This is a genomic window from Janthinobacterium glycogeni (genome assembly GCF_051380725.1).
Lineage (GTDB): Bacteria > Pseudomonadota > Gammaproteobacteria > Burkholderiales > Burkholderiaceae_D > Janthinobacterium.
Window position 1 is genome coordinate 168,133 of record NZ_JBNYXP010000008.1, and the last position, 113,885, is coordinate 282,017.

Consider the following 113,885-nt stretch of genomic DNA (forward strand, 5'->3'; position numbering starts at 1 on the left):
TTCACCTCGTACGTGGCGCTGCAGATCGACCGCGAACTGCATCACCCTGACGCCGACGTGCGCAAGGAAGCGGCCGACGAAGTGGCGCTGCTGACCCCTGTCATCAAGGCCTTCATTACCGACAACGCCTGGATCGCCACCTCGGACGCGATGCAAGTGTTCGGCGGCCACGGCTACATTGCGGAGTGGGGCATGGAGCAGTATGTGCGTGACGCGCGCATCAACATGATCTACGAAGGCACGAACACGATCCAGTCGCTGGACCTGCTGGGCCGCAAGATCCTCGGCGACAACGGCGCCAAGCTGCGCAAGTTCGGCGAAAAGATCAAGGCCTTCGTCGAAGACAACGGCACCGATGAAGCGATGAGCGAATTCGTCACCCCACTGGGCGACCTGGGCGACAAAGTCACCAAGCTGACCATGGAAATCGGCATGAAAGCCTTCCAGAATCCTGACGAAGTGGGCGCGGCATGCGTGCCATACCTGCGTGTCGTCGGCCACATGATCTACAGCTACCTGTTCGCGCAGATGGCCAAGATCGCCCTCGAAAAAGAGTCCAGCGGCGACACCTTCTACACCGCCAAACTGGCTACCGCACGTTTCTACTTCGCCCGCTTGCAGCCTGAAACGGCAACCCTGATCCGTCAGGCGCGTTCCGGTTCGGCCAACCTGATGGCACTCGACGCAGACCTGTTCTAAGACTTGAGGAAAATATGACCAATTTCATCGTTAAAAAAGTAGCCGTCCTCGGCGCCGGCGTGATGGGCGCGCAGATCGCCGCCCATTGCATCAACGCGAAAGTGCCGGTCGTGCTGTTCGACCTGCCGGCAAAGGAAGGCCCAAAGAATGGCATCGTGCTGCGCGCCATCGAGAACCTGAAAAAACTGTCGCCTGCGCCGCTGGGCAACAAGGATGACGCATCGCTGATCCAGGTGGCCAACTACGAAGACAACCTGGACCTGCTGGCCGGTTGCGACCTGATCATCGAAGCCATCGCCGAGCGCATGGACTGGAAACACGACCTGTATCAAAAGGTCGCACCGCACATCGGCCCGAACGCGATCTTCGCCTCGAATACCTCGGGCCTGTCGATCACCAAGCTGGCCGAAGGCTTCGACGCCGACCTGAAATCGCGCTACTGCGGCGTGCACTTCTTCAACCCGCCGCGCTATATGCACCTGGTCGAGATCATCCCGACCGAGTTCACCAAGCCCGAGATCGCCGACCAGCTGGAAGGCTTTTTGACCACCACCCTGGGCAAGGGCGTCGTGCGCGCCAAGGATACGCCGAACTTCATCGCCAACCGCGTTGGCGTGTTCGGTATCCTGGCCATCGTGCACGAAGCCGAAAAATTCGGTCTGTCCGTGGACGTCGTCGATGATCTGACGGGCTCCAAGCTGGGCCGCGCCAAGTCGGGCACCTTCCGCACGGCGGACGTGGTCGGCCTCGACACCATGGGCCATGTGATCAAGACCATGCAGGACTACCTGCCGAACGACCCGTTCGCCGCCGTCTACAAGACGCCGGCCGTGCTGGCGCAGCTGGTGGAAAAAGGCGCGCTGGGCCAGAAGAGCGGCGCGGGCTTCTACAAGAAAGTCGGCAAGGAGATTCAACGCCTCGATTTCGCCACCGGTGAATACGTCGCTGGCGGCGCCAAGGCTGCCGACATCATCGCCCGCATCCTGAAAGAAAAGGATCCGGTCAAGAAGATGAAGGCGCTGCGCGAATCGACGAATCCACAAGGCCAGTTCCTGTGGGCGATCTTCCGCGACGCTTTCCACTACATCGCCATTCATCTCGACACCGTGGCCGACAATGCGCGCGACATCGACTTCGCCATGCGCTGGGGCTTCGGCTGGAACGTCGGTCCGTTTGAAACGTGGCAGGCATCGAACTGGCTGCAAGTGGCCAACTGGGTCAAGGAAGACATCGACGCCGGCCACGCGCTGTGCAACGCACCGCTGCCAGCCTGGGTCTTCGAAGGTCCGGTCGCTGAAAAAGGCGGCGTGCATACGCCGGAAGGTTCCTACTCCGCCGTGTCGAACAGCTTCGTGCCCCGTTCGAGCCTGGCCGTGTATGACCGCCAGCCATTCCGCGCGCCGGTCATCGGCAGCGGCGCAGTGGATGGAAAAACCGCAGGCACCACCGTCTTCGAAGACGAATCCGTGCGCGTCTGGCATACGGGCGACGACGTATTGATCATCTCGTTCAAGACCAAGATGCACGTGATCGGCGAAGGCGTCATCAATGGCCTGAAACTGGCGCTGGCCGAAGCCGAGAAGAACTTCAAGGGCCTGGTGATCTGGCATGCCGACGCAGCCGAAGGCGGCGCCTTCTCGGCCGGCGCCGACCTGCAATCGGCCCTGCCAGCGTTCATGCAAGGCGGCGTGAAAGCCGTCGATCCGATCATCGCCGAACTGCAGAACACCTTCATGTCGCTGAAATACGCGAACGTGCCGGTGATCGCCGCGGTCGCTGGCCTGGCCCTGGGCGGCGGTTGCGAGCTGGCGCTGCACGCATCGAAGCGCGTGGCCTCGATCGAGTCCTACATCGGCCTGGTGGAAGTGGGCGTGGGCCTGATTCCTGCCGGCGGCGGCTTGAAGGAAGCGGCGCAGCGCGCCTACAAGGAAGCCAAGGGTAACGATATCCTGCAATTCCTGAAAACGGGCTTCACCAATGCGGCCACCGCCAACGTGTCGAAATCGGCGCTGGAAGCGAAAAAAATGGGCTACCTGAAGGAAGACGACGTGATCGTGTTCAACGCCTACGAGCTGCTGCACGTGGCCAAGGTCGAAGCGCGCGCCATGTTTGACGCGGGCTTCCGTCCGCAACTGCCGTCGCTGATCCAGGTCACAGGCCGCTACGGCTGGGGCACGATCAAGGCGCAGCTGGTCAATATGCGCGACGGCGGCTTCATTTCGGCGCACGATTTCAAGCTGGGCGAGATGATCGCCGAGATCGTATCGGGCGGCGACGTGGACCAGGGCAGTTTCGTCAGCGAACAGTGGCTGCTGGATATGGAACGCAAGGCATTCCTGGAGCTGTTGAACCATCCGAAAACCCAGGAACGGATCATGGGCATGATGCAGACCGGTAAGCCGGTACGCAACTAAGCACAACGTCGATGACGATCCTGTCCCTCGTTTTTAAAGTACTGCTGCGCGTGAGGCCAAGCATGGTGTATGACCGTATCAAACAACAGATGATGGACACCTTGCCCTTCGTGCGGCTGCTGGGGATCAGCATCGACGACATCGGCGCCGGCACCTCGAAGGTGTCGATGCCGGACGATCCCAAACTGCATAATCACCTGGGCACGCAGCATGCGGGCGCCTTGTTTACCCTGGCCGAAACGGCTTCCGGCGCGGCCATGGCTGGCGGCTTCGCCGAGCTGATACTGGGCTTGCGCCCGGTGGCCAAGGAGTCGCGCATCGCCTACCAGAAGGTGGCCCGGGGCGCGACGCGCGCCGAAGGCCGGGTACCGGGCGACCTAGCGGCCTTGAAGGCGCAGCTGGCGCAGGACGGCAAGGTGGCGTTTCCCGTGGCAGTCGATATCTTCGACTCCGAAGGCACGCTGGCGGCACAGGTGACGGTGGACTGGTATTTGTCGCAGAAGCGATAGACCAGCATCCCGGACATTCGACAGAACACGAACCTCGTTCAACATCTTTGAAAGCATAAAATGAGCAAACAACTTCAAGACGCCTACATCGTCTCTGCAACCCGCACCCCGATCGGCAAGGCGCCGCGCGGCATGTTCAGAAACACCCGCCCGGACGACCTGCTGGTGCGCGTGCTGCAATCGGCCCTGGCGCAAGCGCCTGGCCTCGACCCGGCGCTGATCACCGACGCCATCATCGGCTGCTCGTTCCCGGAAGCGGAACAAGGTTTTAATATTGCGCGTAACTCGGTGCTGCTGGCCGGCTTGCCGAAAACCGTGGGCGGCGTCACCGTCAACCGTTACTGCGCTTCGGGCATCACGGCCATCGCCATGGCGGCCGACCGCATCCGCGTTGGCGAAGCCGACGTGATGATCGCCGGCGGCATCGAATCGATGTCGATGGTGCCGATGATGGGCCACCACCCATCGATGAACCTGGACATGTTCAGCGACGAAAACATCGGCATGGCCTACGGCATGGGCCTGACGGCCGAGAAAGTGGCGCAGCAATGGAAAGTGTCGCGCGAACAGCAGGACGCGTTCTCCGTTGAATCGCACCGCCGCGCCATCGCCGCGCAGCAAGCCGGCTTCTTCAAGGCCGAAACGACGCCCGTCGAAATCATCACGCGTACGCCGAACCTGGCCACAGGCCAGGTGGACGTCTCGCGCCGCACGGTCGACACCGACGAAGGCGCGCGCGCCGATTCGTCGATGGAGTCGCTGGCCAAGCTGAAGCCCGTCTTCGCCGCCAAGGGCACCGTCACGGCCGCCAACAGCTCGCAGATGTCCGACGGCGCCGGCGCGCTCTTGATCGTCAGCGAGAAGATCTTGCGCGAACACAACCTGACCCCGCTGGCGAAATTCTCGTCGTTCGCCGTGCGCGGCGTGCCGCCGGAAATCATGGGCATCGGTCCTAAATTCGCGATTCCCGCTGCGTGCGCCGCCGCCGGCATCACGCAGGACCAGCTGGACTGGATCGAGCTGAACGAAGCGTTTGCCGCACAGGCATTGGCCGTCATCGGCGACCTGGGCCTGGATCCATCGAAGGTCAACCCGATGGGCGGCGCGATCGCCCTGGGCCACCCGCTGGGCGCCACCGGCGCCATCCGCGCGGCCACCGTGATCCACGCGCTGCAACGCACCAAGCAGAAGTACGGCATGGTCACGATGTGCGTGGGCGCCGGCATGGGCGCCGCCGGAATTTTTGAACGCGTCTAAGTTCGACGGGCTAAAGCAATAAAACAGGGCGCTGCGGGATTACCCCGGCGCCCTTTATCTTTTTGGAGACGACATGGATATTGTGTGCAGCAAGAGCGAGGGCATTCTGACCCTGGAATTCAACCGCCTGGAACGCAAGAATGCGATCACGGGCGCCATGTACCAGACCCTGGCCGACGCGCTGGTGGCGGCCGAGACGGACGACGAAGTACGCGCCATCCTGATCTGCGGCAAGCGCGAGATTTTCACGGCCGGCAACGACCTCGATGACTTCATGAAGACGGCGCGTCCGAAGGATGGCTCGCTCGACCATGACCGTCCCGTGTTCCAGTTCATGCGCGCCCTGTACGGCAGCAGCAAGCCCGTGGTGGCGGCCGTTTCCGGCCCCGCCATCGGCATCGGCACGACCCTGCTGATGCACTGCGACCTGGTCTACGCGGCCGACAACGCCAGCTTCTCGATGCCGTTCACGCAATTGGGCCTGTGCCCGGAGTTCGGTTCCAGCCTGCTGCTCACGCAACTGGCCGGCTACCCGCGCGCGGCGGAAAAGCTGATGCTGGGCGAGTCCTTCCCGGCCAGCGAAGCGCTGGAAATGGGCCTCGTGTCGAAAGTCGTGCCCCTGTACGAATTGATGACCTTCGCGCAAGGCCAGGCCGCCAAGCTGGTGGCTCTGCCTGCCGCCTCGATTCGCGCCACCAAGCGCCTGATGAAGCAAAGCCGCATGGAGCCGATGAAGGCCGCCATCGCCGACGAAAACAAACTGTTCAGCGCCATGCTGGGCGGCGCCGAGGCGAAGGAAGCGTTTACGGCCTTCTTTGAAAAGAGGAAGCCCGATTTCAAGAAGTTCGCCTAAGCTGACCGCCGGGGTCAGACCCCCGCGCCCGTGAGTGCAAGCCGCTGAGTTAGCGGCCTTGAGGGGCTGACCCCAGAATTTTTTTCTGGCTTGAATTCATTCTAGACGACTGGTCTAATTGTGCTACAATGCCTCGCATGAAAGCTGAATACACCGATGTGCGCCAGCACATTATCGACCAGGGCAAGGCCATCATCACGCGCAAGGGGTTTGCCGGCGTGGGGCTGAACGAGATATTGTCGGCTGCCGACGTGCCCAAGGGCTCGTTCTACCATTACTTCAAGTCCAAGGAATTGTTTGGCGAGGCGATGCTGGAAGATTACGTCACCGGCTACCTGGCCGGAATGGAAGACGTGCTGGACCAGCCTGGCCGTAGCGCGGCGCAGTCGCTGATGGATTACTGGGCCAGCTGGACCAGCGAGAGCCTCGATGGCAGCGGTTGCGACTGCCGTTGCCTGGTGGTCAAGCTCAGCAGCGAAGTGGCCGACATGTCGGAACCGATGCGCGTGGCGCTGCTCGACGGCACCCACCGCATCATCGCCAGGCTGGCCCTGGCCATCGCGCGGGGCCGGGTGGACGGTACGCTGCCAGCGGTGGCCGACCCGGCGCAGATGGCCGCTACCTTGTACCAGCTGTGGCTGGGCGCGGCCTTGCTGACCAAGCTGCGGCGCGATGCCAGCGCCCTGCAAACGGCCTGGCGGGCGACCCTGGCCATGTTGCAGCTGCCGCCGGACAGCTACGACCGATAAATAGCAGGCATGCGGACGCACCACGTCCGCATTTTTTGAAACTCATCCTAGACGACCAGTCTAATAATCAGGAGCGACATGATGAAAAACTTTGAATTCCACAACCCGACCCGTATCGTCTTCGGTCTTGATACCGTCGCCAAATTGTCCACCCTGGTGCCGCACGCTGCGCGCGTGCTTATCTTGTATGGCGGCGCCAGCGCGGAAAAGACCGGCACCCTGGCCGAGGTACGCGCCGCGCTGGGCCAGCGCACGGTGCAGGAGTTTGGCGGCATCGAACCCAATCCCAGCTATGAAACCCTGATGCGCGCCGTCGCCCTCGTACGTGGCGAGAAAGTGGACTTCCTGCTGGCCGTCGGCGGCGGCTCCGTGATCGACGGCACCAAGTTCGTCGCCGCCGCCGCCCTGTACGACGGCGAGCCGTGGGAAATCGCCGAGCGCGGCGGCGCCAATGTACAGCGCGCCCTGCCGTTTGGCACGGTGCTGACCTTGCCGGCTACGGGGTCGGAAATGAACAGCGGCGGCGTGGTGACGAAAAAAGCCACGCACGACAAGCTGAGTTTCCGCAACCCGCTGCTGTACCCGCAGTTTTCCGTGCTCGACCCCAGCAAAACGTTCACCTTGCCGGCCACGCAGGTGGCCAATGGCCTCGTCGACGCCTTTGTCCACACCACGGAGCAGTATTTGACTTATCCGGTGCAGGCGAAGGTGCAGGACCGCTTTGCCGAAGGCTTGCTGCAAACCCTGGTCGAGATCGCGCCGCAGGCCGTGGCCGCGCCCGACGATTACGCCACGCGCGCCAATCTGATGTGGACGGCCACCCTGGCCCTGAATGGCCTGATCGGCGCCGGCGTGCCGCAGGACTGGGCCACCCACATGATCGGCCACGAACTGACGGCCCTGTACGACATCGACCATGCGCGCACCCTGGCCCTGGTGCTGCCCGCACTGCTGGACGTGCAGCGCGAGCAGAAACGCGGCAAATTGCTGCAATATGGCGAACGTGTCTGGAACATCACGCAGGGCAGCGAGGACGAGCGCATAGCCGCCGCCATCGCCCGCACCCGCGCCTTCTTTGAAGGGCTGGGCATCCCGACCCGTTTGTCGGCCTATCAGCTGGGCCAGGAAGCGGTGGAAGCGGTACTGAAACAATTGGCAGCACATGGCATGACCTCCCTCGGCGAACACCGCGATATCGACCTCGCGCGCAGCCGCCGTATCCTCGAAGCAGCACTGTAACCCGGACATAAAAGGAAACAACATGAACATCCTGATGGTACTGACCTCGCACGATCAACTGGGCGACACCGGCAAGAAAACCGGCTTCTGGCTGGAAGAATTCGCCGCGCCCTACTATGCCTTGCAGGAAGCGGGCGCGCAGCTGACGGTGGTTTCGCCCAACGGCGGCCAGCCGCCGCTGGACCCGAAAAGCGACGAACCCGATTCGCAAACGGACGCCACGCGCCGCTTCAAGCAGGACGCCGCTGCGCAAGCCGTGCTGGCCAACACGGGCAAGCTGGCCGACGTGAAGGCGGCCGACTTTGACGCCGTGTTTTACCCGGGCGGCCATGGTCCGCTGTGGGACCTGGCCGAAGACCCGCATTCGATCGCGCTGATCGAGCAGATGATCGCCGCCGGCAAACCCGTTGCCGCCGTCTGCCACGCGCCTGGCGTGCTGCGCCACGTGAAAGCGGCCGATGGCTCGCCGCTGGTGCGTGGCAAGCAGGTGACGGGCTTTACGAATACCGAGGAAGACGCCGTCGGCTTGACGGCCATCGTGCCTTTCCTGGTCGAGGACATGCTCAAGCAAAACGGCGGCGTTTACTCGAAGCTGGGCGACTGGCAGCCGTACGCCGTCACCGATGGCTTGCTGGTCACGGGCCAGAATCCCGCGTCGTCGGAAGTGGCCGCCCAGGCGCTGCTCAAGCTGCTGGCTTGATGCCCCGCTAGTACGGCCGGCCGCCGGGCGTCATCCACCAGCACGTCCGGCGGCCATGCCCGCCAGGATCAGGCCGACGGACGCATGCCAGGCGGTCTCGCTTGCGGGCCTGCCCGCCAGCGCATAGCCGTGCAGGAAATCGACGAGAACGTCGCGCCCGCGCAGCCGGGTTTTTTTATCCAGATCGAGGGCCTCCACGGCCAGCTCGAACAGCGCCGTGAAGCGTTCGGCCACGTCGGCTTGTTCTACCAGCCCGCGCGCCATCAGGCGCACGAAATACGGCGTGGCGCTGACCAGTTCCAGGTACAGCGCGCACAGCGCGAGCAGGCGGCGCTGCGGCCCCTGGCGTTGGTTGAACGGCGGCTGGTGCGGATCGAGCGCGGCAAAACGCTGCGCCATCAGGGCCAGCAATAACTCCTCTTTCCCCGCATAGTAGTGATACAGGGCCATGGCATCGACACCCAGGTTCTGCGCCAGCGTGCGCATGGAAAACGCTTCGCCTTTTTCTTCCAGCAGGGCCAGGGCCGCCTGCAGGATGGCGGTGCTGTCCAGCGCGGGCGCAATGCGGCGCGGACGTCCGGCGCGGCGCACGGGAGATTCCAGGTCTTGAAGTTTTACGGTTTTCATGGGCATAATTCTACACTGTAGAATTAAATGAAAGCACACCCATGCAAAAAACTTTTGTCAGCGTTTTTCTCGGCATCAGCATCGACGGCTGCATCGCCGGAGAAAACGGCGACCTGTCCTGGCTGGCCGAGCTGGCGCCCGACTCGCCCGAGGCGACCGGCTACACGGCCTTGATGGAGCAGGTCGATACCTTGCTGATCGGCCGCACCACATATGACGCCGTGCTGGGATTCGAGCCGTGGCCGTATGCGGGCAAGCGCGTGGTGGTCTTGAGCCACCGCGATTTCGCGCCGCGCCATGGCGAGCAGCGCCGCGAAGGCAGCGTGCGGGAAGTGCTGCAGGAGCTGGCACAGGAAGGCTGCCGCCACGTGTATCTGGACGGCGGCGCCGTCATCCGCGCCGCTTTGCGAGAAGGCGTCATCGACAGTGTCACCTTGTCCGTGCTGCCCGTGGTGCTGGGCAAGGGCGTGCGCTTGTTCGAGGATGGCTTGCCGCGCAGCGACTGGCGCCTGGACCACACGCGCCAGCTGCCCAGCGGCGTGGCGCAGCTGCGCTATCTGAAAAATTAAACCATGCTGGCGAGGTCGACGATAAAGCCGGAATCGTAGCGATCGTTTTCCGGCGTGCCATCGGGGCGCTTGTAGCCGCAGGGGTTGCAGACGACGCGGCAGTCCTCGACGCGGTAGTCGAGCGAGGCGTGCATGTGGCCATGCACCCACAGGTCCGCTTGCGCCACCAGCGCATCGAGCTGCGAGGCGAAGGCGGGCGAACCCAGGTTCGTCGCGTACTGCTCTTCCACCGACAGCATCGAGGGCGCCATGTGCGTGACGACGACCGTCTGGCCGTCGAACGGTTGCGCCAGCTGCCGTTCCAGCCACGAGCGGTGTTGCGCGTGCAGCTGCGCCGTGTCGGCCGCGCACAAGAGACGCGGCTTGTCGCCGCCCGTGCTGATGCGCTTGTAGTCGGGCATGTAGGCTTGCGCCGCGCTCAAGGCTTCGTCCTGGCGTTCCGCGCCGAACAGCAGGAAATCCGTCCACAGCGTGACGCCGAGGAAGCGTACGCCGCCCAGTTCCACGGCGTCGCCGTCGAGCAGGCGGATGTTGGCGCCCTGCGCATTGGCGCTGGCGCAGGCGTCGCGCACGGCGTCCTGCATGTGTTCCAGCTGGTGCCCGTAGCCTTCGTGATTGCCGTGCACGTACAGCACGGGCAGGGCGCCGAAGGTGCGCGCGGCCCAGGCGATGGCGTTGCTGCCCGTGTCGATGTCGCCGGCCAGGATCACCACGTCGGGGCGGCTGGCGGGAAGGTCGATGGCGGGCGTGTCTTCGCCCCAGACTTCCAGGTGCAGGTCGGACAGGATCAGCAAACGCATGGCGATAGGGCGGCAAGGCGCACGAAAGTGTATGGACCTCTATCGTAGCGCAAGTCCGGACAATGGCTTGCTTGACCGCGCGAGGGTAGCGACGTTACTCTTTGGCATCGATTACCGCACACTCATTACTGGAGCCGCATGCCGCCTTTCTTCCTTCCCAAGTCCCTGCTCAGCATCGCGCTGGCCGCCATGGCGCTGCCGTTGACGGCGCATGCCGCCACGCCCGCCGTCGATCCTTTGACGCAGCCGATCGCCTCGCCGTATGCGGCGCAATGGAACCGCCCGCAGCAGCCGGCGCGCATCCACGGCGACACGTATTACGTGGGCGTGGGCGGCTTGAGCGTGGTGCTGATCGATACGCGCGAAGGCTTGATCCTGATCGACGGCGCGCTGCCGCAATCGGTGGCCGCCATCAAGGAGCATATCCTCGAGCTGGGCTTTCGCCTGCAAGACATCAAGTTCATCCTGAGTACGGAAGCGCATTTCGACCATTCGGGCGGCATCGCCGCCCTGGCCCGCGACAGCGGCGCGCAAGTGGTCGCCAGCCCGCTCGGCGCGCAGGCGCTGCGCGCGGGCTCGGTGCTCGCCCTGGACCCGCAAGCGGGCGAAATCGATCCCATGCCGGCCGTGGAAAACGTGCGCGAGATCGCCGATGGCGAAACCCTGCAGCTGGGCGACGTGACCGTCACGGCGCGCTACACGCCTGGCCATACGCCGGGCAGCACCAGCTGGACCTGGGTGTCGTGCGAGGATGCCGAGCGTCAGGAATGCCTGAACGTGGTGTTCGGCGCCAGCCTCACGCCGGTGGCGGCCGACGATTTTCATTACCTGGGCGATGAGCGCCATGGGGACCTGACGCCGGCCTTCCGCCGCGTCATGCAGGACTTCGCCAAACTGCCGTGCGACATCCTGATCTCGGCCCACCCCGACCACTCCGGCGGCGACCAGAAGCTGACGCAATTGCTCGAAGGCGTCACGCCGAATCCCTTCATCGATGCGCAGGCGTGCCGCAATTACGCGGCCAAAAATGAAGCCAAGCTCGATGCCCGCATTGCCAAAGAAAAAGAAGCGGCTGCGACAAAATAACAACGTTGGCGTCTTCGCCATGAAAAGCGGTTGACGCACTGCAGCATAAGGTGCAGAATCAGCGTCCGCAGTTCAGATTAATCAGATAAAAGAAAGGAAACCCATGTTCGAGCAGGCTGGCAGCAAGTACGACCACTAGCCCCGCGCATGACGCTCGGGGCCATCGGCACATTGCCGATCCCGAGCCGGTGTCCTTCAAAACCCCGGTGAGGAAACTCGCCGGGGTTTTTTGTTTTAGACGACCCCGGCATAACGACAATACCAAGGAAGACGTTATGCCCATTCATCAGACACTGCGCGGCGCCCATGTGCCCGTGCATATTTTTACCGACGATATCGACGCGCAGGCGCTGCGCCAGCTGCACAATATCGCCAGCCTGCCCATCGTCCATCCGCATGTGGCGGCCATGCCAGACGTGCATGCCGGCATCGGCGCCACCGTCGGCAGCGTGATTCCCACGCGCGGCGCCATCATCCCGGCCGCCGTCGGCGTCGACATCGGCTGCGGCATGAACGCCGTGCGCACGACCCTGACGGCCAGCGACCTGCCCGATAACCTGGCGCGCCTGCGCAGCGCCATCGAAGCGGAGATTCCCGTCGGCTTCGAGCAGCACGAATGGAGCCGTGTGCAAGGCTCGCGCCAGGCGCGCGCCGTGCGGCCCCTCGGCGACCGCCTGACGCACGTCGTCGAGCGTCACCGGGGCATCGTCAAGATGCTGCGCCAGTTCGAGCGCACGTGGATCTGCCAGGCCGGCACCCTGGGCGGCGGCAATCACTTCATCGAAGTCTGCCTCGACGAGGAGCAGCGCGTGTGGATCATGCTGCATTCCGGTTCGCGCGGCATCGGCAACGTGATTGGCCGTTACTTCATCGCCGCCGCGCAGAAGGACATGCGGCGCCACCAGCTGCAGCTGCCGGACGCCGACCTGGCCTACTTCAGCGAAGGTTCCACGGTGTTCGACGACTACGTGGAAGCGGTGGATTGGGCCCAGGATTATGCACTGCTCAACCGTAGTGAAATGATGCGCCGCGTGCTCGACGTGCTGGCGAAGTTTGCGCCGCCGTTCCGGCTGGACGGCGAAGCGATCAACTGCCACCACAACTACATCGCGCGCGAAACGCATGGCAATGCGGCTTTGTATGTGACGCGCAAGGGCGCCATTTCGGCGCGGCAGGGCGAGCTGGGCATCATCCCCGGCAGCATGGGTGCGCGCAGCTTCATCGTGCGCGGCAAGGGCAACCCGGAATCGTTCTGTTCCTGCTCGCATGGAGCGGGGCGCAGCATGAGCCGCAGCGAGGCGAAGCGCCGCTTCAGCCGCTTCGACCTGGCCGAGCAGACGGCCGGCATCGAGTGCCGCAAGGATGGCGGCGTGGTCGACGAGATCCCGGCTGCGTATAAAAATATCGACGCCGTCATGGCGCACCAGAGCGACCTGGTGGAAGTGGTGCATACCTTGCGCCAGGTCGTCTGCATCAAGGGCTGAAAGGAGCAACCATGAAGATCAAAGTGAAAGCCACGTCCAAGCCGCGCAATCCGCTGGTGGCGGCCGCCAGGCTGCGCGGCGGCGCCGGCGCGCACCAGTCGGAAGCCTCGCCGCGCGCGGCGCGCCGGGCCGGCAAGCACCGCCTGCAGCAATGGCTGGCGGGCCGTCTGAAGCCGGAGGATTAAGGCGCGGCCAGTTCGACGATGAAGTTCGGGTTGAACTGGGGATTTTGCGGCGTGCCGCTGCGTGTCTTGTAGCCGCAGGGGTTGGCTACGACGCGGCACGGGCCCAGCTGATAGTCGCGCGAGACGTGGATGTGGCCATGCACCCACAGGTCCGCCTGCGCGGCCAGCTCGTCCAGGCGCGAGGCGTAGGCGGGCGAGCAGCCCTCGCTGCCATACGCATCGTCGACCGAGCGCAGCGACGGCGCCATGTGGCTGATGACCACCGTGCGGCCATTGAAGGGCTGCGCCAGTTCGCGCGCCAGCCAGGCTTTTTGCTGCGCGTGGAACATGGCCGTATCGGCCGCGCGCAGCTTGCGAAAGCCCATGTTGGCCAGGCGGATGCGCTTGTAGTCGTTCATCACGGCTTCCGCGTCGCGCATGGCCGCCTGGCGCGTGTCGTCGCCCAGCAGGCGAAAATCCGTCCACAGGGTGGCGCCGAGGAAGCGCACCTTGCTGCCGGAGGGGTCTTCCATGATGTGTGTGCCGCAGTCGAGGAAATGGACATTGGGCGTGGCGGCGCAGGCGCTGCGCAGTTCCTGGCGCACCTTGTCCAGATGGTGGCCATAGCCTTCGTGGTTGCCATGCACGTACAGCACGGGCAGGCCCGCAAACGTGGTGGCGGCCCAGGCGACGGCGCGTGCACCCGTATCGATGTCGCCTGCCAGGATCACGGCGTCCGGGCAGCTGCGCGCGAGGTCGCCCTGCGGCGCTTCGTCGCGCCATAGTTCATGGTGCAGGTCCGACAGTATCAATAAACGCATGCGGCATCCCGGCGATAGGCGAGGATGCCATCGTACCTGAAAACCCTCACTCTTCCTCCAGCGCGGCGAAGCCGTGCGCCAGGTAGTCGATCAGCGCGCGCACGGCGGGCAGCAGGCCGCGCCGCGAGGGGAAGACGGCGTGGATGATTTCGCGCTGCGGCCGCCATTGCTCCATCAGCGGCAGCAGGCTGCCATTGGCCACCTGCTCGGTGATCATCATGGTCGGCAGCTGCACCAGGCCCACGCCGGCCACGGCCGCGTCGCGCAGGGTCAGCATGTCGCCCGTGACGAAGCGCGGCGTGTGGCGCAGCTGGGCGCGCGCGCCGTCCGGGCCATGCAAATCCCACTGGTACTGCTGTTGCGGCGTGCCCAGGGCCAGGCTGGGCCAGTCGGCCAGGTCGGCCGGCGCTTGCGGCACGGGCGCGCCGGCGAACAGCAGCGGGCTGCCCACCATGCACTGGCTGCGTTCGGCCAGCACGCGCAGCACCAGGTCGCTGTCGGGCAGCGGGGGCGGGCGCACGCGGATGGCCACGTCGATGCCTTCGGCCACCAGGTCGACGCGGCGGTTGCTCGCTTCGAGCAGCAGCGTGACTTGCGGATGCGCGCGCATGAAACCGGCCAGCATGGGCGCGACCAGGGAATGCAGCAGGGCGATGGGACAGGACAGGCGCACCGTGCCGCGCGGCGCGGCCCGCGTCAGATCGATCGCGTCCTGCGCCGCCTCCGCTTCCACCAGCATGGCCTTGCAATGCTCGTAAAACGTCTGGCCCACGTCGGTGACGGAAAAATGCCGCGTCGTGCGCTGCAGCAGGCGCGCGCCCAGGCGTTCTTCGAGCAGCGCGATGCGCCGGCTCAGTTTGGATTTCGGCATGCCCAGCGCGCGCCCGGCCGGGGCGAAGCCGCCATGGTCGACCACCTGCACAAAGTAATACAAGTCATTCAGGTCCTGCATGCCGTCTCCTTGATCGTTCTATTTTTAGAACGCTGATGGCATATTTTACCGTCTACCGCCTCCATCGTTGCAAGCGTATTCTGTTTCCATCGTATGACACACCCCAAGGAGATCGAGATGAACACAGTCACAGGTATCTACAGCGCACCGCGCCAGCACTGGGTCGGCGACGGTTTTCCCGTGCGCTCGATGTTTTCCTACGGCGGCCATGGCAGGCAGCTGAGCCCTTTCCTGCTGCTCGACTATGCCGGCCCCGCCGAATTCGCGCCAGGCACGCGTCCGCCCGGCGTCGGCTCGCACCCGCACCGCGGCTTTGAAACGGTGACCATCGTCTACAAGGGCGAAGTGGCGCACCGCGATTCGACGGGCCAGGGCGGCGTGATCGGCCCCGGCGACGTGCAGTGGATGACGGCCGGCGCCGGCATCGTGCATGAAGAGTTTCACTCGCCTGCCTTCACGCAGTCGGGCGGCACCCTGGAAATGGTGCAGCTGTGGGTGAACCTGCCGGCGAAAGACAAGATGACGGCGCCCGGCTACCAGGCCATCACCAGCGGCACGATTCCCACGGTGGCGCTGCCGGAGGGCGCCGGTTCCGTGCGCGTGATCGCCGGCGACTTCGGCGGCCAGCATGGCCCGGCCCGCACGTTCTCGCCGATGCAGGTGTGGGACGTGCGCCTGGCCCAGGGCAAGCTGACGCAGCTGCCGGTGCGCGCCGGCTGGAGCACGGCGCTGATCGTCCTGCACGGCACGGTGCTGGTCAACGGCGAGAGCGTGGTGCGCGAAGCGCAGATGGCGCTGTTCGGACGCGACGGCGACAGCATCACCGTCGAGGCGAACAACGACGCCGTGGTGTTGCTGCTGAGCGGCGAGCCGATCGACGAGCCCATCGTCGGCCACGGTCCCTTCGTCATGAACACGGAAGCGGAAATCGCGCAGGCGTTCGAGGATTTCAACAGCGGCCGCTTCGCCCGCATCGCGAAGTAATTTGTGCAGTACCCGTGCCGCATCCCGCGGCACGGCTTTTGAGGAGACCACCATGAGCACCCCCGCCAACTTCCAAGGTTTGCCACCGATGATCGATCCCGACGACGCCGTCATGCTGCTGATCGACCACCAGAGCGGCTTGTTCCAGCTGGTGCGCGACATCGAGCAGCATGTGCTGCGCGGCCACGTCACGGCGCTGGCCAAGCTGTCGCGCCTGGCCAACATGCCGACCTTCACCACCGCTTCCGTGCCCGACGGCCCGAACGGCCCCCTGATCCCGGAAATCCACCATTTCAACCCGGACGCCGTCTACATCCCGCGCACGGGGCAGATCAACGCCTGGGACAATCCGGCCTGGGTCGAGGCCATCGAAAAGACGGGCCGCAAGACCCTGCTGATCGCCGGCACGCTCACCAGCGTATGCATGGCTTTTCCCACCATCAGCGCGCTGGCGGCCGGCTACAAGGTGTTTGCCATCATCGACGCCTCGGGCAACTGGTCGAAGATGGCCACCGACATCACCATGGCGCGCGTGACGCAGGCGGGCGCCGTGCCGATCGACACGTATGCCGTGCTGGCCGAGGTGATGAGCACCTGGAACCGCGCCGACGCGATGGAGTTCGCCGCCATCATGACGGACCACATCGTGCCGCCGTACCGCGCGCTGATCGAAAGCTACGACAAGGCGCAGGGCGTGCAAAAAAATGGCCGCGAAACGAAGCTGGAAATCCTCGAGGCGGCCGGCAAGGGCTGATCGCCTTACGGCGCTTCGTAGTTGCTACGTATCGCCGCCAGCACCCCGCGCTGCTCCAGGCGCGCGATGGCGGCGTTCAGGCGCGTCAGGTCGTCGGCGCTGGTCGTGCGCGCATTGAGCATCAGGTGCACGGGGGCGCGCAGGACGAGGAAGGGCAGGGTATTCAAGGCAACGCCCTGCAGGCGCGCTTCGTGGCGCACGGCCAGCACGTCGCCCAGCAGCAGGTCGGCGCGGCCCGCGTCGAGCATGAGGATGCCTTGCCGGAAGGTGCCGAAGGTATTCAGGCGGCCGTCCTTTTCCAGCGCCGGGCGGGCCGCCGCGTATTGCGCGCCATACCAGCCCACCTTGGGCGCCAGCAGGGTCGCCTTGCCGCGTGCGAGCTGTGCGAAGCTGGCGATCTGGCGGTGGCCGGCGGGCGGGCCGGATTTGCTGAAGAGACCCACGGCTTCGTCGCGATACGCAATGGAAAAGCGCGCATAGGAATGGCGTTCCTGTGTCTCGGACGCGGCCAGCATCAGGTCCAGTCCCCCTTTCTGGAACAGCAGCTGGCGCCGCGCGGTGGGCAGTTCCGGCAGGGTGACGAGGGTGCAGTGCGCTTCCTTGAAGATGGCGTGCAGCAGTTCCAGGTCCAGGCCCGTAGCGTGGCCCTGGGCATCGCGATAGAGATATGGCGGCCACTCTTCCAGCGCCATCGTCATGCGGCAAGCCACGGCGGGCAGGACGGATACGCCGAGCACTGCCGCAAACAGGAGATGGCGCATGCGCATATGGGGAATTCCCTGGAGTTTCAACTTGATATTCAATTTGCCAGAATGGCCATGGAAGTCAAGGGCTGCGGCTGCGGAAGGCCGGCCTGACTCGCATTTCCTCGATCTACGCGCGTTTTTTGCCGCGTGCCCCCATGGGCGTCGCTTCCGGCACGGCGAACACCGTGCAGTGTAATCGGCTATAGTGGCGCGGTGCAACCACTGCCCCGCAAAGGAAATCCGCTTGACTCCCCCGCTCGAGATCGCCGCCAATGTGCTGATGACTGCCTCCATCATCCTGGCCGGACGCAATAATATTCATTCCTGGTGGATCGGCATGGTCGGCTGCGTGCTGTTTGCCGTGCTGTTTTTCCAGGTCAACCTGTACGCCGACGTGATGCTGCAGCTGTTCTTCATCGTCACCTGCGTCATCGGCTGGCTGCAATGGCGGCGCGGCGCCGGCGGCCAGCCCTTGCCGATCACGCGCACGCGCTGGCGCACCCTGGCCTGGGTGGTGCCGGCCGGCATCGCCTCCGTGGTGATCTACGGTATGCTGCTGCACCGCTTCACGAATGCCTACGCACCGTTCATCGATTCGGCAGTGTTGGTATTTAGCATCATCGCGCAATTTCTGCTGATGAGCCGGCGCATCGAAACCTGGGCCTTCTGGCTGCTGGTCAACACCGTGGCCGTGCCGCTGTACTATAGCCGCGGCCTGCACCTGACGGCCGTGCTGTATGCGGCCTACTGGGTCAATGCCCTGATTTCCTGGTACTGGTGGAACGTGCAGGCGCGCCGCGCGGCGCAGGCGCCCGCTGGCCCGTCCGCGGTCATCGCCGATGCCTGAATGTTGTCAAACGACAAGTCCTTAGATTCAAATCGTATATACAATCAATTTTTAATTCGTTCACGCCATAAAGACGCCGGGATATAGTGGCCTTTCCCCGCTTACCGGTGTCTTTTATGTTGCGCTTTACCCTTTCTGCCTGTTTTTATGCCACCCGGCACCAGCTGACCATGCAATGCATGGCGCAGTCGATGCCGGTGCGTGCCCGTCCACGCATCCCGTAGTAGTTCGCTGATCCCCCCCGTTTGTCGTTGTCCGCTGGCCCACCCGGTCCGCGTGCCCCAGCTCGGCCTTTTTTATCGGAAAAAGGCTGCAATCCCAATAAGAGGAAACCATGTTCAAACCACTCGCCATCAGTCTTGCCATCGCCGCCGCCTTTCCTGCCTTCGCCCACGCCGAGGAGGAGATGCTGCGCGTCAACGTCACCGGGTCGAATATCCGCGTCAGCGAAAAGGAGGGCGCCAGCGCCGTGCAGGTCATCACGGCCAAGGAATTGAAAGCCAGCGGCAAGACCAGCGTCTCGGACGTGCTGCGCGCCATCTCCGCCAACAGCGGCAACAGCTACAACGAACAATATACGGGCAGTTTCTCGGCCGGCACCTCGGGTCTGTCGCTGCGCGGCATTGGCCAGAAAAATACCCTGATCCTCGTCAATGGCAAGCGCGTGGCCAGCTATGCGACGGCGCAAAACTTGCAGGAAACCTTTGTCGACCTGAACAGCCTGCCGATGGCGGCCGTGCAGCGCATCGAGGTGCTCAAGGATGGCGCTTCGTCCGTCTACGGCTCCGACGCCGTGGCCGGCGTGGTCAACATCATCCTGTACAAGGAATTCACGGGCACGGACATCACGGCGCAGTGGGGCGGCTCGACCGAAGGCACGGGCCAGCATGAAAAGAGCGCGGCGCTGCAGACGGGTTTCGGCAAGCTCGAGGAAGACGGCTACAGCCTGGTCTTCTCGATTGACGCGCAGCAGCGCGACAAGCTGCAGCAAAGCGACGTGGCGTGGATGCGCGATGCGGATTTCCGCAACCAGCAGCGTGGCAGCCTGGGCTGGGCCATCACGAATTACGCGGGCACCGATCCCACACGCACGCTGGGCGGCGTGCGCGCACCGCTGCAACTGGCCAATTATGGCGATATCACGCAGGGCAAGACGGGGCAAGTGCTGGCGTATAACCCGTCGCCATATAAAACCCTGATTCCCGGCATCCAGCGCGTGCACACGGCCGCGCGCGCCACCTTCAAGCTCAATGCGGACACGGAAGCGTATGTCGACTTGCTGCACAGTTATTCGCGCGCCGACCAGACCTTCAGTGCGCCGCTCACCGTCAACAATGCCACGCGCGTGTGGAACAACGCCACCCAGGCGCTCGACACGATACCCGTGGTGCTGCCCGTCGGCCACCCGAACAATCCGGGCGCCACGCCCTTGCCGTTCACGGCCACCCTGTTCGACCTGGGACCGCGCCTGAAGCAGGACAAGGTCACGTTCTACCGCGCCCTGGCGGGCGTGAAAGGCACCCTGGCGGGCTGGGACTGGGATGCGGCCGTGGGCCATTCCAGCAGCAAGCTGGAGGAAACCGTGCAGAACTTCGTCAACCGCTACGAATTCCAGAAAGTGCTGGCCGACGGCAGCTATAACTTCTTTGACCAGTCGCAAAACAGCGAAGCCGTGCGCAACCGACTGCGCCTGTCGACCCTGCGCCCGGCCGAATCGACCCTCGATACCGTCGACTTTTCGGCCGCGAAAGACCTGTGGCAATTGCCGGCCGGTCCGCTGGGCTTTGCCGCCGGTGCCCAGTGGCGCCGCGAAAAGATGGATTCGCAAACCTCGACGGCCGTGCTGTCGGGCACGGAGCTGCGCCCGGCCATCAACATCATCAACGGTTCGCGCAGCGTGTCGGCCCTGTTTGCCGAATTCAACGTCCCGGTGGTGAAAGACCTGTCCGTCAACCTGGCGGGCCGCGCCGACCGTTACAGCGATTTCGGCAATGCATTCTCGCCGAAAGCCAGCGCCCGCTACCAGGCGGCGCCGTGGCTGCTGGTGCGCGGCACCGTGTCGCGCGGCTTCCGCGCGCCGTCCTTGCCGGAAATCACGCAAAGCACGGCCGTCAGCTATGTCAGCGTGCTCGATCCGCGCGACCCGATTACGCCCACGCAGACGCGCGGCGTGACGGCCATCACCATCGCCAATACGGCGCTGCGTCCCGAGCGTTCGAACAACCTGAACCTGGGCGTGGTGGTGTCGCCGACCAGCAGTTCAAGCATCGGCCTCGATTACTACCGCATCAAGCAGGATGGCGTGATCGGCACGGAAAGCGCCACCACCACGCTCGCCAATGAAGCGTTGGCGCCGCAAAAGATCACGCGCGATGCCGATGGCCGCATCACGACCCTGTACCGCCAGTACCGCAACCAGGGCCAGCGCGAAGTGTCGGGCATCGACCTGGACCTGCGCCAGCGCTTCATCGACAAGGATTGGGGCAAGCTGACCCTGGCCGGCCAGCTGAGCCGCGTGCTGCGCTTTGCCGAACCGCTGTCCGACGGCGCACCGCTGACGGACGGCGCCGGCACCAACTATTTCGGCTCCATCCCGAAATGGCGCGGCGTCACCTCGGCCACGTGGGAGCAGGGCAAGTGGTCGTCCACGCTCACTTGGAATTACGTGGGCAGCTATGCGCAAAACACGCATCTCGATGAATCGGTGGCCGCCTTCAGCACCTTCGACGTGACCACCAGCTGGCAGGTGACGCCCGCGGCGAACGTCACCTTCATCGTGCAGAACCTGGCCAACAAGCGCGCGCCGTGGGATTACTCGGCCTCGGGCTTCGACTATACGCAGGCCGACCCGCGCGGCCGCTTTGCCTCGCTAAAGCTGAACTACAAGTTCTAATGACCGTTTGACACCTGCCGCTGCCCCGCCTGTTCATGCAGGCGCTGGCGGTAGGCGCTGGGCGTGACGCCCATGCGTTCGCGGAAGGCCGTGGCGAAGTTGCCCGCGTTGTGAAAGCCGATCAGCAGGGCGACATCCTGCACGTCGATTTCCGTCTGCTGCAGCAGTTCCACGCCGCGCGCGATGCGCGCTTCGCGGATGAAGGCAAAGACCGTCATGCCCGTCTGCTCGCGGAACATCAGGGTCAGCTTTTCGCGGTAGGTGCCCACGCTGCGGGCGATTTCGGACAGGTTGGGCAGGCTGCCCAGGTTGTCGAGAATCAGTTGTTTGACGGCATTGACAAACACGAGGTCCGGATGTTGCTGCCGGTCGCCGAGCGGCGTCGCCTCAGGTAATGTGCTGTTGCTTTTACGCATCAAGCCCAGGTGGATATGGATGCGCGCGGCCAGTTCTTCCGGCAGGAACGGCTTTGAAATGTAATCGACGCCGCCCACCTGCAAGCCCATGACGCGCTCCTTGGCGGCGTCCGCGCCGCTGAGAAAGATCACGGGAATCTGTTCCGTGTCGGGATTGGCCTTGAGCAAACGGCACGCCGTGTAGCCATCCATTTCGGGCATGCGCACGTCGAGCAGGATCAGGTCGGGATGCGTGGCCAATGCCAACTGGTAGCCCTGGTAGCCATTGAAGGCAATGCTGAAGCGGTAGGGCTGCTCGCTGAGCAGCTCCATCAGCATGCGCTGCTCGAACGCGGAATCGTCCACGATCAAGATGTTTTTTCTGATGGTTTCGCTGGTCAATGGCATGGCATGGATGACTTAACCAAATAACAAGTTGTGGCTTATTATGCCTCGCTTTTTCTTTTTTTTCTGCTTTTCTCGTGTTTCAAAAGATGTTTCTCCGCGAGAAGAAGCGCGGATTTCCTATATCGCCAATAATTCACTCATGCATTGATTTTAAGCAATGTCGCTTGCCAAAAAATCTGTTTTGCCAATGCAGCAAAAAATGCCGGAGTCCCTCGCTTCCTGACTCTCGGCGCAAGTATGTTGTCGTCCTGGTTTGCGTGCCCCAGAAAACGCCGGCAATACCGTGACTATCCTCGAGCCCTGCATGCCGATGGGCGCATTAATGATGTTCCGTCATCAGGAGGTATCATGTTGCGAGTTATTTCACCCCGCTTGACCGCTGCTGCCAGTGTCGTCCTTGCCGCTACGGCCCTCCTGCCTGGCTACGCCGATGCCGCCGTGTATCTGAACGGCAGCAACACCACGACCTTTGACGTGACCCTGAAAATCATCGCCAATTGCACCATTGCGGCGGCCAATCTCGACTTTGGCCAAAGTCAGGGCGTACTGGCTACTGCCGTGAACGTCAATACGACCGTGAATGTCACCTGCACCAATACCACGCCGTACAACGTGGGCTTGACGGCGGGCACGGGCACGGGCTCAAGCGGCACCACGCGCTATCTGAGCGGCACGGGCGGCAACCTGGGGACGGTGCAATTCAACCTGTTCCAGACGGCCGGCAGCACCTTGTGGGGCGATACGCAGGGCACGAATACCGTCGGCGGCACCGGCAACGGCGCGTCGCAGCCGATCACGGTGTACGGCAACATTCCGCCGCAGGCGACGCCGGCGCCGGATACCTACAAGTCGACCATCACCGCCACCGTGTACTTTTAAGTCAGGCGCCGCGTGAACGCCGGTTCGATTTCGCGGCTGAAAAGCGTACTGGCCCTGCTGGCCTGCTGGCCTGCTGCGCCGCAGGCGCGAACGGCGCCAATTTGCAGATTTCGCCGGTGACGCTCAATTTGCGCGCCGCTCAGAATGCCGCGGGTATCAACTTGCAAAATCTCGGCGACCAAGCCATCTACGGGCAGGTGCGGGTGTTTGCCTGGGACCAGCGCGATGGCGAAGAAGTGCTGGCGCCGACGCAGGAGCTGGTGGCCAGTCCGCCGATCGTCGAAATCGCCGCCAACAGCCGGCAGACCATCCGCCTCGTGCGTGCCCAGGCTGGCCCTGTGGCGCAGGAAAAGACGTATCGCGTGCTCATCGATGAAATCAGCCGCGAGGATGATGCGGGTCGCAGCGGCGTCGATATCCGCCTGCGCTATTCGGTGCCCGTTTTCGTGCTGCCGGCCGCTGCGCCAGGCAAGGAAGTGCTCGACTGGCAAGTCTTCCGCGAGCGGGGTGAGTGGATGTTGCGTATCAAGAACAGCGGCAATATCCATGCGCAGATCGGGGCGATGACGTTGACGAACCAGGCGGGCAAGGAGTTTGCCGTCAGCAAGGGGTTGTTTGGTTATGTCCTGGCCGAACGCATGCGCGTATGGCGCCTGCCTGTCGCCAGGGAGGCCGAACTGGATGGACCGTTGAGTATCGCGGTCAATGTGAATGCGAAGGCGCTCATTGCCAAGAATTCGACACCTTGAACATGGCCGCCATGGCTGGCGCGACCTGCGTGAACCATGAAACGCGCGCTGACAGCGTTGCTGTTGCTGGTCATGGCGCCGCTGGCCAGGGCCGATGGCGCGGCGGCCGTGACGGGCGCCGATCTGGGGCTGGCCAGCTTGCCCACCGATCCGGCGGCGCCGAATGAACTGTATCTGGAGGTAAGTGTGAATGCTGTTTCAACCGGGCTGATCTTGCGTTTTACCCAGGTGGGCAAAACCTTGCGCAGCAGTGTGGCGAACTTGCAGCAGCTGGGGCTGGACCCGGCGCGCCTGGTCGCGCCCGGTCAGACCGAGGTGGCGCTCGATGCGGTTCCGGGACTCAGCTATGAATATGATGCGGCGCGCCAGAGCGTGTCGTTGCAGGTGGCGGACGACTTGCGCGCGCCGTACCGCATCGATGCGCGCCTGGCGGCGCAGACGCCGCCGTCGCGCGTCACGCCCGGCGCCGTGCTCAATTACGAAGCCTATGCGGAACTGGGCCGGACACGGCGCGCCGCCATCTTCAACGACTTGCGCTATTTCAATTACAGCGGCGTGTTCAGCCATACCGGCACCGTGAACCTGGGAGGAGACCAGCGCAAGTACATGCGCTTTGACACGTTCTGGAGCCATGCCGACCCCGATACCCTGCAAACGTGGCAAGTGGGCGACCTGATCTCCTCATCGCTCAGCTGGAGCCGCGCCGTGCGCGTAGGCGGCGTGCAGTGGCGCAAGAATTTCCAGCTGCGCCCCGACCTGCTGACCTTTCCCGTCGCCTCCGTCGATGGCACGGCGCTCGTACCTTCGTCGCTGAGCCTGTACGTCAACGGGGTGCAGCAATATGCTGCCAGCGTGCCCAGCGGTCCGTTCGTGCTGAACCAGGTGGCCGGCATCAATGGCGCCGGGCAAGCCACCCTCATCACGCGCGATGCGCTGGGGCGCAGCGTGACGACCGTGCTGCCCCTGTATGTCGATACGCGCATGCTCGCTGGCGGCTTGAGCGATTATTCGGTCGAGGCGGGCGCCGTGCGGCGCGACTATGGCCGCCGCCTGTTCGGCTACGGGCGGCAACTGCTTGCCAGCGCATCCGGCCGCCATGGCGTCAGCGACAGCTTCACCATCGAAGGCCATGCGGAATTGACTGCCGGCCTGTACCAGGCGGGGGCGGGCGCGCTGGTGCGGCTGGGTCAGGCGGGCGTGCTCAGCGGCTCGCTGTCGGCCAGCGCCGGCCGCAGCCGTGGTGCGCAGCTGGGCGCCGGATACCAATATGTGGGGCCAAGCTTCAGCGTCGATGCGTACAGCGTGCGCGCCAGCGCCGGGTTTGGCGACCTCGCTTCGCGCGATGGCAGCCCCGTGGTGCGCGCGGCGGACCGCCTCACCGTGAGCCTGCCTTTGCCGGCAGGAAGCAGCATCAGCAGCAGCTATATCAGTTACCGCACGCCCGGCGCAGCGCCATCGAAGCTGGCCACCTTGGGCTATTCGGCGACCCTGTTTCACGGCCTGTTCCTGAACGCCAGCCTGTTCCAGGATTTGCGGCAACGCGAGAAGCGGGGCTTTTATGTCGGCCTGAGCATGGCTTTCGACAATAATCTGGCCATCAGCACGAGCGGCAGCCGGCAGAACGGCGAGAGCGGCCGCAGCGTCAGCGCGCAGCGCGCGGCGGACTTTGGCGGCGGTGTCGGCTGGAGCTTGCAGGCTGGCACGGTGGGCCGCAATGCCTACCGGCAAGCGCAAGTGGAATACCTGGGCAATGACGGCCGCGTGAATGCGCGCACGCAAAGCGGCGGCATGGGCAATGCCTCCTCGCTGGGCGCGGCCGGCGCGCTGGTGCTGATGGATGGGCATGTCGAGGCGGCACGCCAGGTGGGCAACGGTTTTGCGCTGGTGTCCACTGGCGGTGTGGGCAATATTCCCGTGCTGCATGAAAACCGCCAGATCGGCGTGACGGACAGGGGCGGCTATCTGCTGGTGCCGAATTTGAATCCTTATGGCAATAACCAGATCAGCATCGCCACGGATGAGCTCGACGTTGACGCGCGCGTGCCCGTGACCAATATGAATGTCGTGCCGCAACAGCTGGCTGGCGTGCTGGCGGCCTTTCCCGTCGGACGCTACAGCGCCGCCACCGTCATCGTCCAGGGCGCCGACGGCAAGCCGCTGGCCACGGGCTTGCCCGTGCTGCATGTGCAAAGCGGCAAGCAGACGGTCATGGGATTTGACGGCATGGTGTTCGTCGACGATCTGCTCGAGCAGAATCAGCTGCAAGTGGGCGAGGGCGACAGTGCGTGCACGGTAGGTTTTGCCTATGTGCGTCCTGCCGCGGGCGGCTTGCCCGTGATCGGGCCGCTGCGCTGCGCCGCCGCCGGCGCCGGGGGAGGCCGCTGATGCGCCGCCTGCTGCCTTGCCTGACCCTGCTGCTGGGATGCGCCTGGGGCGGCGCAGCGCAGGCGGCCGATACCTGCACGGTGAGCATGACGAATATCGATTTCGGCGCCGTCAGCCCGATTTCCGGCACCGATTACGTGGCGCAGGCAACGGGCACCTTCAGCTGCCTTTTTTCGTCGCTGAACCTGGGGCAGTTGCTCACGCCCAACGCGCAAGTGTGCATCTCGCTGGGGCTGGGCACGAATTCCACCTCGGCCCTGCCGCGCAAGCTGGGCAATGGCAGCAACCGCATGGAGTACAACGTGTACGTGGACAGTTCGTACGCCACGGCGAAGATCTGGGGCGGCGCCGGCGTGGCGGGCGCGCCGTCGACCTTCGGCATGATCCTGTCGGCCGGCTTGCTGGCCCCGCCCGGCACATATTCCACCACCTTTACCGTGTACGCGAAGATTCCCGCTGGCACGGCCCTGGCCGCCGTACCCACGGTCGCCAACGCCGATACGGTGTACACATCGAGCTTTGCCGGCGTGGGCACGTACACCTACACGACCTATGGCCTCGTCAATCTGCAAGGTTGCACGGCCAGCAGCGGCAGCTTCGGTTTCACGGTGAATGCCACGGCCGTCAACGACTGCACCATCGCGGCCAGTCCGATGGCGTTCGCGAACGCTTCCATCCTGACGGGCAACTTGCGCAGCACCAGCACCTTGTCCGTGCGCTGCGTGAACAACAATGCGTACCAGATTGCCTTGAACGGCGGCAGCGTGGCGGCCAACGTGGCGAACCGGCAAATGAAAAACCTCTTAACGACGGACAAGGTCAGCTACCTGCTGTCGTCCACGCTCGATGGCCCGCTCTGGGGCGATGGCACGTCAGGCACCAGCATGGTGACAGGCACGGGCACGGGCGCCAGCGTGCCGCTGACGATATACGGCCGCGTGCCGGCGCAGGTGTCGCCGCGCCCCGGCGACTACAAGGATACGGTGACGGCAACGATCTATTTTTAGAACGTGACGGTGATGAGGCCGGTGTCCGATGGCGTCGCCTGCTGTTGCAGCAGATAGGGTGTGTTGTGCTGGCAGCGCACTTGGGTGCGACCGCGCTGCGAGACGACGGTGCACGCTTCGTGGACGACGAAGGTGGCCTGGAACGATGCGGAGGAGACGGTGGCGGCGGCGGTGGTCTGGCAAAGGGCCATGGCGAGCAACATTATCAGGAAGGAAAATTTCAGAGGAGTCATCGTAAGCGTATCAGGTGAAAAACGGATGGGTGACAACATTCTCTGACGCCGTTTCGCACATTGCGACGGGAGAAGCTGGAGTAAGCATGATTGTACTGGAGCAAGAAAAGTGTGAGTTTTCGCGTATTTTCAAGCCCTCTCCGGGGCGGGAGATGGCTTGCAAAGCGATAGTAACTAAGTTTCCGTGTGGCAACCGTAAGATTTTTTTTAATTGTTGTGTTGGATCAACGTGAGGAGACGGTCATGAAACATACCAACTTTAATAATTTGCCTTGCCCGATTGCGCGCAGCCTGGGCAAGGTCGGCGAATGGTGGAGCATCCTCATCCTGCGCGAAGCGTTTTATGGCAAGACGCGCTTCGACGAATTTGAAAAAAGCCTCAAGATCGCCCCCACCATCCTGACGCGCCGCCTGGCCGACCTGGTGGAAGGGGGCTTGATGACGCGCCGCCTGTATTGCGCCAAGCCGCCCCGCTACGACTATGTGCTGACCAAGTCCGGGCGCGCCTTCAAGCCCGTCTTGCTGGCGTTTATCGCCTGGGGGAATGAAAACTTCGCCCCCGAAGGCGCCAGCCTCGTCATCGCCAGCCGCGACACGGGTCTGGCCGCCGATCCGGTGCTGGTCGACGCCACGACGGGCTTGCCCATCAATGATGAGTATTACGCGTTCGCGCCGGGGCCTGCCGCCAGCGACAGCATGCGCAGCATCATCCTCGATGCGGAAAAAAGCAGCGGCATCGCGCCCAAGCCGAAAGCGCCAGCCGCCAATCGCGGCTGGGTGGCGGAGGGGCATCTGGTCTGAGGCTGGGTGGCGGGCGTGCGCCAAGTTTGGCGCAAAGCAAAGCGGGCACGGCGCTATGACGTTACTGTCGCAGCATGCAACTCAAGTGCGGCGCAGGCCCGGCTCGGCTGTACGGGCAGGGCAGGGCAGGGCGCCATCCGTGACCCGATGTCCGTTGAAGGAGTACTGCGATGACCACATTGCCGCAACACCTACGCCGCGCCGCCAGCGTGCTGGCGCTGGCCGCCCTGCTGGGCGCCTGTTCCCATGGCCCCCATCATCCGGGCGGCCACGACGTCACCCTGACGGGCGCGCAGGAAGTGCCGGCCAATACCAGCATGGCCACCGGCAGCAGCAATATCCGCGTTGCGCATGACCGCAGCGTCAGCGGGGGCGTGCGCTACGCGGGCATGGTGGCCACCGTCGCGCATATCCATGAAGCGCCGGTGGGCGTCAACGGCCCCGTCATCGTGCCGCTGGTGAAAACCGCCGAAGGCATGTTTGCCGTGCCGCCGAACACCATGCTCACGCCGCCCCAGTATGCGAGCTACCAGGCCGGCAATCTGTACGTGAACGTGCACAGCGCCGCCTTCCCGGCCGGCGAGATCCGCGCCCAGCTCAAGCCCTAGCCGGCCGCCAGCGATTTTCCGAAAACCTCCTTGGGCCGCGCGAGCGGCCTTTTTTTGCGCCAGGCGGCCGGCCGGTACGGCGCGCTACAATGGCGCTTCATGCTGACCATCCTCGCCATCACCTTTCCCTTCTTCGCCCTGGTGCTGTGCGGCTACCTGGCAGTGCGGCGCACCTTGCTGCCGCTGGCCGCCATCGGCGGCTTGAACAGTTTTGTCCTGTACTTCGCGCTGCCCTGCATGCTGTACCGCTTCGGCGCCGCCACGCCCGTCGCGCAACTGCTTGACGCCAGCGTGTTCGGCGTCTACCTGCTGTGCGCCTTGATCATGGTGGGCGTCACCACGGCCATGACATTGAGTCACCGCATCGACTGGAACAATGCCGCCTTCGGCGCGCTGGTGGCGGCCTTCCCGAACACGGGCTTCATGGGCGTGCCCCTGCTACTGACCTTGCTCGGACCCCGTTCCTCGGGCCCCGTCATCGTCACCATCGTCGTCGACATGTTGATTACCAGCTCGCTGTGCATCGCCCTCTCGCGCATCGGCAGCGGCGGCGCGCACGGCAGCCGCGCCGCCGTTGTCAACGCCATGAAGGGCATGGCAGGCAACCCGATGCCGTGGGCGATTGTGCTCGGTGCCCTGTCGTCGTGGCTGGAACTGGCCTTGCCCAAGCCCTTGATGCAGACGGTGGGCCTGCTGGCCGACGCCGCCTCTCCCGTTGCCCTGTTTGCCATCGGCGCCGTGCTGGCCCGTTCGCAGATGAGCACGAGCGATCCGGCGCCGCTGGGAGAATATGTGCCCGTGGCGCTGAAAAAACTGCTGCTGCATCCGCTGCTGGTGTGGGGTGTCGGCCACGCCGCCATCGCGCTGGGCGTGCCGCTCGAGCCGTTCGCGCTGACCTGCATGGTGCTGGTGGCCTGCCTGCCCAGCGCCAGCAATGTCTCGCTGCTGTCGGAACGCTTCGGCGCGAACACGGCGCGCATCGCCCGCATCATCCTCGTGTCGACGGCGCTGTCGTTCCTGACGTTTTCGGCGGCCGTCAGCTGGCTGGCGTGAGGGTGGATTCGTTGGTCCGGGGCGCGCCTCGCGCCTTGCGCATCATCGTGAACACTGCGCGGCGCGCATCGCCCGCATCATTCTCGTGTCGACGGCGCTGTCGTTTCTGACGTTTTCGGCGGCCGTCAGCTGGCTGGCGTGACGTTGGCGGCGATCAGCGCGCCCAGCGCCCGCGCCGCGCCGGGGTGATGATCGAGCGCCAGGCCGTGCGCCATGCTGGCCTGGTCCTGCATGCTGCGGTTCTGGCCCAGCTTCCATTTCCCTTCCAGGCGCGTGAGGGGAATCTCGATGCCGACGATGGCTTTCAACAGTTTGTCGATATAGCCGGCCGGCGCGTCGCTCACCTTCCACGGCGCGGCTTGATCCGCCTCATGGCGCGCCGTCAGCCGCTCCACCAATCCCAGCAGCCACGCCGCATCGTCGATGGCGCGCAGGGGGCCGTGCGCGTGCACCACCGCGTAATTGAAGGTGGGCACTTCCTTGCCGCTGCGGTGCTTTTCCGCATACCAGGCGGGCGTGATGTAGGCGTGCGGCCCCTGGAAGATCACCATGCAGTCATCGTTTCCGCCGGCGGCGCGCCACAGCGGATTGGCGCGCGCCACATGGGCGCGCAGGATGCCGAATGGCGCATCAAGCGTGGGCGCGGCGATCTCGAACGGCAGATGGTCGGCGCACAGGCCATCGGCGCCGCAGCGCACGAGCGCGCCCAGCGGATGCGCGGCTATCAGGCCATGCAGCACGTCGAGGCGCTCTTCGCGGAAGGTGGCGGGCATGTACATCTAGGCGACTCCTTCCACGACGACGTCGGCCGTCAGCGAATTGGCGATGTAGCAGCGCTCGTGCGCGTCGTGGTGCAGGGCGGCCAGCGCTTCGGGCGCGAGCGGCGTTCCCGCGAAGGCGATGCGCGGACGCAGCACGATGCGCGTCATGGCCAGGCGGCCTTGTGCATTCTTGCCCAGCTCGCCGACGGCATCGTCGCGGTAATCGTCGATGACGTAGCCGCGCTGGGCTGCCAGCGACAGGAAGAACAGCATATGGCAGCTCGACGTGGCGGCCACCAGCGCTTCTTCCGGGTCGATATTTGCCGCCACCGACATCGGCAGCGGCACGGACAGGGGAGACGACGAGGCGGGGACCGTCAGGCCGCCGTCGAACTGCCATTCATGGCCGCGGCTGTAGCGCTGGCCGGCGAAATCCTGGCCGTCGCGCTGCCAGGCCACGGTGGCGAAAAACTGATGCATGGGTGCTCCGAAAGAGTGATGGGATGCGCCATCTTAGCGTCAGTCTTGGCTATTTAAAACAGCCAATAAGTGCTATCTTGAAGCTACCAATCCAACAGACATCCCACCATGCCAGCTTCCCACCTGAACCAGCTCATCGCCGCCTTGCCGCTGCGGCGCGACGCCGTCGAACCGCTGTTCCGCCAGCTGTACGCAGCCATCAAGGCGGCCATCCTCGACGGGCGCATGAGTCCCGGCATGCAGCTGCCGCCAACGCGCGATTTTTGCCGCCTGCTGGCCGTGTCGCGCCAGACGGTGCTCAATGCGTATGCGCTGCTGACGGCCGAAGGCTACCTCGACGGCGCCGTCGGGCGCGGCACCTTTGTCAGCCGCGAGGTGCCGCTACCCGTGCCGCCGGCTGCTACGCCCGGCCTGCTGCGGCCCCTGTCGGCGCGCGGGCAGGGCGTGGTGGCGGCCATGCGCCAGGTGGCGTTCCACCGGGGGGCGCTGCGCGCTTTCCGCGTCGGCATGCCGCGCATCGACCATTTTCCATTTGACGTGTGGAACCGCCTGGAAGCGCGGCGCTGGCGCCGTCCCGACCACCATTTCGGCTACAGCGATCCGGCTGGCTACCTGCCGCTGCGCGAACTGCTGTGCGTGTACCTGAAGGCCTCGCGCGGCGTTCAGTGCATGCCGCAGCACATCGTCATCACTTCCGGCTCGCAGCAGGCGCTGTTCCTGCTGTCGACCATCCTGCTGGCGCCCGGCGACGCTGCCTGGATGGAGTCGCCCGGCTACCGGGGCGCCAGCGGCCCGCTGCGCGCGGCCGGCGCGCAGGTTTTTCCGGTGCCCGTCGATGCGCAGGGGCTCGACGTGGCGTATGGCGTGGCGCACTGCCCGCAGGCGAAGCTGGCCTACGTGACGCCGTCGCACCAGATGCCGCTGGGCGTGAGCATGAGTTTGCCCCGCCGCCTGGCCCTGCTGGCCTGGGCCGCGCACAATAAAGCCTGGCTGGTGGAAGACGATTACGACAGCGAATATCGCTACTCGGGCGCGCCGCTGGCGTCGCTGCAAAGCCTGGACCGGGCCGGCTGCGTGGTCTACGTGGGCACCCTGTCGAAAGTACTGTTTCCCGGCCTGCGCCTCGGTTACATGGTGGCGCCGCCCGCGCTGGCCGAAGCGCTGGTGCAGGCCAAGGCCGTGATGGACCGGCACACGGCCATCGTGCCGCAGATGGCGCTGGCGGACTTCATCGCTGAAGGCCACTTTGGCCGGCATATCCGCCGCACGCGCGACAGCAATGCCGAACGGCGCGACCTGCTGGTGCGCGGCCTGGCGCGCGAGCTCGACGACCAGCTCGCGTGCGGCCCGGCCGACAGCGGGCTGGAACTGTGCGCGTATTTTCGCGGCGAGCATGATGAAGAAACGGTCGCGCGCGCGGGCCTGGCGCACGGCATCGAACTGCGCCCGCTGGGCCACTATGCGGATCCGGCGGCGGGGCCCGAGTGCGCCACGCCGCCCGGGCTGCTGCTGGGCTTTGCGGCGATTCCCCCGGCCGAGATGGCGCACGGCTTGCAGGAGCTGGGACGCCTCCTGCGCGGCCGATAAACTATACTGGTGCTTGCCCGCACATGAAGAACACGACCATGAATATTACCCGCTGCTCCTGGGCCAATCCGGCCAATCCCCGCTACCTTGCGTATCACGACACGGAATGGGGCGTGCCTTGCCACGACGAGCGCCGGCTGTTCGAGATGCTGAACCTGGAAGGCGCGCAGGCAGGCCTGAGCTGGGAAACCATTCTCAACAAGCGCGACACCTACCGCGCCGCTTTTGACAACTGGGATGCGGAAAAGATCGCCGCGTATGGCCCGGACAAGGTGGCGCAGCTGCTGCTCGATCCCGGCATCGTGCGCAACCGCCTGAAGGTGGCCGCCGCCATCACGAATGCCCAGGCCTACCTGCGCCTGCGCGCGGAAGGGCAGACCCTGGACAGCTTTTTGTGGGCGTATGTCGATGGCCGGCCCATCGTCAACAGCTGGCAGCCGGGCGAGTTTCCCGCCAAGACGGCCCTGTCCGACAAACTGTCGAAAGACTTGCTCAAGCGGGGCTTCAAGTTCGTCGGCTCGACCATCATCTACGCCTACATGCAGGGCATCGGCATGGTCAACGACCACGCGCCAGCCTGCTTTTGCCGCGCGGTGCGCTGATGCGCCGCGCGCTGGTCCTGCTCGACACGGATTTTGACGGCGCCCGCCTGCGCGCCGCCTGTGCGGCGCATGGCGGTCGCCGCCTGCACTACATCGCGCTGGCGCCGCGTCCCGTCGATGCGCATCACTTGCCCGACGAGTGGCGCGCACAGTGGCCGCCCTGCGTGCCGGGCCTGCACCGCATGGTGTCGCACGATGGCCTTGTCACACTCGATGTGCTGATCGGCGAGCCCGATGCCTGCCTGGCGCAATTGTCGTCGCGTGTCGATGAAGTGCACCTGGCCTGGGTGCCCGCGGCCACGCCGGTGCTGGCGCGCCTGATGGCCGATGGCGCGCGCCTGCAAGCCGTGCACCTGGACGAGGCGCAGCGCGCGGCGCTGCAACAGCATGGCTTTGTTTTTGACGAAAGCCGTTTGCACGCCGTGTTTTATGCGCGGCGCGAGGAGTACGCGGCCGTTGCCGCGCCCGAGCGGTGCGCCGTCGTCATCGGCGCGGGCGTGGCCGGCGCGGCCGCCTGCGAACGGCTGGCCGCGCGCGGCTGGAAGGTGACCTTGATCGAACGCCACGCGCAGCCTGCGAGCGAAGCGTCGGGCAACCTGGCCGGCATCTTCATGCCGCTGATGTCGAAGGACGACAATATCGCCACGCGCCTGGTGCGCGCCGCCTACCTGTACTCGCTGCGCCGCTGGAAAGACCTGGGTGGTATCGGCACCGCTATCGAGGGGGCGCAGAGCGGCGTGCTGCACCTGGCGCGCGACGGCGCGCATGCGCAGGTACAGCGGCAGATCGCCGCCAGTGGCCTGTATCCGCGTGAATTCGCCCGCTGGCTGGAAGCGCCTGAGGCAACCGCCATGCTGGGCGCGCCGGCGCCCGATGGCGCCTGGTGGTTCGAGCAGGGCGGCTGGGCGCGCCCATCCTCCGTCTGCGCGGCCATGCTGGACGCCTGCGGCGCCTTGCTCACGCGGCGCTTTTCCAGCAGCGCCCTGCGCCTGGAACGTGGCGACGGCGAATGGCTGGTGCGCGATGCGGACGGTGCCCTGATCGCGGCGGCACCCACCGTCATCCTGGCGGCGGGCACGGGCGCCGTGGATTTCGAACAGGCGGCCGGCTTGCCGCTGGACGCCGTGCGCGGCCAGGTCACGCACCTGGCCGAAGGCAGCTTGCCGTCGTTGCCGTTCGTCGTCTGCCGCGAAGCCTACATGACGCCGGCGTACCAGGGCGTCGTGTGCGTGGGCGCCAGCTACGATGCGGACGCGGACGCCAAGCTGCGCCCATCGAACCAGGAAGAAAATATCGCGAAGATCGCCGACATCCTGGGCGTCGCCCCGTTCGAGGCGCCGCTGGCCGGGCGCACGGGCTTTCGCTGCATGGCAGCGGACCGCCTGCCGCTGGCGGGCGCCTTGCCCGACCCCGGCATACCGGGCCGCTGCGAGCGCCTGCGCGACGTACCGCGCTGGCCCGGCCTGTTTGGCTTGCTCGGTTACGCCTCGCGCGGCCTGATCTGGGCGCCGCTGGCGGCCGAGCTGCTGGCTTGCCAGCTGGAGGGAGAGCCGCTGCCGCTGGAGAGTCAATTGGCCGCTGCTTTGGACCCTGCCCGGTTTTTATTGCGCGAGCGCCGCCGCGCTGCTTGAGCGTTGGCGCACAGCAGGCGAGGGCCGGGGTCAGACCCGGCGGGGGAATATGCCCCAATGGGGCATATTCCGATTCCGAAGGAACTGACCCCATATACGTTTTTCAGCTTTCCAAACTCTTTTTAATTTGTTTTCCGAACAACATAAGTTCGCTACAGTGGACTCGTGCTGGTTTTTGACGACGAAATAAAGAGGTGGACAGATGGCTGCTGCAGAACTGATTTTTGATCCCCGCGCCGCGCACGGCGAGGCGGCGTTTGACGAAGTGCTCCATCTCGCGCGCAGCCAGGCGCAGGCGCAGGGCTTGCCGTATGCGGGCATCGTCAGCGCGCAGGATGCGTGGCAGCTGGTGCAGGCCGGCAAAGCCGTGCTGGTCGACGTGCGCACCAATGAAGAACGCACCTTCGTCGGCTACGTGCCGCAATCTTTGCACGTGGCGTGGGCGACCGGCACGGCCATGAATCGCAATCCCCGCTTTGTGCGCGAACTGGAAGCGAAGGTGGGCGGCAAGGATGGCGTCGTGGTGCTGCTGTGCCGCAGCGGCAAGCGCTCGGCCTTGGCCGCCGAAGCGGCGGCCAAGGCCGGTTTCACGCACGTGTTCAATATCGCGCAAGGCTTCGAGGGGGACCTCGACGAGCAGCAGCAGCGTGGCCACAGCGGCGGCTGGCGCTGGCATGCGCTGCCCTGGCTGCAGGATTAAACCGCTTCCCGGGACCATCATGAACCAGCGAGCCATCCCCTCCGCCTCCCTTGCCGCGCAGCCGCAATGGGAACTGCGCCAGATCGTCGACGAATTGCGCGCCGTGCGCGCGCAGTGGCGCGAAGGGCTGACCACCAGCCAGGAGTGCGGCGCGCGCGAATTCCCCTCGCGCCAGCATTTGCGCGACATCATCAAAGCCCTGTGCGCGGCCCTGTTCCCCTTGCGCCTGGGGCCCCTCGACCTGCAGCAGGAGAGCGAGGATTTTTTTGTCGGCCACACGCTCGACACGACCCTCACGGGCCTGCACGAACAGGTGCGGCGCGAACTCAGTTACCACGCGCGTCATCACGGCTTGCAGCAGACGGTGTCCATCGAACAGCAGGCGCTGGCCATCGTGCAGCGCTTCGCCCGCGCGCTGCCGCGCATCCGCGCCCGGCTCGACACGGACGTGGCGGCCGCCTTCCATGGCGACCCGGCCGCGCACAGCGTCGACGAAGTGCTGCTGTGCTATCCGGGCATCCTGGCCATCATCCATTACCGCCTGGCGCACACCTTGTATGCGCTGGGCGCGCCGCTGGTGGCGCGCATCATCGCCGAAGTGGCCCATTCGGAGACGGGCATCGACATCCACCCGGGCGCGATCATCGGCGGCAGCTTTTTCATCGACCATGGCACGGGCGTGGTGATCGGCGAGACGGCCATCATCGGCGAACGGGTACGCATTTATCAAGCCGTCACCCTGGGCGCCAAGCGCTTTCCAGCAGGCGCCGACGGCGCACTGAAAAAGGGATTGGCGCGCCACCCCATCGTGCAGGACGACGTGGTCATCTACGCGGGCGCGACGATCCTGGGACGGGTGACCATCGGCCAGGGCTCCGTCATCGGCGGCAATGTCTGGCTGACCCGCAGCGTGGCGCCCGGCAGCCATGTCACGCAAGCGCATAACCAGCAGGAGGCAGCCGATTCGCCGGCGCCATCCCACCCCGCCTTTGCCCACCACCCATGAGGACAGCATGTTGATCAAACAGTTTGGACTGGCCGTGCGCCAGTTGCGCGAAGGGCGGGGCTGGTCGCAGGAGCGCCTGGCCGAAGCGGCCGACTTGAACCGCTCCTTCATCGGCGAAATCGAACGGGGCGCCGCCACGCCATCGCTGCTGACGGTGGAAAAACTGGCCGGCGCGCTGGGCATCGGCCTGGCGGGATTGATGGCGCGCTGCGAACCGGAACTGGTGGATTAATGCCGTCTTGATGGCGATAGCATGTTGAGACGAACGGCACGACGCTCGATACTTTATTTGTTTTTCAGATAAGCATATTCACTTTTCTCAACAGGAGTAGTCATGACAGTAGCAACAGAGAGCCAGTTTGCGCTGGGCGATAACGCCGCGCGCCAGCTGGCCAATGCAAGCAAGAGCGTCCCCCAGCTGTCCACGATCACGCCGCGCTGGCTCGTGCACCTGCTGCAATGGCTGCCCGTGGAAGCGGGTATCTACCGTCTCAATCGCGTGAAAAACCCGAAGGACGTGCGCGTGGCCTGCTCGCAGCGCGACGAGTCGGAACTGCCGCAAACCTTCGTCGATTACGACGAGCAGCCGCGCGAGTATTTTCTCAACGCCGTCAGCACGGTGCTCGACGTGCACACGCGCGTGTCGGACCTGTACAGCAGCCCGCACGACCAGATCAAGGAGCAGCTGCGCCTGACCATCGAAACGATCAAGGAGCGCCAGGAAAGCGAATTGATCAACAATCCCGATTACGGCCTGCTGGCCAGCGTGCACGACGACCAGCGCATCTTTACGCTGACGGGCGCGCCCACGCCGGACGACCTCGACGAACTGCTGACGAAAGTGTGGAAGGAGCCGGGCTTCTTCCTTGCGCACCCGCTGGCCATTGCCGCCTTCGGCCGCGAATGCACGCGCCGCGGCGTGCCGCCGCCGACCGTCAGCCTGTTCGGTTCCCAGTTCCTCACCTGGCGCGGCGTGCCGCTGGTGCCGTCCGACAAACTGCCGATCGAAGACGGCAAGACGAAAATCATCCTGCTGCGCGCGGGCGAACAGCGGCAAGGCGTGATCGGCCTGTTCCAGCCTGGCCTGGCGGGCGAGCAAAGCCCGGGCCTGTCCGTGCGCTTCATGGGCATCAACCGCCACGCGATTTCGTCCTACCTGATTTCGCTGTATTGCTCGCTGGCCGTGCTGACCGACGATGCGCTGGCCGTACTGGAAGACGTGGAGATCGGTAAATACCATGACTACCCAGACACCTACAAGTGATGGCGCGGCGGGCTTGCCTGCCGTCCCATTTTTACCCGACGAAGCGACCCTGAACCGCCTGGCCGGCGAGTTTTTCGCGCGCTTGCCTGGCCTCGCGCCTGCGCTTGACAAGTCGCCCAGCCTTGGCGGCTCGGGCAGCGTGCTCGATGCGGCGCCCCGCTATGCGCACCGTCCGCCGCCGCAGCCCGGTCCGTCGTTCGCCGCCATCGCCCCCGGCGTGGCGACGGCGCAGGTGCCGCCTGTGACGGCGCCGCTGGAGTCGCCCATCGCGCCGGCGCCGGCATCGTTGCCCACGCCGCGCGCGTCGAGCCTCGGCGCGCCGTCGCCCTACTATTTTGTCGGCGGCGCGCATGGCTATCCTGCCTCGAACGACAAGCTCGACGGCCTGGCGCAGCAGGGGCTGGGACAGGCCGCGCCCGACGATGCGCGGGGGCTGTTTGCCACATCGCAGCAGGCGCCTGCGCGCCAGTTGCCCGTATCGCCGGCCAATGGCCAGCCTGAGTTCTATTTCCAGACTGTTTTGCCGGCGGCGACGCAGCCGGGCCAGCACCGGGCGCCCGCGCCATTCGACGTGCACGCCGTGCGGCGCGATTTTCCCGTGCTGGCCGAACGGGTCAACGGCAAGCCGCTGGCCTGGTTCGACAATGCGGCCACCACGCACAAGCCGCAATCGGTGATCGACCGGGTGTCGTATTTCTATGCACACGAGAATTCGAACATCCACCGCGCCGCGCACGCGCTGGCGGCGCGCGCCAGCGATGCGTATGAAGCGGCGCGCGCCAAGGTGGCGAGCTTTCTGGGCGCCGCCTCGGCCAATGAAATCATTTTCGTGCGCGGCGCCACGGAAGGTATCAATCTGGTCGCCAATACGTTCGGGCGCAAGTACATTGGCAGCGGCGACGAGATCATCGTCTCTCAGCTCGAACACCACGCCAACATCGTGCCGTGGCAGCAGCTGGCGGCGGAAAAGGGCGCGACATTGCGCGTGATTCCCGTTGACGACAGCGGCCAGATCCTCCTCGACGAGTTCCGCAAGCTGCTCAACGGGCGCACCAAGCTGGTGTCCGTGACGCAGGTGTCGAATGCGCTGGGGACGGTGACGCCCGTGGCGCAGATCATCGCGCTGGCGCATGCGGCCGGCGTGCGCGTGCTGGTCGACGGGGCGCAAGCCGTGTCGCATTTGCGCGTGGACGTGCAGGCGCTGGGCGCGGATTTCTATGTCTTCTCGGGGCACAAGGTGTTCGGTCCGACGGGCATCGGCGCCGTGTATGGCAAGGCGGACTTGCTCGAGCAGTTGCCGCCGTGGCAGGGCGGCGGCAACATGATCGCCGACGTCACGTTCGAGCGCACCGTCTACCAGGGCGTGCCGAACCGTTTCGAGGCGGGCACGGGCAATATCGCCGATGCCGTGGGTCTGGGCGCGGCCATCGATTACGTGCAGCGCATCGGCCTGGAGAACATCGCCGCCTACGAGCACGCGCTGCTGGAATACGCGACGCACCAGTTGCAATCGATTCCCGGCGTGCGCCTGATCGGCACGGCGCCGGACAAGGCCAGCGTGGCCTCGTTCGTGCTGGCCGGCTACGCGCCGGCGGAAGTGGGGCGCGCCCTGAACGACGAGGGCATCGCCGTGCGCTCGGGCCACCACTGCGCCCAGCCCATCCTGCGCCGCTTCGGCGTGGAAGCGACCGTGCGGCCATCGTTCGCCTTCTACAACACGTATGAGGAAATCGACCGCATGATCGCGGTGGTGCGCCGCCTGGCGGGCGCGCGCCGCTGATCTTGCCCGCCTGTCAAGTTGATGCCGCCCCTGCGCCAGCGGGAGCGGCATTGTTGCGTCAGATCACGGACTTTGCGCGCGGCTGGCTGGCGTCCGCAGGCTGGCGGTATAATTTATCCTTGGCAATATTCAAGCTGCGGCCCAAGGAGATATCCGGTGGAAGATCAACACAGCTCGCCTGAGCTATTCCTGTTCCTGGCGTCGACCGTGCACGACATGAAGAATTCGATCAGCGTGGTCAGCGGCACCCTGGAGTCGCTGCTGGCGGCCGAGCAGGCCAAGCCCGCGCCCCAGGCCGACCCCGCCTATCTGCAGATGGCGCAGATGCTGTACCAGACCAAGCGCCTCAACGATAACCTGATCCAGCTGCTGGCCCTGTACAAGGAAGTGGGCAAGCCCGGCTACCCCTTCGACGTGCAGCCGCAACTGGTGAGCCAGGTCATCGACCAGGTGGTGGACCAGGAAAAGATCCTGCTGGCCTCGAAAGGCATCCATCTGCAGACGGCCTGCCCACGGGAACTGATCTGGACCCTCGATGAAGACCTGGTCATCGGCGTGCTCGCGCATGCCATCAACAACGCCATCCGCTACACGAAGGACACGATCCGTCTGTCGGTGCGGGAGCACGACGATATGCTCGAGCTGCGCGTGGAAGACAATGGCGACGGCTATACCCAGGCGCTGCTCGACGCGGGCAGCGCGGCCATGGATGGCATGGCGGCCGGCGTGAATTTTTCCACCAACAGCACGGGTCTGGGCCTGTATTTTTCCAGCGAAGTGGCAAAGATGCACAAGCACCGGGGCAGCAGCGGCAGCATCGCCCTGGAAAATGGCGGCGCCCTGGGCGGCGGCTGTTTCATCCTGCGCCTGCCCTGAACGAGGATGCCATGACGACAGACAGCCACGCCACCGCCGCCGAAGCGGGCAGCACCGACTGGGCCGACAAACATTATCTGCTGGTCGACGACTTCATCGGCATCCGCATCCTGCTGCGCGAATCGCTGCGCAACCTGGGCGCGCGCCATATCGACCAGGCGGCCAGCGGCGGCGAAGCCATGAAGCTGCTGGCCAAGACGCGCTACGACGTGGTGCTGTGCGATTACAACCTGGGCGAAGGCAAGAATGGCCAGCAGGTGCTGGAAGAGACGCGCGTGCGCAACCTGACGGCGCCGTCGAGCGTCTGGCTGATGGTGTCGGCCGAGAAAAGCGTGGAATCCGTGATGGGTGCGGCCGAGCACCAGCCCGACGCCTACCTGATCAAACCGATCACGGAAGGCGTGCTGCTGACGCGCTTGAACCGCGTGTGGCACAAGAAGCAAGTGTTCCGTGAAATCGACCAGGCCTGCATGGAGAAGGATTATCTGCGCGCGGCCAAGTTGTGCGACGCGCAGATCGAGGTCAACAAGCTGCACGAGCTGGAATTGCTGCGCATGAAGGCCAGTTTGCTGCTGAAAAGCGGCGAGCCGGAAAAGGCCCGCGCCGTGTACGAGAAAGTGCTGGCCGAGCGCGATTACAGCTGGGCCAAGGCGGGCCTGGGCAAGATCCGCATGAACAACGGCGAGCACGAGGCGGCGCGGCAGATCTTCCAGGGCGTGATCGTCGAGAACAAGTACTACATCGACGCCTACGACCAGATGGCCGTCGCCTACCAGCTGATGGGCCAGCACGAGGAAGCGTGCGGCGTGCTGGAAAAGGCGGCGCGCCTGTCGCCCAATTCCGTGCCGCGCCAGCGCAATCTGGGGCTGGCGGCGCTAAAGATCGGCAATGTCAGCATGGCGGAAAAGGCTTTTCGCAAATGCATTTCCATCGGCGAGTTTTCCGTCATGAAGACGCCGGACGCCTACCTGGGACTGGCGCGCGTGTGCGGCCTCAAAAAGGATGCCAAGGAAGCGCTGCAGTGGCTGCTGCTGGCGCAGCGCGAATTCTCGCCCGAGCAGATCGGCTTGCGCGCGAAGATCACGGAAGGCATGGTGCACCACGAAACGGGCGATTACCGGCGCGCGCGCAAGTGCGGCGACGAACTCGAAGCCATGCTGCTTGACGACCCGGCGCGGCCCGAGAAAAGCATCTGCATGGAACTGGCGACCCTGCTGTTTGCCGTCGGCGTCAAGGATGCGCCGGCCGGCCTGCTGTGCTACGTGGTGAAGAACAACCACGACAACCAGGTGGTGCAGGACGAGGTGCAAAAGATCTTCGACAAAGCGAAGATGGGCGACGAAGGCACGAGCCTGATCATCGCCTCGCGCAAGGAAGCGTCGGACTTGATGAACAAGGGCGTGCTGCTGTGGAAGACGGACAAGCTTAACGAAGCGGTGGCCTGGATGCGCGCGGCGCGCGAAAAACTGCCGAACAACCTGCGCATCCTGTTCAATTCCGCGCAAATCATCGTATCGTTCCTGGAGCAGCGCGGCTACCAGGCGGACTTGGCGGCCGAGGCGATGGAAGTGTTGTTGTATGTAGACAAAATTGCACCAGGCCAACAGCGCTTTGCGCAGCTGATGGAGCAACTGGTGCGGCTGACGCCCCCGCCCGGGCCGGAAGAAGCCGTCGATGTGCCGGGAAAAGTGCCGCCGGCGCCGGAAAAAGGGGGAAAAGCCGTGCGGGAGCGTGCCGGATGATAAACTAGGGGCCAGCGTGGGTTCGCCTGCGCTTGAGTTGCTCTACAACAATAAGGAAGAAACTATGCGTGATGTGGTCAATGAAGTATACAAAAAAATGAAAGTCGGCGCCGTTGCCTGGGTACGCCCGGTGGCCGCCAAGGGAGACACGCTGGAAACATTCCAGTCTTCGTACGAGCACGCCAAGGCGCTGGCCGACGAAGGCCTGATCACGATCGGTGACGTAAAACGCCAGGCCGACAATCAGATCGAGGCGATCCGCATTCATCGTATCGCCTGATCACATCGCCTCTCCGGGACGTCAGGATTTGCCTGGCGCCTTGGACTTGGGTGCCGCGCGCTTGGCCGGCGCCTTGCGCAGCGGGGCTTTGGCCTTGGCTGCCGTGCCTGCTTCTGCCGGCTTGGCGGACTTGCTGGCCGCCGGCTTGGCCGTGGCTCCACCGCCAAAACTGGCCGCTGCCGCACTGGCCGCATCGGGCGACATCGCTGTCGACACGGCCTGCTTGAACTGATCTTGTAACAAATTCCACCAGGCACTTGGATTGGCCAGCTGGGCTGCCGCCTGGCTGCCAGCATCGTTGGGCGCCGCCGCAGCGGGTTCCGGCGCGGGGGCAGGTGCCGGTTTCGGTTCAGGCGCTGGCGCTGCGGGTGCCGCGTGCTGGAAAAACGCGGAAGCGTAGGGCACCGATTCAAACACGGATTTCTCGCTGGCGCCGGGCTGGGTGATGGCCGCGGCCAGGGACGCGCCCATCGATTTCAGGGTGGCGATGGTGCCGCGCTGCACTTCCAATGCCTGGATACTGCCGCGCAGCATGCTCGTATTGAGGTTCAACCAGGCTTCGACGGCTTTCAAGTCATTGATTTTCTTGTCCAGCTCTTCCACCGACATGGTGGGCGCCGTGATGCCCGGCACGCCCATGCCGGGCACGCTCATGCTGCCCCACAGGTTTTTGACGAAGTCGAGGGTGTCGGTCACAACTGCTGCGCCCGGTATTTGGGGCATTTGCGGGTTTGCCATGCGAAATCTCCTGGTAGGTGGATGTGCCTAGCGTAGCAGATATCAGCTTGCAACTGACGCAAAGCCGCCAACATTTTCTTACATAAAACAGCGGGAGTTGAGCACGGGCAAGAAGCAGGAAGTGGGGGGAAGGCGTTACACTACGGCCTATGATGCCTGACTCCTTCTTTTCGCCACCGCGCCGCCGCACCGTCGTCTTTATCGCGGTTATCGGCGCACTGCATTACGTGGCGCTGGAATGGCTCACCTCGCATGCCAGCATGGTGCCGCTGGGGCAGGATCATGCGCAGGTGGTGAGCATGGCATTGATCGCCGAGCCGCCCACCCCCGTGCCGGTGGCGCCGCCTCCGCCGCCGACGTTGCGGCCCTTGCCCGAGCCCCGCTTGCCGCCGCCACCGCCGCCGACGGAGCTGCCGTCGAGCGATACTGCCCAATTGACGGCGCCTGCCAGCGACGCACCGGAAGGGCCGGTGACGCCCGCGGCGCCGGCGGCCAGCGCGCCAGCCGTCACGGCGCCCGCGCCCGCCGTGGCGGAAGCTTCCGCGCCGGCTCCTGCACCGCCGCCACCGCCCGTCGAGCAGGCGCGGCACTACAAGACGAATGCGCCCGCGTCGGCCCAGTTCGACCTGCATGTGGACCGGCGCGATGCGGACGGCACCAAGTGGCAAGGCGTGGCCGCGATGGCGTGGGACAACCGGGGCGACACCTACCAGCTGAAACTGGAAGTGGGCTTGAGCATGCTGATCACGCGCATCAACCTGCTGGTGCTGACCAGCGAGGGTGCGATCGATGGCAGCGGCATCGTGCCCGTCACGGCCACGGAAAAACGCAAGGGCCGCGCGCAAACGGCCACGCATTTCAACCGCGATGCCAAGACCATCACGTTTTCGGCCACGACGGCGACGGTTCCATGGCAGGAGGGGGCGCAGGACAAGGCGACCGTGCCGTTCCAGCTGGCCGCCATCGGCCGCGCCGACGTCAACCAGCTGGCGGGCAATATCGACATTCTCGTCGGCGAGGAAAAGGAAGCGACCGTGTTCCGCTTCCAGCTGGTAGGCGAGGAAGAGCTGGACACGAAAATGGGTCGTCTGGTGACCTGGCATTTGCGCCGGCCGCCGAAACCCGGCACGTATTCGTCGCAGCTCGATATCTGGCTGGCGCCGTCCATGCAATGGTATCCGGTACAAATACGCAATACCGAAGCGAACGGGGCGCTGACCACGCAAACCGTGACCCAAATTCGCGTCAATGACGCTACAGGAAAATAATGACTACTTTAATAACTTTGAAACGCGTTCTGATCACCAGCCTGCTGGCAGCCACCCTGAGTCCCGCCATGGCGGCGAACGAGCCCGTGGACCATCCCGTCATCAAGCGCCCGTACAAGCTGGTGCCGTCGGCTGACCTCGTCTATTCGATCAAGGCCAGGCAGCGCGGCATCGGCTTGTCGGGCGAGTCGGTCAGCAACTGGCGCGTGGGCGACGGCAAGTATTCGCTGCTGGCCGAAACCAAGGCCGCCCTGTTCGGCAAGATACTCGAACAGCGCAGCGAAGGCACGGTCGACGATTACGGCCTGGCGCCGATGCAGTTCGTGGAAAAGCGCTTCCGCAAGGATGCCGTCACGACCACCTTCAAGCGCGACAGCAAGACCATCGTCTTTGGCGAAGGCGATGACAGCTATCCGCTGAAAGGCGGCGAGCAGGACCGCAACAGTACCGTGTGGCAACTGGCCAGCGTGGCGCGCGCCGCACCCGAAAAATTCGTCCCCGGCTCGGAATGGGCCTTCTTCGTGGCGGGCGCGCATGATGCCGAGCCGTGGACCTTCAAGGTGGTCAAGGAAGAAACCGTGACGACGGGCCTGGGCGACGTGGCCGCCATCCACCTGGTCAAGGCGCCGCCACCGGACAAGAAGGGCCAGCAAGTGGACCTGTGGCTGGCGCCGTCGCTGGAATGGTATCCCGTCAAGGTGACATTCGCCGATGCGGACGGCGGCGATTACGTCGAGCAAACCTTGCAGAAGATCGTCAAGAAGTAAGTGTTCACTAATGGTCCGGGGCCAGGCATGCCATGTTCGGCCCCCCATTTCATCATCCTGGCCCGCTACCGTGCGCCGGTCGTGTTGCGCCGTGTCCGCACCGCCCCCTCCCATGCGCTAAATTGCATGTCAGAACTGATATACTGACGCCCCCGCCCCGCAGCGCCGCGTTAGCCCGCTGCGCCGCCCGCTGAACACTCATCCGGAAAAGAATGATTGATATAATGGCAAGTGCAGCCGTGGCTACGGATGCAAATCAGACAGAGCAAGAGCATCACGATTCCTTGCAGGCGCATTTCCAGCCCAATATTTCGGCCGACGAGATCGAGCAGGTGTTTCACTTGAAGCGGGCGCAGCCCTTGCTGCAAGTGTTTACGGCCCTGTTCCATGGCGGTTTCGATGGCGTGCTGGTGCGTCTGCTGGTGTTGCGCGAGCTCGCGTCCGATGCCGCCACGTCCGCCTACACGCGCGCCGATATCAACACGAAACTCGCGTATCTGTTGCCGGAAAGCCTGGAAACGGTCTTGCTGCGCCTGCGTTCGAACCAGTTGCTGGCCTGGGATGCACAGCAGGGCGTGTACCGCGTCACGCCCATGGCGCGCAATGTACTGTCCGCCATCGACAGCTTGCTGGGCCTGGGCCAGACGGAAGACGAAGCGGAAATGGGATTTTTGCTGTCGCAGGTGGCGGGCGCGCAAGCCGTCGGCGGCGTGTCCGTGGAGCAATTGCAACATCTGCTGGGGCGCCTGGTCGACTTGACGGAAGAGTTTTCCGACGCCATCGCGTCCGGCTCCGAATTCCGCCTGCGCACGGCGCAAGCGAAGTGGAACATGGCCTGCGACTGGGTGGAGAAGGGTTCCGAGATTCTCGTGGCCATCACCTCCGATGAAAACGCGGACAGCGCCACGCACAAGGCGGCACAGGCGATCGGCCGCGCGCAAAGTAAATTGCTCAACATGCAAGGCATGTTTTCGCGCGCCCTGAACCAGATCGAGCGCCAGCGCGTGCACCTGGGCCAGTCGGGCCTGTCGACCACCGACATCAAGCGCTGGCTCTTGCTGCACGACGACCTGGCCAGCCTGGCCGAAGGCGCCATCGACCAGCCCGTCGTGCCCCTGTTCTCCACGCCGGCCGAGATGATCGACGTGGCGGAAACGGAACTGCTGTCCGAACGGGCGGCAGGCGTCATCAACACGGGCCTGCCCAGCGGAGAGGACGCGCCCACCACCATCAGCGACGGACCCGCCATGCAGCTTGAACTCGACGACTTGCTCGAACGCCTGTCGAACTTTGCCAGCCTGGGCAATTTCCCCAGCATCGGCGAAGAGGGGCCGAAAAGCGTACCGGTGCAGGATTCGCTGCTGCCAGCCAGCTTTGCCGTGGCGTCCTACCGCGCTTCGATGCTGCCGCTGCTCGGTGACGTGTCCGAAGCGAGCTTGCAGGGATCCACGGCCGAACTGGCCCGTCTGCCGATTACCTTTACACCGACCGACGAGATGGTCCAACTGACCGACCCCCACGTGGCGGCCATGTCGATCGCCTCGCTTTCACTGAATGTTTCACTTGATTTAGATAGCGGCACTGCCGATGAATGACGATTCCCAAATCCTGATTGCGCGCCTGCTCACGCATCAAACCCTGCGTCGCGACGACAAGCTCGTCAAGCGCGTGCTGTCCGACGAGCTGTTCCGCGCCGAGATCGATGCGCGCCTGCTGGCCTGCGGCTTGAAACTGCTCGACAACGTGTATGCCGACCATGTGACCCTGGCCCTGACGCGCACCATCGAACCGAAGATTTTCGGCGCGCGCGACGTGTGGCAAAACAATAATTTTGGTCTGGCGCGCGATGGCGTGGCCTTGCTGGTGGTGCTGTGGGCGCAGATCATCCTGCCCAAGCGCGAACGCCAGGAAACGCACCAGCACGCGGACGACGACCAGAACGATATGTTTGGCACGGAAAAACCGCTGCCGCGCGCGGAAGACGCGTCGATCGGCATTTCCTACAAGGCGCTGCTGTCGGACTTCGGCGACAAGCTGGGCAAGAAGACGCGCATGGATATGAATCTGGGCACCCTGGCCAAGCTGGGCTTCATCGAGCGGCGCGGCGACGTCATCCTGGAAGGCCCGCTGCTGGACCTGATGATGGACACGGACGTCTTGAAAGAGCGCATCATCAATGGCGCCCTGGCCGACGTGTTCAAGCGCGCGCCGGCCCGCCTGGTGGCCGTCAGCGGCGATACGCTGCTTGACGCCGACCTGACAGACGATCTGTCCGCCGACATCGGCGACCTGCCTGATGCGGGCGACGAGCCCGTGTCCGACCTCCCTCACTGAAAGCGCCCATGTTTCATATCAAATCACTTGAACTGGTGCACTGGGATTACTGGCAGCGCATCAAGAACATCCCGCTTGACGCGAAGATCATCACCATCGCGGGGCAGAACGGTTCGGGCAAGACCACCTTGCTCGACGCCTTGCGCACCCTGTTCGGCCTCGACTGCTCGATGGGGCGCACCTATAAACACTATGCGCGCCACTCGGGCCAGCAGACGGCCTGGCTGCGCGCCGTGGTCGACAACAAGAACGTGGGCAAGCAACTGTCGAACCGGCCGTTCCGCAGCTCGGGCTTCTTCAGCGACGACGAAGTGACCCTGTTTTGCCAGATCCAGAAGAACGGCGGCGACTGGAAGCGCCAGTATCTGATGCGTCCGGGCAATGTGCAGATCGAGGACATCACGGACGCCAACGACTGGCTCGGCGTGGAAAACTACCGCAAGCGCCTGGCCAATGCGGGCCTGTCGCCCGCCATGTCGAAAGTGCTGGCGCTGGAGCAGGGCGAGACGGACAAGTTGTGCGAATACGCGCCGCGCCAGCTGCTCGACCTGGTGTTCCAGGTATTCGGCGACAAGGAAGTGCTGGATGCCTACGACGAAGCCAAGCGCCACCAGCGCGACACGGAAGTGGAACTGAAACGCTTCGAGACGGAACTGGAAGCATCGAAGACCAACCTGGAAGGCTTGCGCCTGCGCGTGGCCAATTACCACCAGTGGGAAGGGCTGCATAAAGAGCGCCGCAATCTGCTCGAAGAAGTATTGCCCAGCCTGCAGTACCACGAGGCGCGCGAAAAGGCGGCCATCGCCAGCCGGCAATTGCGCGATGCGCGCAAACCGATGGCGCAGGCCGACCAGCAGCTGACGGACAAGCGCAATGCGCTGGCCGCGCAGGCCAAGGCCCTGTCCGACGCGCAGATGAACGAAACCCTGCTGGAGCAGGAATCGATCGGCTTGCAGAGTCGCCTTTCCCTGATCAATGCCAAACTGAAACCGCTGGACAGCCTGCTGGAACAGAAGGAGCGCCTGCACAAGCTGGCGGCCGATTCGGGCAGCGACATCGCCGAAGTGGCGGCGCAGCTGGAACAGAAGGAAGCGCAATTGCTGCAGCAGCGCCAGCAGCGCGACGCCCTGTCGGCGCGCATCGCGGCCGAGCAGGCAACGATTGCCGCTCTGCAAGGCAAGACGGCGATGCCGGAGCCGGACAATGTGCGCGGCATGCGCCGCGCGCTGCGCGATGCTGGCATCGGCCACGCCATGCTGTCCGATATCGTCGAAGTGACGGACAGCCGCTGGCAGGGCGCCGTCGAAGGCGTACTGGGCGGCTACGCTTCGGTGGTGCTGCTCGACAAGGCCAAGGATGCGGCCGCTGCCTACCGCCTGGCCGAGAAGGAACGCTACCGCCACTTCATCGTGCCGGACCTGGTCACGGCGCCTGTCGCCAAAGACGAGAGCTTGCTGGCGGTGGTGAAATTTTCCGCGCCCGTGCCCAGCTGGCTGATCGAGCAATTGTCGCGCATCGCGCGCGTCGATTCCGTCGAGGCGGGCTTCAAGCTGGGCAACCACGAAGAGTGGATCACGCCAGAGGCGTATCACCGCGAACGCCGCGGCGGACGCTCGTTGTTCGTGGAAGCGTCGCGCTACCGCTTCGGCCAGGCTGGCCGCAGCGGCCGCCTTGAAGCGCTGCTGCGCTCCCTGCCGGGCCTGGAAGGCCAGGAAGACACCTTGACCCTGGCGATTTCGAAGCTGGCGGCCGAAGTGGGCGCGTTAAAAGCGCGCATCGCCGGCGTCGACGCGGCCAAGGAACTCAGTGCGCGCCAGGAAGAATTCGCCGAAGCGCTGCGCAACTCGAAGCCGCTGAAGGAAGAGCGCCTGGAAGTGGGCGGGCGCCTGGGCGAGCTGCAAAACCTGACGAAGAACGCCACCGTGGCGCGCACTCGCGCCGATACCGTGTGGCAAAACGCGCGCCTGGCCCTGTCCGAGGCGGAAGCGGGGGCGCGCCTCGGTTACAAGAAACAGATTGAACAGCGCGCCGAGCATGCGCGCGCCTTGCTGGCCTTGCGCCATGCGTGGCGCCACCTGCCAAAAAGCTGGCGCCGTCCAGCGCGCCGCGCGGCCCTCGTGGCCGAGCATCAGAATGCGCACCAGGTCGACCTGCGCGTGGCCAGCCTGCAAAACAGTCTGGCGCGCGACGACTGGGAACTCGACGCCACCGTCATCGACCAGCACCACCGCCTGTCGGAGCAGCTGCATGGCCGTCAGTCGGAAACGGACGAGCGCCGCTACCAGAACAACCGCGCCATCGAAGCGACGGGCAATGCCCGCGGCGCCTACATGGAACGCTTGCGCTACACCATCAAGACCTACAGCAAGAACATCAAGGAGCTGGGCGAACTGGCCGGCATCGAAGTCCATGCCGACCCTGTGCGCCTGGAAAACGACGATGTGCAGCTGTCGCAGGCGGGCTTGCACGTGCGCTTCAAGTTCGACGGCAAGGGCGTCATCGGCATGAACGATGGCGAAGCGTCGGGCGGCCAGCAGGTCATGAAGTCGCTGGTGCTGCTGATCGGCTTGCTGAAATCGGAAGACGGTTCCGGCGGCTTCGTCTTCATCGACGAACCGTTTGCCCACCTCGATATCCGCAATATTCAGCTGGTCGGCGAATTCCTGAAAAATACGGAAGCGCAATACCTGATGACGACGCCGTTGACGCACAACACGGATGTCTACGATCCCTCGGAGCTGACCTTGATCACCAGTAAGAAAAAGAAGGATACCCAATGGGCGCAACCGATTTTCGTGCTGCAGCGGCGCATCGAACCCGTACCGGGCAAGCCGGCGTGATGGCCGTGCGCAAGCTTGTTCTGGCTGCGGCCTTGGCGCTGGCGTGTTCTGCGTCAGCCGTGGCCAATGACGGCATCGGCTCCGTTAGCGCCGGCGGCATCCTGTTCGGCAAGACCGATGCCGTGGCCATGAAAAAGGAAGTGCTCAGCGTGAGCACGGACTTGATCAAGGTCGAGTATGAATTCCTCAATGAATCGGCCAAGGATGTGGAAGAAACGATCTTCTTTCCCTTGCCCGAATACTCGTCCGGCTACCACGGCTCGCCCACGTATTACGGCCAGCCGCAGCAGTTTACCGTCGACGTGGACGGCAAGCGCAAGGACTATCAAACCACGTTTGTCGCCAAGCTCGGCAGCTCCGACGTGACGGCCCGGCTGCGCCAGCTGGGCTTGTCCGACGCGCAAATTGCGTATTTCCCTTCGCACACGCCGTTCGACAAGAAAGTGGCGCCGCTGACGGCCGCGCAGAGCAAGATCATGATCAAGGAGGGCCTGCTGGCCCAGCTGTACGACGAGGAGTGGGTGCCGGCCTGGACCGTGAAAGTCATCTACCTGTGGCAGCAGAAATTCCCCGCCGGTAAAGTCGTGCGCGTGCGCCATCAATATGCGCCGTTCGTCGCGGCCGGCCCCGGCGCTTCCTACCTGGGCGATGGCAATACATTTGAAAAGAAATACTGCGGCGACAAGGCCTTCTACAAGATGTGGAACCGCCTTGCCGCCCAGCAGGGTGAAAGCGGCTTCGTCAATGCCGTGTGGGTCTCGTACATTTTGACGACGGGTAACACCTGGAAGAATGGCATCGAAGACTTCACCTTGAACCTGATCAAGGGAAAACCGGACGAGCTGGTCAGCCTGTGCTTCCCCGGCACATTCACCAAGATCAATCCCACCACCTTGCAAGTGAAGCTGCGCAACTTCCATCCGAAGCAGGACCTGGACGTGTACTTCGGCAACGTCGAAGGCACGGTGAGCAACGACGGCGTGGCGCCGCAGATCCGGCCATAGGAATGAGTACGCAGGAAGCGCTGGCCGCGCGCCTGCGCGCCCTCGTCCGCGCCACGCCATGGTGCATGCAGATGCTGCAGGCCGTGGCGCAGCTGGGCTTGCCCCATTGCTGCATCGGCGCCGGCGCCGTGCGCAACCTCGTGTGGGATGCCTTGCACGGCTACGCGCAACCATCGGCATTGAGCGACGTCGACGTGGCGTATTTCGATGCGCACGATGTGCTTGCGGAAAGCGAGGTGCGGCTGCGCCAGCGCCTGGAAACTGTACTGCCCGGCGTGCCGTGGGAAGTGTGCAACCAGGCCAGGGTGCACCTGTGGTTTGAAGACGAGTTCGGCTACGCCGTGCCGCCCTTGCTGTCGCTCGAAGACGCCATCGCTTCCTGGCCCGAGTTCGCCACGGCCGTCGGCATCTTTCTGCAGCGTGACGGCGAGATCGGCATCGTCGCGCCGCATGGCCTCGATGACCTGTTCGACATGGTGGTGCGGCGCAACCCGGCGCGCATCAGCGCGGACGGCTATGCGCAGCGCCTGGCCAGCAAGGACTATGCGGCGCGCTGGCCGCGTGTCACCATCATCGCCTAAACAAGCGATATCGTAATGGCAATTAAATGCACTGTGGATACAGATTGCCTATAATTGCTAATTTTCCAATAGTGTTTTCTTGATCCCATGTCCCTGTCGATTTCCATGCCGTTGCGCCGCATCGGCCGCTTGTTCTGCCTTTCCTCCGCTCTCGTGGCGCCCGCCGCCTGGGCCGACAGCTATACCGATTTCCAGCAAGCCAGTGCGCGCCTGGAAGCGCTGATGGCCAAGGCGACGCTGCAAAGCGGCTTGCCGCGGCTGGGCGACCCTGAAGTGGCAGCGTTGATTGCCCAGATTACCGACGCGCCGGGCCTGTTCCGGGCGCCTGTCGCGGCGTTGCAGGACATCAACCCGAGCGTGGCCCTGTGCGAGCGGGCAACCAACATCGGCAAGGCATATTACACGTTTGGCCGCGAGCTGCCGCTGCCGCTGTCCGGCGCCGAATTGCAACAGGCGCGCAATGACCAGGTAACGCAGAACCTGGCCAATTATGGCGATGAGATGAGTACTTTTTTTGCCTTTGGCATGCATTGCCATGCGCACTTGATTGGCTTGATGGAGCAGGAATTCAGTAACCAGCCGCTGCAGGTAGTGAGCGGTACGGAGCGCATGCGCGCGCGCGCCTTCAGCAAGGGATCGACCACCCTGTATGTCGGCGTGGTGCAGTTCGTGCAAGTGCCGTTCTGGAGCGTGGCGCAAAAGAAGCGCATGCTGGAAGCGGCGGCGCAGTACGCGGCGCCGAATGTCGCGCTGATGGCGCCGCCCTTGCGCGAGCGTTTGCTGGGCAGCCTGGCCGATGCGGACAAGGACCTCGATCCCGCCCTGGCGCCGGCGCTGGCGACGATACGCCAGGCGCTGTCGGTGACGACGTGTACTGGCTTGTGCCAGTACTATTGACTTATTCGGCAGCCTGCAGGGGCTTGTTGCGCTGGCGCCAGCGCACGAGGCCCCACGCATACACGGCGTAGTAGCCGATGACCAGGCCGTAGGCGGCCATGGTCAGCGGACTCTGGCCGAACGGCGGCGGCGGCACGGGCACGTCCAGGCGCGTGTTCAGGTAGATTTCCATGCCGCGGTACAGCAAGCGGGCGATGAACAGCATCGTGATGGCCAGGCCCAGGTAGCGGTGCTGGGTAAAGAAAAAGTCCTTGCCGACCTGTTCGAAGCGCGTCAGCTTCAAGCCCAGCACGCCGAGCCAGCCGCCGGCCAGCGCCGCCGCGCCCAGGCTGGACAGGGGCAACAGCTCGAACTTCGTCGTCGTCGCCAGGAACAGCAGCAGCGCGGGAAACGCGACCGCCACGCTCCAGTGCCGCCACAGCTGCGACTTCTGGCGCGCCACCAGTTTCTTCAGGCGCGAATAAATGCGCCAGACCAGCAGCGGGACCAGGAACAGCAGGGCGAGGGTAGTGGTTTCCATGTAGGCATTCGGGTGCGGGTAAAACAGCGATTGTAAGCCAGATGGGGATGGGCGGCGATGCTTGTCAAACGGTAAAAGTTGCTGGTTGACATTTACTTGGCCTGAACGCACTATGCCCTGTCACAAAGCGCCGCCATGAGCGGTGCGGTGCGCTCGCTTGTTGTCGCCACTTTCATCCACTGGAGTTTCATGTCTACTCGTTTGTCTTTGTTGCCCATCACTGTCGGCCTGATGGCCTCGTCTTCCCTAGCCATGGCGCAAGATGGCGCTTATCAAGCCCCGCCGGCGCCCCTGCAAGCCATCGTCGATGCGCCGCGCGCGCCGACCCTGAGCCTGAGCCCGAAACGCAACCTGGCCGCCGTGCTGCCCACGCCATCCTTGCCCAGCATTAACGAAGTGGCGCAGCCGGAACTGAAGCTGGCGGGCTTGCGCATCAATCCGCGCACGTATTCGGCCAGCCGCTTCAGTTTCCACACGGGACTGGGCTTGCTCGACATCGATACGCAGAAGGAAATCAAGGTCAGCGGCTTGCCGGCGGCGCCCCGCATCGCCGACCTGGCCTGGTCGCCCGACCAGCGCTACCTGGCGTTTACGCACGTCGCCTACGCCGATCCCGCGAAGGGCGTGAAGGAGTCGGGCGTGGAGCTGTGGCTGCTCGACGTGCAGACGAAAGCGGCGCGCAAGCTGGGCACGCAATCGCTGTCGACGGTGTATGGGCGCGGCTTTTCCTGGATGCCCGACGGCAAGACCCTGCTGGTGCAGCTGAAGCCGGCCAAGCTGGGCGCGGCGCCCGTGCAGAGCGGCATCCCGACGGGCCCGTCCATCCAGGACAGCGTGCCGGGCGGCGGCGTCAAGCAATTGCGCACCTATCCCGACCTGCTGAAAAACGAGCAGGACGCGCAGCTGTTCGAACACTACATTACCGTGCAGCTGGCCTTGCTGGACGTGGCGGGCAAGCAGCGCCTGGTCGGCCAGCCGGGCCAGTTCTCGCGCGTATCGGCCTCGCCCGACGGCAAGCACCTGCTGACGACCAGCATCGTGCGGCCGTATTCGTACATCGTGCCGGCGCACGACTTCGGTCACAAGATCGACGTGCGCGACCTCAATGGCAAGGTGGAGCATGCGGTAGCGGCCCTGCCGCTGGAGGAAGGGCTGCCGCCAGGCAACGATGCCGTGTCCGCCGGCGTGCGCTCCGTCAGCTGGCGCGTCGATGCGCCAGCTACCCTCGTGTGGGCCGAAGCGCAGGATGGCGGCGACCCGGCCAAGGCGGCCGAGATTCGCGACGTCGTCTACACGCAGGCGGCGCCGTTCACGGCCCAGCCGGCCGTGCTGGCCCGGCTCGGTTCGCGCTACGCGGGCGTCGCCTGGGGCCGCGGCGACCTGGCCCTGCTCAGCGAAGCGTGGTACAAGACGCGCGCCGTCAAGCAGTGGCGCATCCAGCCGGACCAACCGTCCGCCGTGGCGGGCACGCCTGGCGACCTCGTGTACGCCGGCTCCTTCGAAGACCGCTACAACGATCCGGGCCAGCCCGTCATGCGCGCGGACGCAGCCGGCTTGCCGCGTTTGCTGATCGCCTTTGATAACTCCATCCTGCTCGACGGCCAGGGCGCCTCGAAGGAAGGCGACCGTCCCTTCATCGACCGCCTGAACCTGGCGACAAAGCAGAAGGAGCGCCTGTTCCAGAGTGCCGCCCCCTACTATGAAAACGTGGTGGCCGTGCTGGACGAGGATGGCAGCCGGCTGCTGTCGACGCGCGAATCGCCGACCGAGCAGCCGAACTACTATGTGCGCAACCTGAAACAGCAGGGTGCGGCGCAATTGACGGCCCTTACGCATTTTCCCCATCCGCTGCCGCAACTGAAGGACGTGCAGAAAGAGCTGATCCGCTACAAGCGCGCCGACGGCGTGGACCTGACGGCGACGCTGATGCTGCCGCCGAACTACGACGTCAAACGCGACGGCCCGCTGCCGACCCTGATGTGGGCGTACCCGCAGGAATTCAAGACGGCCAGCGCCGCCAGCCAGACCAAGGGCTCGCCCTATAAATTCAATGCCGTCAGCTACTGGGGCCCGGCCGCCTTCCTGTCCATGGGCTACGCCGTGCTCGATAATCCGTCGTTCCCCATCGTCGGCAACGGCGAGCAGGAACCGAACGACACCTACCTGCCGCAGCTGGTGGCCGATGCCGAGGCGGCCGTCGACGAGGTGGTGCGCCGTGGCGTGTCCGACCGCCACCGCATCGCCATCGGCGGCCATTCGTATGGCGCCTTCATGACGGGCAACCTGCTGGCGCACACGCGCCTGTTCCGCGCCGGCATCGCCCGCAGCGGCGCCTACAACCGCACGCTGACGCCGTTCGGCTTCCAGGCGGAAGAGCGCTCGTTCTGGCAGGCGCCGGCCGTCTACCAGGCCATGTCGCCGTTTAATTATGCGGACAAGATCAAGGATGCGCTGCTGATGATCCATGGCGAGCAGGACAACAACTCGGGCACCTTCCCCATCCAGAGCGAGCGCATGTTCCAGGCCGTCAAGGGCCTGGGCGGCACGGCGCGCCTGGTGATGCTGCCGAACGAAAGCCACGGCTACCGCGCGCGCGAATCGATCATGCAGATGCTGTATGAAAGCAACAACTGGCTGGAGAAATATGTGAAGAACGCGGCGCCGCCGGCCGCCGACGTCAAACCTGCAGGCAAATAAGGGCAGCGGCGCGGAACTCGTGGTATGGTCTTCTTTTGTCTGCAGGGAGGCCAGCCATGACCGTCATCCATGCCCACCGCGCGCCCGACCCGGCGCCTGTCGATGAACCCATGCCGGCGCCGGAGCCGCAGGAAGCGCCCGGGCGTCACCCGGGGCCCGTGCACCCGGTGCCGCAGGATGATCCCGTGCCGCACCCGCATCCCAGTTAATCTCGTCAAGAAAGGCTGTTTTAGATGGCAATTGTCAAGGAAGTCTACACACGCAAAGTCAGCGGAGAATCGTTCGACTATGAACTCGATTACACCCAGGGCGCGGACGTGGCCTGGATTGCGCGCGTGTACCACGACGGCGTGCTGAAAGGCTCGCCGCACGGCGCGCTGACCGCCAATGTGCTGTCCGGCCCCGCGCTGGAACAATACCTGCGCGCGTATGTCGAAGGCATGATCGAGCGGGGGCTCGACGTGGCCGAGTAAGATCGCCTTCGCGGCAGAGCAAAGAAAAGGGCGCCGAGGCGCCCTTTGTTGTTTCTGTGGTGTCGGATTAGCGCGGCAACGCCCCGCGTAATCCGACAACATTGTTGGCCGCCACTCTAATCAAATGCCCACGTGTACAACACGTCCAGCGCATTGTTCGTGCCCGTCTGGAATTGCAGGGTGATGCGGCGGTTCAGCTTATAACGCAGCTTGACCAGGCTCGTCGCCGTGCTCGTGCCTTGCTCGAACGTCAGGTAGGCGCGCGAGGACAGGCGCTTGCCGACAGTGACGACCGTGCTTTCCAGCCCTTGCGCCTGCGACAGGCCCACTTCGTCCAGGCCCAGCGAATTGGCCAGCTTGCCCTGCAAGCCGCCGCCGGAGCCGCCGAAGAGGGCGCCTGCCGCCGTCGTCAAGAGGGCCATTTCATCGCCGGCCGCCGTTTCCGCGCCGTGGCCCAGGATCAGCCAGGCCAGCTTGTCGCTGTCCGACACGCTCGGCGTGGACACCAGCTTGGCCGTCGGCGCCTGCGCCGTGCCGCGCACTTCCACGCCCGCTTCCACGTTCGTTTCCGACAGCGCCTCGCCTTCGGGGCGCTTGCGCACGGCCAGGATGTTCAGTGACGGATTGTCGTAGGCGCCCGTGAAGGCGATCAGGCCCCGTTCGATCGACAGCTTCTGTCCATACGCGGCGTACTGGCCATTGGCGACCTTGATGCTGCCCGTCACGCGCGGCGCGGCGCGGTTGATGACTCTGGCACGCACATTGCCCGCCAAATCCGCATCGAGACCCATGCCGCGCAGGTGGAAGGCGTTGCCCAGGTCGAACTCGAGGTCGATATTCAGGGGCAGCGTAGGCGCTTCCTTGCTGCCCTTGACTTCCTTGCCCAGCACCACCACGTCGCTGCTTTGCGTGGGGGTATCCTGCGGCGCCAGTTCGATCAGCGCGCGGTTGGCCTTGAACTTGCCTTCGAAGCTGAAGCGCTTGTCGTTGCGCACCAAGGTGCTGTTGCCCGACAGGACCAGGGTGCGGTCGGGACGCGACAGCGCCTGCAGGCGGTCGGCCAGCAGTTTCAGTTCCAGGCTCGCTTCGCCATTTGCAAAGCGCACCCAGCCATCGGCCTGCACCTTGCCGTCGCCGCCGTCAAAGCTCAGGCGCTGCAATTGCAGCTGATCGCCGGCCAGTTTCGCTTGCAGCACGCCGTTGCGCAGTTTCAAGCCCTGGTCGGCCCAGTTCACCAGCAGCTTGCTGCCGTTGATGTCGCCATTCAATTGCGGCGCGCCGATGGTGCCGCTGCCGGACAGGGCCACCTTCAAGGCGCCGCCCAGCTCCAGGCCTGGCTGGCCCGTCAGCGGCGCCAGCCAGGCCAGTGAGTCGATGCTGGTGGTGCCCGTCAGGGACAGGGCGCTGTCGTTGCTGATGCGCCCGCCCAGCATTTGCACGGTGGCATTGATATCGCTCTGGCCCGCGCGCGCGCCGTCGAGTTTCACGGCCAGGCGCAGCTGCTGGTTGGCGACATCCACGCGGGCATCGAAGGTGCGCAGTCCCAGCGCCAGCGGCTGCTCCACGCCCACCGTCACGTCGCCTTTTTCGCGGTAGATGTGCAGCATGCCGGCCAGCGAGGGATCTTTCTGCTTGGCCGTCGGCACCTGCATGTCGAGCGACCATTGCGCGCCCAGGGTCAGGTCGCTGCGCGCATTGGCTTGCAGCGAGGGAATGACCTGCGCCAGATAGGTCAGGGCCACGCCGGCCGCCTGGCCGGAACTGGTCCAGCGGGGACCGTTCTTGACCAGGCTTTGCATGGTGATGCTGCCTGCCGGCAATTTGATGACGGTGTTGCCCACGCTGATCTGTTCCGGCTGGCCCAGGCCCGCCACGCCGCTGCCGGCCGGTCCCGCCACTTTCACGGGCACGGGCGCCTGCAGCACGAGCGCATAGCGGCCCTTGTTTTGCAGGCTGTCGATGGTGCCCGTCCAGGCGGCGCCGTTCTGGCTGCCGCGGATTTGCACGCTGGCGTCGAAATCGTCATTGCGCGCCGCCAGGTTCACCGTATGGCTGCCGCGCGTGCCGGAGGTACTCAGGCGGGCGCTGCCCAGTTTGAAGGTGGGCGTGCCGTAGCCGGTAATCTCGAGGCTGCTGACCATGGGGTCGAGCGCGCCCTGGCCGGCGCCGACGCTGGCGCTGCCTTTCACGGCTTTCACTTGCTGGTCGCCAAAGAAGGTCAGATCGCGGCCATCGAGCGTCAGTTGCGCGGCGGGCGCGTCCATCTTGCCGCTGACGGAGCCGGCCGCCTGCAGCACGCCGGCAAAGCGGGGGCCCAGGGCAGACAGTTGCGGCGCATCGAGTTTCCACGTCAGCTTGTCGGTGGCACCGCCCAGCGCGCCCTTGGCCAGCAGGCTGTTCGGCCCCAGGCGCAATTCCGTATCCACGCTGTCGATGCGTTTCGCGTTGGCCGACAGCTTGGCGTAGCCGGCCAGCGGCGCGTTTTGCAGGGTCGACTCGCGCAGGGCCAGGTTCAGGGCCACTTGCCAGTCGCTGGTCAATCGGCCGCTGCCGTTGAAATCCGCATTCACGTTGCCGTTGGGTAGTGCTGCACCAAACGCGGCCGGGTTGATCTTTTGCAAGGAACCCGTCATTTTCAATTCCGCCTGCTGCTTCGCTCCCGTCAAGCCCACTTCGCCGCTGGCGTGGATGGTGCTGTCGGGTGCGGGGCGCTTGCCGCTGGTGAGGCCCAGCCCTTTCGCGTCGGCCACAAAGCTCGTGCGCGGCTGCTGCAGCGTGCCCTGCACCACGCCGCTGGCCAGCACGCTGCCCAGCAAGTCGCCCTGCAGGGCGGAAAGCTGCCGTGCATCGATGTTCCAGTTGAGTTTTTCGCCGGCGCCGCCAAAGTTGCCCTTGGCCGTCACGTTGTTCTTGCCGAGCGCCAATTGCACGTCGATGCCGCTGAAATGGGCCGCATCGGCCGTCAGCTTGCCCTTGCCGGACAGGGGTTGGTCGAGCAGCTTGCTGGGGCGTACGGTAAAGTCCGCATTCGCCAGCCACTTGGGGGCCACGTGGCCGTTGGCGCGCACGTCTAGGTTCAGGTCGGCCACGGGGAAGGCGCCGAAGTCGGCGGGATTGAGGCGGCTGGTGCTGGCCACGGCCTTGAACGGTTGCTCATCCTTCAGGCTGATCTGGCCCGTCGCATTCACGCTGCTTTTGCCCGCTTGTAAGGTCGCCTTGCGCAATTGCACGAGGGAATCGGCGAGCGTCGCTTCCACGTCCAGGCGCAGCTTGGCTTCGCCCAGTTTGGCGCGCAGGGTCTGCGTCTTGCCGTCGCTGTCGAGTACGATGTCGCCCGCGATCTTCGTGCTGTTGATGCTGCTGTAGATATGCTGCAAGTCGATCTTGTCCGTGTGCAAGGTCAGTTGCGCATTGCCGATGGGGCCGTCGACGGCATCGCGGTTGAGTTTGCCGCCGCCCGTGAATTTGCCCGCGTTGCCGAAATCGATGATGGCCGATTCCAGCGTTGTGGCCGTCAGGGTGCCGCCCAATCTCGCCTCGAACTGGCGCAGCGGCAGCTTTTGCTGGTCGATGGAACCCGGTGTGGCGTGGTTGAGGATGGCCAGCTTGCCCGACACGGTTTGCGCGTTGGGTCGCGTATCGATGGCGGCATCGAGTTCCAGGCTCAGGTCCGCCTGCGGCAAGGTCGCGTCGAACTTGCCCGGATTGATGTTGCGGCCTTTGATGCTGGCCGAGCGCAGGATGATGACGGGGTCGAACGGCGCCAGCGCCAGCTGGGCGTCGGCCGTGGCCGCGCCCGCATTGCCCTTGGCCGTCACGTTCAGCACATTCAGGTCGCCGCCCAGCTGCAGCGCCAGGGCGGCCGGTTTTTCGCCGGCGGCGGGGTTGAGCTGCGTCAAGCCAGCTTTGCCGCTGAGTTTGAACGGCTGCATGGCGGCAATCGTCGCGCTGGCCGTGGCCTGGCCGAATGGCGTCAGGGCCGAGGCGTCTTCCAGCTGCCATTGCGACTTGTCGCCCGACAAAGTGAAATGGATCTTTTCAAATACCGTGTTGCCGCCCGCGCTGACGAGGGTCACCTTGTCCAGGCGCGCGTCGGCAATGCCGATTTTAAAAGGCGCGGCCAGGCTGGCCGGCATGGTCGACGGTTCCTCGGACGGCGCCGTGCTTTCCACGGACAGGCTGGCCACGTGCAGTTCGCTGATGGCGATGCCTTCCGAGAAGAACTGGAACGGCGACCAGTTGATGTCGATGTTGTCGGCCGTGATGTGCTGCGTCTTGCTGCGGTAGCTGACGTGGCCCAGGTGCATGCGGTTGTACAGCGAGCCGGACACGCCCGACACTGCGATCTCGCCGCCGCTGGCGCTGGCCACTTTTTGCACCAGCATCTGCAGGGTCGATTCGCGGCCCAGGAACCAGAAGGCGCCGCCCAGCAGCAGGGCCAGGCTGGCGACGGCGATCAGCACATAGCGCAGCGCGCGGCGCGTTTTTTTCGCCGGCGGTGGCGGCGCGGCGTCGTGGGACTCGGTAGAAATATCGGACATCAGAAAGTGAATCCCAGAGAAAAGTGCAAACGGTAGGCGTGGACGGCGTGGCCATACGCCACGTCGACATTGATGGGGCCGACGGGACTCTTGTAGCGCCCGCCCAGGCCATAGCCCGATTTCGGCGTCATGGCCGCTTTCACCGTGTCGGCCGCGTTGCCGGCGTCATAGAAGGCGGCAATGGCCCACTTCGGCTTGAACCAGTACTGGTATTCGGCGCTGCCGGTGAGCATGTAGCGCCCGCCGACGGTGGCGTCGCCTTCCTTCACCCCCAGTTCCTGGTAGCCATAGCCGCGCACCGACTGGTCGCCGCCCGCGCGGAACAGGTAGACGGCCGGCACGCCGCGTTTTTCCTTCGAACCCAGCGCACCCATTTCGCCGCGCACGATCAGCTCGCCCTTTTCACCGAGAGGACGGTAATACACGGCCTTGCCGGCCACGCGCACGAAGCGCTCGTCCGTCAGCACGGGCAGCAGGGCGCCGCCCACCTGGGCATTGATGACATAGCCCTTGGTGGGAAACAGCAGACTGTCGAGGCTGCGCTTGGTGATGGCATAGGTCAGCGGCAAGCTCTTGCTGCGCGTCTGTTCCAGGCCGACGACGGTCTTGTCTTCGCTGAGGAACTCGAACGTCAGGCTGCGCTCGAGGTTGGTGCCGCCCCAGTTGCGCTTGGCCGAGATGGTGGTGACGGCCGTGATCTCGTTGGAAATGTCGCTGCGCTCGAACGAGGCGCCGGCGCTGTCGTTGTAGCCGCGCTCGGTCGTGGGAAAGTAAAAATTGGCGTGCGCCGCCTGTTTCTTCGTTTCCAGGGTGATCGCGCTCTTGAAGCGCGTGCCCCACACGTTCAGGTTGTCATAGTTGAGCTGGGCGCGATTGCCCGTGTTGGTACTGAAACCGAGACCGGCGCTGACGTTCTGCTGCTTGTTTTCCGTCACGCGCACCACCAGCGGCAACTGCGGCGCGGGGCCGCGGTTGACGGGTTTGGCTTCCGGCGCGGCGCCGGCGGCCTCGGCTTGCTGGCTTTCCTGCCCCGCCTCGATCTGCTCGCCCAGGATGCTGCTCATGTCGGCGCTCACTTCCACGCTGGCAAAGTAGCCCGTGTCCTGCAGGCGCGCCTGGAACGATTGCAGCGCCGATTCGCTGTAGTAGTCGCCCGGGCGTATCTTGTCGAGGTTGCGGATGATGCTGGCGTCGTAGCGTTTCAAGCCTTCGATGCGCAGCTCGCCGAAGCGCAGCTCGGGGCCGCTGTCGAGCACCACCAGCAGCGAGACTTTATGCGTTTCCGGGTCGACCACGGCTTGCGTATCGACCAGCTGGGCACGCGGGTAGCGCGTCTGCACCACTTCGCGCAGCAGCGCGCGCTTGGCCGCTTCCCATTCCGCCTGGCGAAACACGCTGCCCGTCTTCAGGGCCCAGCTGCGTTTCAGGGCTTCCGTATTATAGGGTTCGGAAGCGGCCAGCGGCGGCGTGGGATCGAAGCCGCGCAATTCCAGTTCGACCTTGTCGATGGTCACCGGCTGGCCCGGATCGACGTCGACGATGACGACGGGTTTGGCGCCCGTCGTGTCGACGCGCACCGTGACGACGGGCGTGTAGTAGCCGGCCGTGGCGATGAGGTTTTTGGCTTGCTCGGGCGTATCGCGCACGAGGCGCTGCAATTGCTCGCGGTCCATGCGCGGGTTGCCGCGGAAGCGTTCCAGGTCCAGGTTTTTTTCCAGCAGTTCATCGAGGTCGCCGGGCGCGTTGACCTTGACCTCGTACTGCAGCGGGGCGGGCGCCGTTTCCGTGGCGGGGCTGTCCGCAACGGCATCTTGCGAGCGTTCTTGCGTACCCTCCTGCGCGCCGGCGTGGGCGATGGGAAACAGCGAGATGGCACTGCCGGCGGCCGCCAGTGTCAGTTGACCCATTGCTTTTGTCACTACTTGTGCCAAAATTCGTGGTCGTATCGCCTTGCCGGCAGTCGTATGCCGTATGGGTCGTGCAGAAAACATGGTGCTCCAGATGAGTAAATGCTGACTGCATGTTACCGGAATAGGTAAACTGATGGCGGACGAATAAGTATTTTTTGCGCGGGGAATCCTGTTTCCCCGCGCACGATTGCAACAGAATAAAATTGAAAAGAAAGAAATTATGCTAGCAACGGACTCCGCACTGGTGCTCTTTAGCGGTGGACAAGATTCCACCACCTGCCTGGCCTGGGCCTTGAAACACTATAGTCGTGTGGAAACCATCGGCTTTGACTATGGACAGCGCCATGCGATCGAACTGACCGTGCGTCCCGGCGTGCTCGAGCAGATGCGCCGGCAGTCGCCCGAGTGGGACAGCCGCCTGGGCCAGGACCACATGATCGACCTGTCCTTGATTTCCGCCATTTCCGACACGGCCATGACGCAGAACGTCGAGATCGTCATGCAGGAAAACGGCTTGCCGAATACCTTCGTGCCCGGCCGCAACTTGCTGTTCATGACGGTAGCCGCCACCGTGGCCTACCGCCGCGGCTTGACGGTGCTCGTGGGCGGCATGTGCGAGACGGATTTCTCCGGCTACCCGGATTGCCGCGACGATACGATGAAGGCCCTGCAAGTGGCCCTGAACCTGGGCATGGATACGCGCCTGAAGCTGGAAACGCCGCTGATGTGGCTGGACAAGGCGCAAAGCTGGGACCTGGCGGAAGACCTGGGCGGCCAGCCGCTGGTCGACCTCATCCGCAGCGGCACGCACACCTGCTATCTGGGCGAGCGTGGCGAATTGCACGACTGGGGCTATGGCTGCGGCACCTGCCCCGCCTGCGCCCTGCGCGCGAACGGCTACCAGCAATACGCGGCGAGAAAGGCTGCAAAGCAGGCCAAATAAGCAGCTTGCGCCGTTTCTTCAAGCGGCGGGGAGGGGGACAAGGCCATGCTGTGGTTTTTGCCACAGGAGCGCCTTGCCATGCCATCCCTCTTTGCCGCGCTGTACGGCCCCGTCTTCTGGGCCGGCTTCATCGGCGCCGCCGCTTGCCTGATCGCGGTGTGCCACTATTCCCTCTGGGTCTTGCCGCCCTTGCTGCTGCTGGCCCTGCTCACTTCCTTGCTTGCCGAACGCTACCTGCCGTATGACCGCGCGTGGAACCACGCTCACGGCGATGGCTGGCGCGACGTCCTGCATGCGCTCGTCAATGAAGCGCTGTACCTGCTGGGACTGGCGGCCTTTCCCCTGCTGGCAGGGCACCTGGCGCTGGGCGCATTCTGGCCAGTCCAGCTGCCGTTCTGGGCGCAACTGCTGCTGGCCATCCTCGTTGCCGACTGCGGCATTACCCTGGTGCATTACCTGAGCCACCGTTCATACTTGCTGTGGAAACTGCATGCCGTGCACCACAGCGTGCAGCGCCTGTATGGTTTCAATGGCTGGATGAAACACCCGCTGCACCTGCTGCTGGAAGCGGCGGGCGGCATGCTGCCCTTATTGCTGCTGGGCATACCGGAAACCGTCATGGCCGTGCTGGCATTTTCCGTGGCGGTTCAGCTGTTGCTGCAGCACGCGAATGTCGATATGCGCATGGGGCCGCTGCGCCACGTGTTTGCCTGGGCGCCGCTGCACCGTTTTCATCACATGAAGTACGGCACGGCCGGCGACGTGAATTTCGGCCTGTTCTTTACCTGCTGGGATCGCCTGCTGGGCACGGCCTTCGACGCACCGGATTACCGCATGCGGGGCGAGGACCTGGGCATCGGCAGCCGTCCCGATTACCCCGTCGCGTATGGAGCGCAATTGATCGAACCGTTCCGCGCGGAAGAGGGCGTGCGCGCCCCCGAGCTGCCGGCCGGCTTGCGCAACGGGTCGTAGCCGGCAGGTCAATCGAGCAGTTTGACGTCGAGCCGGCGCAAGCTGCGGTCGGCGCGCACGCCGAACAGGCTGCGCATGGTGCGCGAAAAATGCGCGGCATCGGCAAAGCCGGCGCCGTGGGCCGCGTCCGTCAGGGTGCTGCCGAGCAAGATGAAACGGATGGCCAGGCGCAAGCGCCGCCACAGCACCAGCCGCCGCACGGGCAAACCCAGCTGGGCGCTGAACAGGCGTTCCAGCTGGCTCAGCGACAGGTGCGCCGCGTCGGCCACGGCAGCCGCGCTGACCTTGCCCGATAGCAGCGCATCGACCTGGTCCAACGCGCGCCGCAAGCGGGGATCGGGCAAGGGCTCGCGCGGCTGGGCCTGCAATGCGGCGGCGACATGGTCCAGCGTGGGCGCGCCAGCATCGGCGGCGGCCAGCAAGGCTGCACCGGCCAGGCGCTGCGGTTCCGTGTAGATGGTCAGCATGGGCGCCGGTGCGGCCACGATGGCGTGCGGGCGCAGGCTCTCGACCAGCAAGCGCCGCGCCGTGTGGACGATGCCGTCGAGCTCGACCGTGAAGGGCGCTCCCGTGCTCAGCATCAGCTGGTGCGCATAATGGGCGTGACGGTCCGTGGCGCCCGCTGCGCCATGCAGGATGGCAAAGTCCGGCGCCAGCCATAGTGTTCCTTGCCAGCTATCGTGCTGCAAACGCGGCTCCCTGACGATGGATTACGGGGCGATCATAGCAGCCGGCGGCGATGGTTTTCATGGCATCGAATTTTCCTGGAGTACACATCATTGCATCGATGAAATATGTGGTCTTTTTAATACAGGATTCGGCATTGCAAGGGCGCCCGCTGTAACGTACTATCATTCTCATCGACTACCGATGGTAATCGTGCAGCCCGCTGCCAGCCATGTTGCCGGCAGTGTCGCGGTTTGATGTCGTCCTGCCTGTCAGCCTGCCATGTCTACACGCGCGTCTTCGTCGTTGTTTGCCCGGCCAGTGTCGCGCTGGGTGGGGCCGCGCGCCTTGGCCGCGCTGGTGCTGGCGCTGTGCCTGGGATTGACGTATGGCGCCTGGCGCAATGCCCACGACGCCAGCGAACAGCAGGTGCAGGCCGATTTCGATTTCCGCGTGCGCGAACTGGTGAACAACATCGGCGGCCGCATGCAGACCTATATCCAGGTGCTGCACGGGGTGCAGGGATTGTATGCCAGTTCGCAGGAAGTCACGCGCCGCGAATTCCATGCCTATCTGGCGGTGCAGCAGGTCGACCGAAACTTTCCCGGCATTCACGGCATCGGCTACCTGCCGCTGGTGCCCGGCGCCGCCCTGGCGCGGCACGAGGCCAGCGTACGCGCGGAAGGCTATCCCGGCTATGCCGTGCGTCCGCACGGCCAGCGCGCCTGGCATGCGCCGATCACGTATCTGGAACCTTTAAGCGACAGCAACCTGCTGGCCTTCGGCTATGACATCTGGTCCGAACCCGTGCGCCGCAGCGCGCTTGAGCAGGCGCGCGACACGGGCCAGGCCGCCATGACGGGCAAGATCCACCTGGTGCAGGATGGAGGCAGCGCCCAGACGCATGGCTTCCTGGTCGTGCTGCCCGTGTATGACAACGGCTTGCCGCATGCCAGCGTGGAGCAGCGGCGCGCCGCCTTGCGCGCCTGGGTGTTCGCGCCGTTCCGCATGGGCGACTTGATGGCGGGCGTGGGCGGCGAGGCGGCGCGCCAGCTGGACCTGGAAATCTATGACGGCGCGCAACTGGCCGAGGCGGCCCTGATGTACGACAGCATGCCGGGCGGCTTGTCCTCTGCCGCCTCGGACAGCCTGGTGTCGCGGAAGGTCATCACCATCGCCGGCCGGCCGTGGACCTTGCGCGTGCGCGCCATGCCGGGCTTCGACGGCGAACTGCTGGCGCGGCCCCGCCTGGTGGCCTGGACCGGTTTGCTGGCCAGCATCGTGCTGGCGCTGGCGGCCTGGCTGCTGGCGGCGGGCCGCGCCCGCGCCCAGGCGGCGCTGGCGCGCTCGAGCGAGCTGACCGGCCAGCTGGAGCAGGGACAGGCCAGCGTGCTGGCGATGGCCGAGGCGGCGCAACGCAGCCAGGCCATGCTGCGCAGCATCCTCGATTCGACCATCGACGGCATACTGGTCGACAACATCAATGGCCGCATCTTCACCTCGAACCGGCGCTTCCGCGACCTGTGGCAAGTGCCCGACGCGCTCGACTGGCAAGCCGATGGCGCGGCGCTGGTGCGCCATGTGGAAAGCCAGCTGGAACAGGCGGCGCCTTTCCTTGGAGCACGCATCCATGCGCCGCACGGCCACCGCGAGCGGCGCGACGTGCTGCACCTGCGCGATGGACGGGTGGTCGAACAATATGTGCGCAGCATGCAGCTGGGCAATGAGCAGGCGCGCCTGTGGACCTTCCGCGATATCAGCGAGCGCAGCCAGATGGAACGGCGCGAGCATACGCGGCGCCAAGTGCTGGAAATGCTGGCCACGGGCGCGCCGCTGGAGCGGGTGCTGGAAAGCGTGGTGCTCAGCGTGCAAGCGGACCATCCCGCCATGCTGTGCAGCATCTTGCTGCTCGATGAAAGCCGCCACCGCCTGGTGCTGGGCGCGGCGCCGGGCTTGCCCGCGTTCTTCAACCTGTCCAGCCATGGCCACGACCTCGACACCCTGCAGGGCGTGCACGGCATCGCCGCGCAGGCCGTGCGCGACGGCCAGCGCGTGATCGTCGGCGACCTGCATGCCGAGGCGCAGGAAGCGATGGAACTGGCGTGCCGGGCCCAGCTGCAATCATGCTGGGCCGAGCCCGTGCGTGGCGGCTCGGGCAAGCTGCTCGGGGTGCTGATGGCGTATCACCGCCAGCCCATGTTGCCGGGCGCGGCGCATCTGGCGCGGCTGAGCGAGGCGGCGCACCTGGCCGGCATGGCCATCGAGCAGGCGCAGGTCGCGCTGGCCCTGCGCGCCGGCGAAGCGCGTTTCCGCAGCCTGTACGACCATGCGCCCGTGGCCCTGTGGGAACAGGACTGGTCGGCCGTGCGCGCTGCGCTCGACGCTCTCGAGCAAGCGGGCGTGCGCGACCTGGGCGCCCACTTCCAGGCCAATCCGGACGCGCTGCGGAAGCTGGCGGGAATGGTGCGCATCATCGATGCGAACGGCGCCGCGCTGGCGCAGGTGCGCGCCAACGAGGACGACCAGCGCCGTGGCGCGCTGAGCCTGGCGCAGAATTTCGATGACAGCGCCTTGCCCCGCTTCGGCGATGCGCTGCTGGCGCTCGCTGGCGGCGCTCACCTGTACGAGTGCGAGAGCAGCTTCGTGCGTCTCGACGGCGCGGCGCGGCAAAATGAATTGAGCCTGCTGGTGATGCCCGGCCATGCGGACAGCCTCGATTTCGTCATGGTGTCTTCGCTCGACATCACCGAGCGCAAGCGCATGAACGCGGAACTGCTGCAGCTGGCCACCACGGATTTCCTGACCGGCTTGCCGAACCGGCGCCAGTTCATGGCGTCGCTGGAAAACGAGCATGCCCGCTTGCAGCGCGAACTGGCCAGCTGCGCCAGCGTGTTGATGCTCGACATCGATCATTTCAAACGCGTCAACGACGAGTATGGCCACGCCGTGGGCGATGCCGTGCTGCGTCACCTGGGCGCGCTGATGTGCCAGGCGCTGCGCAAGGTCGACGTGCCGGGCCGCGTGGGCGGCGAGGAATTTGCCATTTTGCTGCCGGGCACGGACCTGGCGGCGGCGGCCGTGTTTGCCGAACGGCTGCGCCGGCGCGTGGCGGAAAGCTCGCTGACCATCGATGGCGGCGTCGTGATCACCATCACGGTGAGCATCGGCATGGCCGCCATGGCAGGCACCGATGCCGATTGCGACGCCGTGCTGGCGCGCGCCGACGAGGCGCTGTACCGGGCCAAGCGGGGCGGGCGCAACCGCATCGAACAGAATGACGGCGGCGGCGACGGCGTGCTCAGCAAGTTCATGGCGCAGTGATTACAGGCTGTGCTGACGCGCTTGCGCCTGCTTGTGCTTGCGGCTGACGATCAGCCAGACGATGGCGACGGGAATCAAGAGCGGCAGCAGCACGGGCGTGCTCAAGGCCAGCGCCAGCACCACGCACAGGGCCACGACGGCGATCAGCACCACGCCCACGCCGGCCAGGACGACTCCCGTGATGACGGCGGCGCACACCAGGGCTATGGCGGCGATCAGCAAGCCGCCGCCGGCAAACACCAGGCCGAACAGCCACTCCAGCGGACCGTCGACGTCACTGCCGTTGAACTGCATGTGCATGTCGCTGCCGCCGACCTTGTCGAGGAACAGGCAGGCGAGCATGACGATGAGGACGAAGGTGAGCAATTTTTTCATGGTAAGCCTCGGTGTATGGGGGATCGGGTATTGCATGGTCACACTGTAGGGGCGCGTCCCGCTTGCCGCCAGCGGCGTGCGACAGGCCGTCATTTTCACGGTATGGAAGGCGCTGGCGGCCAGAAAACACTGATCTGGAACAAGATTTCTTTTCTTGTAATGTGCGCAAGCCGTCCTATACTGAACACCTCAGTCTCGCAAGGAGGGCAACATGCTTTTGTTTGCAGATACCGGGGATCAATCGCTATCCCTTTTTCACCATCGAACCACGCGCCAGCGTAGCGCCACGCAGTCCTGCGCCGAACCCGTCGGCGCGCCATCGGCGATACCGCCGATCATCATCAATCCTTTTAATTATCATGCGCCGCTGCCGGCCATCGACCCGCGCTGGGTACCGCCCGGTCCGCCGCTGACCTGGCCCAACCGGCCTGCCATGTCCATGTGCTGACAGTTGCCTGGGAAGATGCCGGACGGAAGCGTCGAACGTTCACCCATGCCGCCGGCAAGGCGGCACGGGCGGGCGTTTTCGACTATCATGCTAGCCCCGACCTTCCATCACGAGCACCGCCATGAGTACCGATTTCCCCGATTTTTCCGACGAAGCAGCCGAGCAGGACAATGATGCCCCGATCCAGGAGCCGCGCCTGTGGGTAGGCAATGGCTGGACGGCGCGCGTGATCAAGAACGAGGAAGATGAAGGCTGGGCCGTGGCCATGATCAAGGATGGCGAGCCGGAGCCGGCCCTCGTGGGTCCGTGGACCATGGGCCGCGACAAGAAAAACCCCAAGCCGCTCGACGTCAATGCCTTCAATACCCTGGTCAAGACGGCCTCGGAAGTGCTGCGCCGCCACGAGCAGCAGCTGCATGCGCAATTGCACAAGAACCTGTTTGTCGCCACCGACGAGGGGCAAGTCAAGGTGATGTTCGACATCGTGCCCGACGAAGACCACCCGTACGCGGAACTGAGCGCCTACGACGCCGACGGCGAACAGATCGCCAAGGTGCGCACTTCGGCCGCCTTCAAGTTCAACGCCACGTCGGCCGCGAACTGGATCGAAGGCGGCTACCGCCGGCCGTAAGCTGCACATTGTCGGCGCCGATGCTGGTGTCGGATTACGCTCCTTCGGAGCTAATCCGACCTACGTCCGCGGAACCGACGCATGGACAGGTAGGTCGGATCAGGCCTGAAAGGCCGTCATCCGACGTCACCACCAGCGTCAACAATGTGTCGGATTACGCGCTTGCGGCCTCGGCGGCCCCCGCTACTCCGACCTGCCTCTGATGGCATACGCCAGCCGGTACAGCAGCGGCAGCACCAGCAGGGTCAGGGCCGTCGACGACAGGATGCCGCCGATGACCACGGTGGCCAGCGGACGCTGCACTTCGGCGCCCGTGCCCGTGGCGATGGCCATCGGCACGAAACCCAAGGATGCCACCAGCGCCGTCATCAAGACGGGCCGCAGGCGCGTGAGCGCCCCTGTACGTATCGCTTCCTGCAGGGGCATGCCCTGTTCGCGCAGCTGGCGGATATAGGCGATCATCACCAGGCCGTTCAACACGGCCACGCCGGACAGGGCGATGAAACCGACCGCCGCGGAGATCGACATGGGAATGTCGCGCAGCCACAGGGCGACGATGCCGCCCGTCAAGGCGAACGGGATGCCGCTGAACACGAGCAAGCCATCCTTCACGTTGCCGAACATGGCGAACAGCAATACAAACACGAGGGCCAGCGCCACCGGCACCACCAGTTCCAGGCGTTTCGTGGCCGACTGCAGCTGCTCGAACTGGCCGCCCCAGCTGGTCCAGTAGCCGGCCGGAATGGCCACCTGCGCTTGCAGCTGCTGCGTGGCGTCGCCCACGAACGAGCCGATATCGCGTCCGCGCACGTTGGCGCTGATGACGATGCGGCGCTTGCCGTCTTCGCGGCTGATCTGGTTCGGCCCCGGCGCCACGTGCAGGCTGGCCACCTCGCCGAGCGGGATGAAGCGCGCGCGGCCTTCCGCCGCCGCGCCCAGGGGCAGGGCGATGGGCAGGCGTTTGAGTTGCTCCAGGTCGCTGCGCAGGCTGTCGGGCAGGCGCACGACGATGTCGAAGCGGCGGTCGCCCTGGAACAGGGTGCCCGCTTCTTGCCCGCCGATGGCCGTGGCGATCGCCGACTGCACGTCGGCAATGTTGAGGCCGTAGCGGGCCGTCTGCTCGCGGTCGATCTGCACCGTCAGCATGGGCAGGCCCGTCGTCTGCTCGACTTTTACCTCTGTTGCGCCGGGAATCTTGCCCAGCACGCCGGCGATCTTCGCCGCCGTGCCGTCGAGGACAAGCATGTCGTCGCCGAACAGTTTCACGGCCACGTCGCTGCGCACGCCGGAAATCAGCTCATTGAAGCGCAGCTGGATCGGCTGCGAAAACTCGTAGTTATTGCCAGGCAAGCTGGTGGCCGTCGCCTCGATTTCCGCCAGCAATTGCTCGCGCGATTTCTTCGGTTCCGGCCATGCGTCGCGGGGTTTCAGCATGATGTAGCCGTCGGAAATATTCGGCGGCATGGGGTCCGACGCGATCTCGGCCGTTCCCGTGCGGGCGAACACGCGCGCGATTTCCTTGTGGTTTGCCATCAGCTTGTTTTCCAGCTGCTGCTGCATGGCCAGCGATTGCGTCAAGCTGGTGCCGGGAATGCGCAGGGCCTGGATGGCGATGTCGCCCTCGTTCAGGCTGGGCACGAATTCGCTGCCCATGCGCGTGGCCAGCAGGCCCGACAGCACGACGGCTACGGCCGCGCCCGTCAACACGACGGGCGTGTTGCGCATCACCTTGTCCAGCAGCGGCGCATACCAGCGCTTGGCGGCGCGCATGATGGCGTTTTCCTTTTCCGCCACCTTGTCGCCGATGAACAGCGCCACTGCGGCCGGAATGAAGGTGATCGACAGCAGCATGGCGCCCAGCAGGGCGATGACCACCGTCAGGGCCATCGGCGTAAACATGCGGCCTTCCACGCCGGTGAGCGCGAAGATGGGCAGGTACACGACCATGATGATCAGCTGGCCATACAGCAAAGGACGGCGCGCCTCTTGCGATGCCGCAAACACTTCCTGAAAACGTTCCTGCAAGGTCAGCGGCCGTCCCAGCTTTTGCTGCGCATGGGCCAGGCGGCGCACGCAGTTTTCCACGATGACGACGGCGCCATCGATGATGATGCCGAAGTCCAGCGCCCCCAAACTCATCAGGTTGGCGCTCACATGGTATTGCACCATGCCCGTAAACGTGAACAGCATGGCCAGCGGAATCACCATGGCCGTGATGACGGCCGCGCGGATATTGCCGAGGAAGAGGAACAAAATCGCGATCACCAGCACGGCGCCTTCGAGCAGGTTTTTCTTCACCGTATTGATGGCCTTGTCGACCAGCACCGTGCGGTCATACACGGTGACGGCGTGCACGCCTTTCGGCAGGCTGCGGTTGATCTCCACCATTTTCTTGTCGACGGCTTGCGAGACGGCGCGGCTGTTCTGTCCGATCAGCATGAAGACGGTGCCGAGCACCACTTCGCGGCCGTTTTCCGTGGCCGCGCCCGTGCGCAGCTCGCGCCCCAGCACCACGTCGGCCACGTCGCGGATGCGGATCGCCACGCCCTGCACATTGGCGACGACGATGTTGCCGATGTCATCCTTGGACGCCACCTGGCCAGGCGCGCGGATCAGCAGCTGCTCGCCCTGTTTTTCGATGTAGCCGGCGCCCACGTTGCTGTTGTTGCGCTCGAGCGCCGTCACCACATCCTGCAGGCTGATGCCGTAGGCGGCCAGTTTTTCCGGGTACGGCGCCACCTGGTATTGCTTGGCGTAGCCGCCGATGGCATTGATTTCCGTCACGCCCGTGACATTGCGCAACTGCGGCTTGATGATCCAGTCCTGGATTTCGCGCAAGTCCGTCGGCGTGTAGGGCGTGCCGTCGGGCTTCTTCGCGCCGTCCTGCGTTTCCACCGTCCACAGGTAGATTTCACCGAGGCCCGTGGAAACGGGCCCCATCTTGGGCGTGATCCCGGCCGGCAGGCTTTCCTTGGCTTCCTGCAAGCGCTCGTTGATCATCTGGCGGGCAAAATAGATGTCGGTGCCATCCTTGAAGATCACGGTCACTTGCGACAGGCCATAGCGCGACAGCGAGCGCGTCTGCTCCAGGTTGGGCAAGCCGGCCATGGCCGTCTCGATGGGGAACGTCACGCGCTGCTCGGTTTCCAGCGGCGAATAGCCGGCGGACTGGGTGTTGATTTGCACCTGCACATTGGTGATGTCGGGCACGGCGTCGATGGGCAGCTTCTGGTAGCTGTAGATGCCCAGGCCGGCCATGGCGGCCACGGCCAGCATCACCAGCCAGCGCTGGTCGATGGCGAAGCGGATCAAGCGTTCAAACATGATGGTTTCCTTAGCTTTGACGTGATCAGTGTTCGTGACCGGCGGAGTCCTTGCCCAGCTCGGACTTCAGGACAAAACTGCCTTGCGCCGCGTACGGCGTGCCGGCGGCCATGCCCTGCTTGATGTGCGTCAAGCTGCCATCGCTGCGGCCCGGCACCACGGGCGTGGCCTGGTAGCCATCCTTGACCTGCACGAAGACGACGGGCTTGTCTTCCACCGTCTGGATGGCCGTGCTCTGCACGGTGACGGGCGCGTCCGCTTCGCCGGACACCACTTCCACGCTGACGAATAACCCCGGGCGCCAGGCCATGTCGGGATTCTGCAAGCTGATGCGTGCCTTGGCCGTGCGCGTCTGTTCACCCAGCAGCGCGCCCACATAGGTGATCGTGCCTTGCGCGCTGGCGTCGAACGCGGACGCCTTCACCTCCGCCTTGCCTCCCATGCGCACGGTGGCCAGGTCTTTCGCCGGCACGGCGATTTCCGCCCACACGGTCGACAGGTCGGAAATGACGAAGATGTTCGCATCTTCCTTGACGGCTTCGCCCAGGGTGATGTGCTTTTCCAGCACCATGCCGTCGAACGGTGCGCGGATCTCATAGCGGTTCAGCGGCCCCTTGGCAGCGCCGCTGGCGCCCAGCGCGCTGAGTTTTTGCTGCGCGTTCTGCACGGCGATTTCCGCCTCGCGCCACGTTTGTTGCGCCTGCAGGTAGTCTTGCTCGGCCGAAATTTTCTCGCGCCACAGTTTTTCTTCACGCTCATACGTGGAGCGGGCCAGCGACAAGCGCCGCTGCGCCGACAGCAGTGCGCTGCGCTGTTCCGACAGTTCCGTGCTGGCGATGACGGCCAGCACTTGCCCCTTCTTGACCAGCTGGCCCAGGTCGGCCTGCACGGCTTCCACCACGCCGGCCAGGCGCGGCACGACGTGGGCCGTGCGGTCTTCGTTGAAACGGATTTCGCCGGGCAGGGCCACCGTCGTCTTGATGCGGCCGGGCGCGGCCGTGGCGATAACGACGCCGGCTGCGCGGCTTTGCGCGGCGCTCAATTCCAGCTTGCCCTCCACTTCCTCGTGGCCGTGTTCGTCTTTCTTTTCAGCATGCGCTTCCGCCTTGGCGGCGGCGGGCGGCGGGGTCTTGGAATTGCCCGTGCCGAGGATGAGGACGGCCAGCACGATGCCGGCGGCCGCGATGGCAGCGATGGCGAGCGTTTGTTTCTTGTTGAGTGTGATGTTCATGTCGGGTCTTCCTTACAGGGGAGCTGGTGTGCCCAGCAGGCGCTCGATGTCGGCGGCGGCGTGCTGCGCTTCGGTCAGCGCGCGCAGGTATTGGTTTTTGGCTTGCAGCAAGGTGCGCTGGGCATCGAGCACGTCGAGGAAGGCGAACTTGCCGAACTCAAAGCCCTTGCTGGCCGCGTCATAGGCGCTTTGCGCGCCAGGCAAGATGTCCTGGCGCAAGCTTTCCACGTCGAGCCGGGCCGTGGCCAGGCGTTCCGTGGCGGCGGCGACGGCCGTTTGCACGGCGATGCGGGCGGCGATCAGCTCGTCGCTGGCCTTGTCGCTGCGGCGCAGGGCGTCGAGCTTGTTGCCCGCATTGCGGTCGAACAGGGGCAGCGGCACGGCCAGGCCGATGATGGCCTGATTGCGGCCCAGTTCTTCCGAGCGCTTCATGCCGATGCTGAGCGTGACGTCGGGCGTGGCGCGCCGCTGTTCCACGTCCAGCATGGCTTGCCGCTGGGCCAGCGCGCTGTGCGCCTGGCGCACGGCCGGGGCATGCCCCAGGCGCGCCGCCAGTTCGCTGGCCGGCGGCAGCTCCGGCAAGGTTTCCAGGCGTCCCTCGGCGATGCTGAAGCGTGGCGTGGCGTTGCCCCACAGGGCGGCCAGGCGCTTGCGGGCGCCGGCCAGGGTGCTGCGGGCCAGGTTCAGTTCCAGCCGCACGCTCGCTTCGGCGACCCTGGCGCGGGTTTCCTCTACCGGGGACGCCTTGCCGGCCGTGACGCGGCGCGCCGTGATGTCGCTGGCACGCGCGGCGAGCGCTTGCGCGCTGTCGGCCAGACGCAAGCCTTCCTGCGCGGCCAGCACGTCGACGAAGGCGGACGTGACGGCGGCGCGGGTTTCCGCCTGTTGCAGGGACAGGCCCGCCTGCGCCAGGTCTGCGCCGCGCTGGGCGACGGCGGCACGGGCCTCCCGCTTGCCGCCCAGTTCGATCAACTGGTTCAGCTGCACGGTGGTGCTGCGCGTGGCGCGGCGCGTATCTTCCAGCACGGTTTGCAGTTCCGGATTGGGCAGGGCGCGCGCCTGCTGCAGGGCGCCGCCCTGCGCCGCCAGTTCATGGCGGGCGGCCGACAGGGTGGCGTTGCCGCCCTCTGCCAGAGCCAGCGCGGCGGGCAGGGTCAGAGGGGCGGCGGCTTCCACGCTGGATTGCGCGTGGGCAAAGTTGCCGGCCAGCAGGCCAGCGGAAAACAATAACAAAGAGATGGATCGGTGCATCGAATTCTCCAAAAGCATGGAAAAGAATTCGACGGGACGCGCAGGCTGGCGCCCGAGCTATGTCAGGGCGCGTGTTGCGACAAGTGGAATGGGACGTCCCGTCGGCCTAGATGGCCGACGACCAGTCGGGGCGCTTGGGAGCGTCCGGGATGTGGGAAGCGTAAAAGAAGGGGGAGGTATCCGCGTTGACGGACGCCATGTCGCCGACGGGCAGGCTGGAGCCGGCCGGCAGCCATGCATGGCCGATGCCGTGGCAGACGTTGCAGTCGCTGTGCGGCTGGCCTTTTTTCTGCTGATCCGCCACTTTTTTATCGCCGGCGGGTTGCTTGTCCGCATCGGCCTTGTGCTGGTGGCTGTGGTGGCCCAGGTGCTGCGCCGCCTTGCCTTCCTCGTGCAGGCAATACGCGCTCGCCGCGGCCCAGGACATCTGGAGCGGAAGCACGAACAGCAGCAAAATGAGGAAGAATCGTCGCATGGTGACGGCTATTGTACAGAAAGGCGGGCGGCCGTGCCGTGCCGTGCTTAGCGTGGCTGGGCGCGCCACGCCTTCAGTTGCGCGGCGATGGCCTTGCCCTGGAATAGCTGCGGCTCGGAATGCTCTTCCGCTTCCATGCCGCCTTCGAGGAAATCGGCCGCCTCGCGTGCCTGCACCAGCACCCTGGCCTGGTCGAAGGCCTCGGCAAAGCCGGCGCTCTTGGGCAGCGCTTCCTTGAAATACGCTTCGCTGAAGTAAGTAAAATCGTTCTGGTCGTCGCAGCCGAACGAGGTGCGGTCGCTGCGCGCGGCCGTGATGATGAGGGTGTTGTCATCTTTTAATGGCGCAATAAAGCCGCCTGCATAGCAGGCCGAGATGACGATGACTTTCCAGCGGATGCCGCTGTGCTTGAGCATGCCCGCCAGCTCCTGCGCGGGCAGGCTGTGCAAATCCATGCCGTTTTGCGCCAGCGCCAGTTCGTGCTCGGGCGAGCCGTGGCTGGTGAGAAATAAAAACAGGATGTCGTTGGCCTTGTCCATCTTCGCGCCCAAGGCGTCGAGGCTGGCGGCGATGCTGGTGCGCGTGGCCATCGGCTGCTGCGCCACCGTGTTGCGGCTATTGACGAGCATCAAGGAGCGGCCCACGGTGCCGAAATCGCGGTCGAACTGGCGCTGCACGAAGGCTGTTTCGCGGTGAAACACTTCCTGCGCGCCGTCGCCCGCCACGCCCAGCAGGTACAGGTTGATCTTTTTCGCCCCGTCGCGCGGCGCGATCCGTGCCAGGGCGCCGTCGAGCAGGCTGCGCTGGTTGTACAGGGCCAGCTCGATATTGTCGCGCGTGAGCTTGTCGGCGGCCGGGTCGTCCAGCTGGCCTTCCGTCCAGTTGCCGCTGTCTTCGCGCCGGCCGTCCGCCTGCGCCACGGCGTAGCGCAGCACGCCCTGGCCGTCGAACTGGCCATTCTTGAAGCCGCCCCGGTATTCGTCGCCGTCGGCCGTGCGCAGCACGCCCTGGCCCTCGAATTTCCAGTCTTTCAGCTCGCCTTCGTAGTGGATGCCGTCGCTGGTGGTGACTTTCGCCTTGCCCTGCACCTGGCCCTGGACGAAGTCGCCTTCGAAGACGGTGCCGTCCGTGTCGGTCAGCTTGCCGGCGCCGTGCGGGCGCCAGTGCTTGAACTGGCCTTCGAAGGTGGCGCCGTCGGCGCCCTGGAAGCGGCCTGGTCCCTCGAAGCTGCCCTTGACGAAGCTGCCCGCATAGATTTCGCCCTTGGGCGAAGTGTAGCGGCCGACGCCATCGAAGGCGCCCAGGCGGAAGGCGCCCGTGTATTCGACGCCGGAAGCCTGGCGCAGCTTGCCCTGGCCGGAAAACACGCCGCGCGCGAAGCCCCCTTCGTAGAACGCGCCGCTCGCGTATTCGAGCCGGCCCTGGCCGTGCATCTTGCCCGCGACGAGGGGGCCGAAATAGCGTCCGCCATCGGCCGTCTCCGCCGCCGGCGCCTTGGCCGGCGCGGCGCACAGGGGCGGCATGCCCAGCGCGGCAAAGGCCAGCAGGCCGGCGAGGGTGTAGGGGCGAAGCGAGGCGCGTAGCGTGGCGGTCATGAGGACGGTCTGGTCTGTGGGAAGGGGCCTAGTCTGCCACTGTATCGCCAAGGTGGCAAATGTGCGCGTGGCGCGTGTTGCTATGCATGACGGCAAGATTGTTCGTTTTATGCCGTGCCAAGGCTGGGCTGAACTGATAATATTGATTTTCAGAACATATACTTGCACAAGGTACATAGCCACCCATGGAAAGCCGTCTCAGCCGCCTGGAAGCCGTCCAGACCGTGTTGCTGGAAATCGGGCAGCGCTCGAGCACCTGCAGCGATATCAGCGAATTCCTGCAGGCGGTGCATGCGGCGCTGGGACGCATCATGTATGCGGCGAACTTTTACGTGGCGCTCAGCGACCATGACGACGGCCTCGTGCGCTTTCCCTATTTTGTCGACGAATTCGACGCCGCGCCCGATCCGGACGAGGGCGTGCGCCTGGCCAGCGCGGCGCAGTCGCCCACGGCGTGGGTCATCGTCAACCGCAAGCAGCTGGTGATGACGGCCGACGACGACGCCATGCGCGCCATCGGCGGCGGCGCCTGGGGCGGCGGCACGGCGGCCGAGCACTGGATCGGCTGCCCGCTGCTGGACCAGCAGCACCAGGTGCTTGGCGCCATCGTCATCCAGAGCTACGACGCCCAGCACCGCTTCAGCCTGGAAGACCAGGCCCTATTCGCGCTGATCGCCACGCACGTGTCGAGCGCGCTGCAAGGCATGCAAAGCATGGACCGGCTGGAAAAGGCGGTGCAGGAGCGCACGGCCTTGCTGGCGCACGAGGTGGCCGAGCGGCGCCGCGCGGAAAACCTGCAGCACGCGCTGTATGAAATCGCCAACCTGTCGGCGCAGGCGGCCGACGCGACGACCCTGTATGCGCGCCTGCACGCCATCATCAGCGAACTGGTGACGGCAAAGAATTTCCTCATCGCCCTGTACCACCCGGACAACAAGGACATCACGATCCCGTATTTCGTCGACGAGAAGGATGCGCAGGCGCCCGTGAAACGCTTTCACTACGGCATCGGCATGAGTTCCTATGTGCTGGCGCGGCGCAAGGCGTGCCTGCTCGATGCGGACAGCTATGCGGCGCTGGTGGCCAGCGGCGAGATGGAAGAGCCGCTGGGCAATACCAGCATCGCCAGCTGGATGGGCGCGCCCATGCTGCTGGGCGAGAGAAAGTATGGCGTGATCATCGTGCAAAGCTATGACAGTTCCGTCGTGTATGGCCAGGCGGAACTGGACGTGCTGGCCTTCATGGCCAGCCACGTGGCCGTGGCGATGGCCCGCATCCAGGCCGACAGCGCCATGCGCCAGGCCAAGGAAGCGCTGGAAGAGCAGAACGCGGCCCTGAACAGCGCCCTGAACGCCTTGCAGGAAGCGCAGTCGGAACTGGTGCGCCAGGAAAAACTGGCCTCGCTGGGACGCCTGGTGGCGGGCGTGGCGCATGAAATCAATACGCCGCTGGGCATATGCGTGACGGCCACCAGCCACCTGGTGCAGGAATTGAAGCTCACGCGCGAAGACCTGGACGGCGGCCAGCTCGATGAAGACGGCTTGCGGCAATTTTTCGACATCATCGACCAGACCCTGCGCATCATGACGACGAACACGCAGCGCGCCGCGGCGCTGGTGCGCAGCTTCAAGCAGGTGGCCGTGGACCAGTCTTCGGACGAGCTGCGCAGCTTTAACCTGCGTAAATACCTCGATGAAATCCTGCTGTCCTTGCAGCCCAAGCTCAAGGGCAAGCCCGTCAAGGTGGAGATCGACTGCGCGCCGGAGGTGCAGCTGCGCAGCTATCCGGGCGCCGTCTCGCAGATCGTCACGAACATGGTGGTCAATTCACTGGTGCACGGCTTTATCGAAGGCGAGCCGGGCAGGATCAAGCTGTCCGCCCGGACGGCCGGCGAGATGCTGGAACTCGACTACAGCGACGACGGCATGGGCATGGACAGCGCCACCCTGGGCCAGCTGTTCGACCCGTTTTTCACCACCAAGCGCGGTTCCGGCGGCAGCGGCCTCGGTGCGCATATCCTGTATAACCTGGTGACGGGGCCGCTGGGCGGCACGGTGAAGGTGGTCAGCGCGCCGGGGATGGGATTGCATTACAAGATCCGTTTTCCACTCGGTTTCAATGATGTGTCCTTGAAAACCTAAAAACGGCGGGCCGGAGACGCGGGCCTGAGAAAATGCCGATGGCGGCGTTGCAGCTCCTTGCCGTACATGCGTACTGTCTGCGTCGCTGCGCCTTGCCCTCGACATTTTTCAGGTCCGCTTGGCCCGGAATGCCTGTGTTGGGGCTTGGGCCGAAGCCACGTAGGTCGGATTAGCGGCGCAGCCGCGTAATCCGACGTACGCATGCTAATCCGGGAAACGCTGATTCAACGCAAGCGCTTCGTCCAGATTCGCAATCAGCAATTCCACATACTGCGGGTCGAGGTGGCTGCCGCTCACTTCGCGCAGGTAGCCCACCACGCGCTCCAGGGGCCAGGCGTCCTTGTAGCAGCGCTTGTGCATGAGGGCGTCGAAGACGTCGGCGACGGCGGCGATACGCGCGTATTTGTGGATGTGTTCGCCCACCAGGCCTTGCGGGTAGCCGCTGCCGTCGAATTTTTCATGGTGCTGGTGGGCGATCACGGCGGCCGCCTTCAGGAGCGGGCGCTGCGAGCCGTCCAGGATGGACATGCCCACCGTCGGATGCTGCTTCATGATTTCCCATTCGGCCGCGTCGAGCTTGCCCGGTTTGAGCAGCACGGCGTCGGGCGTGGAAATCTTGCCGATGTCATGCATGGGCGCCGCGTGGCGCAGCACCATGGTTTCCTCTTCCGACATGCCGGACGCCTGCGCCAGCAGCTGGCACACTTCGGCCATGCGGCGTACGTGGTTGCCGCCTTCATGCGAGCGCGATTCGACCACGTCGCCCAGGCGCAGGATCAGTTCGGCCTGGGTATCGGTGATTTCCTGCGTCAGCAGGATGTTGTCGAAGGCGATCGCCACGCCCGAGCAGAAGACTTCCAGCAATTGCGCATCGAGGTCGGAGATTTCTTCCACGCCCTTCAAGACCAGCAAGGACGCCTTGCCGCTGCTGTTGGGGAAATAGCCGACATAGGTGTCGCCGTGCAGGCGCGAGATCTTGTTGCTTTTGGCATCGTCCAGCTGCGACACCAGGGATGGGCTGAGGATGCCGTCGTCCGTGTCGCCGATCTGCGCGAGGATTTCATAATCCTGTTCGCCCGTGATGGCGCTGGCGCCGCGCAGGCGCAGCAGCATGCTCGTTTCCAGGCGCAGCAGGGCGACGACTTGCTGCAGCAGGCCGCTGGCGAAGTCGCGCAGGTTACGCTGCTTGAAGATGTGCGCCGAGGCGGCGATGACGCGCTCGAGACCTTCGCGGTAATGGAGCTGGGCCAGGCGCGCCTCTTCCACCTTCATGATGTCGCGGTAGGCGCGCAGGGCGGCAAAGGTGGTGGTAAACAGCTTGGTGCGGTCGAGCTCGGTTTTTTCCTTGTAGTCGTTGATGTCGTAGTTGACGATCACGCGTTCTTCCGGCGCCTGTCCCGGCTGCCCCGTGCGCAGCACGATGCGCGTAAATTGGTTGCCCAGGTCTTCGCGCATCCAGCGCGCCACCTCCAGGCCGCTGTCTTCGCGTTCCATCACCACGTCCAGGAAGACGAGCGCGATGCCTTCTTCGCGCGCCAGCACCTGCTTGGCTTCGGCGCCGCTGTAGGCGTGCACGAAGCTCAGGGCGCGGCCCTCGAGACGGAAACGGCTCAGCGTCAGTTCGGTGATGTCGTGGATGTCGGGTTCATCATCGACGAGCAGGACTTTCCAGGGAGGTAACTTGGGCGATGCAGATGACAAAAATGACATAAGGGCGAGTTCCGCTAAAAGGCATAACTGACGCAATGCTGAGACGCCCGCGCCAGGAATTCCTGTGCGCCAAGACCGGCGTTGCGCGTTTTTCGGGCGCATTCTGTCGATTGTAGACCGACCGCTAAGTATTAACAATAAGCAAGAACAATTGACTAAAATCATGCAACAAACGTGCCAAAAAAGCACTTTAAATCCATGCTGTCTACACTATCTATACTTTATCGCTTAGGCAACTATATTTTCAAGACAATACTTTGTTTTAATTAATATTGCTAATGAATCTGCAAAAAAATACGGCGTCTTTCCTTCTTGGCCAAAAACCGGAAAAGTAACAAGGTATGAATTACGCGCCTGAAGGGACTGGAGCGCGCTATATTGGACAGGCATAAGAAGTGGCGCCATGCCACTCATATTTCCTGAAAGGGTACATCATGCAAAAGCAAACGACACGCGCCCTGATCGCCGGCCTGGCCTTGCTGGCCTGCAGCGCGGCCTGGGCAGGAACCGAAGTGCGGTTCAGCAAACCGGATCAATACACGGACGTCCCGTTCAACCCGCAGGACCGCGACGACGTGTTGAAGGAACTGAGCCGGCATTTCGAGAAACTGGGCGCATTGCTGCCGCCCGGGCAAACCTTGAAAATCGACGTCACGGACGTCGATCTCGCGGGACGTGAAAACCCCTCGCTGCGTGCCGGCCAGGATATCCGCGTCATGAATGGCCGGGTCGACTGGCCGCGCATGCGCCTGCACTATGTGCTGGAACAGAATGGCAAGGTCATCAGCAGCGGCAGTGCGGCCCTGTCCGACATGTCGTATCTGAACCGCATCAATCCTTACTTCAGCAATGAAAAGTTGCGCTATGAAAAGCTGATGATCGATGACTGGTATGCCGATACCTTTGGCGTCAAGGTGAAGCGCCACGCGCGCAAGTAAGCTGTAGAGCTTGCCAGGCACAGTCAGTCGCGTGGCCTGCGGCCGCGCGAACGTATTGCGCTCCGGAAATTTTCACTTCGGTCTATAGTCCGGCGTGAGCAGGCAGATGCGGCATTGCGGCTTCTGCCTGCCGTGAACTTTCTGGAAGGAAGGCATATGCGTATTTCCACGATGACGAAAACATGGATAGCCGCCCTGGCGCTGGTTGCGGGCAGCAGTGCCTGGGCGGGCGTCCAGGTAACGTTCGACAAACCCGACGACTATTCCGACGTGCCGTTCAGCTCGCGCGACCGGGAACAGGTGCTGGCGGGCCTGGCGGATCACTTCAGCTGGTTGGGCAAGAGCTTGCCCCACGGTCAGGACCTCAGGATCGAAATCACCGATGTCGACCTGGCGGGACGCGAAGATCCGGCGCGCCGCGGCGGCTTCGATGTGCGCGTGATGACGGGCCGTGCTGACTGGCCCCGCCTGCGCTTGCGCTATACGCTCGAGCAGCATGGCAAAGTCATTGCCAGCGGTAATGCTTATCTGTCGGATATGTCTTATTTGCAGCGTATCAACCGTTATTCCAGCAACGATGCCTTGCGCTATGAAAAGCGCATGATCGACGAGTGGTTCAAGAATACGTTCGGCGTCAAGCCCCAGGGCCGCAGCAGTCCCGTCCTGACCTTGCAGCCGCGCGACGTTCAGCGCAGGTAATCAACGCAAATAAGCGTCTTCGATGTGCGCCAGCTGGCCGTTCTGCCGCATGGCAAGCAGGGCGGCATTCATCTTCTCGATGAAATCGGTCTTGTAGGAAGGCGTATTGCGGGCGCTGTAGGCGATGTAGGTGGCTTCGGACGACAGTTCCAGCACTTCGCGCAATTGAAAGCCGTAGCCGGCCAGTTCGCCTTGCAGCTGGCGCGCCGTATGGCGTGCCGCGCCGCGGTCGCTGGCGTAGCAATCGATGCGCCGCAGGGCCAGTTTCTTCAGATTCGCTTCATTGCCCTTGGCCGCTTCCAGGCGCAGCAGCCCTTCGCGGGCGGGCGCCATCAATTTCTCCGACAGCAGAAAACCCGTATTGACCCCGATGGTCAGGCCCGCAAAGTCGGCCGGGAAATGCGTGCGCGGCGTGCGCATGACAGCGTCATGGCAAAACAGCACCACCGATTCGCGGTGCAGCATGGCCGAGTACGGCTGCACGTATGGCCGTTCCGTCTTGCGTCCGGGCGGGAACAGGCCGAACACCTTGCCTTTTTCCAGCGCATCGAGCCCCCGTTTCCAGGGACGCGGCTGCAGTTCCAGCCGGTACTCGGGCATCCGGCTGGCCGCCTGGCGCAGGATATCGATGTACATGCCCTTGAAGGCGCCGTGTTCCACATAGCTGTACGGCGCATAGTCATCGTCGCCGTACAGGATGACGGTTTGCGGCGCGGCCAGGGCGGGCGGCAATATGCCCAGCAGGGCCAGGGCCAGGCACAGTCTTGCCGTGATTGCTGATTGCATGCCGCTCCAGATTTAATGTCTTCCTGGCAAGCATACAGCATGGCGGCATGACGGTCCGTTTAACCGATCCTTCAATCGATCCAGTTCACCAGTGGAAACTTGCTTGCGAACTCTTCCGCCATGGGCACGACCTGGCTACGCTTGTAGTTGAAGAAGACAAAGCCGGACTTGGCCATCGCGATCAGGGTATTGTCGCGCGGGCGCGTGATGCGGAAGGTGATGTCGCCGCCATACTTGTTGAAATCCATGACGCCCACTTCGAACAACAGCTGGTCGCGCGCATGGGCTTCGGCGCGGTAAGTGGTGGCCAGGTCGGTGACGATGATGCCGGTGCCGTCCGCTTCGATGTCGCGCACGCCATATTCGAACAGGAAGCGGGCGCGCGCCTCGGAAATCATGGAAATCATGGAATCGTTGCCGAGATGGTTGCCGGCGTTGATGTCCGTCGTGCGTACCGTCAGTTGCGAGGAATAGCAGTACTGGTCTTCAGGGAATTCAAGTTTCAAACGGGCCATGGTGTTCTCTTGGGCTGGTGCGCAGGGCGCGGCGAAAAAATCCAATTCTAGCCGGTTCGCCGTGCCCCGTCGAAAAACGCCGCCTCAGGCGTGCGCCGCCATGACTGCTTGCGCGCGCTGATTGGCCTATGCTTACTTACGGACAATCCGGTACACCTTGCCCGTGCCGCTCAGCATGTACAACTCGTTTTGCGCATCCTGGCCAAACGACAGGATGTTGCCCACGTTCGTGATGCCCCAGTCTGTCACAGCGGAGGCGGCGCCATTGCTGTAGCTGAAACTTTTCAGCCAGCCGCCGCAGTAGTCGGAATACAGGTATTGTCCCGCCAGTGCCGGCAAGGCCGTGCCCCGGTACACATAGCCGCCCGTGATTGAACAGTTGCCCGCACTGCCGGTGTCGTATTCGATAACGGGCAATACCAGACCCGCCTGGTTGCAACTGGCGCTGTTGTAGCAGTGCGCGCCTTCCATGATGTTCCAGCCATAGTTGTTGCCCGCCTGGCCCACGGGACGCGCGTCGACCTCCTCCCAACTGGCCTGGCCCACATCGGCGATATACAGCAGCTGGGCCGGCACGTCGAAGGCGTAGCGCCAGGGGTTGCGCAAGCCGTAGGCCCAGATTTCCCCGCGCCCGCCCGCCGTGCCGGCAAATGGGTTGCCGGGCGGAATGGCGTAAGGCTGGGCTACCGTGCTGGCGTTGACATCCAGGCGCAGCAGCTTGCCCAGCAGCACATTCGTGTTTTGCGCATTGCGGGGCGGGTCGCCCGCGCTGCCGCCATCGCCCGTGCCCGCATACAGATAGCCGTCCGGCCCAAAACTGAGCAAGCCGCCATAGTGGTTGCTGAACGTGGGGTGGGCAATCGTGAGGATGGTCAGCGCGGAAAGGGGATCGGCCACGTTGGCGTTGCCGGCCGACACTTGCCTGCGCTCGATGACGATATCGCCGGCCAGGTTGGTGTAGTAGATGAAAAAATAGCCATTGCTGGCGTACTGCGGGTGGAAGGCCATCGACAGCAAGCCCCGTTCGCCGCTGATGGTGGTGAGCGTGCTGACGTCGAGGAAGGGCGTGGCCAGCAGGTTGCCGTTCTGCACCACGCGGATGCGGCCGGGACGTTCCACAATGAAAAGACGGCTGTCGCCGGGCGGCGCCGTCAGGAAGAGGGGGGAGCTCAAGCCGCTGGCCACCTCCTGCAGGCGCAGGGCCATCGGCGCGGCCGCCGCATACAGGACGCTGGCGCTGGCCGTGGTGCCTGCATTGACCCGCACCTGTTGCGTGACGGGCGTGGGCGCCAGGGTTCCCGTGCCTTGCGCCACGCTGGCGGCATTGATGGCGTAGGCGCCAGGCGCCAGGTCCGTCAGCGTGGCGCTCGCCGTCAGCGTCTTGCTGTACGACGCAGGACCCGTGACCGTGACGGTGCCCCCCACGCCGGCCGGCAAGCCGCCGATGGTGACTGTCAGATCGCCCGTGGTCGCGCCGGGCGCCGGGTGGTGCTGGCCGCCGCCGCAGGCGGCCAGCAGGGCCAGGCAGCATGCCAGCAGCAGGGCCAGCCACGGCCGGGGAGAGCGGGAAAGTAGAGGGCGCATGTCAGTCTCCTGCGGGAACGCGGCAACGGCTGCTCGATCGGTGCTGGGCTTGTGCCAAGAATGCGCGTCTGTAGGGCGGGAAGATTGAGCTGGCACAAACGTGCGGCGCCATCGGACAAATGCGCCGCGTTTTCAGACAAGCGCGCGGTCCCTTGCCCCTCCACGCTCGCCGGCGTCCGATAATGGATCATCTGAAACCGAGCAGGAAGACACCCCATGAAAACCAAAGCCGCGATTGCCTGGAAGGCGGGCGCCCCGCTGACCATCGAAGAAGTCGACCTGGCCGGCCCGCGCGCCGGCGAAGTGCTGGTCGAACTCAAGGCCACGGGCATTTGCCACACCGATTACTACACCCTGTCCGGCGCCGATCCGGAAGGCATTTTCCCCGCCATCCTCGGCCATGAAGGCGCCGGCGTCGTCGTCGACGTGGGCCCGGGCGTGACGACCCTGAAAAAGGATGACCACGTCATTCCCCTGTACACGCCGGAATGCCGCCAGTGCAAATTCTGCCTGTCGCAAAAGACGAACCTGTGCCAGGCCATCCGCTCGACCCAAGGCCGCGGCCTGATGCCGGATGCGACCAGCCGCTTTTCGCTGAATGGCCAGCCGCTGTTCCATTACATGGGCACGTCCACGTTCTCGAACTATATCGTCGTGCCGGAAATCGCGCTCGCGAAAATCCGTTCCGACGCGCCGTTCGACAAGGTCTGCTACATCGGCTGCGGCGTAACGACGGGCGTGGGCGCCGTGCTGTTCTCGGCCAAGGTCGAGGCGGGCGCCAACGTGGCCGTGTTCGGCCTGGGCGGCATCGGCCTGAACGTGATCCAGGCGGCGAAGATGGTCGGCGCCGACAAGATCATCGGCATCGACATCAATCCGGCGCGCCAGGCCATCGCGCGCAAGTTCGGCATGACGCATTTCATCAACCCGAACGAGGTGGACAACGTGGTCGACGCCATCGTGCAGCTGACGGACGGCGGCGCTGACTATTCGTTTGAATGTATCGGCAACACCAACTTGATGCGCCAGGCGCTCGAGTGCACGCACAAGGGCTGGGGCAAATCGTTCATCATCGGCGTGGCGGCGGCCGGCCAGGAAATTTCCACCCGTCCATTCCAGCTGGTGACGGGGCGCGAATGGCGCGGTTCGGCCTTCGGCGGCGCACGCGGTCGGACGGACGTGCCGAAGATCGTCGACTGGTATATGGAAGGCAAACTCAACATTGACGACCTGATCACGCACCGCTTGCCGCTCGAACGCATCAACGAAGGCTTCGACCTGATGAAGAGCGGTGAATCGATCCGTTCCGTCGTGTTGTACTAATCTTATCGGATGTCCTCATTGCGCAACACTTGACGGACGGGGCAGGGCGGCAGGCTGTACTTCGTTGCCTGGCCCTGCTAGTGTGAAGACATCCGCCTTGCTTTGGGAGCCGTCCATGTTTGCCACTGCCTATCTCGCGACCTTGCGCCGCATGCTGCCCGTCTTCCTCGGCGCGGCCCTGTCTTCCCTGCTGGCCTTGTGGTGGAGCAATGCCGCCATCCTCGCCACGCCCGCCATCTGGCTGGCGCTGTTGGCCACCTATCTGCTGTGCGCGCTGATGTTTACGCCGCTGGCCTGGCACCGCCAGCAGTTGGCCACGCGCCACGTGCGCACCCACAAGTCACGCTGATTTCCCCTGCGCCTAGCGCGCCGTGCTGGAAAAGCGCTCGCGGTAATCGCGCGGCGTGATGGCGAGTTTCTTTTGAAACAGGCGGCGCAGTCTGTCCTCGCTGTGCAAGCCCGCCTGCACGGCCACCTGCTTTAAGGAAGACACATTGTCTTCCAGCAAGCGGCGCGCCACTTCGAAGCGGGCCGTGTCGATGAATTCCGTGGGACTGGCGCCCGTTTCGCGCTGGAAGACGCGCGTAAAATTGCGCTCGCTCATGGCCAGCCTGGCCGCCAGCAGCGGCACGGTAAGCTCGTCGGCAAGATGCTCCATGATCCAGCCCTGCAACTGGCGGATGGTCGGATGCGTCGTCATCTGGCTCGACAGGTGCACGGAAAACTGCGACTGGCCGCCGGGCCGCTTCAGATACACGACCAGGTCGCGCGCCACTTCCAGCGCGATATCGCGGCTGAAATCGTCTTCCACGAGGGCCAGCGCCAGATCGATGCCGGCCGTGACGCCAGCCGACGTCCAGAATTTCCCTTCCCGCACGAAAATCGCATCGGCATTGACCTGTATCAAAGGATAGCGCTGGCGCAGGCTGTCCACGGCGCTCCAGTGCGTGGCCGCGCTCTTGCCGTCGAGCACGCCCGCCTCGGCCAGGAAGAAGCAGCCCGTGCACAGGGCCGCCAGGGTATCGATGCGCGGCGCGGCCTCGGCCACCCAGGCGGCGAGGGCGGGAATGTCCTGCAAGACTTGCTCGACGTGGTGGCAGCCGACGATGACGGCCAGGTCGGGCAAGCGGCTGGCGTCGAGCGCCTTGCTCGCGTGCAGCGACATCAGGGTGTCCGATTCGACGGGGCCGATGGCCGTCGAGGCGATGCGCACGTCGTAGCCGCCAGGCAGATTGCGCAGGCGCAAATGGGTGTTGGCGTAGTCAAATACTTTCATGGCGCCGATGGCTTCGAGCGCCTTGAAGCCAGGGTAGACGATAATGTCGACGGTGCGCAGGGGGAATTCTTTGGGGCTTTGCTTGATCATGCGATAGGCGCGAGGGGGATAAATACTGCCATAATGCAACAACAGCGATAGCGTAGGTTAGCATGAAACAATCCGCGCGCCCGCTGGCTTTCCACCCACCGGATTCCTCGATATCGTGCGCTTACTCCACTTTTTTGTTGCCCTGACATTGCTGCTGGGCGCATCCCTTGCCCAGGCGGCCACCCTCAACTTCAATGGCGGCGCCGTCAGCGGCTGCACCCTGCCGGCGTCCAGCACCCAATACACGTGCGCCAGCCTGATCATGGGCAGCACCGACAACGTCGTCATCGCCAGCGGCTATGGCGTGACGGTCAACAGCGACGTGAGCATCGACTACAACCAGGGCCTGAGCATGAGCGGCACGGCGGCCCTGACTGCCAACAAGAATATCGACATCGGCAATGTCAATCCGCCCAACCTGAAGATCACGGGCGGCAGCTTGACGGCCAAGGGCGGCAATTTCAAGGTGGGTTCGCAGGGCGGCAGTGTCATCGTGGCCGATATCTCGGCGGCGTCCGTTTCCCTGGGCGGTACGGCCGTGAAGGTGACGGGTAATATCACGGCCACGGGCAATATCGACATTTCCTCCGGCTCGGTGCTGAACGGCGCCCTCAGCGGCGGCTCGATCAGCGCCAACTCCAACGTTACCATCAGCGGCAGCGTGAAAGCCAGCGGCAATGTCAGCATCGGCTCAAGCTCGACGATAACCGGCCCCATCAACGGCGCCAGCATCAGCACCAGTTCCAGCGTGACGATCACGGGCGACGTGACGGCTGTCAATTCCTTCAGCCTCGGTTCGGGCAGCAGCCTGACGGGCAACACGACGGCGCCCGTCGTCAGCATCGATGCGTCCAACAGCAAGGTGCAGGGCGACATCACGGCCAGCACCTCACTCGTCGTCGGCTCGGGCAGCCAGGTGAAGGGCAACCTGACCTCGCCCACCATCGACCTGAAGGCGTCCGGCCTGCTCGTCACGGGCGACGTGAAGGCCCTCAATTCCTTGTCGATTGCCTCCGGCAACGGCGTCAAGGGCAATGTGGAGGGCGGCAACGTCACCCTCGATTCATCGAATGCCTACATCACCGGCAACGCCCTCGTCGACCACATCACCCTGGGCTGGCAGGGCCGCGTGCAGCAGACGATCACTTGCAAGGCGTACACGCCATCGAATCCGTGCAGCTGCGTGACGAACAACAGCGGCTGGCCCTACACTGATCCGCTGGGACCGAAATGCGGCCCCAGCACCCAGGCCGGGCCGCATCATTTTCAGATCACGCATCCGCCCTCGGCGCTCAGCTGCGCGCCCGCGCCCGTGACCGTGACGGCCTGCGCCGACGCGGCCTGCAGCACCGTCTACACGGGCGCGGCCCAGGTCACGCTGACGCCGGGCGGTGCCACGGCGCAAATCAACGCCACCCAGCCGGCGACAGGCACGGCCGCGTCCAGCGTGGCGCAGACCACGCCGGCCAGCAACGTTCCCCTGGGTCTGAGCAGCACGCCGGCGACGACGGGGGCGCTGGTCTGCAAGAGCAGCGTCGACGGCAGCGTGACCAATTGTCAGATGGCATTTGTCAGCAGCGCGCTGCAGGTGAGCGGCGTCCCCCGTTATGCCGAGGCCGAGGGTTCCATCGCCATCAGCGCGCTGCAGGCGTCGGCGTCGAATCCGCGCGCCTGCGTGCCCCTGTTTGCCAACCAGAACAAGACCTTGCAGCTGCGCTGCACCTATGCCAATCCCGGCACGGGCACCTTGCCCGCGCGCATACAGGACAAGAATGGCAGCTACATCCCCCTGGCCGCCAATACGGGCAGCGCCTGCAGCGCGACCGGCGCCGCCGTGCAGCTGGCCTTCGATGCCAACGGCCTGGCCACGCCGAACATGCTGTACGCCGATGCGGGCGCGCTGGGCCTGACGGCCACGTATGCCTCGACCAGCGGCAGCGACAGCGGCCTGACGATGACGGGCAGTGGCACTGTCATCGTGGGGCCCCAGCGTTTCGTGTTCAGCGCCATCGCCACGCCGCAGCGGGCGGGCCTGGCCGCGCTGCCCGTGGCGCCGGCCACCCGCATCAGCGTCTCGGCCGTGAACGCGGCTGGCGCCGTGACGGCCAATTTCGGCAGGGAAACGACCGCGCAGACGGTGCTGCTGGATCGTCTCCTTGTCGCGCCCACTTTTTCCGGCGCCGCCAACCCCGCCGTCGCGGGCAGCCTGGTTTTTAACAATGGCAACGGCATCGGCACCGCCAGCAACCTGAGCTGGCCGGAAGCGGGCACCATCCAGTTTACGGCGACGATGGCCACGTACCTGGGGGCCGCGCCGCCGGCCGTCAACGGCGTCATCCCGCCGTTTACCACGGGCGCCAGCAACAGTGTGCAATTCATCCCGCACCACTTCATCACGGAGGTGCCCGGCAGCGAACCCATGCCTTGCAAGGCGCCATTGTCCTGCGCGGCGGGCAGTTTCATCTATGCGCAGCAGCCGTTCAAGCTGCGCGTCACGGCGCAAAATGCCGCGAACGGCACGACGCTCAACTTCGACGGGCGCGACACGGCCTTGACGGCCCAGGTGGCCTTGCGCGCCTACGATGCCGCCACGGGCCTGACGGCCTTTCCGCCGGCGACGCCGCCGGGCAGCCGGCTGAGCGACGGGACGGCCGCGCAAACGACCGTGACAGGCATCGCGCCGGCCAGCTTCACGACGGGCGTGGCCAGCAGCCAGATCGCCTACCGCTTTCCCGGCGCGTATGCGGTGCCGGCCGGTACGGTCGCGCTGGCGCCGCCGACCGACGTGCTATTCCGCGCCACCACCCCCTATGCGGGCGCCACCGTGACGTCGGCGCCGTCCGACGCCGGCACGGAAGCGCGGCTGACCGTGCTCACGGGCCGCATCATGGTGCCCAACAGCTATGGTTCCGAACGCCTGCCGATTCGCCTGCCCGTGCAGGTGCAATACTGGAATGGCAGCTGGCTGGGCAATGTATCGGACAGCGCCAGCCAGTTTACCCAGGCCGGCGTGATCCTGGCCAATTGCCGCCAGGGCCTCGGTGCGGGCACCTGCAATGGCGCGACGAAAGTGCAGAACGGCATCTACACCTTTGCCGGCGGGGTATTGCCATCGCCCAACGGCCAGCTGGTGCTGCTGGCGCCCGGCGTGGCGGGCAGCGTCGATGTTTCCGTGGGCAGCCTGCCTTACCTGCCCAGTACCGTGGGACGCGCCATGTTCGGCGTGTTCAAGTCCGGTCCCGTGATTTACCTGCGCGAACTGTATTAGATCTTTGTCAATGCGGCCGTGCCGGCTTGGCCGTGTCGGCGCAGGCGGGGGAAAAAACCAGTAACATGCCTGGCTGTGGCATTCCCCCAACCTCAGACTGGAGTTTCTATGAGCACAACTTCGCAATGGATCGATATCGCCGGCCCGGACGACAGCTTCCAGGCTTACCTGGCCGTGCCGCACGTGGGCAAGGGCCCGGCCATCATCCTGTTGCAGGAAATTTTCGGCGTCAACGAGCATATCCGCGCCGTGGCCGACCAGTACGCGGCCGATGGCTACGTGGTGCTGGTGCCGGACCTGTTCTGGCGCGCCGGCGCGCACATTGAACTCGGCTATGACGCGGACGGCTGGAAGCGCGCCGTGGAACTGATGCAGGCCACCGACAATCCGCACGCCGACAGCGATATCGCCGCCACCATCGCCGTCCTGCGCGCGCGCCCGGAAGTGACGGGCAAGCTCGCTTCGGTCGGCTACTGCTTCGGCGGCCGCCTGTCATTCCAGACGGCAGCAGCCGGCCTGGTCGATGCGGCCATCGCCTATTACGGCGGCGGCATCCAGAACAAGCTGGACCTGGCCGACAAGATCCAGGTGCCGCTGCTCATGCATTTCGGCGGCCAGGACAGCCATATTCCGCCGGAAGCCGTGCAAAAGATCGCCGAGCGCTTCGAAGACCGGCAAGACGTGGAAATTCACATCTACCCGGGCGCCGAGCACGGTTTCAACTGCACGCATCGCGACAGCTACCAGCAGCGCGCCGCGGCCCACGCGCATGGCAATTCCCTGATTTTCTTGGCGGAAAATCTGTAAGGCAGCCATCCCAGGCTGGCCAGTGGCCATGGTTTGCTCAGCAGCAAAGCCGCATGGGCGCTAAAATAGCGGCTGTGCCGGGCAACTCCGGCCGGCCGGGCGCGGCGCCCGGCAAACCTGGATGAGGAACCGAATTAAAGATGGCCCAAGTAATTGTTTCTGTAACATTGGCGGCAAGCGCCGAACGCGTGTGGGATTTTATCGGCGGCTTCCAGTCGCTGGCTGAATGGTCGAGCTCGATCAAGACCAGCCTGTCCGAACATGGCGGCCGCGTGCGCCGCCTGAAAACCACGGACGGCGCCATCATCGCCGAGCGCCTGCAAAGCTACAGCGAAGCGGACAAGAGCTACAGCTACACCATCGTCTCGGGCCCGATCCCCGTCAAGAACTACCGTTCGACATTGCGCGTCACGGGCGAACCGGGCGGCGCTTCCTGCGTGGCGCAATGGTCGAGCGAGTTCGACGCGGCCGAAGGCGTGGAAGAGGTCATGGTGGGCGCGTTCCAGCACCTGTACGAGACGGCGTTTGTGGACCTGAAACGCATCATGGCCATTTGAAGCAAGGAGCGTAGGCCGGATTAGCGAGGCTTGGCCTCGCGTAATCCGACAACATGGTTGACAATCTGGTGGTGTCGGATTACGCGGCTGCGCCGCAAATCCGACCTACGATATTGTGGCCAGTATTTTTCATGGTGCCTAGCGCTTCACTTTTCCAAACGCCTCGCCCTTGTTCCATGTAGGCAAATTCTTGTCGTTCGCCAATTCGTAGCCCAGGTTCAAGGTGAACTGCGCCTGCTGCACCATGCCGGACAAGTCCCACGACGGGTGATATTCATCGGTGACCTGGTGGTAATCCTTTTTAAACGCGACCAGACGTTCGCTTGACGCCTTCGGCTCCTTGACGAAGTCGAACGAGCCGTCGCCGGAAAACACGGCCGAGCCCACGTTGAAGGCGGGCACGCCGGCCTTGGCGAAGGCAAAATGGTCGGCCCGGTAAAAGGCGCCGGACAGGTCGGGTATCGTCGGCGCCAGGCGCAGGCCCATGCGCTTGGCCACCCTGGCGGCGCTCGCGTACAAGCTGCTGCGCTCGGCGCCGGCCACGCCGATGTCGTGCGTCTTGCCGACGAAGTTCATGCTGTCGAGGTTCAAGTCGGCGGCCGTCTTGGCCAGCGGCCACAGCGGCGCGCGCGTGTAGGCCGTGCTGCCCAGCATGCCCGTTTCCTCGCCGGCCGGCCACAGGAAGATCTGCGTGCGGCGCGCCGGCTGTTTCACGGCCACTTGCGCCATGGCCAGCAGGGCCGCCGCGCCCGAGGCGTTGTCGATGGCGCCGTTGTAGATATGGTCGCTTTGACCTGCGCGGGTGCTGCCGTCGTCATCCTTGCCCAGGTGGTCCCAGTGCGCCGAGTAAATGACGGCTTCATCCTTCAGTTTCGGGTCCGTGCCCGGCACGATGCCGGCCACGTTGAATTGCTCGATGCTGCGCACCTGGCTGTCGAGTTGCACCTTGACCGTCGCGTTCAGGGCCACGGGGCGGAATTCGCGCGTTTCCGCCTGCGCGCGCAAGGCGTCCAGGTCCTGTCCGCCCGCCTGGAACAGCGCGCGCGCCATGTCTTCCTGCAGCCAGCCTTCCATCGCATTGCCCGCGCCGGCCAGGTTGAAGCGTTCATGGCCGAAACCGTTGGCCGGCACCGACCATGGATATGACGCCGATGCGGTCGTGTGGATCAGCAGTACGCCGGCGGCACCCTGGCGCAGCGCTTCCTCGTACTTGTAGACCCAGCGGCCGTAGTAGGTGAGGGACTTGCCGGCAAAACGGTTCGGTTCGGCCGCGGTCGGCTGCGGGTCGTTGACCATCATGATGACGAGCTTGCCCTTCAAGTCGATGCCCTTGAAATCGTCCCAGCGTTCCTCGGGCGCGCGGATGCCATAGCCGGCAAACACGACGGGCGCGTCGAACGCCACTGTCTGCTGGCCATTCGCCGCGCCGAAGACGATGTCCTTGCCGAAGGCGGGGGACAAGGTCTTGCCGCCCGCGCTGAAGGTCACTGTGCTCGATGGCAAGGCCTTGCTGCCGACGATGGTCAGCGCCTGGCGGTAGCTGCCATCCTTCAACGGCTGCAAGCCGGCCACGGCCGCCTGCGTTTCCAGGTAGCGCACGGCCAGGTCGCCGCCGCGCTGGCCCGTGCCGCGTCCTTCGAGCAAATCGTCGGCCAGGAAGGACAAATGGGCGCGCAAGGGTGCTTCGGCAACGAGCGGTTGGGCGAAGGCGGCCGTGCTGAACAGGCTGGCGGCGAGGACGACGGGAAAGCGCATGACAACTCCAAAAGTGAATACGGGAAAGCAAAACAGCGGCAATCTTACCTTACAGCATTGCTCTGGCGTAGCGCGCGGCGTGCGCAAGCCGATTGCGGCCACAATGGCCGCTGGCCCACCGACCAGGAGTCGTTCCATGAATGCCACTAACTTGCAATCGAGTCATACCCTGCGTACCGCCGACGGCACCTTGATTTATTACAAGGACTGGGGCAGCGGCCCGCCCGTCGTCTTCAGCCACGGCTGGCCATTGTCGTCCGACGCGTGGGAAGACCAGATGTTTTATCTTGCCGCGCGCGGCTACCGCGTCATCGCGCATGACCGGCGCGGCCATGGCCGCTCGAGCCAGCCCTTCGACGGCAATGACATGGATACCTATGCCGACGACCTGGCCGCGCTGATCGAGGCGCTCGACTTGACGGGCGCCACCCTCGTGGGTCACTCGACGGGCGGCGGCGAAGTGGCGCGCTATATCGGCCGCCATGGCACCGAGCGCCTGGCCGGCGCCGTGCTGGTGGGCGCCGTGCCGCCGCTGATGCTGCAAACCGCGGAAAACCCGCTGGGTTTGCCGCTGTCCACATTTGACGCCATCCGCGCGGGCGTGCAGGCCGACCGCAGCCAATTCTTCCGCGACTTGAGCGAGGCCTTCTATGGCTACAACCGGCCCGGTGCAAAGCCGTCGCAGGGCGTGCGCGACAGCTTCTGGCTGCAAGGCATGCAGGCGGGCATGCCGGCGTCCTATTTGTGCATCAAGCAATTTTCAGAGACGGATTTCACCAGCGACCTGGCCAAGTTCGACGTGCCGACCCTGGTGATCCATGGCGACGACGACCAGATCGTGCCGATCGCCGCCTCGGCGCGGCGCACGGCTGAGCTCATCATCGGCAGCAAATTGCTCGTGTATGCGGGCGCGCCGCACGGGCTGGCGACGACGCACAAGGACCGGCTGAACGAGGACTTGCTGGAGTTTTTGCGCCACTCGGTCGATGCGGCAAGCAATATCGAGGCACACCTGTAAAACGGGCATATCTATTGCAAAACTCATAATGTTGCTTTGTTTTTGCACCAATTGCGTGCGGATCGCCGATTTTTCTGCGTTTTAGAATGCAAAAAATGGCGTTCTGCCGCCTCGTTCCACCCGGTAAGGTCCAGTAAAGAGTAAACTAGCAGATACACTCTTTCGCATTGGGCGATTCGAGCGAACTTGTGAGTGATTTCATGTCTGATACACCAATTTCCTTATTTTCCGACCTTAACCTGAGCGAGCCGCTGATTCGCGCGCTTAAGGATGTCGGTTACGAAACACCGTCGCCTATCCAGGCGGCCACGATTCCATTATTGCTCGCCAACCGCGACGTGCTGGGCCAGGCGCAAACGGGCACGGGTAAGACCGCCGCCTTCGCCTTGCCTATCCTGTCGCGCATCGATCTGAAACAAAGCTCACCCCAAGCCCTGGTCCTGGCACCGACGCGCGAACTGGCCATCCAGGTCGCCGAAGCGTTCCAGGTGTACGCCGCCCACATTCCCGGCTTCCACGTGCTGCCGATCTACGGCGGCCAAAGCTACGGTCCGCAGCTGTCGGCCCTGCGTCGCGGCGTGCACGTCATCGTCGGCACGCCTGGCCGCGTCATCGATCACCTGGACAAGGGTTCGCTCGACCTGTCCAAGCTGAAAACGCTGGTGCTGGACGAAGCCGATGAAATGCTGCGCATGGGCTTTATCGACGACGTTGAGCGTATCTTGAAAGAAACCCCGGAAGGCCATCAAACGGCCCTGTTCTCGGCCACCATGCCTTCCGTCATCAAGCGCATCGCCACCACCTACCTGGTGAACCCGGCCGAAGTGACGGTCGCCGCCAAGACGGGCACGGCCGACAACATCCGCCAGCGCTACTGGCTGGTGTCGGGCATGCACAAGCTCGACGCGCTGACCCGCATCCTGGAAGCGGAAGCGTTTGACGGCATGATCATCTTCGCCCGCACCAAGCTGGGCACGGAAGAGCTGGCCGGCAAGCTGCAAGCGCGTGGCTTCTCGGCGGCCGCCATCAATGGCGACATCCAGCAAGCCCAGCGCGAGCGCACGATCCAGCAGTTGAAAGACGGCAAGATCGACATCCTCGTGGCAACCGACGTGGCCGCCCGCGGCCTGGACGTCGAGCGCATCAGCCACGTCGTCAACTACGACGTGCCGCACGATCCGGAAAGCTATACCCACCGCATCGGCCGCACGGGCCGCGCCGGCCGCAGCGGCGAAGCGATCCTGTTCATCACCCCGCGTGAAAAGAACTTGTTGAAAGCCATCGAACGCTCGACCCGCCAGCCGATCGGCATGCTGGAACTGCCGACCATCCAGGCCGTCAACGACGTGCGCATCGCCAAGTTCAAGGAACAGATCAGCGAAACCCTGGCTTTGGGCGAACTGGAGCAGTTCCAGTCGCTGATCGAGGACTTCGAGCGCGAACAGAACATTCCCGCCATCGAAATCGCCGCCGCCCTGGCGAAGATGGCGCGTGGCAATACGCCGCTGCTGCTGGACAAGAACAAGGCGCGCGAGCAAGCCACGTGGCAAGACGACCGTCCTGTGCGCCAGGACCGCTTCGAGCGCAACGACCGTCCGGAGCGGGGCGACCGCTTCGACCGTAACGAGCGCAGCGAACGCCCGGCCTTTCCGAAGAAGGAACGCATCCAGCGTCCGGCCGACGCCGGCATGCAGACCTTCCGCATTGAAGTCGGTCATCAGCATGGCGTGAAGCCGGGCAATATCGTGGGCGCCATCGCCAACGAGGCGGGCATCGATTCGAAAAACATCGGCCGCATCGAAATCTATGACGACTACAGCGTCCTGGATTTGCCAGACAGCATGCCGAAGGAATTGCTGGATCAGCTCAAGACCGTGTGGGTCGCGGGCCAGCAGCTGCGCATCAGCCGCGACGGCGATGCGCCGGACCTGGCGCCGGCAGCCGCGCCGCGCAAGCCGTTCGCCGCCAAGTCCGCGCCAGCGTTCAAGGATGCGCCAGCGGACGCGGGCGACGCAGCACCGGCACCGCGCGCGCCGAAGAAGGAACGTCCACGTCCAGGCGTGACGGCGTACCGCATCGAAGTGGGCCGTGAGCACGCCGTGACGCCAAGCAACATCGTCGGCGCCATCGCCAACGAAGCGAACCTGGAAGCCAAGCATATCGGCCGCATCGATATCTTTGACAACTACAGCGTGCTGGATCTGCCGGAAGGCATGCCGCCGGAAATCCTCGACCACCTGAAATCGGTCGTGGTCTCGGGCCAGAAACTGCGCATCAGCCTCGATGACGGCACGACGGAGCGCAAGCCTGCGCCGCCGCGTCCAAAGTCGCCACCGCGCAAGACGTACAAGTAAGCCATCCCCACGGGCGCTACGGCGCCCGTGTCGCGGATTGGAGACAAGTTTCCCCTACTGGCGCATTCGCGCCAGTTTTTATTTTCCCTCAAGAAATGTTCATGGTTGCCGCCTTATGGTCGGCGACAGGCGCCGCATGGGCCGGCGGTTATTGCGGCCCTTGCGCGTCTTTTTATCGGCGCAAACACCCTATTTATTGGCTGACGCGAAGATACATAATTTTTTATTAATTATTGTGTCTGCGCGCAATTTGAATTTTACATTCAATAAAATCAATCAAGTTGAATCAAAGTAAATTCTAAAACATAAATGAATTGGTTTTTATTAAATTTTTTGACCAGTGTCACTGTCGCCGGGGCGATATATCATGGGTGCTTGATGTGGTATATTGTTTTTATGATTTTGTTATGCTAGTTGAGAAAAATAGAGGAGCGACGATGCGGGTCAATACGCCTATCACGCAAAATGAATACGTATTAAATGAAGGCATGACGATTGTTTCCACCACGGATTTGCAGGGAAACATCAATTACGCCAATCAGTATTTCATTGAGGTCAGCGGTTTTTCAGAAATGGAACTGCTGGGTGCACCACAAAATATTCTGCGTCATCCCGATATGCCGGCCGAAGCGTTTGCCGACCTGTGGGACACCATCAAGACGGGCATGCCGTGGACCGGCATGGTCAAGAACCGCTGCAAGAATGGCGACTTTTATTGGGTCTTCGCCAATATCACGCCCGTCATCGAAAACGGCCGCCCGATCGGCTATATGTCCGTGCGCACCAAGCCCACGCGCGAGCAGATCAACGAAGCGGCAGCCCTGTATAAAAGTTTTAAAGATGGCAATAGCGCGAACCTGGCGATCCGCAATGGCCGCGTCGTGCGCCAGGGCTGGGCCGCCAAGCTGGCCGAGTGGCGCAAGCTGAGCCTGTCGCAGGACATCGCCCTGCATTGCATCATCTTCGGCGTGGTGCTGGCCATCCTCGGCTGCGCCGTGTGGAATATCGACGGCGATACGAGCACGGCCACGCGCAGCTGGCTCAGCGGCGCCGCCGCCGCGGCCATCGCGCTGATGCTGTATTTCTGGGCCCATCTGCACAATTCCATCGTCGCCCCGCTGGGCGAGGCCATCACGATGGCGCGCAAGATGGCCGGGGGCGACTTGACTGGCGTGATCGACAAGGTGCGCGACGACGATATGGGCCAATTGATGGCGGCCTTGCGCCAGACCAATATCAACTTGCACAGCATCATCGGCGACGTGCGCGCCAACTTCGAGGATATCCGCATCACCACGGCGGAAATCGCCACGGGCAATATGGACTTGTCCAGCCGCACGGAATCGCAGGCGTCCAGCCTGGAGCAGACGGCGGCCAGCATGGAGGAATTGACCTCCACCGTGCAAAACAGCGCCGACCACGTGGCCACGGCCAACGACCTGGCGGTGCAGGCATCGACCGTCGCGGCCAAGGGCGGCACCATCGTCAGCGAAGTGGTCACCACGATGGACGAGATCAGCACCTCGTCGCGCAAGATTCTCGACATCATCGGCCTGATCGACGGCATCGCCTTCCAGACGAACATCCTCGCCTTGAACGCGGCCGTGGAAGCGGCCCGCGCGGGCGAGCACGGCCGCGGCTTTGCCGTCGTGGCGGGCGAAGTACGGAGCCTGGCGCAGCGCTCGGCAACGGCGGCGAAAGAGGTGAAAAACCTGATCGACCATTCGATCGCCACCGTGAATGCGGGCAGCGTGCTGACCAGCAATGCGGGCGCCACCATGACGGAAGTGATCGCCTCGGTGGCCCGCGTGACGGAAGTGATGGACGAGATTTCGTCCACCACGCGCGAGCAGAACCAGGGCATCGGCCAGGTCAACCAGGCCGTCATCCACATGGATGGCATCACGCAGCAGAATGCTGCCCTGGTGGAGCAGGCGGCCGCGGCCGCCACCAGCCTGGCGCAGCGCACCGACAGCGTGGCCCAGTCGATCGGCATCTTCAAATTGAAGGCCTCGCCCAAGCGCAAGGCGGCCGGCGTGGGGCGCAGCCCCAGCGTGGCGGCCGGCGTGGCCTCGCGGGCCCTGCTGAAGGCAAGATAAGCAGGCCACCCCGCCAGTGCCATGCTGGCGGGGTTACTTCCGTACCTGGTACACCTCGCCGCTGCGCACCTGCTTCACCACCCCATCCCCGCCAAACAGAATCACATATTCTCCCGGCGCGCCCGAGGCGGCCGGGTAAGTGTACATCCACACTTCATTGCCGCTGTCGAAGCGGATGGCCGTGCTGTCGCCCAGCGCGGCGCGCACCTGCTCGCGCGTGCTGCTGCCCGGCTGCACCGTCTGTTCCAGCGTAGCGTAAGGCACGTTTTTGCTTGCCTGCAAGGCGCGCGTGCCCGAGCACCCGGCCAGCAGCATCAGCACGATCAGCGACAGCCGCTTCATGGCGCCACCTCGTCCATGTAGGTAAATTCCAGCAGGGTGTCGTCGGGCCAGCTTTGGTCCCACAACGGTGCGTAATACGTGCGGTCGAGCAGCACCTGGCAATCGCAATAGGGCAGCGAGGCGGGCGTCTGCTCGCCGCCCGCATACAGCATGGTGAACGGCAGGGCCAGGCGGCGCTCGCCATGCACGAGGGTCACGCCGAACAGGGGCCGGTCCGTGAAGAACAGATAATTGCCGTCCGGCTGCGAGCAGACCTTGTCTGTGCTGTAGAGCATGCTGGACAGCCAGGCGATGATTTGCGGGTCGTTCGAGATCAGGCCGGAATCCATGCCGGCGCGGCATTCCAGGCGCAAGTCGCCCAGGCGCCGCGTGCCGGGCGGCAAGCCGGGCGTGATCACCTGCGCGCGCCAGCTCATGGTGGTGGCCTTGCGGTTGGCGATCAGCACGGCGTCTTCGCGCGCGGCCTGCGCGTTGCGCACGGGGGCAAAGCTGTTGTCCTCGGCCAAGGGCAAGGGAATGCTGACGGTGTCGCCCGCGATGCGCAGCTGCACGCCCGTCATGTCCACGCCGGGCTGGCGCGGCAGCAAGCGAAAGCGCAGCACGGCCTGCGGCGCCAGCGCATGGTCGCGCTCGAAGCGGTCCACGCCCTGCAGCATCTTGCGGTAGGATTTGTCGACGGGGTCGCGCGTGGCGTCCACTTTCACTTGCGGCACGGGCGCGGTTTGCGCCAGCGCAACAGCGCCAGGAAGCAGCAAAGCCAGCAGGAGAGGTAAGTAGGCACGCATGGCCCGATGCTACGCCTTTTTGCGCATCAGCCACGCACGGCTGGGGGATCAGTACTCGCTGTATTTGCGCGCGTCGCCGCGTACCTGCTGCGCCGGGTATTTCTGCGCGTTCAGTTCCATCTTGTCCAGCACCGCTGCGTGCAGGTCGACGCCGCTCTTGTCTGCCAGGCGCACCAGATACATCAGCACGTCGGCCAGTTCGTGGCGGATGCCCGTGCGCTTCGCCTCGTCCAGTTCGCTATCCGCGCCCGTGGGCAGCCACTGGTAGTGCTCCACCAGTTCCGCCACTTCCACGGACAGGGCCATGGCCAGGTTTTTCGGCGTGTGGAACTGGTCCCAGTCGCGCTCGTCGGCAAAGGCGCGCAGGCGGGCGCGGATGTCGAGCAGGCTGTCGGCGGGCGCGCTCATGCCGCCGCCTGCAGCAGTTTTTCCATGAACACGCTGAATGGATCGTCGCGGTAGTCGCCGTACGGCCCACGCCGCTGGTAGCCGTGGCGCGCGTACAGGGCGATGGCGTCGGGCTGGTGGATGCCCGTCTCCAGCGTCAGCAAGCGGCAGCCGCGCGCCAGCGCCTGCTCTTCCAGCAAGGCCAGCAAGCGCTTGGCCAGACCCAGGCCGCGGCTGTCCGGGTGCACGTACATGCGCTTGACCTCGCCGAAAGCGGGCGTGACGACGATGGCGCCGCAGCCGCGCGCCGCGCCTGCTGCATCGCGGGCGACGGCGAACAGCAGGGTGTCAGGAGGCAGCGATGCCAGGTCCAGCGAGTAGACGCACTCGGCCGGATACAGGGTCTGTTGATAGGCATCCAGCTCGGCGATCAGGGTCTGCACGTCGGCTTGCTGCGGCGATTCCAGGTGAATTTGCATGGGGGAAAGCACGTTGACTGAGATTCCCCCCATGGTATCACTGTGGCCGCGCCAGACGCATCGTCAGGCCGATGGGCGACATCACAAACCCCATCAGTTCCTGCGCCTCGCCGCCATCGGGCGTGTCGACGCCGGCGATGTCGAAGCTGCCCAGCAGCATGGCCATGGCGATCTTGATTTCCAGCAAGGCCAGATAGCGGCCCGGGCACGTGCGCAAGCCGGCGCCGAAGGGCATCGAAGCGCGCTTGTTGTTGGCCTCGCCGCCCTCGGCCAGCCAGCGCTCTGGCTGGAAGGCCTGCGGGTCGGGAAAGTGCGCATCGGACACCGTGTCGTTGCGCATCACGCACCACACGAGCGTGCCGGCCGGCACGGCGATGTCGCCGATGACCGTGTCGCGCAGCGCCTCGACGGGCAGGAAAGGCGCCACGGGCTTGAGGCGCATGGCTTCGCTGGCGCAGGCGCCCACATAGTCGAGGCTATCCATCTGCTCGATCGTGAACTGGGTCGCGTCGGGCGCCAGGCGCCGCACTTCCTCGCGCGCCTTGGCCAGGCAGCCTGGATGGCGTTGCAGCAGATAGATCATCCAGGACACCGTGTTGGCCGTCGTATCCTCGCCCGCCAGCAGCATGGTCAGCACATTGCCGGCCACGTTGCGGTCTGTCACGCCGCTGCCTTCCAGGTCGGCGGCGGCGATCATGGCTTCGAGCAGGTTGGGCGGACGCTCGCGCCGTGCCGGATCGCGCGCCATGCGCGTGCGCGCCTGCTGCACCAGGTCGGCCACGGCGGCGGACAGGGCCGCCACGTCGCGGTCCAGCCGGCGGTCGATGGGCAGCTTGACATAGCGCCAGTACGGGAACATGGACAGGCTGCGCCGCGCCACGGCGGGCAGGATGTCGTCCATGTGGCGCTGGATCACGTCTTCGCCCGATTCGAGCGTATTGACTTCCGTGCCGAAGGCCAGGCCGGCGATGATGTCGACCGTGTAGCGTTTCAGGTCGCCGTCGAGGTCGATCGCCTGGCCTTGCGTGGCGGCAAGATGCCAGCGCCGCTGCAGGCGCTGCGCCACCGTCACCAGCGCAGGGAAATACGCCTTGATGGCGCCGGGCGCCATGCCGGCCATGACCATGCGGCGCTGGTTGCGCCATTCCGTGCCCTCGGCCAGGAACAGGCCGGGCACGCCGCCCATTTCGTCGGAGACGACGGAGCTGCTCAGGGGACGGCGAAAACCGTCGGGCCGGTCGCGCAGCACGGCGCCGACGGCCTCGCTGTCGGCCACCACCAGCACCAGGGTGCGGCCGAACCAGGCGCGCAGGTAGGGGCCGTAGCGCCGCACCCACTCTTCCACGTCGCGGTGGATGCGCGTGAGCTTGATCTGCAGGCTGTTGCCGACGATGGGCAGGGCGAACGGCCCCGGCAAGCGGCGGATCTGGCGCAAGGGCCGCGCGATGGCGGGCGCGGCGGCGTGGTCGAGTGGCGGCATGAACATCTCCTGTCGATACGGTGAAAGTACGAGGATTGCTTGCAATAATAGCCACACTCTACGCGATTGCGGTCCGTTTGTATTGAACGAATACGACATCGTGCGCGGCCGGAAATTGCCGGTACAATCGTCGCCATGCCAGCCACCCCTACGCCCCAGACCCGTTTGATCGCCCCGCGCGCCGCGCTCGCTTCCTGCGTGCGTGCCATCCTCGTGCGCGACACCACGGGCTGCGCACCCTTGCCGCCGGCCCAGCGCCTGAACCGCTTTCCTGCCGTGCCCATGTGCAGCATCATCTGGACCGTCGCGGGCGATGTGGAAGCGGCCGCGCCGGGCCTGTCGCTGCCGGACGTGCGCATGCCGCCCGCGCTGTTCGGCGGCCCCCGTTCGTATCCGCTGGTCAGCTACAACCCCGGTCCCGTGCACTCGTTTGTCGTGATGTTTTATCCGGCCGCCCTGCATGCGTTGACGGGCATATCGATGGATGCCTTGCTGGACCAGTTCCGCCCCCTCGTCGCGCTGTTCGATGCCGACTGGCTGGCCCTGTCCGACGCCGTGCTGGCCGCGCCGGACGATGGCGCCCGCGTCAGGCTGGTGGAGGATTTCCTGGCGCCCCGCTGGCTGCTGGCGCGCAAGAATGGCGACCATCCGGCCGGCGCCGTGCAGGACTGGGTGCGCCGGCTGGGCGTGCAGGCCGCATCGACGGGCCTGGCCAGCAGCGCGCGCCATATCGAGCGGCGCATCAAGGCCTGGGCCGGCCAGCCCATGCGCACCTTGCGCCGCATGCGCCGCGCGGAACAGCTGTTTCTCGACGAGCGCGGCGGCATCCTGCAGGGCACGGCGTCCTGGTCCGACGTGGCCGCCAGCGGCGGTTACGCCGACCAGGCGCATTTCTGCCGCGAGACGCGCGAAATCACGGGTTTGAGTCCCACGGAGCTGGCGCGCGCCATCCGCGACGATGAGAGTTACTGGATCTACAGAATCTGGAATTGAGGGCGTAGGTCGGATTAGCGAGGCCTGGCCTCGCGTAATCCGACGCCATTGTTGACGGCACATGTCGGATGACGCGGCGTCCCGCCGCCAATCCGACCTACCGCTCGCTGTACACCTTTCCCTTGGATAAAGTGACCTCATGGTGCCCCGCGCCGGGGGCCATCATGGGGAAGCAGTTTTCCGCGCCATGCACGCGCACGTCGAGAAAATACGGGCCGTCGGCCGCCAGGCACTCGGTCAATGCCGCGTCGAGCTCGTCGCGCCGGCTCACCGTGTGCGCCTGCCAGCCGAAGGCCCGCGCCAGCGCGACGAAGTCGGGCAGCGCTTCCGTGTAGCTGTGGCTGTAGCGCCCGCCGTGTATCAGTTCCTGCCACTGGCGCACCATGCCCATGTAGCCATTGTTCGACAGCACCACCTTGACGGGCAGGCGGTGCTGCACGGCCGTCGCCAGTTCCTGGATATTCATCAAAATCGACGCGTCGCCGCTGACGCACACGACGCAGGCATCCGGGTGGGCGATCTGTGCGCCGATGGCGGCCGGCAAGCCATAACCCATGGTGCCGGCGCCGCCCGAGGTCAGCCAGCGCCGGGGCTGCTCGAAGCGCAGGTGCTGGGCCGCCCACATCTGGTGCTGGCCCACGTCGGTGGAGACGATGGCGTCGCCGCCATCTATGCTGTCGAGCGCCGCCTGCAGCCGCCGCATCAGCGCCTGCGGCGCGATGACGTCGGGCGTGTCGTCGAAGGCCAGGCAGTCCTGCGCGCGCCAGCCGTCGATGCGCTGCCACCACGGCTGGCGGTCCGCCAGCAGGCGGCCGCGCAGCTGCGCCAGCAGGGCCGCCAGCACGGGCGCGCAGTCGCCGCGCAGGGCCACGTCGGCGCGCACCACCTTGCCGATCGAGGCCGGGTCGATATCGACGTGGATGATTTTCGCGCCGGGGCAGAAGGCGTCCAGCCGTCCCGTGACGCGGTCGTCGAAGCGGGCGCCCACGCAGACGATCAGGTCCGCATGGTGCATGGCCAGGTTCGCTTCCAGGGTGCCGTGCATGCCCAGCATGCCGAGGAAGGCCGGGTGCGCGGCGGAAAAGGCGCCCAGGCCCAACAAGGTCAGGGTGCAAGGCGCGGCCGCCAGTTTCACCAGCTGGCCGAACGCGGCGCAGGCTTCCGGGCCGGAATTGACGAGGCCTCCGCCGCCATAGAACACGGGCCGGCGCGCGGAGGCGATCAGGCTGGCGGCCCGTTCCAGGTCGGAGGCCGCCGGCAGGGGCGCCACTGCCGGCATGTTGGGGGCAAGCGCCACCGTTTCCTCGACCCGCGCCAGCTGCAGATCCTTGGGGAAATCGACCAGCACGGGACCGGGCTGTCCCTGCGTGGCCTGGATAAACGCTTCGCGCACGACGGCCGCCGTCTCGTCGGCCGACTGGATTTGCCGGTTCCATTTGGTGACGGGGCGCGAGATGCCCAGCGCATCGCATTCCTGGAAGGCGTTGGTGCCGATGCTGGTGGTGGCCACCTGACCGCTGATGCAGATGACGGGAATGGAGTCGCACAGGGCGTCGAGCAAGCCCGTGGTGGTATTGCTCATGCCGGGGCCGGACGTGACGAAGACGACGCCGGGCCGGCCCGTGCTGCGCGCATAGCCCTCGGCCGCGTGCACGGCCGCCTGCTCGTGGCGCACCAGCACGTGGCGCAGGCGGGGCTGGGCATGCAGCGCATCGTACAGGGGCAGCACGGCGCCGCCCGGGTAGCCGAAGACGGTGTCGACGCCCAGCGCCAGCAGGGTGTCGATCAGGGTGCTGGCGCCGTTATGGGATGCGCGAGCGAGGAGGGGAGCGGGGTCGGATTTCATGGCCTTATTTTCTGCCTGATGCGGCAGAAAAGGCTGCTGGTTTTCTCGTATAGAATGCGATATTCAGCAAAATTTGCTGCAAAATATCGAAAGAACAGAATGAAGCTGGACAAATTCGACCTCGCCATCCTGACGGCCCTGCAGCAGGACGCCCGCATCAGCCTGCATGACCTGAGCGCCAAGGTGGGCCTGACGTCGTCGCCGTGCTGGGCGCGTATCAAGCGCATGGAAGACGATGGCGTCATTGAGGGCTACACGGTAAACGTCAACGCGGCCAAGGTGGGACTGGCCGATACCGTGATCGTGCAAGTGACGCTGGACGACCATTCCGACCAGGCCCTGTTCGAGTTCGGCCACGCGCTGGCCATGATCCCGGAAGTGCTGGAAGCGTTCCTCGTCTCCGGCGACTACGATTATTATTTGCGCATCGCGGTCAGCGACACGCGCGACTACGAACGCCTGCTGCGCGAGCGCCTGTATAAAATTCCCGGCATCCGCCACAGCAAGTCGAGCTTCGTCTTGCGCCAGCTTAAGCAGAGTTATTTGCCCTTGCAACGTTAAAACACCTGATCAAACCTACTGCGCGTCGTGGTGCACGGCTTGCGATGCTCACTGCCTCGGCGGCCCCGCGCAAGCACAGTTGCGCTTCTCGGCCACGCTCCCCTTCCGCTCGCTACGGTTTTATCAGGTGTTTTCAATTCCCTGCACGGCGGGAGTTTTTCCCTAGTTCATTAATGGTGGCTGTCCGATACTGGACAGACATAAAAACCATGATAAAACCGGGGACACGCATGAAACTGACTTTATTGGCCGCCGCCGCCATGGCCGTGTGCCAGGCGCAGGCCGCCGACCTTGCCGCTGACACCGGCCTGGTTGCAAGCCTGGCCGCCTCGGGCGACTTGCCCACCGTCATCGTCACGGGCAGCATGCCGCTGCCCACCGTGGAGCAGCCGCGCGATGCGCTCGCCGCGCCCGTGCAGACGGCCAGCGCGCAGCAGATCGCCGGAAGTCAGGCGCTCGACATTTCCGCCTTCCTGCGCCGCAACCTGGGCAGCGTGGTTGTGAACGAGGTGCAGAACAACCCGTTCCAGCCCGACGTCAGCTACCGCGGCTACACGGCCTCGCCCCTGCTGGGCACGCCGCAAGGGCTGTCCGTGTATCTCGATGGCATGCGGCTGAACCAGCCGTTTGGCGACGTCGTCAGCTGGGACTTGATCCCGCGCATGGCGATATCTTCGCTGACCCTGATGCCGGGCTCGAATCCCCTGTTCGGTCTGAACACTCTGGGCGGCGCGCTGGCACTGCAGACCAAGGATGGCAAGACCAGCCCCGGCACGGCCGTCGAGGCGCGCCTGGGTTCCGATCAACGGCGCGGCGTCGAGGTCGAGCATGGCGGCAGCAATGCGCAGGGCTGGCACTGGTATGTGACGGGTAACCGCTTCAAGGAAGACGGCTGGCGCGATGATTCGCCGTCCGACGTGCGCCAGGTCTTCGGCAAGCTGGGCTGGAGCGATGCGCGCACCGATATCGCCGTCACCGTGGCCCACGCGGACAATGCGCTGACGGGCAACGGCTTGCAGGAGCAGCGCCTGCTGGCGCGCGATTACCGCAGCGTCTACACCAAGCCGGACTTGACGGAAAACAGGTCGACCCTGTTGAACCTGACGGGCAAGCACCAGGCCGGCGCTGGCTTGCTGCTCTCCGGCAATGTGTACTACCGCAAGATCGACACGCACACGTTTAATGGCGACCTGAACGACGAGTCGCTCGACCAATCCGTCTACCAGCCCGGCGCGGCCGAGCGCGCGGCGCTGGCGGCGGCCGGCTACACGGGCTTTCCCGCCAGCGGGGCGAATGCAATCAATACGCCTTTCCCGAAGTGGCGCTGCATCGCCAACGTCTTGCTGAACGATGAACCGGCCGAAAAATGTAACGGCATGCTCAACCGTAGCCATACCGCGCAGGAAAACTATGGCTTCTCCGGCCAGTTCACGGCGCTGGCCGACGCGGCGGGAGCGCGCCACGCCGTCACGGCTGGTGCCGCCTACGACATGAGCCACGCCACGTTCCGCCAGACCAGCCAGTTCGGCCATCTGAACCCGGACCGCAGCATCACGCCCGTGAACTTCTTTGCCGACGGCACGGAAATCGACGACGACGGCACGCGCGTGGACAACCGGGTCGACTTGAGCGGGCGCATGCGCACCTGGAGCGTGTATGCGAGCGATAGCATGGCGTTCAATCAAGCGTTGACCCTGACCATCTCCGGCCGCTACAACCGCAGCACGGTGCGAAACCGCGACGCCATTACGCCCGGCGGCGGCAGCGGCTCGCTCGACGGCGACCACCGTTTCAGCCGTTTCAATCCCGCCATCGGCCTCGCTTATGCGCCGGAGAAGGGCGTGGGCGCCTACCTCGGCTACAACGAAGGCAGCCGCACGCCGACGGCCATCGAACTCGGTTGCGCCGACCCGGACAACCCGTGCCGCCTGCCCAACGCCATGGCCGGCGATCCGCCGTTAAAACAGGTGGTGACGAAGACGTGGGAAGCGGGCGTGCGCGGCCAGTGGGGCGCGGTGGCCCGCTGGAGCGCGGGCGTGTTCCGCGCGGAAAACCATGACGATATCCTGTTCGTCGCCGACAACCAGGCGGGATTTGGCTATTTTAAAAATTTCGGCAAGACGCGCCATCAGGGCGTGGAACTGGCGGCCGATGGCAAGGCCGGCGCGCTGGACTTCGGCGTCAATTACACGTGGCTGCAGGCGACGTACCAAAGCCGGGAAACCGTCAACGGCAGCGCCAACAGCAGCAGCGACGCGGACGCGCCCGGCCTGGAAGGCAATATCGTCATCACGCCCGGCAACCGGATACCGCTGACACCGAGCCACATCTTCAAGGCGCACGTGGACTATCAGGGCGGACGCGACTGGACGGTGGGCCTGGCCATGACGGCCGTGTCGAGTGCCTACGCGCGCGGCAATGAAAACAACCAGCACCAGGCGGGCGGGCCGGCGTACCTGGGCGCGGGCAAGAGCGGCGGCTACGCCGTGGTCGAGCTGAACGGCAAGGTCCAGCTGACGCGACAGCTGAGCGTGTTCGCCCAGGTGAATAACCTGTTCGACCGCAGATATGCGACGGCGGCCCAGCTGGGCGCGACGGGGTTCGACGCCAACGGCAATTTCGCCGCCCGGCCATTGCCCGCCGTGAACGGCCACTATCCAATGGTCAACGCGACCTTCTATGCGGCCGGCGCGCCGCGCAGCGTGAATGTGGGCTTGCGCTATGCGTTTTAAGGCTGGACGTGCTCGATGACCCCGTTGCGCAAGGCCAGGTGCACCAGGGCGGCGGGGCCGGGCACGTCGAGCTTTTCCTTGATGCAGGTCTGATGGTTGGCCACCGTCTTGCTGCTCAGGTGCAGCAGGCGGGCGCAATCGGCGGCGCTGCGGCCTTCGGCCAGCAGGCGGAAGATTTCGAATTCACGCTGGCTCAGGCTGCTCAAGCGCTGGGCTTCCGCACTGGCCGTACCGTGCAGCGCGCCCGGTGCGCTGTGCGGGTCCAGGTAGCGGCGGCCCGCGTGGGCGGCGCGCACGGCGTCGACCAGGTGCTCCGGGTCGGCCTGCTTGCTGACGAAGCCGCAGGCGCCGCCCTCAAACGCGCGCGCGATCAGCTGCGGCGTGTCGTGCATGGAAAACACCAGCACGCGCGCGCCAGCATCGCGGGCCAGCAGCTTGCGCAGCAATTCCAGACCGCCGATGCCGGGCATGGACAAATCCGTCACGCACACGTCGGGCGCGTGCTCCTGGTACAGGGCATACGCCGTTTCGCCATTGCCGGCCTCGGCCACGACGGCGATGTCGCCGCCCTGTTCCAGCAGGCGCCGGTAGCCCGTGCGCACCACCGGGTGGTCGTCCACCAGCATTACGCGGATCGGGGGCATGGCCGCGTTCATGCCGCACCGGCCGCCAGCGGCATCGCCACTTCGATGCGCAAGCCGTTGCCCAGCGCGCTGATCCAGCGGATATGGCCGCGCAAGCCCGCCACGCGCTCGCGCATGCCCAGCATGCCGAAGCCGGATTCCTGCGCCATGTCCTGGCGCAAACCCCGGCCATTGTCTTCGATGGCCAGGTGCAGCACGCCATGCGCATCGGCGCGCAATTCCACCGTGGCGCGGTCGGCGCCCGCGTGGCGCGCCACGTTCGTCAAGCCTTCCTGCACCAGGCGGTAGACGGCGGTGGCGGTGCCGTCGTCGAGGCTGGCGGGGATGGCGTGCGGCGCGAAATGGCAGGCGATGCCGTGCTGCTGGGCCCAGCTGTCGCACAGCGCCTGCAGGGCCGGCGCCAATCCCAGGCTGTCGAGCACGGGCGGGCGCAGCCGGCGCAGCATCGTGCGCACCATCGCATGCAGCGCTTCCGAGGAACGGGCGATGCTGGCGGCGCAGGCCTGCACGTTGGCCTGGTCGCCCTCGCGCGCGCGCAGGATGTAGCAGGCGGCGGCGCGGATGGCCGTGCAGTCCTGTCCCACTTCATCGTGCAGCTCGCGCGCCAGCGCGCAGCGCTCCTCTTCCTGCGCGCGCAGCAGGCGCTGCGTGAGGGCGCGGTTCTGCGCCAGCAGCAGCGCCACCTGGCGTCCGCGCCGCACGGCAAAGCCGGCCAGCGCCAGCGCCAGCAGCAACAGGCTCAGGGCCAGTTCATCGAGTTGCCAGTGTTCCTGGCGCCAGAGTGCGTGCGTCAGCCGTTCGGCCAGGTCCAGCCTGGCGGCCAGCAGGAAAAAAGCCAGCGCCAGCGCGCAGCACACGAGGAGGCGCCGGGCCGGCCGCGTGCCTGAGCGGCCGCTGCCGGCCAGTTGGTAGTGTTCCATGATGCTGCTCCCTGAGCACGGTCGATCTTCTTGTTGTGCAAGCTTCATGCCATCGGTGCAGGGGCGGGCGTCATGCGGGGCAGGGGAGGAGTGACTGTTCCAGGATGGAACAGGTGTACCGCGATGTGACGGTGGGCGCTTGCGCTGGCCGCAGGCACGGTTTTCGAGCTTATCCGAAGTCGCGCCGGCACGCTGGCGCACACGCCTGCAGTGCGATGCATTGTTGTTCCAATGTAACGTTGAGGTTACTCAAACTTTCATAGATAAAACAAAACAAAGTTTCGCAGGCTTAGATAAAAAATAAATAAATGATATTAAAAATATGATATTTGTTTTGTGCGATTTGCTATATTTGTTGACACTTTTGTGAAAAAGCTGAAAGCGGGCGACAGACCTGCCGACCTATCTATCCACAACAAACAAGGGAATAGAATGAATCGTCCATCACATGCGCGGGTATCACCCGCCGCCGTCTATCCACCCGCTACCCGCGGCCGCACCACCGTCCTGGCCGCGCTGGCCGCCTTGTCCGTGCTGGTCTCGGCGCCGGCCATGGCCGATGTCCTGACCTTCGATAATTTGCGTCCCGACGTGTACGAAAGCGGCCAGACGCTCAATACGTCGAGCTACAACCTGCGGTTCCTGGCCGACCCGACCACGGCGGCCGGTGGCGGCGTCAGCGGCGTAGGGGCCATTCTCGATGGCCGCGTGGGTTCGTCGTGCGATATCGCCGCCTGCCCGCAGGGCGCCACCGGAAACTACCTGGCCATCCTCAACGATGGCGGCGTGAATTTCGCGCGTGCAGACCACCAGGCGTTCAGCCTGGCCGGATTCGACTATTCCTTCATCGCGCCCGTCTCCGGCTTGCCCAACATGCAGTGGGGCGAACTGCAGCTGAGCGGCACCCTCAGCAACGGCCAGGTGATCAGCACTTCGCTGGCGTTTCCCGGCCAGGGCAGCGACGGCAACTACCATTTCCGGAGCGCGTCCCTGCTGGGCGGTTTCAGCAACTATGCGTTTACGGGCCTGACCTTCAACGCCTGCATTTTCAATGACACTGGCGTGTGCAGCAATTCCATCGATTTCCCTGCCTTTAACCAGGGGCAGTTTGCGCTCGACAATATCAACGTCAGCGCCGTGCCGGAACCGTCGACCTACATGCTGCTGCTGGCCGGCCTGGGCGCCATCGGCATGCTGTCGCGCCGCCGCGCCGGCAAGTTCGCCGCGTTCACCGTGCAAGGAGCGTGAGATGAAATTACGTCCCGTTTCACTCGCCATCCTCCTGCTGGCCGCCAGCCTGGCGCAAACGGCGCAGGCGCAGGAACGCCGTTCCTACATCGTGCAGCTGGTCGACAAGCCGGCCGCCACCTACACGGGCCAGGTCGACGGCCTGGCCGCCACCAAGCCGGCCCCGGGCGCGCGCATCAACGTGGGCGCCGCCGACGTGCAAGCCTACCTGAGCTACCTCGACAGCAAGCAGGCCGCCGTGGCCGGCACCGTCAGCGCGGCTGAAATCACGCACCAGTACAGCGTCGTCTTCAACGGCTTTTCCGCCTTGCTGACGGACGATGAAGTGCGGGCCCTGAAGAAAAACAGCGGCGTGGCCAGCATCAGCGCCGA

General features: G+C 64.7%; 100 protein-coding genes (2 of these 100 only partly in view). 66 read left to right on the forward strand and 34 right to left on the reverse strand.

Going from position 1 to position 113,885, the window contains the following annotated elements:
• From ACQ4W4_RS19620 to ACQ4W4_RS19655, 8 genes are all read left to right on the forward strand, one after another.
• Positions 1–699, forward strand: partial view of an acyl-CoA dehydrogenase C-terminal domain-containing protein gene (locus ACQ4W4_RS19620; protein WP_152252243.1) — the 3' portion only. 1,092 nt of this gene lie to the left of the window's left edge; 699 of the gene's 1,791 nt are visible here — the last part of the coding sequence; its start codon lies beyond the left edge, outside the window; its stop codon occupies positions 697–699.
• A 14-nt stretch (positions 700–713) separates the two neighbouring features.
• On the forward strand, positions 714–3,113 hold the full coding sequence (locus ACQ4W4_RS19625; RefSeq protein WP_436543360.1) for a 3-hydroxyacyl-CoA dehydrogenase/enoyl-CoA hydratase family protein: 2,400 nt from the start codon (positions 714–716) through the stop codon (positions 3,111–3,113).
• An 11-nt stretch (positions 3,114–3,124) separates the two neighbouring features.
• Positions 3,125–3,622 carry a PaaI family thioesterase gene (locus ACQ4W4_RS19630; RefSeq protein ID WP_436543361.1) on the forward strand — a complete coding sequence of 166 codons (498 nt, stop codon included), beginning with the start codon at positions 3,125–3,127 and terminating at the stop codon, positions 3,620–3,622.
• A gap of 60 nt (positions 3,623–3,682) precedes the next feature.
• The gene (locus ACQ4W4_RS19635; RefSeq protein WP_070221628.1) at positions 3,683–4,879 is read left to right on the forward strand and encodes an acetyl-CoA C-acyltransferase; all 1,197 of its coding nucleotides are present in this window, start codon (positions 3,683–3,685) and stop codon (positions 4,877–4,879) included.
• Between the two features lie 73 nt (positions 4,880–4,952).
• Entirely contained in the window at positions 4,953–5,732 is a 780-nt protein-coding gene (locus ACQ4W4_RS19640; protein WP_436543362.1) for an enoyl-CoA hydratase, read from the forward strand.
• Between the two features lie 137 nt (positions 5,733–5,869).
• Positions 5,870–6,481, forward strand: a complete 612-nt coding sequence (locus tag ACQ4W4_RS19645; protein ID WP_436543363.1) for a TetR/AcrR family transcriptional regulator — start codon at positions 5,870–5,872, stop codon at positions 6,479–6,481.
• An 81-nt stretch (positions 6,482–6,562) separates the two neighbouring features.
• Positions 6,563–7,720: an iron-containing alcohol dehydrogenase gene (locus ACQ4W4_RS19650; protein ID WP_436543449.1), complete on the forward strand. Its 1,158-nt coding sequence runs from the start codon at positions 6,563–6,565 to the stop codon at positions 7,718–7,720.
• Positions 7,721–7,742: 22 nt separating this feature from the next.
• Positions 7,743–8,420: a type 1 glutamine amidotransferase domain-containing protein gene (locus tag ACQ4W4_RS19655; protein ID WP_436543364.1), complete on the forward strand. Its 678-nt coding sequence runs from the start codon at positions 7,743–7,745 to the stop codon at positions 8,418–8,420.
• A gap of 30 nt (positions 8,421–8,450) precedes the next feature.
• Here the strand turns inward: ACQ4W4_RS19655 and ACQ4W4_RS19660 are convergent, their stop codons facing one another.
• Positions 8,451–9,047 carry a TetR/AcrR family transcriptional regulator gene (locus tag ACQ4W4_RS19660; protein WP_436543365.1) on the reverse strand — a complete coding sequence of 199 codons (597 nt, stop codon included), beginning with the start codon at positions 9,045–9,047 and terminating at the stop codon, positions 8,451–8,453.
• Between the two features lie 41 nt (positions 9,048–9,088).
• Here ACQ4W4_RS19660 and ACQ4W4_RS19665 point away from each other — a divergent pair, with 41 nt between their 5' ends.
• Positions 9,089–9,616: a dihydrofolate reductase family protein gene (locus ACQ4W4_RS19665; RefSeq protein WP_436543366.1), complete on the forward strand. Its 528-nt coding sequence runs from the start codon at positions 9,089–9,091 to the stop codon at positions 9,614–9,616.
• On the opposite strand, the gene ACQ4W4_RS19670 is transcribed toward ACQ4W4_RS19665, so the two are convergent.
• Positions 9,613–10,416, reverse strand: coding sequence for a metallophosphoesterase family protein (locus tag ACQ4W4_RS19670; RefSeq protein ID WP_436543367.1), 804 nt, complete (start codon positions 10,414–10,416; stop codon positions 9,613–9,615). The genes ACQ4W4_RS19665 and ACQ4W4_RS19670 overlap by 4 nt on opposite strands.
• 138 nt (positions 10,417–10,554) lie before the next feature.
• On the opposite strand from ACQ4W4_RS19670, the gene bla reads away from it, so the two are divergent.
• The 3 genes from bla to ACQ4W4_RS19685 all read left to right on the forward strand — a co-directional run bounded on the left by bla (position 10,555) and on the right by ACQ4W4_RS19685 (position 13,171).
• Positions 10,555–11,502 (forward strand): subclass B3 metallo-beta-lactamase, encoded by a 948-nt coding sequence (bla, locus tag ACQ4W4_RS19675; protein WP_436543368.1) that lies wholly within the window; start codon positions 10,555–10,557, stop codon positions 11,500–11,502.
• Positions 11,503–11,777: 275 nt separating this feature from the next.
• The gene (locus tag ACQ4W4_RS19680; protein ID WP_436543369.1) at positions 11,778–12,986 is read left to right on the forward strand and encodes an RtcB family protein; all 1,209 of its coding nucleotides are present in this window, start codon (positions 11,778–11,780) and stop codon (positions 12,984–12,986) included.
• Positions 12,987–12,997: 11 nt separating this feature from the next.
• Positions 12,998–13,171, forward strand: a complete 174-nt coding sequence (locus tag ACQ4W4_RS19685; RefSeq protein ID WP_436543370.1) for a hypothetical protein — start codon at positions 12,998–13,000, stop codon at positions 13,169–13,171.
• Here the strand turns inward: ACQ4W4_RS19685 and ACQ4W4_RS19690 are convergent.
• Entirely contained in the window at positions 13,168–13,971 is an 804-nt protein-coding gene (locus ACQ4W4_RS19690; protein ID WP_436543371.1) for a metallophosphoesterase, read from the reverse strand. The genes ACQ4W4_RS19685 and ACQ4W4_RS19690 overlap by 4 nt on opposite strands.
• Before the next feature lie 46 nt (positions 13,972–14,017).
• On the reverse strand, positions 14,018–14,923 hold the full coding sequence (locus ACQ4W4_RS19695; protein ID WP_436543372.1) for a LysR family transcriptional regulator: 906 nt from the start codon (positions 14,921–14,923) through the stop codon (positions 14,018–14,020).
• A gap of 117 nt (positions 14,924–15,040) precedes the next feature.
• Here ACQ4W4_RS19695 and ACQ4W4_RS19700 point away from each other — a divergent pair, with 117 nt between their 5' ends.
• The gene (locus tag ACQ4W4_RS19700; protein ID WP_436543373.1) at positions 15,041–15,907 is read left to right on the forward strand and encodes a pirin family protein; all 867 of its coding nucleotides are present in this window, start codon (positions 15,041–15,043) and stop codon (positions 15,905–15,907) included.
• Positions 15,908–15,959: 52 nt separating this feature from the next.
• Entirely contained in the window at positions 15,960–16,661 is a 702-nt protein-coding gene (locus tag ACQ4W4_RS19705; protein WP_199534412.1) for an isochorismatase family protein, read from the forward strand.
• 5 nt (positions 16,662–16,666) lie between these two features.
• On the opposite strand, the gene ACQ4W4_RS19710 is transcribed toward ACQ4W4_RS19705, so the two are convergent.
• Positions 16,667–17,422 carry a substrate-binding periplasmic protein gene (locus ACQ4W4_RS19710; RefSeq protein ID WP_436543374.1) on the reverse strand — a complete coding sequence of 252 codons (756 nt, stop codon included), beginning with the start codon at positions 17,420–17,422 and terminating at the stop codon, positions 16,667–16,669.
• Between the two features lie 229 nt (positions 17,423–17,651).
• On the opposite strand from ACQ4W4_RS19710, the gene pnuC reads away from it, so the two are divergent.
• Both pnuC and ACQ4W4_RS19720 read left to right on the forward strand, forming a co-directional pair.
• Entirely contained in the window at positions 17,652–18,254 is a 603-nt protein-coding gene (gene pnuC / locus ACQ4W4_RS19715; RefSeq protein WP_436543375.1) for a nicotinamide riboside transporter PnuC, read from the forward strand.
• A gap of 334 nt (positions 18,255–18,588) precedes the next feature.
• Positions 18,589–21,147: a TonB-dependent receptor gene (locus ACQ4W4_RS19720; RefSeq protein ID WP_436543376.1), complete on the forward strand. Its 2,559-nt coding sequence runs from the start codon at positions 18,589–18,591 to the stop codon at positions 21,145–21,147.
• On the opposite strand, the gene ACQ4W4_RS19725 is transcribed toward ACQ4W4_RS19720, so the two are convergent.
• On the reverse strand, positions 21,144–21,950 hold the full coding sequence (locus ACQ4W4_RS19725) for a response regulator transcription factor (RefSeq protein WP_436543377.1): 807 nt from the start codon (positions 21,948–21,950) through the stop codon (positions 21,144–21,146). The genes ACQ4W4_RS19720 and ACQ4W4_RS19725 overlap by 4 nt on opposite strands.
• Before the next feature lie 348 nt (positions 21,951–22,298).
• Between ACQ4W4_RS19725 and ACQ4W4_RS19730 the strand changes: the two genes are divergently transcribed.
• The 4 genes from ACQ4W4_RS19730 to ACQ4W4_RS19745 all read left to right on the forward strand — a co-directional run bounded on the left by ACQ4W4_RS19730 (position 22,299) and on the right by ACQ4W4_RS19745 (position 26,970).
• On the forward strand, positions 22,299–22,829 hold the full coding sequence (locus ACQ4W4_RS19730) for a Csu type fimbrial protein (RefSeq protein WP_086140255.1): 531 nt from the start codon (positions 22,299–22,301) through the stop codon (positions 22,827–22,829).
• A gap of 101 nt (positions 22,830–22,930) precedes the next feature.
• Positions 22,931–23,578 carry a fimbrial biogenesis chaperone gene (locus ACQ4W4_RS19735; protein ID WP_436543378.1) on the forward strand — a complete coding sequence of 216 codons (648 nt, stop codon included), beginning with the start codon at positions 22,931–22,933 and terminating at the stop codon, positions 23,576–23,578.
• Between the two features lie 36 nt (positions 23,579–23,614).
• A complete protein-coding gene (locus ACQ4W4_RS19740) occupies positions 23,615–25,963 on the forward strand; it encodes a fimbria/pilus outer membrane usher protein (RefSeq protein WP_436543379.1) in 2,349 nt (782 codons plus the stop codon).
• Entirely contained in the window at positions 25,963–26,970 is a 1,008-nt protein-coding gene (locus ACQ4W4_RS19745; protein ID WP_436543380.1) for a Csu type fimbrial protein, read from the forward strand. Before ACQ4W4_RS19740 ends, ACQ4W4_RS19745 begins: the two co-directional genes overlap by 1 nt.
• Here ACQ4W4_RS19745 and ACQ4W4_RS19750 read toward each other — a convergent pair.
• Positions 26,967–27,242: a hypothetical protein gene (locus ACQ4W4_RS19750; RefSeq protein ID WP_436543381.1), complete on the reverse strand. Its 276-nt coding sequence runs from the start codon at positions 27,240–27,242 to the stop codon at positions 26,967–26,969. The genes ACQ4W4_RS19745 and ACQ4W4_RS19750 overlap by 4 nt on opposite strands.
• 204 nt (positions 27,243–27,446) lie before the next feature.
• Here ACQ4W4_RS19750 and ACQ4W4_RS19755 point away from each other — a divergent pair, with 204 nt between their 5' ends.
• The 3 genes from ACQ4W4_RS19755 (at position 27,447) to ACQ4W4_RS19765 (ending at position 29,665) form a co-directional block, all read left to right on the forward strand.
• Complete coding sequence (locus ACQ4W4_RS19755; RefSeq protein WP_070312550.1) at positions 27,447–28,004, forward strand: winged helix-turn-helix transcriptional regulator; 558 nt, start codon at positions 27,447–27,449, stop codon at positions 28,002–28,004.
• A 170-nt stretch (positions 28,005–28,174) separates the two neighbouring features.
• Positions 28,175–28,612, forward strand: a complete 438-nt coding sequence (locus ACQ4W4_RS19760; RefSeq protein WP_436543382.1) for a CHRD domain-containing protein — start codon at positions 28,175–28,177, stop codon at positions 28,610–28,612.
• A 99-nt stretch (positions 28,613–28,711) separates the two neighbouring features.
• Complete coding sequence (locus ACQ4W4_RS19765; RefSeq protein ID WP_436543383.1) at positions 28,712–29,665, forward strand: AEC family transporter; 954 nt, start codon at positions 28,712–28,714, stop codon at positions 29,663–29,665.
• Positions 29,666–29,790: 125 nt separating this feature from the next.
• Here ACQ4W4_RS19765 and ACQ4W4_RS19770 read toward each other — a convergent pair whose 3' ends face one another.
• Entirely contained in the window at positions 29,791–30,438 is a 648-nt protein-coding gene (locus ACQ4W4_RS19770; RefSeq protein ID WP_436543384.1) for an FMN-binding negative transcriptional regulator, read from the reverse strand.
• A gap of 6 nt (positions 30,439–30,444) precedes the next feature.
• Positions 30,445–30,906 (reverse strand): OsmC family protein, encoded by a 462-nt coding sequence (locus ACQ4W4_RS19775; protein ID WP_436543385.1) that lies wholly within the window; start codon positions 30,904–30,906, stop codon positions 30,445–30,447.
• 108 nt (positions 30,907–31,014) lie between these two features.
• Between ACQ4W4_RS19775 and pdxR the strand changes: the two genes are divergently transcribed.
• From pdxR to ACQ4W4_RS19830, 11 genes are all read left to right on the forward strand, one after another.
• The gene (gene pdxR, locus ACQ4W4_RS19780; RefSeq protein WP_436543386.1) at positions 31,015–32,493 is read left to right on the forward strand and encodes a MocR-like pyridoxine biosynthesis transcription factor PdxR; all 1,479 of its coding nucleotides are present in this window, start codon (positions 31,015–31,017) and stop codon (positions 32,491–32,493) included.
• 38 nt (positions 32,494–32,531) lie between these two features.
• On the forward strand, positions 32,532–33,095 hold the full coding sequence (locus ACQ4W4_RS19785; RefSeq protein WP_436543387.1) for a DNA-3-methyladenine glycosylase I: 564 nt from the start codon (positions 32,532–32,534) through the stop codon (positions 33,093–33,095).
• Entirely contained in the window at positions 33,095–34,726 is a 1,632-nt protein-coding gene (gene mnmC1 / locus ACQ4W4_RS19790; protein WP_436543388.1) for an FAD-dependent 5-carboxymethylaminomethyl-2-thiouridine(34) oxidoreductase MnmC1, read from the forward strand. The genes ACQ4W4_RS19785 and mnmC1 overlap by 1 nt, the downstream gene beginning before the upstream one ends.
• Positions 34,727–34,928: 202 nt before the next feature.
• The gene (locus tag ACQ4W4_RS19795) at positions 34,929–35,426 is read left to right on the forward strand and encodes a rhodanese-like domain-containing protein (protein ID WP_436543389.1); all 498 of its coding nucleotides are present in this window, start codon (positions 34,929–34,931) and stop codon (positions 35,424–35,426) included.
• 19 nt (positions 35,427–35,445) lie between these two features.
• Entirely contained in the window at positions 35,446–36,432 is a 987-nt protein-coding gene (gene epsC / locus ACQ4W4_RS19800; RefSeq protein ID WP_436543390.1) for a serine O-acetyltransferase EpsC, read from the forward strand.
• A gap of 7 nt (positions 36,433–36,439) precedes the next feature.
• On the forward strand, positions 36,440–36,664 hold the full coding sequence (locus tag ACQ4W4_RS19805) for a helix-turn-helix domain-containing protein (protein WP_436543391.1): 225 nt from the start codon (positions 36,440–36,442) through the stop codon (positions 36,662–36,664).
• A 102-nt stretch (positions 36,665–36,766) separates the two neighbouring features.
• Positions 36,767–37,696 carry a family 2A encapsulin nanocompartment shell protein gene (locus ACQ4W4_RS19810; RefSeq protein ID WP_092718515.1) on the forward strand — a complete coding sequence of 310 codons (930 nt, stop codon included), beginning with the start codon at positions 36,767–36,769 and terminating at the stop codon, positions 37,694–37,696.
• Positions 37,671–39,476, forward strand: coding sequence for a family 2A encapsulin nanocompartment cargo protein cysteine desulfurase (locus ACQ4W4_RS19815; protein ID WP_436543392.1), 1,806 nt, complete (start codon positions 37,671–37,673; stop codon positions 39,474–39,476). The genes ACQ4W4_RS19810 and ACQ4W4_RS19815 overlap by 26 nt, the downstream gene beginning before the upstream one ends.
• Positions 39,477–39,632: 156 nt before the next feature.
• Positions 39,633–40,352, forward strand: a complete 720-nt coding sequence (locus ACQ4W4_RS19820) for a sensor histidine kinase (protein WP_436543393.1) — start codon at positions 39,633–39,635, stop codon at positions 40,350–40,352.
• A gap of 11 nt (positions 40,353–40,363) precedes the next feature.
• Positions 40,364–42,094: a response regulator gene (locus tag ACQ4W4_RS19825; protein WP_436543394.1), complete on the forward strand. Its 1,731-nt coding sequence runs from the start codon at positions 40,364–40,366 to the stop codon at positions 42,092–42,094.
• Positions 42,095–42,158: 64 nt separating this feature from the next.
• Positions 42,159–42,374: a hypothetical protein gene (locus tag ACQ4W4_RS19830; RefSeq protein WP_034753454.1), complete on the forward strand. Its 216-nt coding sequence runs from the start codon at positions 42,159–42,161 to the stop codon at positions 42,372–42,374.
• Positions 42,375–42,395: 21 nt separating this feature from the next.
• On the opposite strand, the gene ACQ4W4_RS19835 is transcribed toward ACQ4W4_RS19830, so the two are convergent.
• Positions 42,396–43,070, reverse strand: a complete 675-nt coding sequence (locus ACQ4W4_RS19835; protein WP_436543395.1) for a PhaM family polyhydroxyalkanoate granule multifunctional regulatory protein — start codon at positions 43,068–43,070, stop codon at positions 42,396–42,398.
• Positions 43,071–43,261: 191 nt separating this feature from the next.
• Between ACQ4W4_RS19835 and ACQ4W4_RS19840 the strand changes: the two genes are divergently transcribed.
• The 8 genes from ACQ4W4_RS19840 (at position 43,262) to ACQ4W4_RS19875 (ending at position 52,803) form a co-directional block, all read left to right on the forward strand.
• Positions 43,262–44,380, forward strand: a complete 1,119-nt coding sequence (locus ACQ4W4_RS19840) for a DUF3108 domain-containing protein (RefSeq protein ID WP_436543396.1) — start codon at positions 43,262–43,264, stop codon at positions 44,378–44,380.
• Complete coding sequence (locus ACQ4W4_RS19845; protein WP_436543397.1) at positions 44,380–45,147, forward strand: DUF3108 domain-containing protein; 768 nt, start codon at positions 44,380–44,382, stop codon at positions 45,145–45,147. The genes ACQ4W4_RS19840 and ACQ4W4_RS19845 overlap by 1 nt, the downstream gene beginning before the upstream one ends.
• 224 nt (positions 45,148–45,371) lie before the next feature.
• Complete coding sequence (locus tag ACQ4W4_RS19850) at positions 45,372–46,742, forward strand: hypothetical protein (protein WP_092608970.1); 1,371 nt, start codon at positions 45,372–45,374, stop codon at positions 46,740–46,742.
• Positions 46,735–47,481 (forward strand): hypothetical protein, encoded by a 747-nt coding sequence (locus ACQ4W4_RS19855; RefSeq protein WP_436543398.1) that lies wholly within the window; start codon positions 46,735–46,737, stop codon positions 47,479–47,481. The genes ACQ4W4_RS19850 and ACQ4W4_RS19855 overlap by 8 nt, the downstream gene beginning before the upstream one ends.
• Positions 47,482–47,489: 8 nt before the next feature.
• Positions 47,490–50,321: an ATP-binding protein gene (locus ACQ4W4_RS19860; RefSeq protein ID WP_436543399.1), complete on the forward strand. Its 2,832-nt coding sequence runs from the start codon at positions 47,490–47,492 to the stop codon at positions 50,319–50,321.
• 5 nt (positions 50,322–50,326) lie between these two features.
• Positions 50,327–51,325 carry a DUF4424 family protein gene (locus ACQ4W4_RS19865; RefSeq protein ID WP_436543400.1) on the forward strand — a complete coding sequence of 333 codons (999 nt, stop codon included), beginning with the start codon at positions 50,327–50,329 and terminating at the stop codon, positions 51,323–51,325.
• 2 nt (positions 51,326–51,327) lie between these two features.
• Complete coding sequence (locus ACQ4W4_RS19870) at positions 51,328–51,906, forward strand: nucleotidyltransferase family protein (protein WP_436543401.1); 579 nt, start codon at positions 51,328–51,330, stop codon at positions 51,904–51,906.
• Positions 51,907–51,993: 87 nt separating this feature from the next.
• Positions 51,994–52,803: a hypothetical protein gene (locus ACQ4W4_RS19875; RefSeq protein WP_436543402.1), complete on the forward strand. Its 810-nt coding sequence runs from the start codon at positions 51,994–51,996 to the stop codon at positions 52,801–52,803.
• A gap of 1 nt (position 52,804) precedes the next feature.
• On the opposite strand, the gene ACQ4W4_RS19880 is transcribed toward ACQ4W4_RS19875, so the two are convergent.
• Positions 52,805–53,323: a CcdC protein domain-containing protein gene (locus ACQ4W4_RS19880; RefSeq protein WP_436543403.1), complete on the reverse strand. Its 519-nt coding sequence runs from the start codon at positions 53,321–53,323 to the stop codon at positions 52,805–52,807.
• Positions 53,324–53,512: 189 nt separating this feature from the next.
• Between ACQ4W4_RS19880 and ACQ4W4_RS19885 the strand changes: the two genes are divergently transcribed.
• Genes ACQ4W4_RS19885 through ACQ4W4_RS19895 form a run of 3 tightly spaced genes read left to right on the forward strand, consistent with a single transcriptional unit; the run spans position 53,513 to position 56,493 of the window.
• Positions 53,513–56,020: an alpha/beta hydrolase family protein gene (locus ACQ4W4_RS19885; RefSeq protein ID WP_436543404.1), complete on the forward strand. Its 2,508-nt coding sequence runs from the start codon at positions 53,513–53,515 to the stop codon at positions 56,018–56,020.
• Positions 56,021–56,076: 56 nt separating this feature from the next.
• Positions 56,077–56,229 carry a hypothetical protein gene (locus ACQ4W4_RS19890; protein WP_162995534.1) on the forward strand — a complete coding sequence of 51 codons (153 nt, stop codon included), beginning with the start codon at positions 56,077–56,079 and terminating at the stop codon, positions 56,227–56,229.
• Between the two features lie 24 nt (positions 56,230–56,253).
• Positions 56,254–56,493, forward strand: a complete 240-nt coding sequence (locus ACQ4W4_RS19895; RefSeq protein WP_034753464.1) for a hypothetical protein — start codon at positions 56,254–56,256, stop codon at positions 56,491–56,493.
• 116 nt (positions 56,494–56,609) lie between these two features.
• On the opposite strand, the gene ACQ4W4_RS19900 is transcribed toward ACQ4W4_RS19895, so the two are convergent.
• Both ACQ4W4_RS19900 and ACQ4W4_RS19905 read right to left on the reverse strand, forming a co-directional pair.
• On the reverse strand, positions 56,610–61,034 hold the full coding sequence (locus ACQ4W4_RS19900) for a translocation/assembly module TamB domain-containing protein (RefSeq protein WP_436543405.1): 4,425 nt from the start codon (positions 61,032–61,034) through the stop codon (positions 56,610–56,612).
• Entirely contained in the window at positions 61,034–62,941 is a 1,908-nt protein-coding gene (locus tag ACQ4W4_RS19905) for an autotransporter assembly complex protein TamA (RefSeq protein WP_436543406.1), read from the reverse strand. The genes ACQ4W4_RS19900 and ACQ4W4_RS19905 overlap by 1 nt, the downstream gene beginning before the upstream one ends.
• 223 nt (positions 62,942–63,164) lie before the next feature.
• On the opposite strand from ACQ4W4_RS19905, the gene queC reads away from it, so the two are divergent.
• Together queC and ACQ4W4_RS19915 are read left to right on the forward strand one after the other, a co-directional pair.
• Positions 63,165–63,887, forward strand: coding sequence for a 7-cyano-7-deazaguanine synthase QueC (gene queC, locus ACQ4W4_RS19910; protein ID WP_436543407.1), 723 nt, complete (start codon positions 63,165–63,167; stop codon positions 63,885–63,887).
• A gap of 78 nt (positions 63,888–63,965) precedes the next feature.
• Positions 63,966–64,859 (forward strand): sterol desaturase family protein, encoded by an 894-nt coding sequence (locus tag ACQ4W4_RS19915; protein ID WP_436543408.1) that lies wholly within the window; start codon positions 63,966–63,968, stop codon positions 64,857–64,859.
• Between the two features lie 8 nt (positions 64,860–64,867).
• Here ACQ4W4_RS19915 and ACQ4W4_RS19920 read toward each other — a convergent pair whose 3' ends face one another.
• Entirely contained in the window at positions 64,868–65,548 is a 681-nt protein-coding gene (locus tag ACQ4W4_RS19920; RefSeq protein ID WP_436543409.1) for a helix-turn-helix domain-containing protein, read from the reverse strand.
• Positions 65,549–65,807: 259 nt separating this feature from the next.
• Between ACQ4W4_RS19920 and ACQ4W4_RS19925 the strand changes: the two genes are divergently transcribed.
• The gene (locus ACQ4W4_RS19925) at positions 65,808–68,846 is read left to right on the forward strand and encodes a sensor domain-containing diguanylate cyclase (protein ID WP_436543410.1); all 3,039 of its coding nucleotides are present in this window, start codon (positions 65,808–65,810) and stop codon (positions 68,844–68,846) included.
• Here ACQ4W4_RS19925 and ACQ4W4_RS19930 read toward each other — a convergent pair whose 3' ends face one another.
• On the reverse strand, positions 68,847–69,221 hold the full coding sequence (locus ACQ4W4_RS19930) for a hypothetical protein (RefSeq protein WP_436543411.1): 375 nt from the start codon (positions 69,219–69,221) through the stop codon (positions 68,847–68,849).
• Between the two features lie 211 nt (positions 69,222–69,432).
• On the opposite strand from ACQ4W4_RS19930, the gene ACQ4W4_RS19935 reads away from it, so the two are divergent.
• Both ACQ4W4_RS19935 and ACQ4W4_RS19940 read left to right on the forward strand, forming a co-directional pair.
• Positions 69,433–69,669 (forward strand): hypothetical protein, encoded by a 237-nt coding sequence (locus ACQ4W4_RS19935; protein ID WP_070217756.1) that lies wholly within the window; start codon positions 69,433–69,435, stop codon positions 69,667–69,669.
• 121 nt (positions 69,670–69,790) lie between these two features.
• Entirely contained in the window at positions 69,791–70,300 is a 510-nt protein-coding gene (locus tag ACQ4W4_RS19940) for a hypothetical protein (RefSeq protein ID WP_034753470.1), read from the forward strand.
• Between the two features lie 183 nt (positions 70,301–70,483).
• On the opposite strand, the gene ACQ4W4_RS19945 is transcribed toward ACQ4W4_RS19940, so the two are convergent.
• The 5 genes from ACQ4W4_RS19945 to ACQ4W4_RS19965 form a co-directional block, all read right to left on the reverse strand.
• The gene (locus ACQ4W4_RS19945) at positions 70,484–73,624 is read right to left on the reverse strand and encodes an efflux RND transporter permease subunit (RefSeq protein WP_436543412.1); all 3,141 of its coding nucleotides are present in this window, start codon (positions 73,622–73,624) and stop codon (positions 70,484–70,486) included.
• 25 nt (positions 73,625–73,649) lie between these two features.
• Complete coding sequence (locus tag ACQ4W4_RS19950) at positions 73,650–74,855, reverse strand: efflux RND transporter periplasmic adaptor subunit (RefSeq protein ID WP_436543413.1); 1,206 nt, start codon at positions 74,853–74,855, stop codon at positions 73,650–73,652.
• A 12-nt stretch (positions 74,856–74,867) separates the two neighbouring features.
• Positions 74,868–76,106: a TolC family protein gene (locus tag ACQ4W4_RS19955; RefSeq protein ID WP_436543414.1), complete on the reverse strand. Its 1,239-nt coding sequence runs from the start codon at positions 76,104–76,106 to the stop codon at positions 74,868–74,870.
• Between the two features lie 106 nt (positions 76,107–76,212).
• On the reverse strand, positions 76,213–76,581 hold the full coding sequence (gene czcI / locus ACQ4W4_RS19960; RefSeq protein WP_058048921.1) for a cation efflux protein, CzcI family: 369 nt from the start codon (positions 76,579–76,581) through the stop codon (positions 76,213–76,215).
• A 47-nt stretch (positions 76,582–76,628) separates the two neighbouring features.
• Positions 76,629–78,176, reverse strand: coding sequence for a C13 family peptidase (locus ACQ4W4_RS19965; protein ID WP_436543415.1), 1,548 nt, complete (start codon positions 78,174–78,176; stop codon positions 76,629–76,631).
• Between the two features lie 185 nt (positions 78,177–78,361).
• Between ACQ4W4_RS19965 and ACQ4W4_RS19970 the strand changes: the two genes are divergently transcribed.
• Positions 78,362–80,317 carry a GAF domain-containing sensor histidine kinase gene (locus ACQ4W4_RS19970; protein WP_436543416.1) on the forward strand — a complete coding sequence of 652 codons (1,956 nt, stop codon included), beginning with the start codon at positions 78,362–78,364 and terminating at the stop codon, positions 80,315–80,317.
• Positions 80,318–80,521: 204 nt separating this feature from the next.
• On the opposite strand, the gene ACQ4W4_RS19975 is transcribed toward ACQ4W4_RS19970, so the two are convergent.
• Complete coding sequence (locus ACQ4W4_RS19975; protein ID WP_436543417.1) at positions 80,522–82,027, reverse strand: DUF3369 domain-containing protein; 1,506 nt, start codon at positions 82,025–82,027, stop codon at positions 80,522–80,524.
• Between the two features lie 434 nt (positions 82,028–82,461).
• Here ACQ4W4_RS19975 and ACQ4W4_RS19980 point away from each other — a divergent pair, with 434 nt between their 5' ends.
• Both ACQ4W4_RS19980 and ACQ4W4_RS19985 read left to right on the forward strand, forming a co-directional pair.
• Entirely contained in the window at positions 82,462–82,965 is a 504-nt protein-coding gene (locus ACQ4W4_RS19980; RefSeq protein WP_436543418.1) for a DUF3016 domain-containing protein, read from the forward strand.
• A 156-nt stretch (positions 82,966–83,121) separates the two neighbouring features.
• Complete coding sequence (locus ACQ4W4_RS19985; RefSeq protein ID WP_436543419.1) at positions 83,122–83,664, forward strand: DUF3016 domain-containing protein; 543 nt, start codon at positions 83,122–83,124, stop codon at positions 83,662–83,664.
• Here ACQ4W4_RS19985 and ACQ4W4_RS19990 read toward each other — a convergent pair whose 3' ends face one another.
• From ACQ4W4_RS19990 to ACQ4W4_RS20000, 3 genes are all read right to left on the reverse strand, one after another.
• Positions 83,665–84,450: a substrate-binding periplasmic protein gene (locus ACQ4W4_RS19990; RefSeq protein WP_436543420.1), complete on the reverse strand. Its 786-nt coding sequence runs from the start codon at positions 84,448–84,450 to the stop codon at positions 83,665–83,667.
• 71 nt (positions 84,451–84,521) lie between these two features.
• Positions 84,522–84,965 (reverse strand): thioesterase family protein, encoded by a 444-nt coding sequence (locus ACQ4W4_RS19995; protein ID WP_070217768.1) that lies wholly within the window; start codon positions 84,963–84,965, stop codon positions 84,522–84,524.
• A gap of 132 nt (positions 84,966–85,097) precedes the next feature.
• Positions 85,098–86,549 (reverse strand): PQQ-dependent sugar dehydrogenase, encoded by a 1,452-nt coding sequence (locus tag ACQ4W4_RS20000; protein WP_436543421.1) that lies wholly within the window; start codon positions 86,547–86,549, stop codon positions 85,098–85,100.
• Positions 86,550–86,765: 216 nt separating this feature from the next.
• On the opposite strand from ACQ4W4_RS20000, the gene ACQ4W4_RS20005 reads away from it, so the two are divergent.
• Together ACQ4W4_RS20005 and ACQ4W4_RS20010 are read left to right on the forward strand one after the other, a co-directional pair.
• Positions 86,766–87,872, forward strand: a complete 1,107-nt coding sequence (locus ACQ4W4_RS20005) for an S-(hydroxymethyl)glutathione dehydrogenase/class III alcohol dehydrogenase (protein WP_436543422.1) — start codon at positions 86,766–86,768, stop codon at positions 87,870–87,872.
• A 115-nt stretch (positions 87,873–87,987) separates the two neighbouring features.
• On the forward strand, positions 87,988–88,221 hold the full coding sequence (locus ACQ4W4_RS20010; protein ID WP_436543423.1) for a hypothetical protein: 234 nt from the start codon (positions 87,988–87,990) through the stop codon (positions 88,219–88,221).
• A gap of 12 nt (positions 88,222–88,233) precedes the next feature.
• Here ACQ4W4_RS20010 and ACQ4W4_RS20015 read toward each other — a convergent pair whose 3' ends face one another.
• Positions 88,234–89,238, reverse strand: a complete 1,005-nt coding sequence (locus tag ACQ4W4_RS20015) for a GlxA family transcriptional regulator (protein WP_436543424.1) — start codon at positions 89,236–89,238, stop codon at positions 88,234–88,236.
• Positions 89,239–89,353: 115 nt separating this feature from the next.
• On the opposite strand from ACQ4W4_RS20015, the gene ACQ4W4_RS20020 reads away from it, so the two are divergent.
• The 3 genes from ACQ4W4_RS20020 (at position 89,354) to ACQ4W4_RS20030 (ending at position 93,870) form a co-directional block, all read left to right on the forward strand.
• Complete coding sequence (locus ACQ4W4_RS20020) at positions 89,354–92,506, forward strand: DUF6701 domain-containing protein (protein ID WP_436543425.1); 3,153 nt, start codon at positions 89,354–89,356, stop codon at positions 92,504–92,506.
• 108 nt (positions 92,507–92,614) lie between these two features.
• Positions 92,615–93,313 (forward strand): dienelactone hydrolase family protein, encoded by a 699-nt coding sequence (locus ACQ4W4_RS20025; protein ID WP_436543426.1) that lies wholly within the window; start codon positions 92,615–92,617, stop codon positions 93,311–93,313.
• Positions 93,314–93,453: 140 nt separating this feature from the next.
• Positions 93,454–93,870: an SRPBCC family protein gene (locus ACQ4W4_RS20030; RefSeq protein WP_436543427.1), complete on the forward strand. Its 417-nt coding sequence runs from the start codon at positions 93,454–93,456 to the stop codon at positions 93,868–93,870.
• 138 nt (positions 93,871–94,008) lie between these two features.
• On the opposite strand, the gene ACQ4W4_RS20035 is transcribed toward ACQ4W4_RS20030, so the two are convergent.
• Entirely contained in the window at positions 94,009–95,625 is a 1,617-nt protein-coding gene (locus ACQ4W4_RS20035) for a M28 family peptidase (protein ID WP_436543428.1), read from the reverse strand.
• Between the two features lie 136 nt (positions 95,626–95,761).
• Between ACQ4W4_RS20035 and ACQ4W4_RS20040 the strand changes: the two genes are divergently transcribed.
• The 3 genes from ACQ4W4_RS20040 to ACQ4W4_RS20050 all read left to right on the forward strand — a co-directional run bounded on the left by ACQ4W4_RS20040 (position 95,762) and on the right by ACQ4W4_RS20050 (position 101,096).
• Positions 95,762–96,643, forward strand: a complete 882-nt coding sequence (locus ACQ4W4_RS20040; RefSeq protein WP_436543429.1) for an alpha/beta fold hydrolase — start codon at positions 95,762–95,764, stop codon at positions 96,641–96,643.
• Between the two features lie 200 nt (positions 96,644–96,843).
• Positions 96,844–98,997, forward strand: coding sequence for a DEAD/DEAH box helicase (locus ACQ4W4_RS20045; protein ID WP_436543430.1), 2,154 nt, complete (start codon positions 96,844–96,846; stop codon positions 98,995–98,997).
• A 437-nt stretch (positions 98,998–99,434) separates the two neighbouring features.
• Positions 99,435–101,096 (forward strand): methyl-accepting chemotaxis protein, encoded by a 1,662-nt coding sequence (locus ACQ4W4_RS20050; protein WP_436543431.1) that lies wholly within the window; start codon positions 99,435–99,437, stop codon positions 101,094–101,096.
• Between the two features lie 33 nt (positions 101,097–101,129).
• On the opposite strand, the gene bamE is transcribed toward ACQ4W4_RS20050, so the two are convergent.
• Genes bamE through ACQ4W4_RS20075 form a run of 5 tightly spaced genes read right to left on the reverse strand, consistent with a single transcriptional unit; the run spans position 101,130 to position 104,569 of the window.
• Complete coding sequence (bamE, locus tag ACQ4W4_RS20055; protein ID WP_436543432.1) at positions 101,130–101,438, reverse strand: outer membrane protein assembly factor BamE domain-containing protein; 309 nt, start codon at positions 101,436–101,438, stop codon at positions 101,130–101,132.
• A complete protein-coding gene (locus ACQ4W4_RS20060; protein WP_436543433.1) occupies positions 101,435–102,223 on the reverse strand; it encodes a hypothetical protein in 789 nt (262 codons plus the stop codon). Before ACQ4W4_RS20060 ends, bamE begins: the two co-directional genes overlap by 4 nt.
• 48 nt (positions 102,224–102,271) lie before the next feature.
• Positions 102,272–102,631, reverse strand: a complete 360-nt coding sequence (locus ACQ4W4_RS20065; protein WP_436543434.1) for a nucleotide pyrophosphohydrolase — start codon at positions 102,629–102,631, stop codon at positions 102,272–102,274.
• Positions 102,628–103,089 carry a GNAT family N-acetyltransferase gene (locus ACQ4W4_RS20070; RefSeq protein ID WP_436543435.1) on the reverse strand — a complete coding sequence of 154 codons (462 nt, stop codon included), beginning with the start codon at positions 103,087–103,089 and terminating at the stop codon, positions 102,628–102,630. The genes ACQ4W4_RS20065 and ACQ4W4_RS20070 overlap by 4 nt, the downstream gene beginning before the upstream one ends.
• 37 nt (positions 103,090–103,126) lie before the next feature.
• Complete coding sequence (locus ACQ4W4_RS20075; protein ID WP_436543436.1) at positions 103,127–104,569, reverse strand: cytochrome P450; 1,443 nt, start codon at positions 104,567–104,569, stop codon at positions 103,127–103,129.
• A 135-nt stretch (positions 104,570–104,704) separates the two neighbouring features.
• On the opposite strand from ACQ4W4_RS20075, the gene ACQ4W4_RS20080 reads away from it, so the two are divergent.
• Complete coding sequence (locus ACQ4W4_RS20080) at positions 104,705–105,562, forward strand: helix-turn-helix domain-containing protein (RefSeq protein ID WP_436543437.1); 858 nt, start codon at positions 104,705–104,707, stop codon at positions 105,560–105,562.
• Positions 105,563–105,659: 97 nt separating this feature from the next.
• Here ACQ4W4_RS20080 and ilvB read toward each other — a convergent pair whose 3' ends face one another.
• Entirely contained in the window at positions 105,660–107,408 is a 1,749-nt protein-coding gene (gene ilvB, locus ACQ4W4_RS20085) for a biosynthetic-type acetolactate synthase large subunit (protein WP_436543438.1), read from the reverse strand.
• 99 nt (positions 107,409–107,507) lie between these two features.
• Between ilvB and ACQ4W4_RS20090 the strand changes: the two genes are divergently transcribed.
• On the forward strand, positions 107,508–107,969 hold the full coding sequence (locus ACQ4W4_RS20090) for an Lrp/AsnC family transcriptional regulator (protein ID WP_070217690.1): 462 nt from the start codon (positions 107,508–107,510) through the stop codon (positions 107,967–107,969).
• 230 nt (positions 107,970–108,199) lie between these two features.
• Positions 108,200–110,701 (forward strand): TonB-dependent receptor, encoded by a 2,502-nt coding sequence (locus tag ACQ4W4_RS20095; RefSeq protein WP_436543439.1) that lies wholly within the window; start codon positions 108,200–108,202, stop codon positions 110,699–110,701.
• Here the strand turns inward: ACQ4W4_RS20095 and ACQ4W4_RS20100 are convergent.
• Together ACQ4W4_RS20100 and ACQ4W4_RS20105 are read right to left on the reverse strand one after the other, a co-directional pair.
• Positions 110,698–111,345 carry a response regulator gene (locus ACQ4W4_RS20100; RefSeq protein ID WP_436543440.1) on the reverse strand — a complete coding sequence of 216 codons (648 nt, stop codon included), beginning with the start codon at positions 111,343–111,345 and terminating at the stop codon, positions 110,698–110,700. The genes ACQ4W4_RS20095 and ACQ4W4_RS20100 overlap by 4 nt on opposite strands.
• 8 nt (positions 111,346–111,353) lie before the next feature.
• Positions 111,354–112,265, reverse strand: a complete 912-nt coding sequence (locus ACQ4W4_RS20105) for a histidine kinase (RefSeq protein ID WP_436543441.1) — start codon at positions 112,263–112,265, stop codon at positions 111,354–111,356.
• 432 nt (positions 112,266–112,697) lie between these two features.
• On the opposite strand from ACQ4W4_RS20105, the gene ACQ4W4_RS20110 reads away from it, so the two are divergent.
• Together ACQ4W4_RS20110 and ACQ4W4_RS20115 are read left to right on the forward strand one after the other, a co-directional pair.
• Positions 112,698–113,513, forward strand: a complete 816-nt coding sequence (locus ACQ4W4_RS20110) for an NF038120 family PEP-CTERM protein (RefSeq protein ID WP_436543442.1) — start codon at positions 112,698–112,700, stop codon at positions 113,511–113,513.
• A 1-nt stretch (position 113,514) separates the two neighbouring features.
• Positions 113,515–113,885, forward strand: the 5' portion of a protein-coding gene (locus tag ACQ4W4_RS20115) for a S8 family serine peptidase (protein WP_436543443.1). 2,794 nt of this gene lie beyond the right edge of the window; 371 of the gene's 3,165 nt are visible here — the first part of the coding sequence; it begins with the start codon at positions 113,515–113,517; its stop codon lies beyond the right edge, outside the window.

Coding starts and splice junctions, on each gene's coding strand:
- ACQ4W4_RS19625 (WP_436543360.1), top strand. CDS start 714: ATGACCAATTTCATCGTTAAAAAAGTAGCCGTCCTCGGCGCCGGCGTG.
- ACQ4W4_RS19630 (WP_436543361.1), top strand. CDS start 3,125: ATGACGATCCTGTCCCTCGTTTTTAAAGTACTGCTGCGCGTGAGGCCA.
- ACQ4W4_RS19635 (WP_070221628.1), top strand. CDS start 3,683: ATGAGCAAACAACTTCAAGACGCCTACATCGTCTCTGCAACCCGCACC.
- ACQ4W4_RS19640 (WP_436543362.1), top strand. CDS start 4,953: ATGGATATTGTGTGCAGCAAGAGCGAGGGCATTCTGACCCTGGAATTC.
- ACQ4W4_RS19645 (WP_436543363.1), top strand. CDS start 5,870: ATGAAAGCTGAATACACCGATGTGCGCCAGCACATTATCGACCAGGGC.
- ACQ4W4_RS19650 (WP_436543449.1), top strand. CDS start 6,563: ATGAAAAACTTTGAATTCCACAACCCGACCCGTATCGTCTTCGGTCTT.
- ACQ4W4_RS19655 (WP_436543364.1), top strand. CDS start 7,743: ATGAACATCCTGATGGTACTGACCTCGCACGATCAACTGGGCGACACC.
- ACQ4W4_RS19660 (WP_436543365.1), bottom strand. CDS start 9,047: ATGAAAACCGTAAAACTTCAAGACCTGGAATCTCCCGTGCGCCGCGCC.
- ACQ4W4_RS19665 (WP_436543366.1), top strand. CDS start 9,089: ATGCAAAAAACTTTTGTCAGCGTTTTTCTCGGCATCAGCATCGACGGC.
- ACQ4W4_RS19670 (WP_436543367.1), bottom strand. CDS start 10,416: ATGCGTTTGCTGATCCTGTCCGACCTGCACCTGGAAGTCTGGGGCGAA.
- bla (WP_436543368.1), top strand. CDS start 10,555: ATGCCGCCTTTCTTCCTTCCCAAGTCCCTGCTCAGCATCGCGCTGGCC.
- ACQ4W4_RS19680 (WP_436543369.1), top strand. CDS start 11,778: ATGCCCATTCATCAGACACTGCGCGGCGCCCATGTGCCCGTGCATATT.
- ACQ4W4_RS19685 (WP_436543370.1), top strand. CDS start 12,998: ATGAAGATCAAAGTGAAAGCCACGTCCAAGCCGCGCAATCCGCTGGTG.
- ACQ4W4_RS19690 (WP_436543371.1), bottom strand. CDS start 13,971: ATGCGTTTATTGATACTGTCGGACCTGCACCATGAACTATGGCGCGAC.
- ACQ4W4_RS19695 (WP_436543372.1), bottom strand. CDS start 14,923: ATGCAGGACCTGAATGACTTGTATTACTTTGTGCAGGTGGTCGACCAT.
- ACQ4W4_RS19700 (WP_436543373.1), top strand. CDS start 15,041: ATGAACACAGTCACAGGTATCTACAGCGCACCGCGCCAGCACTGGGTC.
- ACQ4W4_RS19705 (WP_199534412.1), top strand. CDS start 15,960: ATGAGCACCCCCGCCAACTTCCAAGGTTTGCCACCGATGATCGATCCC.
- ACQ4W4_RS19710 (WP_436543374.1), bottom strand. CDS start 17,422: ATGCGCCATCTCCTGTTTGCGGCAGTGCTCGGCGTATCCGTCCTGCCC.
- ACQ4W4_RS19720 (WP_436543376.1), top strand. CDS start 18,589: ATGTTCAAACCACTCGCCATCAGTCTTGCCATCGCCGCCGCCTTTCCT.
- ACQ4W4_RS19725 (WP_436543377.1), bottom strand. CDS start 21,950: ATGCCATTGACCAGCGAAACCATCAGAAAAAACATCTTGATCGTGGAC.
- ACQ4W4_RS19730 (WP_086140255.1), top strand. CDS start 22,299: ATGTTGCGAGTTATTTCACCCCGCTTGACCGCTGCTGCCAGTGTCGTC.
- ACQ4W4_RS19740 (WP_436543379.1), top strand. CDS start 23,615: ATGAAACGCGCGCTGACAGCGTTGCTGTTGCTGGTCATGGCGCCGCTG.
- ACQ4W4_RS19745 (WP_436543380.1), top strand. CDS start 25,963: ATGCGCCGCCTGCTGCCTTGCCTGACCCTGCTGCTGGGATGCGCCTGG.
- ACQ4W4_RS19750 (WP_436543381.1), bottom strand. CDS start 27,242: ATGTTGTCACCCATCCGTTTTTCACCTGATACGCTTACGATGACTCCT.
- ACQ4W4_RS19755 (WP_070312550.1), top strand. CDS start 27,447: ATGAAACATACCAACTTTAATAATTTGCCTTGCCCGATTGCGCGCAGC.
- ACQ4W4_RS19760 (WP_436543382.1), top strand. CDS start 28,175: ATGACCACATTGCCGCAACACCTACGCCGCGCCGCCAGCGTGCTGGCG.
- ACQ4W4_RS19765 (WP_436543383.1), top strand. CDS start 28,712: ATGCTGACCATCCTCGCCATCACCTTTCCCTTCTTCGCCCTGGTGCTG.
- ACQ4W4_RS19770 (WP_436543384.1), bottom strand. CDS start 30,438: ATGCCCGCCACCTTCCGCGAAGAGCGCCTCGACGTGCTGCATGGCCTG.
- ACQ4W4_RS19775 (WP_436543385.1), bottom strand. CDS start 30,906: ATGCATCAGTTTTTCGCCACCGTGGCCTGGCAGCGCGACGGCCAGGAT.
- pdxR (WP_436543386.1), top strand. CDS start 31,015: ATGCCAGCTTCCCACCTGAACCAGCTCATCGCCGCCTTGCCGCTGCGG.
- ACQ4W4_RS19785 (WP_436543387.1), top strand. CDS start 32,532: ATGAATATTACCCGCTGCTCCTGGGCCAATCCGGCCAATCCCCGCTAC.
- mnmC1 (WP_436543388.1), top strand. CDS start 33,095: ATGCGCCGCGCGCTGGTCCTGCTCGACACGGATTTTGACGGCGCCCGC.
- ACQ4W4_RS19795 (WP_436543389.1), top strand. CDS start 34,929: ATGGCTGCTGCAGAACTGATTTTTGATCCCCGCGCCGCGCACGGCGAG.
- epsC (WP_436543390.1), top strand. CDS start 35,446: ATGAACCAGCGAGCCATCCCCTCCGCCTCCCTTGCCGCGCAGCCGCAA.
- ACQ4W4_RS19805 (WP_436543391.1), top strand. CDS start 36,440: ATGTTGATCAAACAGTTTGGACTGGCCGTGCGCCAGTTGCGCGAAGGG.
- ACQ4W4_RS19810 (WP_092718515.1), top strand. CDS start 36,767: ATGACAGTAGCAACAGAGAGCCAGTTTGCGCTGGGCGATAACGCCGCG.
- ACQ4W4_RS19815 (WP_436543392.1), top strand. CDS start 37,671: ATGACTACCCAGACACCTACAAGTGATGGCGCGGCGGGCTTGCCTGCC.
- ACQ4W4_RS19825 (WP_436543394.1), top strand. CDS start 40,364: ATGACGACAGACAGCCACGCCACCGCCGCCGAAGCGGGCAGCACCGAC.
- ACQ4W4_RS19830 (WP_034753454.1), top strand. CDS start 42,159: ATGCGTGATGTGGTCAATGAAGTATACAAAAAAATGAAAGTCGGCGCC.
- ACQ4W4_RS19840 (WP_436543396.1), top strand. CDS start 43,262: ATGATGCCTGACTCCTTCTTTTCGCCACCGCGCCGCCGCACCGTCGTC.
- ACQ4W4_RS19845 (WP_436543397.1), top strand. CDS start 44,380: ATGACTACTTTAATAACTTTGAAACGCGTTCTGATCACCAGCCTGCTG.
- ACQ4W4_RS19850 (WP_092608970.1), top strand. CDS start 45,372: ATGGCAAGTGCAGCCGTGGCTACGGATGCAAATCAGACAGAGCAAGAG.
- ACQ4W4_RS19855 (WP_436543398.1), top strand. CDS start 46,735: ATGAATGACGATTCCCAAATCCTGATTGCGCGCCTGCTCACGCATCAA.
- ACQ4W4_RS19860 (WP_436543399.1), top strand. CDS start 47,490: ATGTTTCATATCAAATCACTTGAACTGGTGCACTGGGATTACTGGCAG.
- ACQ4W4_RS19870 (WP_436543401.1), top strand. CDS start 51,328: ATGAGTACGCAGGAAGCGCTGGCCGCGCGCCTGCGCGCCCTCGTCCGC.
- ACQ4W4_RS19875 (WP_436543402.1), top strand. CDS start 51,994: ATGTCCCTGTCGATTTCCATGCCGTTGCGCCGCATCGGCCGCTTGTTC.
- ACQ4W4_RS19880 (WP_436543403.1), bottom strand. CDS start 53,323: ATGGAAACCACTACCCTCGCCCTGCTGTTCCTGGTCCCGCTGCTGGTC.
- ACQ4W4_RS19885 (WP_436543404.1), top strand. CDS start 53,513: ATGTCTACTCGTTTGTCTTTGTTGCCCATCACTGTCGGCCTGATGGCC.
- ACQ4W4_RS19890 (WP_162995534.1), top strand. CDS start 56,077: ATGACCGTCATCCATGCCCACCGCGCGCCCGACCCGGCGCCTGTCGAT.
- ACQ4W4_RS19895 (WP_034753464.1), top strand. CDS start 56,254: ATGGCAATTGTCAAGGAAGTCTACACACGCAAAGTCAGCGGAGAATCG.
- ACQ4W4_RS19900 (WP_436543405.1), bottom strand. CDS start 61,034: ATGTCCGATATTTCTACCGAGTCCCACGACGCCGCGCCGCCACCGCCG.
- ACQ4W4_RS19905 (WP_436543406.1), bottom strand. CDS start 62,941: ATGGGTCAACTGACACTGGCGGCCGCCGGCAGTGCCATCTCGCTGTTT.
- queC (WP_436543407.1), top strand. CDS start 63,165: ATGCTAGCAACGGACTCCGCACTGGTGCTCTTTAGCGGTGGACAAGAT.
- ACQ4W4_RS19915 (WP_436543408.1), top strand. CDS start 63,966: ATGCCATCCCTCTTTGCCGCGCTGTACGGCCCCGTCTTCTGGGCCGGC.
- ACQ4W4_RS19925 (WP_436543410.1), top strand. CDS start 65,808: ATGTCTACACGCGCGTCTTCGTCGTTGTTTGCCCGGCCAGTGTCGCGC.
- ACQ4W4_RS19930 (WP_436543411.1), bottom strand. CDS start 69,221: ATGAAAAAATTGCTCACCTTCGTCCTCATCGTCATGCTCGCCTGCCTG.
- ACQ4W4_RS19935 (WP_070217756.1), top strand. CDS start 69,433: ATGCTTTTGTTTGCAGATACCGGGGATCAATCGCTATCCCTTTTTCAC.
- ACQ4W4_RS19940 (WP_034753470.1), top strand. CDS start 69,791: ATGAGTACCGATTTCCCCGATTTTTCCGACGAAGCAGCCGAGCAGGAC.
- ACQ4W4_RS19945 (WP_436543412.1), bottom strand. CDS start 73,624: ATGTTTGAACGCTTGATCCGCTTCGCCATCGACCAGCGCTGGCTGGTG.
- ACQ4W4_RS19950 (WP_436543413.1), bottom strand. CDS start 74,855: ATGAACATCACACTCAACAAGAAACAAACGCTCGCCATCGCTGCCATC.
- ACQ4W4_RS19955 (WP_436543414.1), bottom strand. CDS start 76,106: ATGCACCGATCCATCTCTTTGTTATTGTTTTCCGCTGGCCTGCTGGCC.
- czcI (WP_058048921.1), bottom strand. CDS start 76,581: ATGCGACGATTCTTCCTCATTTTGCTGCTGTTCGTGCTTCCGCTCCAG.
- ACQ4W4_RS19965 (WP_436543415.1), bottom strand. CDS start 78,176: ATGACCGCCACGCTACGCGCCTCGCTTCGCCCCTACACCCTCGCCGGC.
- ACQ4W4_RS19970 (WP_436543416.1), top strand. CDS start 78,362: ATGGAAAGCCGTCTCAGCCGCCTGGAAGCCGTCCAGACCGTGTTGCTG.
- ACQ4W4_RS19975 (WP_436543417.1), bottom strand. CDS start 82,027: ATGTCATTTTTGTCATCTGCATCGCCCAAGTTACCTCCCTGGAAAGTC.
- ACQ4W4_RS19980 (WP_436543418.1), top strand. CDS start 82,462: ATGCAAAAGCAAACGACACGCGCCCTGATCGCCGGCCTGGCCTTGCTG.
- ACQ4W4_RS19985 (WP_436543419.1), top strand. CDS start 83,122: ATGCGTATTTCCACGATGACGAAAACATGGATAGCCGCCCTGGCGCTG.
- ACQ4W4_RS19990 (WP_436543420.1), bottom strand. CDS start 84,450: ATGCAATCAGCAATCACGGCAAGACTGTGCCTGGCCCTGGCCCTGCTG.
- ACQ4W4_RS19995 (WP_070217768.1), bottom strand. CDS start 84,965: ATGGCCCGTTTGAAACTTGAATTCCCTGAAGACCAGTACTGCTATTCC.
- ACQ4W4_RS20000 (WP_436543421.1), bottom strand. CDS start 86,549: ATGCGCCCTCTACTTTCCCGCTCTCCCCGGCCGTGGCTGGCCCTGCTG.
- ACQ4W4_RS20005 (WP_436543422.1), top strand. CDS start 86,766: ATGAAAACCAAAGCCGCGATTGCCTGGAAGGCGGGCGCCCCGCTGACC.
- ACQ4W4_RS20010 (WP_436543423.1), top strand. CDS start 87,988: ATGTTTGCCACTGCCTATCTCGCGACCTTGCGCCGCATGCTGCCCGTC.
- ACQ4W4_RS20015 (WP_436543424.1), bottom strand. CDS start 89,238: ATGATCAAGCAAAGCCCCAAAGAATTCCCCCTGCGCACCGTCGACATT.
- ACQ4W4_RS20025 (WP_436543426.1), top strand. CDS start 92,615: ATGAGCACAACTTCGCAATGGATCGATATCGCCGGCCCGGACGACAGC.
- ACQ4W4_RS20030 (WP_436543427.1), top strand. CDS start 93,454: ATGGCCCAAGTAATTGTTTCTGTAACATTGGCGGCAAGCGCCGAACGC.
- ACQ4W4_RS20035 (WP_436543428.1), bottom strand. CDS start 95,625: ATGCGCTTTCCCGTCGTCCTCGCCGCCAGCCTGTTCAGCACGGCCGCC.
- ACQ4W4_RS20040 (WP_436543429.1), top strand. CDS start 95,762: ATGAATGCCACTAACTTGCAATCGAGTCATACCCTGCGTACCGCCGAC.
- ACQ4W4_RS20045 (WP_436543430.1), top strand. CDS start 96,844: ATGTCTGATACACCAATTTCCTTATTTTCCGACCTTAACCTGAGCGAG.
- ACQ4W4_RS20050 (WP_436543431.1), top strand. CDS start 99,435: ATGCGGGTCAATACGCCTATCACGCAAAATGAATACGTATTAAATGAA.
- bamE (WP_436543432.1), bottom strand. CDS start 101,438: ATGAAGCGGCTGTCGCTGATCGTGCTGATGCTGCTGGCCGGGTGCTCG.
- ACQ4W4_RS20060 (WP_436543433.1), bottom strand. CDS start 102,223: ATGCGTGCCTACTTACCTCTCCTGCTGGCTTTGCTGCTTCCTGGCGCT.
- ACQ4W4_RS20065 (WP_436543434.1), bottom strand. CDS start 102,631: ATGAGCGCGCCCGCCGACAGCCTGCTCGACATCCGCGCCCGCCTGCGC.
- ACQ4W4_RS20070 (WP_436543435.1), bottom strand. CDS start 103,089: ATGCAAATTCACCTGGAATCGCCGCAGCAAGCCGACGTGCAGACCCTG.
- ACQ4W4_RS20075 (WP_436543436.1), bottom strand. CDS start 104,569: ATGCCGCCACTCGACCACGCCGCCGCGCCCGCCATCGCGCGGCCCTTG.
- ACQ4W4_RS20080 (WP_436543437.1), top strand. CDS start 104,705: ATGCCAGCCACCCCTACGCCCCAGACCCGTTTGATCGCCCCGCGCGCC.
- ilvB (WP_436543438.1), bottom strand. CDS start 107,408: ATGAAATCCGACCCCGCTCCCCTCCTCGCTCGCGCATCCCATAACGGC.
- ACQ4W4_RS20090 (WP_070217690.1), top strand. CDS start 107,508: ATGAAGCTGGACAAATTCGACCTCGCCATCCTGACGGCCCTGCAGCAG.
- ACQ4W4_RS20095 (WP_436543439.1), top strand. CDS start 108,200: ATGAAACTGACTTTATTGGCCGCCGCCGCCATGGCCGTGTGCCAGGCG.
- ACQ4W4_RS20100 (WP_436543440.1), bottom strand. CDS start 111,345: ATGCCCCCGATCCGCGTAATGCTGGTGGACGACCACCCGGTGGTGCGC.
- ACQ4W4_RS20105 (WP_436543441.1), bottom strand. CDS start 112,265: ATGGAACACTACCAACTGGCCGGCAGCGGCCGCTCAGGCACGCGGCCG.
- ACQ4W4_RS20110 (WP_436543442.1), top strand. CDS start 112,698: ATGAATCGTCCATCACATGCGCGGGTATCACCCGCCGCCGTCTATCCA.